Consider the following 115,343-nt stretch of genomic DNA (forward strand, 5'->3'; position numbering starts at 1 on the left):
GTGGAAAATATCCATGATTTATGGGATCGCGTGCTTCAGGAAATTGAACGGAAAATCAGCAAGCCGAGCTTTGAGACTTGGCTCAAGTCAACGAAAGCCCACTCTTTGCGTGGTGACACGCTCGTCATCGTAGCCCCGAACGAGTTTGCTAGAGACTGGCTTGATTCCCGCTATTCCCATTTAATTGGGGAAACGATCTACGCCATTACCGGCGAAGAGCTGGCCGTCAAATTTATCATTCCGCCAAACCAGGCTGACGAAGAACTCGAGTTTCAACCGGCCAAAAAACAGCGGAAGCAGTACGAGGAAGCGAATGATTTCCCGCAAAGCATGTTAAATCCGAAATATACATTCGACACGTTTGTCATCGGCTCCGGCAACCGGTTCGCCCATGCTGCATCACTCGCGGTCGCCGAAGCCCCGGCCAAGGCGTACAACCCGCTTTTCATTTACGGCGGAGTCGGACTTGGAAAAACGCATTTGATGCACGCGATCGGCCATTACGTCATTGAACATAACCCGTCCGCGAAAGTTGTCTATTTATCTTCAGAAAAGTTTACAAACGAGTTTATTAACGCCATTCGCGACAACCGCCCGGACGATTTTCGCAACAAGTATCGAAACGTTGACGTTCTGCTAATCGATGATATTCAGTTCTTGGCTGGAAAAGAACAAACGCAGGAGGAATTTTTCCATACGTTTAACACGCTGCACGAGGAAAGCAAGCAAATCGTCATTTCAAGCGACCGGCCGCCTAAAGAAATCCCGACGCTTGAAGACCGCTTGCGTTCGCGCTTTGAATGGGGGCTGATCACCGACATCACGCCGCCTGATTTGGAAACGCGGATCGCCATCCTCCGAAAAAAAGCGAAAGCGGAAGGGTTTGACATTCCGAACGAAGTGATGCTTTATATCGCCAATCAAATCGATTCGAACATCCGTGAGCTCGAAGGCGCCCTCATCCGCGTCGTCGCCTACTCATCGCTTATCAATAAAGAAATCACGGCTGACCTGGCAGCGGAAGCATTGAAGGATATCATTCCGAGCGCGAAGCCCAAAGTGATCACGATCCAAGACATTCAGCGCGTTGTTGGACAGCATTTCAATATTAAGCTTGAAGACTTTAAGGCAAAAAAACGGACAAAATCGGTCGCGTTCCCCCGGCAAATCGCCATGTATCTCTCCCGCGAACTGACCGACTGTTCGCTGCCGAAAATCGGCGACGAATTTGGCGGCCGCGATCATACGACGGTCATCCACGCCCATGAAAAAATATCAAAGCTTTTGCAAACCGACACGCAGCTGCAGAAACATGTGAAAGAAATCCAAGAAAAGCTGAAGCAACTGTGAATAACCGCCGCCGTCTTACGCACAGCTTATCCACATGTGGGCAAGCTGTGCTTACTTCGCTTTTCTTGGTTATCCACATACCAACAAGCCATACTACTAGTACTACGGTTTTTATTTTTTATATTTTTATAATTTATTTCCGATCACCATTAAAACGAGGAGGAACAGCAAGTGAACATCTCGATTGACCGTGAAGCGCTGACAAGAAGTGTCCAAGATGTGATGAAAGCTGTATCGACGAGAACGACGATTCCGATTTTGACAGGGATTAAACTGACAGCGACGGCCCTTGGGGTGACATTGACAGGCAGCGACTCCGATATTTCGATCGAGTCGTTCATTCCGCTTGAAAAAGAAGGTCGGCTGCTCGTTGATGTCAAAAGGCCGGGAAGCATCGTGCTGCAAGCTCGCTTTTTTGCTGAAATTGTCAAAAAGCTGCCGCAGCAAACTGTCGAGATCGAGACGGAAGACAACTTTTTGACTGTCATCCGCTCAGGCCACTCGGAATTCCGTCTCAATGGCTTAAATGCCGACGAATATCCGCGGTTGCCGCAAATTGAGGAAGAAAACGTCTTTCAAATTCCGGCTGATCTATTGAAGACAATCATCCGACAAACTGTTTTTGCTGTTTCAACATCGGAAACGCGCCCCATCTTGACAGGTGTCAACTGGAAAGTGGAGAATAACGAACTCGTCTGCACGGCGACAGACAGCCATCGTTTGGCGATGCGAAAGGTAAAAATTGAAGCAGGACATGCTGTGTCGTACAACGTCGTCATTCCGGGGAAAAGTCTAAACGAGCTGAGCAAAATTTTGGACGACGGCAGCGCTCCGGTTGATATTGTCATAACGGCCAACCAAGTGTTGTTTAAAGCGGAACATCTTCTTTTCTTTTCCCGGCTGCTTGACGGAAACTATCCGGAAACAGCCCGCCTGATTCCGACAGAAAGCAAAACAACGATGACCGTCAATGCGAAAGAGTTTTTGCAAGCGATTGACCGGGCATCACTGCTTGCAAGGGAAGGGAGAAACAATGTCGTGAAACTGACGACGCTCCCGGGAGGGCTGTTGGAAATTTCCTCGGTTTCTCCAGAAATCGGGAAAGTGACGGAACAGTTGCAGACCGAATCACTTGAAGGGGAAGAGTTAAACATCTCGTTCAGCGCAAAATATATGATGGATGCACTCCGGGCCCTTGATGGCACCGATATTCAAATCAGTTTCACCGGGGCAATGCGCCCGTTCGTGCTGCGTCCGCTTTACACCGACTCGATGCTGCAGCTCATTTTGCCGGTAAGAACATATTGATGTATGTCGGAAACGCATAAAAGGCGATCTAGTCATGGACGCCGTCCTTTTCGCAATGCCTCCGATGGAGAGGATGGGGACAATTGCGTCCCATTCTCTTCATCGGCTTTCTTTGCGGGCGGGCGATGTTTTCGATAAAATAAAGGAATAGGCGACTTAGAGGAAAGCGAGCGCTGAACGGATGGAACAAACGGTGACGATTAAAACGGAAACGATCACGTTAGGACAGCTGTTGAAGCTTGTGCAGTTAATTGATACAGGCGGCGCTGCGAAATGGTTTTTGCAGGAATACAACGTGCTCGTCAATGGCGAAAGAGAGACCCGGCGCGGGCGGAAGTTAAAAGACGGCGACCGGGTGGATGTGGAGCAAATCGGCACGTTTGTCGTTGTACGGGCAGAGTAGGTGAAGATCGGGTGTTTTTAACCGACTTAGTGTTAACGAACTACCGCAACTACGAACATGAAATGGTGAATTTCAGCCAAGGCGTCAACGTCATTCTCGGGGAAAATGCCCAAGGGAAGACAAATATGATGGAGGCCATTTATGTATTGGCCATGGCGAAATCGCACCGCACATCGAACGATAAAGACCTTATCCGTTGGAATGAAGAGTATGCTAAAATAGAAGGAAGAGCGGAAAAACGAAGCGGTTCTCTTGCCCTTGAACTGCTTATCTCAAAAAAAGGGAAAAAAGCGAGATGCAACCATATTGAGCAGCGACGGCTCAGCCAATATGTCGGGCAGTTAAATGTCGTCATGTTCGCTCCGGAAGACTTGAATCTGGTCAAAGGAAGTCCGCAAGTGCGGCGGCGGTTTATCGATATGGAAATCGGACAAGTATCCCCCGTTTATATACATGATTTGGGGCAATACCAAAAACTGTTGCAGCAGCGCAACCACTGCTTGAAGATGATGCAGACGCGCGAGAGGGGCGGCGAGGCGGTGCTTGACGTATTAACCGAACAGCTCGCCGTGCTGGCGGCGAAGATTACGTTGCGGCGCCGCCAGTTTTTATCGCTGCTTGAGCAGTGGGCGATGCCGATCCACCGTGAAATCAGCCGCGGAGCTGAACAACTCGGCATTCGGTATGAACCGTCGGTCGACGTATCAGAAAAGGCAGAATTGTCGAGAATAGTAGAAGCATACTGCGAAACGTTCGCTTCCTTGCGAAAACGGGAAATCGAGCGGGGAACGACGCTTGCCGGCCCGCATCGCGATGACATCGCGTTTATCGTCAACGGAAAAAACGTCCAAACGTTCGGTTCCCAAGGGCAACAGCGCACAACCGCGCTGGCGGTGAAACTGGCGGAAATTGAGCTCATCTTTTCCGAGTTAGGTGATTACCCCATTTTGTTGCTCGATGATGTGCTGTCCGAACTTGATGACTTTCGGCAAACCCACCTCTTAGATGCGATCCGAAAAAAAGTGCAAACTTTCGTGACCACAACGAGCATTGACGGCATTAAGCACGATATCATTCAAGAAGCGGCTATTTATCGAGTCCACTCCGGTTCGGTAGCTGCTCCTTCTTGACCGCAAAACGTTGAACGTTTGCAAAGAAAGCGTAGGTGATCTGGCATGACAATGGAACAACGGGTTGAGCGAGCGTACGACGCGAGCCAAATCCAAGTGCTCGAAGGCCTTGAAGCAGTTCGAAAGCGCCCGGGGATGTACATCGGCTCGACGGGGCCTAAAGGGCTGCACCACCTCGTTTGGGAAATCGTCGACAACAGCATTGACGAAGCATTAGCCGGCTATTGCACGGAAATTCATGTGACGATCGGAAAGGATAACAGCATCACGGTCGCTGACAACGGGCGCGGCATTCCAGTCGATGTGCATGAGGCAACCGGACGGCCGGCTGTTGAGGTCATCATGACCGTTCTGCACGCCGGCGGGAAGTTCGGCGGCGGCGGTTATAAAGTATCCGGCGGCTTGCACGGCGTCGGCGCCTCGGTCGTCAACGCCTTGTCGGAATGGCTGGAAGTTTACGTATACCGAGATGGGAAAATCCATTATCAAAAATACGAGCGGGGCAATCCGTGCACCGATCTGCAAGTCATCGGCGAGACGGACCGAACCGGGACGACGACCCGCTTTAAGCCGGATCCGGAAATTTTTACAGAAACGACCGAGTTTGATTACGAAACGTTGGCCGCCCGGCTGCGCGAGCTCGCCTTTTTGAACCGCGGCTTGAAAATCACCTTGACGGATGAACGGGTTGACAACCGGAAAAGTGAATACTTTTATGAAGGCGGCATCCGCTCTTACGTCCGCCATTTGAATCGGACGCGGGAAGTGTTGCACGAAGAGCCGATTTACATTGCCGGCGAGCGCGACGGCATCGCTGTCGAAATCGCCTTGCAGTACAACGACGGCTATACGAGCAACATTTATTCATTCGTGAATAATATCCATACGCACGAAGGCGGCACGCATGAATCCGGCTTTAAAATGGCGTTGACGCGCATCATCAATGACTACGCCCGCAAACAGCAAATTTTCAAGGACAATGATGCCAATTTGACGGGGGAAGATGTGCGGGAAGGGCTGACGGCCATTGTGTCAATCAAACACCCCTCCCCGCAATTTGAGGGGCAGACGAAAACAAAGCTCGGCAACAGCGATGCGCGCACGGTGACGGACGCTGTCTTTTCTGAACAATTTGAAACGTTTTTGCTCGAACACCCGACCATTGCCCGAAAAATTGTCGAAAAAGGGATGATGGCCGCCCGCGCCCGCCTAGCGGCCAAAAAGGCGCGCGAACTGACGCGGCGCAAAAGCGCGCTTGAAGTCTCCAATTTGCCGGGCAAACTTGCCGACTGCTCGTCAAGAGATCCGTCGATCAGCGAGCTGTATATCGTGGAGGGGGATTCGGCGGGCGGTTCAGCGAAACAAGGGCGCGACCGCCATTTCCAGGCAATTTTGCCGTTGCGTGGGAAAATTCTCAACGTTGAGAAGGCAAGAATCGACAAAATCTTGTCCAACAACGAAGTGCGGGCGATCATCACCGCTCTTGGCACCGGCATTGGCGAAGAGTTCGACATCTCAAAGGCGCGTTATCATAAAGTCATCATTATGACCGATGCGGACGTCGACGGCGCTCATATCCGCACGCTTCTTTTGACATTCTTTTATCGCTACATGCGTCAATTTATCGAGCACGGCTATGTGTACATCGCCCAACCGCCCCTTTATAAAATCGAACAAGGAAAACAAGTGCGCTACGCTTACAACGACCGCCAGCTCGAAAAAATTCTTGCTGAGCTGCCGGAACAACCGAAGCCGACAATCCAACGCTACAAAGGGTTGGGCGAGATGAACCCAGAGCAACTTTGGGAGACGACGATGAACCCGGAAAAGCGAACATTGCTTCAAGTCAGTTTGCAAGATGCCATTGACGCAGATGAAACGTTTGAAATTTTAATGGGCGACAAAGTCGAGCCACGCCGCCAATTTATCGAAGAAAACGCCCGTTATGTGAAAAACTTGGACATTTAGGATGAAAAGAGAGGGATGGGGCCGCCCTCCTCGCTTCTTTTTGCCGACGGGGCCAACCGGGGCGCAAACGAAGCGGCGCCCGCCGTCCGCCTATGTCTGCTCCCTGTAAAGGCAGACCGGGCCGAAGAAGGCTCAAAAGGGAGGTTTATATGAATGGCAGAACATGAACAATCGCGCATTCGCGAAGTCAATATCAGCCAGGAAATGCGCTCGTCGTTCCTTGACTACGCCATGAGTGTCATCGTTTCCCGCGCCTTGCCGGATGTGCGCGATGGGCTGAAACCGGTGCACCGCCGCATTTTATATGCCATGCATGACCTCGGCATGACCGCTGATAAACCGTATAAAAAGTCAGCCCGCATCGTCGGCGAAGTGATCGGGAAATACCACCCGCACGGCGACGCCGCCGTGTATGATACGATGGTGCGCATGGCGCAAGACTTCAACTACCGGTACATGCTCGTTGACGGGCACGGCAACTTCGGGTCGATCGACGGCGATGCAGCAGCGGCCATGCGTTACACGGAAGCCCGCATGTCGAAAATCGCCATGGAGCTGTTGCGCGACATCAATAAAGACACGATCGATTACCAAGATAACTACGACGGTTCAGAAAAAGAACCGGTTGTGCTGCCGTCACGGTTTCCAAACTTGCTTGTCAATGGTTCGTCAGGCATTGCCGTTGGGATGGCGACGAACATCCCTCCGCATCAGCTTGGCGAGGTCATCGATGCGCTGTTGGCGTTAAGCCGAAACCCGGAGATGACCGTTGCCGACTTGATGGAATACATTCCTGGTCCGGATTTCCCGACGGCCGGGCAAATCATCGGCCGCAGCGGCATCCGCAAGGCGTACGAAACGGGACGGGGATCCATTACGTTGCGCGCCAAGGCTGAAATTGAGCAGCATGCCAATGGCAAGGAAACGATTATTGTAAGCGAACTCCCCTATCAAGTGAACAAAGCAAAGCTGATTGAACGGATCGCCGAATTGGTGCGCGAGAGAAAAATCGACGGCATCACCGATTTGCGCGATGAATCGGACCGGAGCGGAATGCGCATCGTTATTGAAGTGCGGCGCGATGCGAATGCGAAGGTCGTGTTAAACAACTTATACAAACATACCGCCTTGCAGACGAGTTTTGGAATCAACATGCTCGCCTTGGTGGATGGCGAGCCGAAAGTGTTGAACTTAAAAGAATGTTTGGAGCACTATTTGAACCACCAGAAAACGGTCATCCGCCGGCGAACTGCCTTTGAGCTGAAAAAGGCTGAAGCGCGCGCCCATATTCTTGAAGGCTTGCGCATTGCCCTTGACCATTTGGATGAAGTGATCGATCTCATCCGTCGTTCGCGAACGACAGAAATAGCGCGCGAAGGGTTGATGGAGCGGTTTTCGCTCAGCGAACGGCAGGCGCAGGCGATCCTAGATATGCGCCTGCAACGGCTGACCGGCCTCGAGCGGGAAAAAATTGAACAGGAGTATCAAGAGCTTCTCCGCCTCATCGCTGAGTTGAAAGCAGTGTTGGCTGACGAAGAGAAAGTATTGCAGATCATTCGCGATGAGCTGGCCGAAATCAAAGAGCGGTTTAACGACGAGCGGCGCACAGAGATCATTGCGGGGGCTGTCGAACAGTTTGACGACGAAGACTTAATCCCGCACGAACATGTCGTCATTACGCTCACTCATAAAGGATATATTAAGCGCCTGCCGTTATCGACGTATCGAAGCCAGAAACGCGGCGGCCGGGGCGTGCAAGGCATGCATACAGCCGAGGATGATTTTGTCGAACATTTGCTCGTCACTTCTACTCATGACAACGTGCTGTTTTTTACAAATAAAGGTAAAGTATACCAGGCGAAAGGCTATGAAATTCCGGAATTCGGACGCACCGCCAAAGGGTTGCCGATCATCAACTTGCTTGAGCTCGACAAGGATGAATGGATCAACGCCATGATTCCCATTGAAAATGAGTTTGATAATGAGCTTTATCTCGTGTTTGCGACAAAGCAAGGGATCGCCAAGCGCTCTCCGCTCTCAGCTTTCGCCCACATCCGCAACAATGGGCTCATCGCCATTCACTTGCGCGAGGGGGATGAGCTGATTTCCGTCAAGTTGACGGACGGTAAAAAACATTTGATTATCGGCACGAAAAGAGGAATGCTCATCCGTTTTCCAGAAACGGATGTGCGGACAATGGGCCGCAGTGCGACGGGAGTCAAGGCCATCTCACTCGATGACGGCGATGAAGTCGTTGGCATGGAAATCTTGGAAGACCATCATGATGTTCTTGTTGTGACGAAAAAAGGGTTCGGCAAACGTACCCCAGCTTCGGAGTATCGCGTGCAAAGCCGGGGCGGAAAAGGGTTGAAAACATGCAATGTCACGGAACGGAACGGTCCTGTTGTTGCAGTGACAACAGTCGTCGGCAATGAAGATTTAATGGTCATTACGACAGGCGGCGTGCTGATCCGCATTGCTGTCAGCGATATTTCCAGGACAGGGAGAATTGCCCAAGGCGTCAAGCTCATTCGCCTCTCGGACGAAGACGAACATGAGTGTGTAGCGACAGTTGCCAAAGTGCCAGAGGAAGAAAAAGAAGAGAGAGAGAGGAAGAAGGGCATCCCGCTTAATTGAATGGCGTTCCGCCTGCAGGTGCGGGGCGTCCTTTCGTTTGAAAATGCGTGCGTCTGTTTTTACGGCGAATCGGAAAGCGAAACGCGCTTATTGGGCTTTCCGATTGCGAAAGTGCTGTTATTGCAGCCTATAATAGATGCAACGAAATCGTTTAACATATCCTTGAAGGAAAAGTGGCTCATCCATTTTTGACTGTCGAAGGCAAGCCGTAGGCTTGCCTCCGTCACGCTAAGGCGTGACGGACAGTTGGATGAAATGACCGGTCAAAACGAAAAATGTTAAAGCTTTAAATTGCATCTATATAAATCGTGCTACGATAAAAACAAAAAGACGGGGGGCTACATGGATGGTTCGCGTGAAGCGCTCCCAGCTTCGCGAAGGCTGTGTGCTTGCTGAAGATGTAATCGGCAAAACGAAACGGCCGATTATGACAAAAAACACTATTATTACAACACCGTTGTTGCAAGTGCTTGAAAAATTTCTTGTAGAGGAAGTGGAGATTGAGCCGTTTCTCGCAAACGGCGAACCATTTTCGCCGGGGGATTCGGCCGCGGCGGAGGATCAACGGTCGCTCTCTTTATATTTAGAGACCGTCCGCCAATACAAGACATGGTTTCAATCTTGGCGGTCCGGCTTGCCGGTCGACATCAATGAAATAAGGGAAGCTGTCATTCCCCTTTTTGAACACATGACAGGCTGCAAGCGGGAATTGCTTGCGTTGCACCATTATGCGACAAAAGAGGAATATTTATATCATCACGCCGTCAGTGTAGGATTGCTCGCCGGCTTTTTAGCCATGGAGCTCGGGTATAGCCGCGGGGAATGCCACCAAGTCGTTTTAGCCGGCGTCTTGTCCGACTGCGGCATGGCAAAAATGAGCAAACAAATTTTAACGAAGCCGTCGGCGCTCACTGAAGTGGAGTTCCACGAAGTGAAGCAACATCCGATTCTCGGCTACCGCATGGTGCAGAAGATCACAGCGTTAAGCCATGGAGCGAAGCTAGCCGTTTTGCAACATCATGAGCGAAACGACGGCAGCGGCTATCCGCTCAAGTTAAAAGCGAAAAAAATTCACCCCTACAGCCAACTCGTCGCAACAGCGGATGTGTACCACGCCATGACGTCAGAGCGCTTGTATCGGCGCAAACAACCGCCGCTTCGGGCCATTGAAACGATGTTGCGGCAGCAAGCCGGCAGATTGAGCGCAGACGCCGTCGCTGTACTGTTGAACCGTCTCGTCGGCCTGCAAACAGGAGCCGTCGTCAAACTATCCAACGGTGAGACAGCCGAAGTCATGTCGATTCAGCCAGACGAGCCAACCCGGCCGGTTGTCAAAGCAGCGAGGACGGGACGATTGCTTCTGTTAAGCACTCAACATGATATATATATTGAGGAGGTTTTGCGTGCACCAATGGATGAATAGTCGACCGAAAAGGCCGGTGAAAAACAATCATTTTCTCTTGCTGCTGTTGTTCATTGCCGAAAGAGGAAGCGGATTTCAGCAGGTTTCTCAGCTTGAGAATAACGCATTTCGCATTGTTTTTTGAATTAAATTGCCAACCGTCCAAAAAATACCGTTGCATAAACAACATCAACATGATACAATAAACTTTGCTTGCGCCGGCAACAACGAAATAAAAAAACTATTGACTTTTCATCGCCCATCAGTTATTATGTAATAGCTGTCATCATTAAAGTAAAGATCAAGCTCCTTGAAAACTAAACAAAACGCAAGCGTCATGAAAAAAACTTCGGCTGCATTGGCCGAAGCAAAAGTCAATCAACTTTCTTTGGAGAGTTTGATCCTGGCTCAGGACGAACGCTGGCGGCGTGCCTAATACATGCAAGTCGAGCGGACCGGATTGGGGCTTGCCTTGATTCGGTCAGCGGCGGACGGGTGAGTAACACGTGGGCAACCTGCCCGCAAGACCGGGATAACTCCGGGAAACCGGAGCTAATACCGGATAACACCGAAGACCGCATGGTCTTCGGTTGAAAGGCGGCCTTTGGGCTGTCACTTGCGGATGGGCCCGCGGCGCATTAGCTAGTTGGTGAGGTAACGGCTCACCAAGGCGACGATGCGTAGCCGGCCTGAGAGGGTGACCGGCCACACTGGGACTGAGACACGGCCCAGACTCCTACGGGAGGCAGCAGTAGGGAATCTTCCGCAATGGGCGAAAGCCTGACGGAGCGACGCCGCGTGAGCGAAGAAGGCCTTCGGGTCGTAAAGCTCTGTTGTGAGGGACGAAGGAGCGCCGTTCGAAGAGGGCGGCGCGGTGACGGTACCTCACGAGAAAGCCCCGGCTAACTACGTGCCAGCAGCCGCGGTAATACGTAGGGGGCGAGCGTTGTCCGGAATTATTGGGCGTAAAGCGCGCGCAGGCGGTCTCTTAAGTCTGATGTGAAAGCCCACGGCTCAACCGTGGAGGGTCATTGGAAACTGGGGGACTTGAGGGCAGGAGAGGAGAGCGGAATTCCACGTGTAGCGGTGAAATGCGTAGAGATGTGGAGGAACACCAGTGGCGAAGGCGGCTCTCTGGCCTGCACCTGACGCTGAGGCGCGAAAGCGTGGGGAGCAAACAGGATTAGATACCCTGGTAGTCCACGCCGTAAACGATGAGTGCTAAGTGTTAGAGGGGTCACACCCTTTAGTGCTGCAGCTAACGCGATAAGCACTCCGCCTGGGGAGTACGGCCGCAAGGCTGAAACTCAAAGGAATTGACGGGGGCCCGCACAAGCGGTGGAGCATGTGGTTTAATTCGAAGCAACGCGAAGAACCTTACCAGGTCTTGACATCCCCTGACAACCCAAGAGATTGGGCGTTCCCCCTTCGGGGGGACAGGGTGACAGGTGGTGCATGGTTGTCGTCAGCTCGTGTCGTGAGATGTTGGGTTAAGTCCCGCAACGAGCGCAACCCTCGCCTCTAGTTGCCAGCATTCGGTTGGGCACTCTAGAGGGACTGCCGGCGACAAGTCGGAGGAAGGTGGGGATGACGTCAAATCATCATGCCCCTTATGACCTGGGCTACACACGTGCTACAATGGGCGGTACAAAGGGCTGCGAACCCGCGAGGGGGAGCGAATCCCAAAAAGCCGCTCTCAGTTCGGATTGCAGGCTGCAACTCGCCTGCATGAAGCCGGAATCGCTAGTAATCGCGGATCAGCATGCCGCGGTGAATACGTTCCCGGGCCTTGTACACACCGCCCGTCACACCACGAGAGCTTGCAACACCCGAAGTCGGTGAGGTAACCCGCAAGGGAGCCAGCCGCCGAAGGTGGGGCAAGTGATTGGGGTGAAGTCGTAACAAGGTAGCCGTACCGGAAGGTGCGGCTGGATCACCTCCTTTCTAAGGGGAAAAGCGAAGGCCGCCCGCCTATCGGCGAAACGCGCTGGAGGGCCTGCGAGGAGGCTGTTGCCGCCGCAGCAGGACCGAAGCGTCGCGAGCCGATGGCGGCCGGAGCTAGACAGTACGAAAAGCGGAGGCGAGCGTTTCGCCGCGATGGGCAAATGTTCTTCGCCTGCAAGGGTGCTTGCACCCGGAAGGCGAAGGTTATTTGACCCCGAGCGGCGGCGAGCCGGAGCTAGACAGAATTTCTTGACAAAACCTATCGGTTTGATTATAATGACGCTTGTCGTTTTGTTTAGTTTTGAGGGAACTTTCCCTCCATGGGCCTATAGCTCAGCTGGTCAGAGCGCACGCCTGATAAGCGTGAGGTCGGTGGTTCAAGTCCACTTAGGCCCATCGGTTGCGGGGCCTTAGCTCAGCTGGGAGAGCGCCTGCTTTGCACGCAGGAGGTCATCGGTTCGATCCCGATAGGCTCCACCACTTTTCTTGATTCGTTCCTTGAAAACTAGATAACCGGAAAAGCGGAGGCGAGCGTTTCGCCGCGATGGGCAAATGTTCTTCGCCTGCAAGGGTGCTTGCACCCGGAAGGCGAAGGTTATTTGACCCCGAGCGGCGGCGAGCCGACGCTAGACAATAAGGAAGAAGCCGAGAGCGCTGTAGGTTAAGCTAGAAAGGGCGCACGGTGGATGCCTTGGCACTAGGAGCCGATGAAGGACGGGGCAAACGCCGAAACGCTCCGGGGAGCTGTAAGCAAGCGTTGATCCGGAGATGTCCGAATGGGGGAACCCACTGTCCGTAATGGGGCAGTATCCATGCCTGAATCCATAGGGCATGGAGGGCACACCCGGGGAACTGAAACATCTTAGTACCCGGAGGAGAAGAAAGCAAACGCGATTCCCTGAGTAGCGGCGAGCGAAACGGGAACAGCCCAAACCAAGAGGCGTGCCTCTTGGGGTTGTAGGACCGCTCATTGTGGGAGTGAGAAAGGAACGGGGTAGACGAACCGGTCTGGAACGGCCGGCCAGAGAAGGTGACAGCCCTGTAGTCGAAACTTCGTTCCCTCCCGAGCGGATCCTGAGTACGGCGGGACACGGGAAATCCCGTCGGAAGCAGGGAGGACCATCTCCCAAGGCTAAATACTCCCTAGTGACCGATAGTGCACCAGTACCGTGAGGGAAAGGTGAAAAGCACCCCGGAAGGGGAGTGAAAGAGAACCTGAAACCGTGTGCCTACAAGTAGTCAGAGCGCGTTCATGCGTGATGGCGTGCCTTTTGTAGAATGAACCGGCGAGTGACGATGGCGTGCGAGGTTAAGCCGAAGAGGCGGAGCCGCAGCGAAAGCGAGTCTGAACAGGGCGAAAAGTACGTCGTCGTCGACCCGAAACCAGGTGATCTACCCATGTCCAGGGTGAAGGCCGGGTAACACCGGCTGGAGGCCCGAACCCACGCACGTTGAAAAGTGCGGGGATGAGGTGTGGGTAGGGGTGAAATGCCAATCGAACTTGGAGATAGCTGGTTCTCCCCGAAATAGCTTTAGGGCTAGCCTCGGGATGGAGAGTGTTGGAGGTAGAGCACTGATTGGGCTAGGGGCCCTCATCGGGTTACCGAACCCAGTCAAACTCCGAATGCCAACGACTTATGCCCGGGAGTCAGACTGCGAGTGATAAGATCCGTGGTCGAGAGGGAAACAGCCCAGATCGCCAGCTAAGGCCCCAAAGTGCACGTTCAGTGGAAAAGGATGTGGAGTTGCAAAGACAACCAGGATGTTGGCTTAGAAGCAGCCACCATTTAAAGAGTGCGTAATAGCTCACTGGTCGAGTGACTCTGCGCCGAAAATGTACCGGGGCTAAACGTGCCGCCGAAGCTGCGGGATGACCGTTGGTCATCGGTAGGGGAGCGTTCTAAGGGCGTTGAAGCCAGACCGGAAGGACTGGTGGAGCGCTTAGAAGTGAGAATGCCGGTATGAGTAGCGAAAACAGAGGTGAGAATCCTCTGCGCCGAAAGCCTAAGGGTTCCTGAGGAAGGTTCGTCCGCTCAGGGTTAGTCGGGACCTAAGCCGAGGCCGAAAGGCGTAGGTGATGGACAACAGGTTGAGATTCCTGTACCACCTCCTTCCCGTTTGAGCGATGGGGGGACGCAGGAGGATAGGGCGAGCAGGCGGCTGGAAGAGCCTGTCCAAGCCGCAAGGCTGATCCGTAGGCAAATCCGCGGATTGTAAGGCCAAGCGGTGATGGCGACGGAGTCATCCGGAAGTCCCCGATTTCACACTGCCAAGAAAAGCCTCTAGCGAGGGAAGAGGTGCCCGTACCGCAAACCGACACAGGTAGGCGAGGAGAGAATCCTAAGGCGCGCGGGAGAACTCTCGTTAAGGAACTCGGCAAAATGACCCCGTAACTTCGGGAGAAGGGGTGCTCGTTTGGGTGAAGAGCCCGAACGAGCCGCAGTGAAAAGGCCCAAGCGACTGTTTATCAAAAACACAGGTCTCTGCGAAGCCGAAAGGCGACGTATAGGGGCTGACACCTGCCCGGTGCTGGAAGGTTAAGGGGAGCGCTTAGCGGAAGCGAAGGTGCGAACCGAAGCCCCAGTAAACGGCGGCCGTAACTATAACGGTCCTAAGGTAGCGAAATTCCTTGTCGGGTAAGTTCCGACCCGCACGAAAGGTGTAACGACTTGGGCGCTGTCTCAACGAGAGACCCGGTGAAATTATACTACCTGTGAAGATGCAGGTTACCCGCGACAGGACGGAAAGACCCCGTGGAGCTTTACTGCAGCCTGATATGGAATTTTGGTATCGCTTGTACAGGATAGGTGGGAGCCTGGGAAGCCGGAGCGCCAGCTTCGGTGGAGGCGGCGGTGGGATACCACCCTGGCGATATTGAAATTCTAACCCGCACCCCTTAGCGGGGTGGGAGACAGTGTCAGGCGGGCAGTTTGACTGGGGCGGTCGCCTCCCAAAAGGTAACGGAGGCGCCCAAAGGTTCCCTCAGAATGGTTGGAAATCATTCGGAGAGTGCAAAGGCACAAGGGAGCTTGACTGCGAGACGGACAGGTCGAGCAGGGACGAAAGTCGGGCTTAGTGATCCGGTGGTTCCGCATGGAAGGGCCATCGCTCAACGGATAAAAGCTACCCCGGGGATAACAGGCTGATCTCCCCCAAGAGTCCACATCGACGGGGAGGTTTGGCACCTCGATGTCGGCTCATCGCATCCTGGGGCTGTAGTCGGTCCCAAGGGTTGGGCTGTTCGCCCATTAAAGCGGTACGCGAGCTGGGTTCAGAACGTCGTGAGACAGTTCGGTCCCTATCCGTCGCGGGCGCAGGAAATTTGAGAGGAGCTGTCCTTAGTACGAGAGGACCGGGATGGACGCACCGCTGGTGTACCAGTTGTCCCGCCAGGGGCACCGCTGGGTAGCTATGTGCGGACGGGATAAGCGCTGAAAGCATCTAAGCGTGAAGCCCCCCTCAAGATGAGATTTCCCACCGCGTCAGGCGGGTAAGATCCCTCGAAGATGACGAGGTCGATAGGTCCGAGGTGGAAGCGTGGCGACACGTGGAGCTGACGGATACTAATCGATCGAGGGCTTAACCTAACAAGAAAAGTGGAGGCCGCCTGCTTATCGGCGAGGCGCGCTGGAGGGCCTGCGAGCGGGCTTAGCCCGCCGCAGCAGGACCGAAGCGTCGCGAGCCGATGGCGGCCGGAACTAGACAGCGAAAAGCGGCGGCGAGCCGGAGCTAGACAATGAAAAGTGAAAGCGTCCCGGCTTCTTCCTGAAACGGTTATCTAGTTTTCAGGGAACGAATTCCTGACAACCTCATATGGCCTAGTGGTGATAGTGGAGGGGAAACACCCGTTCCCATCCCGAACACGGAAGTTAAGCCCTCCAGCGCCGATGGTAGTTGGGGCCAGCGCCCCTGCAAGAGTAGGTCGCTGCTAGGCGGAAAACAGAGCACCCCATTGTGCATGACGCGCAATGGGGTGTTTTTTATCAACCTGCGCTGGGAAGCCTTTACTCTCGCGTGTTCGTGCAGGTGGGAGGGCATTCAATCATTTGGCTTGGCCCAAAACTTATGCATTAAATATTCGTTTAGCAGCAGGGGCACTTTGTCCGCCGATATGGAAAGAAATTGAAGAATAAAAATGTACGCCTTGCTTGAGTAAGAGTGAAGAAGTTCGCTCCACCACTCTGTTTCGTAGCGGGAGATCATGCTCAAATTGTACAGCAGCAAATAATGGGCATGGATTTCCGGGAGCGCAAAGATTTTTTCCTTCTTCGTTGGGATATGGTATGTTCCGTTCGAATGGAATAAAAATGGCCCTTCCTTAATCGGCGATAGCGGCGATTCCATTTTGAAATAAAGAAATTCCCCTTCCTCCTTGGCGAATGTCAGCTGTTTTTCGTGCCCTTCCTCGCTCATGTACTGGATGAAGCGGAGCTGCGACATATGGTAATGGTCCAAAATCGCCTTCGGAATGGCCAGCATGGGCGGTGAAACCGTATGTACGACCGGCAACGACAATGGCTTTTTTCGTTCGCTTAAACAAAAAAATGTTTCGTGCAGTTCGCAGATTCGTTGCAACAGCATGCCCATGCGAAATTTTTCCCCCGCCTCTTGTTTCACATGAAACATTTTTTCAGAAAAATGAGTGAACAAACCGTTTTTTTGGATTTTGACTTCGTCATCTAAAAATTCATAGCCTTGTTTTTTGCGCTTTCTCGTTGACACTCCATGGGCTAAAACGGATGTCGATTCAGGATAGTCCGGATCGACGGTGAGCAGGCACGCCTTTATCAGCTGCACCATGCCATAAAACAAAAGAACCGGTTTAATGGACAATGGCGACTGCCTGGCGGCGGCATAAAAGTTTTGCCCATGCTCCAAATAATATAAAAATGGATAACAGTTTGTATAACTGCGCTGAACAGCGTCTTCCCGTTGTTGCTGTTTGTAGCATTGCAGCAAAAAGCGCTGGGCGACGTCAGCGGAGCGGAAAATAGAAAAGTTGACAGCTTTACCGGGATTTCCGAACATTTTTACCCCCCCTTGCCATGGAATTGTAAGAAGATAACTGAAAAGTTGGACATTTTTTTGATTCCTTGACAGTAGTTTAACCAGTTGTTAAGCTACTAATAATATTTCCGGACAAGGGGGAGAAAACATGTGGGAAGCGAAATTCGCAAAGGAAGGCTTGACGTTTGATGATGTTCTTCTCATTCCAGCAAAATCGGACGTGCTGCCGCGTGATGTTGATGTCACGACGAAATTAAGCGATACGCTCCAGTTGAACATCCCAATTATTAGCGCCGGCATGGATACAGTAACCGAAGCGGAAATGGCTATTGCGATGGCGCGTCAAGGCGGTCTTGGCGTCATTCACAAAAACATGTCGATTGAGCAACAGGCGGAACAAGTCGACAAAGTAAAGCGGTCAGAGCGCGGTGTTATTACGGATCCGTTTTTCTTAACGCCTGATCATCAAGTGTATGATGCGGAACATTTAATGAGCAAGTATCGCATCTCCGGCGTGCCGATCGTCAACAATGCCGAGGAACAAAAGCTTGTCGGCATTATCACGAACCGCGATTTGCGCTTTATTCAGGATTACTCGATTAAAATTTCCGAGGTAATGACGAAGGAGAACTTGGTTACAGCCCCGGTAGGGACTACGTTAGAAGAAGCGGAAAAAATTTTGCAAAAGCACAAAGTGGAAAAATTGCCTCTCGTCGATGAAAATGGAGTTTTAAAAGGGCTTATTACGATTAAGGACATCGAAAAGGTGATCGAGTTCCCGAATTCGGCGAAAGATGCGAAAGGGAGGCTGATTGTCGGGGCGGCCGTCGGGGTGACGGCGGACACGATGATTCGCGTCAAAAAGCTTGTTGAGGCAGGGGTTGATGTCATTGTCGTTGACACGGCGCACGGCCATTCGAAAGGCGTCCTAGAGACGGTGGCCAACATCCGCCGCCAATACCCGGACTTGAACATCATCGCCGGCAATGTCGCGACAGCTGAAGGGACGCGCGACTTGATTGAGGCTGGGGCGAACATTATTAAAGTCGGAATCGGTCCGGGGTCCATCTGCACGACCCGGGTTGTCGCCGGGGTTGGTGTGCCGCAAATTACGGCGATCTATGACTGTGCGACTGAGGCGCGCAAACATGGCGTCCCGATCATCGCTGACGGCGGCATTAAATACTCTGGCGACATCGTGAAGGCGATTGCCGCTGGAGCTCATGCGGTCATGCTCGGCAGTTTGCTCGCCGGCGTCTCGGAAAGCCCAGGCGAGACGGAAATTTACCAAGGCCGCCGCTTTAAAGTATACCGGGGCATGGGGTCGGTCGCGGCGATGGAGCGCGGCAGCAAAGATCGTTATTTCCAAGAAGACGCGAAAAAGTTTGTCCCGGAAGGCATCGAAGGGCGTGTGCCGTACAAAGGGCCGCTCGCCGATACGATTTATCAGCTTGTCGGTGGCTTGCGCGCCGGTATGGGCTATTGTGGAACGCGGAACTTGGATGAGCTGCGGGAGAAAACGCAATTTGTCCGCATGACGGGCGCAGGGCTTCGCGAAAGCCATCCGCATGACGTGCAAATTACGAAAGAAGCGCCGAACTACTCCGCGTTTTGATCAAGGCTGCGTCCATCAGCCTAACTTTGACGGAGACAGATTCTCCGTCTATTTTTTTGGCCGCCTGTATGTTACAATAACGGTTGTGTGAGGAGGGTTTCGATGTGAAGAGGAAACGAAAGTGGTTGTTTTGGCTGCTGTCTGTTTGTCTTTGCTTAACACTATGGCCGTTTCAACAGACGGCGAAGGCGGAAAGCGCTCCGCTTGACATCCGGGCGGACGCCGCGATTTTAGTGGACGCGAAGACGGGAAGAATTTTATATGAGAAAAACATTGATACGGTGCTTGGTATTGCCAGCATGACAAAAATGATGACCGAGTATTTGCTTCTTGACGCCGTTAAGGCGAAACGTGTCAAGTGGGATCAGACGTATACGCCGAGTGAGTATGTGTACCGGTTGTCGCAAGACCGGGCGCTGTCCAACGTTCCGCTGCGCAAAGATGGCAAGTATACAGTGCGCGAACTGTACGAGGCAATGGCCATTTATTCGGCCAATGGGGCTACGGTCGCGATTGCGGAAATCATTGCTGGGTCAGAGAAAAATTTCGTGAAAATGATGAATGAAAAAGCGAAACAGCTCGGGTTGAAAGATTATAAATTCGTGAATGCGACAGGGTTAAGCAACGAAGACTTAAAAAGATTCTACCTGGAAGGGACAAACTCGGATGAGGAAAATGTCATGTCTGCGCGGGCCATGGCCACCCTTGCCTACCGGCTGCTGAAAGACCATCCAGAGGTGCTGGAAACGGCGAGCATTCCCCATAAAATGTTCCGAGGAGGAACAGAGGACGAAATTAAAATGGACAACTGGAACTGGATGCTACCAGGGCTTGTGTACGGATACGAAGGGGTAGACGGGTTGAAAACCGGCTATACGGAATTTGCCGGCAACTGTTTCACCGGGACGGCGAAGCGGAACGGCGTCCGTCTAATTTCCGTCGTGATGAATGCCAAGGATGCAAGCGGAAAAACGACGAAAGAGGCGCGTTTTAAGGAGACAGAAAAACTATTTAACTATGGATTTCATCAATACTCGCTCCAAACGCTCTATCCGAAAGGGTATCAGCTGAAGGGGAAAGAGACGATTCCAGTCGTGAAAGGGAAGGAAAAAGAAGTTCGCGTCGCAACGGCGAAAAAGCTGTCTCTGCTCATCAAAAATGGCGAGGAAAAACAGTACAAGCCGGTTTATGTATTGGATCAGAAAAAAATGACGAAAGAAGGAAAATTGATCGCTCCGTTGAAAAAAGGAGAGACGGTCGGATATATGACGCTTGAATACAAAGGCGATGACTCGCTCGCGTTCTTAAGCCCGGACATGCAAAAAAACATCCGGGTGCCGCTCGTTACGACAACCGAGGTGGAGAAAGCCAACTGGTTCGTTCTCTCGATGCGTGCGATTGGCGGACTGTTTGCTGATTTATGGACAAGCGTTGCCAAAACGGTGAAAGGTTGGTTGTAACGCTGCTCCCCGGTTAAGGGGAGCTTTTTTCCATTGTGATTTTTGTAAAAATTGAGGTAAAATGAAACAGTGGAATCATCCTTTTGCGTATATAGCAAAGCATAAGGATAGGAACAGGGGGAATCAACGTTGGCATTGACAGGTACAGACCGCGTCAAACGCGGCATGGCGGAAATGCAAAAAGGCGGCGTCATTATGGACGTCGTCAATGCGGAGCAAGCGAAGATTGCTGAGGCGGCAGGGGCTGTCGCAGTCATGGCGCTCGAGCGCGTCCCGGCAGACATTCGCGCCGCTGGCGGTGTCGCGCGCATGGCTGATCCGACGATCATTGAAGAAGTGATGAACGCTGTATCAATCCCAGTCATGGCAAAAGTGCGCATCGGGCATTATGTGGAAGCGCGCGTCCTTGAGGCGCTCGGCGTCGACTATATTGACGAAAGTGAAGTATTGACGCCGGCTGATGAAGAGTTCCATATTGACAAACGGCAGTTTACGGTCCCATTTGTATGCGGTTGCCGCGACTTAGGAGAGGCCGCCCGCCGCATTGCTGAAGGGGCATCGATGTTGCGGACAAAAGGGGAGCCAGGGACAGGAAACATCGTCGAGGCCGTTCGCCATATGCGCAAAGTCAACGCGCAAATCCGCAAAGTTGTCAGCATGAGCGAAGACGAACTTGTCGCCGAGGCGAAACAGCTTGGGGCTCCGGTTGAAGTGCTGCGTGAAATCAAACGGCTTGGCCGCCTCCCGGTCGTCAACTTCGCCGCTGGCGGTGTCGCGACACCAGCTGACGCCGCGCTCATGATGCACTTAGGCGCCGACGGTGTCTTCGTTGGTTCGGGCATTTTTAAATCGGAAAATCCGGAAAAATACGCTCGTGCGATCGTTGAAGCGACGACTCATTATGAAGACTATGAGCTGATCGCCCATCTATCGAAAGGGCTGGGCGGCGCAATGCGCGGCATCGATGTCGCGACACTGCTGCCGGAGCATCGGATGCAAGAACGAGGCTGGTAAGCCGGACAAAGGAGCAAGATCACAATGAAAATAGGTGTACTTGGACTGCAAGGAGCTGTGCAGGAACATGTCCGCGCCATCGAGGCGTGCGGCGCCGAGGCGGTCGTCGTGAAGAAACCGGAGCAGCTTTCGGGACTCGACGGACTCGTGCTCCCGGGCGGCGAAAGCACAACAATGCGGCGCCTCATGGACCGGTACGGATTGATGGAGCCATTGAAGCAATTTGCCGCTGATGGCAAGCCGATGTTTGGGACATGCGCCGGGCTCATTTTGCTGGCGAAACGAATCGTCGGGTATGATGAGCCTCACTTAGGCCTGATGGATATTACGGTCGAGCGGAACTCGTTTGGGCGGCAGCGGGAAAGCTTTGAGGCGGAGCTGTCGATCAAGGGGAGTGGCGACGGGTTTGTCGGCGTCTTCATCCGTGCTCCGCACATTGTCGAGGTCGGCGACGGGGTCGATGTCCTCGCGACATACAATGACCGCATTGTCGCGGCCCGGCAAGGCCAGTTTCTTGGTTGCTCGTTCCATCCAGAGCTGACCGACGATCATCGATTGATGCAATACTTTCTCAACATGGTCAAAGAAGCGAAAATGACGTCAAGCCTTAAGTGAAGTGATCAAGCGAAAGCGATGAGAGGAACAAGCAGCAGACCCCCTTTCTTTCAGAGAGCCGGTGGGTGGTGCAAACCGGCAGGAAGCGCCTGTGAATCCATCCTCGAGCAAAACGTTGAACGCCAAAGCGGGTCAGTAGGCGTTTTCGGTAGCCGCCGTGAACGGCAAAAAGGGAAGGCATCGCAAGCCTTCAATAAGGGTGGCACCGCGGGGTCGCTCCCGTCCCTTTTGGGGACGGGGGCTTTTTTATGTATAATATTGAATGGAAAAGGAGGTAAAAGCCATGCTGGATGTGAAAATATTGCGCGCCCAGTTTGAAGAAGTGAAAGAAAAACTAATGCAGCGCGGCGGAGATTTGGCGAACATCGACCGGTTTGAACAGTTGGACAAAGAACGCCGCCGTTTGATTGCTGAGGTGGAAGAGCTAAAAAGCAAACGCAATGATGTGTCGCAGCAAATTGCCGCCCTTAAGCGCGAGAAAAAGGATGCGGAGCCGCTGATCGTCCAAATGCGCGAAGTCGGCGACCGCATTAAGCAAATGGATGAGCACATTCGCCAACTGGAAGAGGAACTCAACGCCCTGTTGTTATCGATTCCAAATATTCCGCATGAATCCGTACCGGTCGGCCAGTCGGAAGAGGACAATGTCGAAGTGCGGAGATGGGGGGAGCCGCGTTCGTTTTCGTTTGAACCGAAACCGCATTGGGATATCGCCGACCAGCTTGGTCTGCTTGATTTTGAGCGGGCGGCTAAAGTGACAGGAAGCCGGTTTGTGTTTTATAAAGGGTTGGGCGCCCGGCTTGAGCGGGCGTTAATCAACTTTATGCTTGACATCCATCTCGATGAATTCGGCTATGAAGAAGTACTGCCCCCCTATTTGGTGAACCGGGCAAGCATGATTGGAACCGGGCAATTGCCGAAATTTGCCGAGGATGCGTTTCATTTGGACAGCGAAGACTATTTTCTCATTCCGACAGCGGAAGTGCCGGTGACGAACTTGCATCGCGATGAAATTTTATCTGCAGATGATTTGCCGCTTTACTATGCAGCGTACAGCGCCTGTTTCCGCGCTGAAGCTGGTTCGGCCGGCCGCGACACAAGAGGGCTCATCCGTCAGCATCAGTTCAACAAAGTGGAGCTTGTTAAGTTTGTCAAACCGGAAGATTCATACGAGGAACTGGAAAAATTGACACGGCAGGCGGAAACGATTTTGCAACGGCTCGGGCTTCCGTACCGCGTTGTCGCCTTGTGCACGGGTGATCTCGGCTTTTCAGCAGCGAAAACATACGATATTGAAGTATGGCTGCCAAGTTACGGAACGTACCGGGAAATTTCGTCGTGCAGCAACTTTGAGGCGTTTCAAGCGCGCCGTGCCAACATCCGCTTCCGTCGCGATCCAAAAGCGAAACCGGAGTACGTGCATACATTAAACGGTTCGGGGCTAGCCATTGGGCGGACGGTCGCCGCCATTTTGGAAAACTACCAGCAAGAAGATGGATCGGTCATCATCCCAGAGGCGCTCCGCCCATACATGGGAAACCGGGACGTCATCCGTTAAAATCGTTGGTTGACTTTTCCCGGCAGCCGTGTTATAGTGAATGACGTTGGCGACGGAGAAAAAGAGGCGGCGGACGCCGGCCTCGAATGCTTCTCTGCCAAAGCGATAAAGAACAGTACTGACGCGCATAAGAGGAGATTGTCATCTGGAACGGCTGATCGGAATCGCCGTTTCCAGCCATAAAAAAACCCGCCGGGAGAAAGGCGGGTTTTTTTATCTCTTTGGCGCGGGCGGCCTTATCTTTTGACGACTGCAAACTGGTCAGAAAGGAGCAGCCAGTTTTGCGGGAAATCGAAGCCCAGTTTCCAATAGCTGACTCCGCGCAGGCCAAGTTCTTTCACGAGATTGAATTTTGCCTGAATGGAGCGGGCGTCCTCAAACCATACTTCGTGCTCGCGCCCGTTTTCATCGCGGTAGCGAAAATGCGGCGCCTGCGCCTCGGTGTCGTATTCAATCGCGACGTTATACCTCGCGGCGAGGGCGATGGCCTGCTGCGGGCTGATGGCGCGGGCGTACGGTCCGCCCGGTACGTACGGCAGTGTCCAATCATAACCATACAAATTTTGCCCCATTAAAATCTTTCCGGGAGGCATTTCCGAGACGGCGTACTTGAGGACACGGCGGACAGGGCCGATGGGGGAGACCGGCATCGGCGGACCGCCGCTATAGCCCCACTCATACGTCATTATGACGACAAAGTCGGCAATTTGTCCATGGGCGCGGTAGTCATGGGCTTCGTACCAACGTCCGCGCTGGGTGGCGCTCGTTTTTGGCGCCAGGGCGGTCGACATCATCCATCCTTCCCGTTCAAATCGCCGTTTCGCTTTGCGCAAAAACGCATTATACGCCTCACGGTCTTCCGGGCGCAAATATTCAAAATCAAAATGGATGTCGCGGAAGCCATACCGTCTGGCGGTGGCGACAATGTTGTCGAGTAGACGATTTTGCAGCGTTTCATTCGTCAAAATAAGCGCGCCCAGCTCGTCGCTGAACTGCCCGTTTTCAATGTTGGCGACAACCATCACGAGCGTGACGCGGTTGGCGCGGGCGATATCCGGAAAGTCGTCAAGCGGCGGCTCTTGCAATGTCGCGTCGCGCCGAATGGCAAAATAAAAGGGACTTAAATACGTTAAATGTGGAGCGGCTTCGCGGGCGCTTGCTTCCAACGCCGGACTGACGGTCGCACCGCGCGGTTCAATATAGGCGTTAAACTCCGCTCTCCGCTTGGCTCCGGGCGGAATGTAAAGACGCTGGCCGACCCGCAATGGCGCATTTAACGAGAGGCGGTTCACTTCCGCGAGACGCTGCATCGGAATGGAAAACCGGCGGGCAATCGACCATAAACTGTCTCCGGGTTGCACCCAATAAAAACGACCGACGATCGGAATCACGAGCGCCTGACCGACGACAAGACGGTCGGGATTTGGCAGCTTGTTCGCCCGAACAATGTCCTCGACCGTCGTTTCATATGCTTTAGCGATCCCGCTTAACGTTTGTCCTCTCTGTACGACATGGATCTGCATCGCTTGACCTCCTAGTTGCGTCTTCATTCTCCATATTTTATGATGGAAAAGAAAGAGAAATGACCGTTTGTGCAAAGGGGTATATGATGAGCAACGATGAGTATTACATGAAGTTGGCGATTGAAGAAGCAAAAAAAGCTGAACGGATCGGCGAAGTGCCGATCGGGGCCATCATCGTTCAAGACGGCCGCGTCATCGCCCGCGCCCATAATTTACGGGAAACGGAACAGCGCGCGATCGCCCATGCGGAGGTTTTGGCCATTGACGAAGCGTGCCGGGTGACCGGCTCATGGAGGCTTGAACGGGCGGTGTTATACGTGACGCTTGAACCGTGCGCCATGTGCGCGGGGGCCATCGTTCTTTCCCGCATTGAGCGGGTCGTATTTGGAGCTAGCGACCCAAAAGGGGGATGCGCCGGGACGTTAATGAACTTATTGCAGGAAAGCCGGTTCAACCACCAGGCTGAGGTTGCAAGCGGTGTGTTGGCGGAGGAGTGTGGGGCGCTGCTGAGCGGCTTTTTCCGCCGATTGCGCGAACAAAAGAGAAATGTTGGCGGAAGTTCCAACTAAAATTCGGCTTGTGTACATTGCATTTTCCCTATAAACGCGCTATACTGATAGTGCCGTGCTAAGCGGGGAGGTAGCGGTGCCCTGTACTCGCAATCCGCTCTAGCGAGGCTGAATCCCTTCTCGAGGTTAGTCTGTTGTGAGGCCTGTCTCAAGTAAGTGGTGTTGACGTCTGGGTCCCGCGCAATGGGATTCCGTGAACCCTGTCAGGTCCGGAAGGAAGCAGCAGTAAGCGGATGCTCCCATGTGCCGCGGGGGCGCCTGGGCTGAGCCAACTGCTTGAGCAACGCTCGGGGCAGCTAATCGACAGAAGGTGCACGGCCTTACATAAGCAGCAAGAGGGTGTCCCAAAAGCAATGGGACACCCTTTCTTCATTGACAAGATGCAGAGGCAATTTGCTTCGGCAACACGATCATATTGTATCTCTTTTACATAGAGAGACGATCTTTTGGGACAGCCTCTTTTTATTTTAAAATAGGGCAGAACGTTATATAATAGTGGAGATGAGAGGAAGAGGAGGGCCGTTTTCCGTGGCATACCAAGCGTTATACCGTGTTTTTCGGCCGCAGCGTTTCGCGGACATGGTCGGCCAAGAACACGTGACGAAAACGTTGCAAAGCGCCCTGCTTCAACATAAAATATCGCATGCCTACTTATTTTCCGGACCGCGTGGGACAGGCAAAACGAGCGCGGCGAAAGTGTTCGCCAAGGCGGTCAACTGTGAACAGGCCCCGGCGGCCGAGCCGTGCAATGAATGTCCCGCTTGCCTCGGCATTACAAACGGAACGATTCCCGATGTGTTGGAAATTGACGCTGCTTCCAACAACCGCGTCGACGAAATCCGCGACATCCGTGAAAAAGTGAAATTTGCGCCGACCTCGGTTCGTTATAAAGTGTACATTATCGACGAAGTGCACATGCTGTCAATCGGCGCGTTTAACGCGTTGTTGAAGACGCTTGAGGAACCGCCCAAACACGTCATTTTCATTTTGGCCACCACCGAGCCGCATAAAATCCCGGCGACGATCATTTCCCGCTGCCAACGGTTCGATTTTCGCCGCATCCCGCTGGCCTCCATCGTTTCGCGGTTGAAATATGTGGCGAACGCCCAGGGCGTAGAAGCATCCGACGAGGCGCTGTCGGCTATCGCCCGCGCTGCCGATGGAGGGATGCGCGACGCGCTCAGTTTGCTTGACCAGGCGATTTCATTCAGCGATGGGAAGCTTCGGCTTGATGACGTGTTGGCGATGACCGGAGCGGCATCATTTGCCGCGTTGGCTGATTTCATTGCCGCCATTCATCGGAAAGATACAGCGGCTGTTTTGCAACAGTTTGAAGCAATGATGGCGCAAGGAAAAGATCCGAATCGTTTGGTTGAAGATTTGATTTTGTATTATCGCGACTTGTTGCTGTACAAAACGGCCCCTCATGTGGAAGGAGCCATCCAAATTGCGGTCGTTGACGAAGCGTTCACCTCGCTTTCGGAAGCGATTCCTCTTTCCGATTTGTACGGAGCGATTGAGCTGTTGAACAAAAGCCAGCAGGAGATGAAGTGGACGAACCACCCGCGTCTTCTCCTCGAAGTGGCGCTCGTCAAGCTTTGCCATCAGCCAGCGGCTGCTGCTCCATCGCCGAACGCTTCTGAACTTGGGCCATTGATCAAGAGGATTGAAACGCTGGAAATCGAGCTGCGCCGCCTAAAAGAGCAGGCGCCTGCCGTCCCGCCGGAGGCGCCTTCTGCGAAAAAAACGGCGAAAGCGGTGAAAACCGGGGGATATAAAGCACCGGTCGGCCGCATTTACGAATTGTTGAAGCAGGCGACGCATGAAGACTTAGCCTTGGTGAAAGGCCGCTGGGCCGACGTACTTGATGCGCTGAAGCGGCAGCATAAAGTGTCGCACGCCGCTCTCTTGCAGGAGAGTGAACCGGTCGCAGCAAGCGCTTCAGCATTTGTGTTAAAGTTTAAGTATGAAATTCACTGCAAGATGGCGACCGACCCGGCGAGTTCGGTCAAGGAAAATGTCGAAGCAATTTTATTTGACCTGACGAACCGCCGTTTTGAAATGATCGCCATTCCGGAAGAGGAATGGGGGAAAATAAGGGAAGAATTTATCCGCAGCAAAGAAGCGAAAGCGGAAAAAAGCCAGGAAGACCCGTTGATCGCCGAAGCGAAACGGCTGTTTGGCGAGGAATTGATTGAAATCAAAGAATAAACGAATTGAAGGAGGATGCCAACCATGATGCGTGGCGGAATGGGAAATATGCAAAAAATGCTGAAGCAAATGCAGAAGATGCAAAAAGAAATGCAAAAAGCACAGGAAGAGCTGGCAGAAAAAACAGTGGAGGGCACGGCAGGCGGCGGCATGGTGACGGTCATCGCCAACGGCCATAAACAAATTTTAGAAGTGAAAATTAAAGAAGAAGTCGTTGACCCGGACGATATTGAAATGCTCCAGGATTTAGTTTTGGCAGCGACAAACGATGCACTCAAAAAAGCTGATGAGCTGGCCAACGATATGATGGGGCAGTTTACGAAAGGACTCAACATTCCAGGGCTGTTCTAGGGGGAAGCTATGCATTATCCAGAACCGTTATCCAAACTGATTGACAGTTTTATGAAATTGCCCGGAATCGGTCCAAAAACGGCCGCCCGCCTCGCGTTTCACGTGCTGGCGATGAAAGAAGACGTTGTGCTTGAATTCGCCAAAGCGCTCGTCGACGTAAAGCGGCATATTCATTATTGCACGATTTGCGGGCATATTACAGATGCGGACCCGTGCTACATTTGCAAAGACGAACGGCGCGACCGGACGACCATTTGTGTCGTCCAAGACCCGAAAGATGTCATCGCTATGGAGAGAATGAAAGAATACAATGGCTTGTACCATGTGCTGCATGGAGCCATTTCTCCGATGGAAGGCATCGGTCCGGAGGACATTAAGATCGCCGAGCTGCTGGCGCGGCTGCAGGATGAGACGATCCAAGAAGTGATTTTAGCGACTGACCCGAACATTGAAGGGGAAGCGACAGCGATGTATATCTCACGCCTGCTCAAACCAACAGGAATCAAGGTAACCCGCATCGCCCACGGCTTGCCGGTAGGCGGCGATTTGGAATATGCGGACGAAGTGACGTTGTCAAAAGCGTTGGAAGGACGCCGCGAACTGTAGAGAGAAAGAAGGTGGGGATCGGTTTGTTATGGCGGCGGAAGGGGAAATTAAAAAGACAATTTGACGAAAAGTTGATGGCCGAACTGCAACAAGCAAGAGCGGAGTGGTTTGAACAAAAACAGCTCATTGAAAAAAGCGTTGACCCGTCTCGAGAGGTGCTGAGCGCGCTCCAACTGGCGGAGGCCAAGTATTTTTTTCTTCTCCGCGAAGCGAAGCACCGTCGTGTTACACTGAAGGAAGTGCGTTGACTTCCTTTTTTGTTCTTTTTTCCCCAAAGGCGCATATGCTTGTAGTACAAGCATAGAAGGGGGCATGAAACGTTGGAGCCGAAAGTGGTGATTACCGTATTGTCGGCGCTCATTGCCGTGTTGCTCGTTGTTGGCGCCCGCCTTAAGGCGCTTCGCTTTATCGGCCATGCCGCTATCCGCCTGATCGTCGGGGCGCTGGCGCTGTTTGCCATTAACGCGATCGGCGGGCAGTTCAGCATTCATATTCCGATTAACCTTATCACCTCGCTCGTTTGCGGATTTCTTGGCCTTCCAGGGGCTGCGGCATTAATTGTGATTGACCAATATATTCTGTCATGATTCATAATGAAAAGGCATCGTCTAGTCAAAATGCCTTTTCATTTTTTTATGAAAAACTATTGACTTTTGTATAGATATAAAGTATATTAATAAACGTCGCTGTTCATAAAAAACATGTTGACAGCGAATTGAACAGTAATTATAATAATAAAAGTGCGCAACACTAAATCGAAAGCTCCTTGAAAACTAAACAAAACGCAAGCGTCATGAAAAAAACTTCGGCCGCATTGGCCGAAGCAAAAGCCAATCAACTTTCTTTGGAGAGTTTGATCCTGGCTCAGGACGAACGCTGGCGGCGTGCCTAATACATGCAAGTCGAGCGGACCGGATTGAGGCTTGCCTTGATTCGGTCAGCGGCGGACGGGTGAGTAACACGTGGGCAACCTGCCCGCAAGACCGGGATAACTCCGGGAAACCGGAGCTAATACCGGATAACACCGAAGACCGCATGGTCTTCGGTTGAAAGGCGGCCTTTGGGCTGTCACTTGCGGATGGGCCCGCGGCGCATTAGCTAGTTGGTGAGGTAACGGCTCACCAAGGCGACGATGCGTAGCCGGCCTGAGAGGGTGACCGGCCACACTGGGACTGAGACACGGCCCAGACTCCTACGGGAGGCAGCAGTAGGGAATCTTCCGCAATGGGCGAAAGCCTGACGGAGCGACGCCGCGTGAGCGAAGAAGGCCTTCGGGTCGTAAAGCTCTGTTGTGAGGGACGAAGGAGCGCCGTTCGAAGAGGGCGGCGCGGTGACGGTACCTCACGAGAAAGCCCCGGCTAACTACGTGCCAGCAGCCGCGGTAATACGTAGGGGGCGAGCGTTGTCCGGAATTATTGGGCGTAAAGCGCGCGCAGGCGGTCTCTTAAGTCTGATGTGAAAGCCCACGGCTCAACCGTGGAGGGTCATTGGAAACTGGGGGACTTGAGGGCAGGAGAGGAGAGCGGAATTCCACGTGTAGCGGTGAAATGCGTAGAGATGTGGAGGAACACCAGTGGCGAAGGCGGCTCTCTGGCCTGCACCTGACGCTGAGGCGCGAAAGCGTGGGGAGCAAACAGGATTAGATACCCTGGTAGTCCACGCCGTAAACGATGAGTGCTAAGTGTTAGAGGGGTCACACCCTTTAGTGCTGCAGCTAACGCGATAAGCACTCCGCCTGGGGAGTACGGCCGCAAGGCTGAAACTCAAAGGAATTGACGGGGGCCCGCACAAGCGGTGGAGCATGTGGTTTAATTCGAAGCAACGCGAAGAACCTTACCAGGTCTTGACATCCCCTGACAACCCAAGAGATTGGGCGTTCCCCCTTCGGGGGGACAGGGTGACAGGTGGTGCATGGTTGTCGTCAGCTCGTGTCGTGAGATGTTGGGTTAAGTCCCGCAACGAGCGCAACCCTCGCCTCTAGTTGCCAGCATTCGGTTGGGCACTCTAGAGGGACTGCCGGCGACAAGTCGGAGGAAGGTGGGGATGACGTCAAATCATCATGCCCCTTATGACCTGGGCTACACACGTGCTACAATGGGCGGTACAAAGGGCTGCGAACCCGCGAGGGGGAGCGAATCCCAAAAAGCCGCTCTCAGTTCGGATTGCAGGCTGCAACTCGCCTGCATGAAGCCGGAATCGCTAGTAATCGCGGATCAGCATGCCGCGGTGAATACGTTCCCGGGCCTTGTACACACCGCCCGTCACACCACGAGAGCTTGCAACACCCGAAGTCGGTGAGGTAACCCGCAAGGGAGCCAGCCGCCGAAGGTGGGGCAAGTGATTGGGGTGAAGTCGTAACAAGGTAGCCGTACCGGAAGGTGCGGCTGGATCACCTCCTTTCTAAGGGGAAAAGCGAAGGTCGCCCGCCTATCGGCGAAACGCGCTGGAGGGCCTGCGAGGAGGCTGTTGCCGCCGCAGCAGGACCGAAGCGTCGCGAGCCGATGGCGGCCGGAGCTAGACAGTACGAAAAGCGGAGGCGAGTGTTTCGCCGCGATGGGCAAATGTTCTTCGCCTGCAAGGGTGCTTGCACCCGGAAGGCGAAGGTTATTTGACCCCGAGCGGCGGCGAGCCGGAGCTAGACAGAATTTCTTGACAAAACCTATCGGTTTGATTATAATGACGCTTGTCGTTTTGTTTAGTTTTGAGGGAACTTTCCCTCCATGGGCCTATAGCTCAGCTGGTCAGAGCGCACGCCTGATAAGCGTGAGGTCGGTGGTTCAAGTCCACTTAGGCCCATCGGTTGTGGGGCCTTAGCTCAGCTGGGAGAGCGCCTGCTTTGCACGCAGGAGGTCATCGGTTCGATCCCGATAGGCTCCACCACTTTTCTTGATTCGTTCCTTGAAAACTAGATAACCGGAAAAGCGGAGGCGAGCGTTTCGCCGCGATGGGCAAATGTTCTTCGCCTGCAAGGGTGCTTGCACCCGGAAGGCGAAGGTTATTTGACCCCGAGCGGCGGCGAGCCGACGCTAGACAATAAGGAAGAAGCCGAGAGCGCTGTAGGTTAAGCTAGAAAGGGCGCACGGTGGATGCCTTGGCACTAGGAGCCGATGAAGGACGGGGCAAACGCCGAAACGCTCCGGGGAGCTGTAAGCAAGCGTTGATCCGGAGATGTCCGAATGGGGGAACCCACTGTCCGTAATGGGGCAGTATCCATGCCTGAATCCATAGGGCATGGAGGGCACACCCGGGGAACTGAAACATCTTAGTACCCGGAGGAGAAGAAAGCAAACGCGATTCCCTGAGTAGCGGCGAGCGAAACGGGAACAGCCCAAACCAAGAGGCGTGCCTCTTGGGGTTGTAGGACCGCTCATTGTGGGAGTGAGAAAGGAACGGGGTAGACGAACCGGTCTGGAACGGCCGGCCAGAGAAGGTGACAGCCCTGTAGTCGAAACTTCGTTCCCTCCCGAGCGGATCCTGAGTACGGCGGGACACGGGAAATCCCGTCGGAAGCAGGGAGGACCATCTCCCAAGGCTAAATACTCCCTAGTGACCGATAGTGCACCAGTACCGTGAGGGAAAGGTGAAAAGCACCCCGGAAGGGGAGTGAAAGAGAACCTGAAACCGTGTGCCTACAAGTAGTCAGAGCGCGTTCATGCGTGATGGCGTGCCTTTTGTAGAATGAACCGGCGAGTGACGATGGCGTGCGAGGTTAAGCCGAAGAGGCGGAGCCGCAGCGAAAGCGAGTCTGAACAGGGCGAAAAGTACGTCGTCGTCGACCCGAAACCAGGTGATCTACCCATGTCCAGGGTGAAGGCCGGGTAACACCGGCTGGAGGCCCGAACCCACGCACGTTGAAAAGTGCGGGGATGAGGTGTGGGTAGGGGTGAAATGCCAATCGAACTTGGAGATAGCTGGTTCTCCCCGAAATAGCTTTAGGGCTAGCCTCGGGATGGAGAGTGTTGGAGGTAGAGCACTGATTGGGCTAGGGGCCCTCATCGGGTTACCGAACCCAGTCAAACTCCGAATGCCAACGACTTATGCCCGGGAGTCAGACTGCGAGTGATAAGATCCGTGGTCGAGAGGGAAACAGCCCAGATCGCCAGCTAAGGCCCCAAAGTGCACGTTCAGTGGAAAAGGATGTGGAGTTGCAAAGACAACCAGGATGTTGGCTTAGAAGCAGCCACCATTTAAAGAGTGCGTAATAGCTCACTGGTCGAGTGACTCTGCGCCGAAAATGTACCGGGGCTAAACGTGCCGCCGAAGCTGCGGGATGACCGTTGGTCATCGGTAGGGGAGCGTTCTAAGGGCGTTGAAGCCAGACCGGAAGGACTGGTGGAGCGCTTAGAAGTGAGAATGCCGGTATGAGTAGCGAAAACAGAGGTGAGAATCCTCTGCGCCGAAAGCCTAAGGGTTCCTGAGGAAGGTTCGTCCGCTCAGGGTTAGTCGGGACCTAAGCCGAGGCCGAAAGGCGTAGGTGATGGACAACAGGTTGAGATTCCTGTACCACCTCCTTCCCGTTTGAGCGATGGGGGGACGCAGGAGGATAGGGCGAGCAGGCGGCTGGAAGAGCCTGTCCAAGCCGCAAGGCTGATCCGTAGGCAAATCCGCGGATTGTAAGGCCAAGCGGTGATGGCGACGGAGTCATCCGGAAGTCCCCGATTTCACACTGCCAAGAAAAGCCTCTAGCGAGGGAAGAGGTGCCCGTACCGCAAACCGACACAGGTAGGCGAGGAGAGAATCCTAAGGCGCGCGGGAGAACTCTCGTTAAGGAACTCGGCAAAATGACCCCGTAACTTCGGGAGAAGGGGTGCTCGTTTGGGTGAAGAGCCCGAACGAGCCGCAGTGAAAAGGCCCAAGCGACTGTTTATCAAAAACACAGGTCTCTGCGAAGCCGAAAGGCGACGTATAGGGGCTGACACCTGCCCGGTGCTGGAAGGTTAAGGGGAGCGCTTAGCGGAAGCGAAGGTGCGAACCGAAGCCCCAGTAAACGGCGGCCGTAACTATAACGGTCCTAAGGTAGCGAAATTCCTTGTCGGGTAAGTTCCGACCCGCACGAAAGGTGTAACGACTTGGGCGCTGTCTCAACGAGAGACCCGGTGAAATTATACTACCTGTGAAGATGCAGGTTACCCGCGACAGGACGGAAAGACCCCGTGGAGCTTTACTGCAGCCTGATATGGAATTTTGGTATCGCTTGTACAGGATAGGTGGGAGCCTGGGAAGCCGGAGCGCCAGCTTCGGTGGAGGCGGCGGTGGGATACCACCCTGGCGATATTGAAATTCTAACCCGCACCCCTTAGCGGGGTGGGAGACAGTGTCAGGCGGGCAGTTTGACTGGGGCGGTCGCCTCCCAAAAGGTAACGGAGGCGCCCAAAGGTTCCCTCAGAATGGTTGGAAATCATTCGGAGAGTGCAAAGGCACAAGGGAGCTTGACTGCGAGACGGACAGGTCGAGCAGGGACGAAAGTCGGGCTTAGTGATCCGGTGGTTCCGCATGGAAGGGCCATCGCTCAACGGATAAAAGCTACCCCGGGGATAACAGGCTGATCTCCCCCAAGAGTCCACATCGACGGGGAGGTTTGGCACCTCGATGTCGGCTCATCGCATCCTGGGGCTGTAGTCGGTCCCAAGGGTTGGGCTGTTCGCCCATTAAAGCGGTACGCGAGCTGGGTTCAGAACGTCGTGAGACAGTTCGGTCCCTATCCGTCGCGGGCGCAGGAAATTTGAGAGGAGCTGTCCTTAGTACGAGAGGACCGGGATGGACGCACCGCTGGTGTACCAGTTGTCCCGCCAGGGGCACCGCTGGGTAGCTATGTGCGGACGGGATAAGCGCTGAAAGCATCTAAGCGTGAAGCCCCCCTCAAGATGAGATTTCCCACCGCGTCAGGCGGGTAAGATCCCTCGAAGATGACGAGGTCGATAGGTCCGAGGTGGAAGCGTGGCGACACGTGGAGCTGACGGATACTAATCGATCGAGGGCTTAACCTAACAAGAAAAGTGGAGGCCGCCTGCTTATCGGCGAGGCGCGCTGGAGGGCCTGTGAGCGGGCTTAGCCCGCCGCAGCAGGACCGAAGCGTCGCGAGCCGATGGCGGCCGGAACTAGACAGCGAAAAGCGCAGGCGAGCGGCGGCGAGCCGGAGCTAGACAATGAAAAGTGAAAGCGTCCCGGCTTCTTCCTGAAACGGTTATCTAGTTTTCAGGGAACGAATTCCTGACAACCTCATATGGCCTAGTGGTGATAGCGGAGGGGAAACACCCGTTCCCATCCCGAACACGGAAGTTAAGCCCTCCAGCGCCGATGGTAGTTGGGGCCAGCGCCCCTGCAAGAGTAGGTCGTTGCTAGGCGGAAAACAGAGCCCCCCATTGTGCATAACGCGCAATGGGGTGCTTTTTTTTACCCTTTATCGTCTACTAGTATAGAATGTTATCAGTGTGGGAAACATAGAGAATGGGAGGTGGAAAGCGTGGGGGCGCCGGTGATTGGGAAAAATCGACGTGAAAAAGTTTGTCTCGTTTGTGAGCAAGAAAAAGAGAAGGGCATTTTCCTTTTTGGCCATTTTCTTTGTATTGACTGCAACCAAGCGATTGTACAAACGAATACGGATGACCCAAATTACGCATTTTATGTGCAGAAGCTTCGGAAAATGGTTGCGTCGAAAATTTACTCATGAAGGCCTGTACAGGGCCTGTTTTTATTTTTCTTCGGGAAAAATGGCGGCCGCTGTGTGTGAGTAAAATATTTGTGGGTGACATTCCGAAATGATCCCCGACGAGGGTTGCGAACTTTTGTTCGCGACGCTCGTCGGGGCCACCAAGCGAAGCGCGGTAGAAAAAAGCAAATGTCATGCAAAAAGGACTCTCTCCCTGCTATGATGGTGATGACCAACATCCATAAAACAGGAGGGAGAGAGTCCATGAAACATCTTACCACAGAATGGCCTTTATTAAAAGAGCTGGAGGAACAATTAGTCAGAACTCTTCAAAAGGTGTTCGCTGTCTTGTTGGCGACCCTTTTGGAGGAGATTGATCAACAACTGGCGGAAGCGCGGGACAAGCGCCGGTATCAGCTGAAAGACAAACGGCCGACCACGATCCAAACGCTGTTTGGAGAAGTGACGTTCCGACGGAACTACTACTATGATCGGCAGGCGGGGGCGTATACCTTCTTGCTGGATGCCGAACTGGGCTTTGATGGAGCGCAGTCGATCAGCCCTTGCCTCGAGGAAACGGCGGTCGAGTTGGCCGTAGAGTGCTCTTCCTACCGCAAAGCGGCCCGTACGTTGGAGTCGATCGTGGGGTATGCGGTCCTAAGCCACGAGGCGATTCGCCAACTGGTGCTGGAGGCCCCTGTCTCGCTGCACCGCCCTGTTTCCCAACGGCACGGCCGAGTGCTATTTGTGGAGGCGGATGGGCTGTTCATTTCCCGCCAGGGGAAAGGGAAACGGGCGAAAGAAGAGAAAATCCTGGCGGTTCACGAGGGATGGAAACGAAACGGTTCGCAGCTCGAGCTCGTGAACCGGCGCCACTACCTCCATGAAGGGGCGGGAGACGTGTGGGAACGGTTTGAAGAGTGGCTGATGAACGAATATGCCTATGATCCGTGCCGGGACCTTTTGATCATCAACGGCGACGCGGCGTCGTGGATCACGGCCTGCCGGGAGTATTTTGGGAAGCGGGCGTGCTTTCAGCTGGATCGATTTCATGTGGCGCGGGAGCTGCGTCAGTGTCTGTCCGGCCATCCGCGTTGGCGGGAGGTGCGGAGGAAGCTGGCGAAACAAGACGAAGAAGGACTTTTGGTCGAGCTGAACAGCGCGGTCGGCACGTTGGGGGACGAAGGCAAAGAACAACAGCTGGCCGCCTTGATTCGCCGGATCGAGTCGATGCCGGGATGCATCCGGGACTATCGGGAGTGGCTGTCGGAGCAAGGGGTGGAGACGACCGGCATGCGTCCGATGGGCCACGCCGAGAGCGTGATGAGCCGGTTTGCGCATCGGGTGAAATCCCGCCGCAGCTGGAAAGACCAAGGGCTTCGGGCGTTTCTGAGGGCGATGGCGGCCCGAATCGACGGGATTTGGCGGAGAAATGGGCAGTTGGTGGAGGAAGAAGAGACCCGAACGGCGGCCTCGGCCTCAACAAAGTCCAAGCGGGTTGAACAGGCCAAACGGAAGGCCGGACGGTTATGGGCAGATGTGGTGCGTCAGAATCTACCGTGTCTGCAGCGGTCATCCGGGACGCCGATCCATCAAGCGTTGTCGGCGCTCCGGGATGGTGGTTGGGTGTAAAAAAATGGAATACAATATCATCACTTCAAGATGAGGGATGAGAGTCCGAAAGCGCTTACGATATGAATTCCTTAAAATGGTTCGCTAACTAGTGATTGACAACGCCCGTAGTGAACCGAAAAAATGTTCTCCACAAAGTCTTGACTGACTCGGCCGCTGTCTGTTCATTTTCTTTCCGGCTGGTTCATGTTAATATTATTTTTAGCATTTCCCATCAGGCTGGCGAAACACAATGATTTCGGCCGACCCGTGTTTTGGGCTGCAAGGGAAGAGCTGTTTTGAAAAGGTTTCTCATCTTGGAAAAAGCACGTTTGGGGCCGATGGTTCAACCAATCATCAGCCTTCATACATATCGGGTGTCTGTGTACTTTTGGTGCATGCGGACGTTGCACTTCGTAAATGATGATTAGGAAAGAGGATCATGATGGATCAAGCGAAAACTCCTTTATATGATGCATTGGCACGGCATTGGGCCCGCCGCCCCGTGTCTTTCCATGTGCCGGGGCATAAGTATGGGGCGTTGTTTCCGCCGCAGGCAACGGAATTTTTTGCGCCGTTGCTGGCTCTTGATGCGACGGAGATCGGGGGGCTTGACGATTTGCATCATCCGGAATCGGTTATCGCTGAGGCGCAGTCATTGGCGGCTGAACTGTATGGGGCTGCTAAGACATTTTTCCTTGTCAACGGGTCAACAGCGGGCAATTTAGCGATGATTGCCGCTGTATGCGATAAAAATAAACAGAAAGTCATCGTACAGCGCAACTGCCATAAGTCAGTGATGCATGCGCTGCAAATCGCGGGGGCGGCTCCGATTCTCCTTTCCCCCGAATTTGACAGCGATGTACGCGTCGCCTCGCATGTTCGTGCCGAAGCTGTCAAGGAAGCGCTTGAGCTTCATCGCGATGCGGCAGCTGTTGTGTTGACCAATCCAAACTATTACGGGATGTCTATTGATGTAACGGACATCGTCCGCTTTGCCCATGAACGCGGCGTTCCCGTTCTAGTTGATGAAGCGCATGGCGCCCATTTTGCGGCTGGCCCGCCGTTTCCTCAGTCAGCGCTTGCCTGCGGCGCCGATGTCGTTATCCAGTCGGCGCATAAAACGCTGCCGGCGATGACGATGGGAGCGTTTTTGCATGTAAACAGCGAGCGGGTTGATCTTGAACGGTTGAAATATTTTTTGCAGTTGTTTCAGTCAAGCAGCCCGTCTTACCCGATTATGGCCTCGCTCGATTTGGCGCGGCGCTACGTCGCTCAGCTGACGGTGGACGATGTCGCGGCGATTGTCGCTGAAATTGACGGATTTAAGACAGCGCTTGATCGTATTAGCGGGGTGGCGGTCGTTTCCTCCCGTCAGCCCGGTGTTCAAACCGATCCGCTGAAGGTGACGGTGCAGACGCGCAGCTCGCTGACGGGCTATGAACTGCAGCGGCGTCTTGAGGAAGAAGGAGTGTTTGCCGAACTGGCTGATCCTTCCAATGTTTTGCTCATTTGCCCGCTTGCTGCCACTGGACGGTTGATGGAGGCGGCGGAGAAAATCAAATGGGCGTGGCGCGATCTGCCGGTTGAGGAAACGCCGCCGTTTGACTTCATCCCTTGCGTACATCCTCCGATGTCGACGGTGGTTCCATACGATGAGTTGCGCCATGTGCGGACAAAAGCCGTCGCGATCGAGGAGGCGGAAGGGTGCATAGCGGCGGAAACGGTTATTCCGTATCCACCCGGGGTGCCGCTCGTTTGGGTTGGGGAGCGGATTGACGGGCGCCATATTGAGCAGATTCGCCGTCTTCTCGGCCATCGGGCGCATATACAAGGAGGGAGCCGGCTTAGGCACGGGCAGCTGGTCGTCTATGAACTCGAATGAGAGAAAGGATGCCGTGAACGATGAACGGGTATTTTTTTTCGTTTGAAGGGCCGGAGGGGGCTGGAAAAACGACGATGGTCGGCAAGCTCGAATCGTTGTTGCGCAAGCGTGGATTTGACGTGATGGCGACGAGGGAGCCGGGCGGGGTGCGCATCGCCGAGGCGATTCGCGCCATTATTTTGAATCGCGATTATACGGAAATGGATGGACGGACGGAAGCATTGCTGTACGCGGCGGCCCGGCGCCAACACTTGCTCGAGAAGATCGTGCCGGCGCTTGAGGCGGGGCGCATTGTTCTTTGCGACCGGTTTGTGGACAGTTCGTTGGCTTACCAAGGGTTTGCCCGTGGGCTTGGCATTGAGGAGGTATGGAAAATTAACGAGTTTGCCATTGATGGATATATGCCATCGCTCACCATTTATTTCGATCTTGACCCAAAAATCGGGCTCGAACGGATTCGGAAACATACGGGGCGGGAGGTCAACCGGCTCGATCTCGAGGCGTTGTCTTTCCATACGAAAGTCAGGGAGGGGTACTGGAAGCTCGCCAAGCGGTTTGCCGACCGAATCGTGGTGATCGATGCGAGCCGGCCGCTCGATGTCGTGTTTGACGAGACGGCCGCGGCAGTGCTCGCCTGCCTGGAAGGAAGATCAAAGCGCGATTTCCATGAATCCGGCCGTGATGATTTGCCATAAACATGATAGAATAGAAGGTAAGAAATGAGAGAGAGTGATGGCGATGCGATGGGAGCAGCTGGCCAAGCATCAGCCGGTGGCGGCGAAAATGCTGCAAAGCGGCCTTGAAAAAGGGCGGATTTCCCATGCGTACTTGTTTGAAGGGCAGAGGGGGACGGGAAAAAAAGCCGCTAGCTTGTTGTTGGCAAAAAGCTTGTTTTGCTTGTCCCCGTCAGGAATCGCCCCGTGTTTGGAATGCCGCAACTGCCGGCGCATCGATTCCGGCAACCATCCGGACGTTCGGATGATCAGCCCGGATGGAGGGTCGATCAAGAAAGAGCAAATCGAATGGCTGCAACAAGAGTTTACAAAAACAGCCGTTGAGTCGGATAAGAAGATGTATATCGTCGAGCACGCCGATCAAATGACAGCCAGCGCAGCCAACAGCCTGCTGAAGTTTCTGGAGGAGCCGCATCCGGGAACGGTGGCCGTGCTGTTGACCGAGCAATATCACCGAATGTTAGGAACGATTATTTCCCGCTGTCAAGTTCTTTCTTTCCGACCGCTGCCGCCGGCGGAACTCGCGGCCCGGCTCATGGAGGAGCGCGTGCCGCCTTCGTTGGCGTTGCTGGCGGCCCACGTGACGAACAGCTACGATGAGGCGTTGGCGATCAGTCAAGACCGTTGGTTTGCTGATGCGCGAACGTTAGTGCTACAATTGTATGAGATGCTCGGCAAACCGGAGCTGCAGTTGCTGTTTTTCATCCACGATCGTGTGGTTCCGCACTTTTCGGAAAAACACCAGCTTGACCTTGGCCTCGATTTGCTTTTATATATATACCGCGATTTATTGCATATTCAGGTGGGACGGAGCGAGGGCGCCCTCTATCGCGACCATCTTGACCGCCTGCAGCAGTGGGCGCTTTCTTGCCCGCAGCGGCGGATTTTGGACAGCATGGAAGCGATTTTGCAAGCGAAAGCGCGTTTAAATACAACGAACATGAGCCAGGCGCTGTTGATGGAGCAGCTCGTTCTTCAATTAAAGCGGTAAAGGAGGGAGAGCGTTGTATACTGTCGTCGGTGTCCGCTTTAAAAAAGCGGGGAAAATTTATTATTTTGATCCAGGTGATTTCATCATTCCCGTCGGCGAATTTGTCATCGTCGAAACGGCACGCGGCATTGAATACGGAAAAGTCGTCATCGCCAATAAACAAGTCGATGAAAACGATGTGGTGCTGCCGCTGAAAAAAGTGATCCGCGTCGCGAACGAAAAAGACAAATGGGTCGTTGAAGAAAATAAAAAAGCGGCGCGCGAGGCGTACGACATTTGTTTGCGCAAAGTGGAAGAGCACGGGCTGGAAATGAAGCTTGTTGATGTTGAATATACGTTTGACCGCAACAAAGTCATCTTTTATTTCACCGCCGATGGCCGCGTCGATTTCCGTGAGCTTGTCAAGGACTTGGCCTCGATTTTCCGGACGCGCATCGAGCTGCGGCAAATCGGGGTGCGCGATGAGGCGAAAATGCTTGGCGGCATTGGACCGTGCGGCCGCATGCTTTGCTGTTCGACCTTTCTTGGCGATTTTGAGCCGGTGTCGATCAAGATGGCGAAGGATCAAAACTTATCGCTCAACCCGACGAAAATTTCCGGGTTGTGCGGACGTCTCATGTGCTGCTTAAAATATGAGAGCGAGGAGTACGAAACAGCGAAAGAACAACTTCCTGATTTAGGGGAATATGTCGAAACGCCGTATGGCTTTGGCAAAGTCGTCGGGTTAAACATTTTGGAGCGGGTGTTGCAGATCGAATTGCCGGAGCACGGGCGGGTCGTTGAATATACGCTCGATGAGCTGATGAAGAACGGGACGCTGTCCATTCGTGTCGCAGATTAATTTGGGGTGGGGCCATGTGGAAAAGGTAGACAAAAAAGAAGTGTTTCAATTGGTGGCCAATATGGAGGAGCAGCTGAGCCATTTTTACCGTGAGCTTGTGCAGCTGAAGCAACGCGTATCAGAACTTCTCGAGGAGAACCATCAGCTGCAGATTGAAAACGCCCATTTGCGCCGGCGGCTCGAGCAGATGTCGGAAGCATGGGATGAGGAGAAGAAAAAAGAAACGAAACAGGGCAAAAAGCTGCTTGACATTGGCGAAGGGTATGACAATTTGGCACGCCTTTACCAAGAAGGATTCCATATTTGCCACGTCCACTACGGAAGCGTTCGCACGGAAGGCGATTGTTTGTTTTGCTTGTCGTTTTTGAACAAAAAATAAAGGCAGTGCTCCCCTTTCCATTTCGGAAAGGTTATTTTTTTCTATGGAGGATTGTGCGCAAAATGGTGGAATTGTACGCAGATGAACGACTCGATTATTTGCTCAATGAGGAGCTTCGCATTATCCAAAGTCCGTCTGTGTTTTCCTTTTCCCTTGATGCCGTGCTGCTTGCCCATTTTGCCTACATGCCGATTCAAAAGGGGAAGATTGTCGATTTATGCACAGGCAATGGGGTCATCCCGCTGCTGTTAAGCCGGCGGACAAAGGGGAAGATTATCGGCATCGAAATTCAGGAGCGGCTTTGCGACATGGCGAGGCGGAGCGTCGCATACAACGGACTTGAAGGACAAATTGAAATCATACACGGTGACATTAAAGAGGCGCCGCAGCGCATCGGCTACAGCCAGTATGATGTTGTCACATGCAACCCTCCGTATTTTCCGACTGTTGGCCGAGAGGAGCTAAGCAAAAATGAACATTTTGCCATCGCCCGCCATGAAATTTACTGCACGCTGGAGGATGTCGTTCGTGTCAGCAGCCAGCTGCTGAAACAAGGCGGAAAGGCGGCGTTCGTCCATCGGCCTGGACGGCTGTCCGACCTTGTGACGTTTATGCGCCGATACCGGCTCGAGCCGAAACGGATTCGGTTTGTATATCCAAAAGCGGGCAAAGAAGCGAACATGATTTTAATCGAGGGGATGAAAGATGCGAACCCGGACTTAAAAGTGTTGCCCCCGCTCATCGTGTATGGCGAGGATGATGAATATACCGAAGAAACGAAGCGCATTCTATACGGCATCATTTCATCGTAAAGGGGCGGGAGACGGATGCTTTGGCACCAAAAAAGCTTTGCTGACCGAGATAAACAAGGAACGCTGTACATCGTGCCGACGCCGATCGGCAATTTGGACGATATGACGTTTCGCGCTGTGCGGATCCTGCGGGAGGCGGACGTGATCGCTGCGGAAGACACAAGGCAGACGAAAAAGCTGTTGTCGCATTTCGACATTCATACGCCGCTCGTCAGCTACCATGAACACAATAAATATGCGAGCGGCCGGCAGCTTGTCGAATGGCTGAAAGAAGGGAAAACGGTGGCGCTGGTGAGCGACGCCGGCATGCCCGGCATTTCCGACCCTGGCTATGAGCTTGTTGCTGCTGCACTGGATGAACGGTGCCGCGTCGTGCCGCTTCCCGGAGCCAACGCGGCAGTGACGGCGCTCGTCGCCTCCGGGCTGCCAACGGAGCGTTTTTTGTTCGTCGGTTTTTTGGACCGGTCGAAAAAAGAAAAACGAGAGCAGCTGCTGTCGTTGAAAACAGCGCGGGAAACGTTGATTTTTTATGAGGCGCCCCATCGCTTGAAAGAAACGCTTTCTGTCATGTACGACGTGTTCGGTGAACGGCGCATTGCTCTTTGCCGTGAGCTGACGAAACGGTTTGAGGAATTCATCCGCGGCGATTTGAGCGAGGCGGTTGCTTGGGCCGAGACGGCGGACATCCGCGGCGAATTTTGCCTCATTGTCGAAGGGGCGCGCGGCGGTGGACATGAAGCCATGCAAGAGGAGGGGGCATGGTGGCAGCCGCTGTCGATTGTCGAACATGTCGACTATTATGTTCAAGAGCAGGGCCTTTCCGTAAAAGAAGCCGCAAAGCAGGCAGCGGCTGATCGGCATATGTCCAAACGCGACGTCTATCAACAGTACCATCAGCAGCAAGAAAAAAAAGAGTTTCTCTGAAACCAGAGAAACTCTTTTTTTACTCGTTGTCCGCCGCTTCTTGCAAATGCTGGCGGATTTCCTGCAGCAAAATTTCCGCGCCTTCGCGGCTTAAAATGATTTTGCCGCCCGCTAATTTAAAGTTGTCGTCCGATACTTCCCCCGTGACGACGCATGTCATATTCGGCTTATATTTTTTCAAAATGATGCGATCGTCATCGACGTAAATTTCCAATGCATCCTTTTCGTTAATGTCCAGTGTACGGCGCAACTCAATCGGGATGACGACACGGCCCAACTCATCGACTTTACGTACGATCCCCGTCGATTTCATCGTCTGCTCTCCTCTCCGCAATGATTTTTATCGTTTATTCGTCAATATTCGACAAATTTCCTACACCCTAATCATATCAGTGTTTCCATTATGCGTCAATCCTTTAATATGTAAAATTTTAAAAAAATGTATATTGTTATTGTGGAAAAAAGTTTGTGGTTGGGTATAAAGGAACATGAACCATTTTATTTGCCAAAACTCTATCCCTCTATAATAAATTCGCGGCGATTGCCCAAAATAAGGAGGTATTTTTGCCCATTTGCGTATATTTTTTTCGTCATGGAGAAATAGATGTTTTTGTACAATGAAAAAATTATGTAAAATAGAAGTAACGCCGCTCTCGTCCTCAGGACAGGGGCTTTTGTGCGCAACAGTACGAGGGAGGGCCTAACCGATGGAGAAAAAGACGTTTTATTTGACGACGCCGATTTATTACCCAAGCGACAAATTGCACATTGGCCATGCTTATACGACCGTGGCGGGGGATGCGATGGCTCGCTATAAGCGGCTGCGCGGCTATGATGTCATGTATTTGACCGGAACGGACGAACATGGGCAAAAAATTCAGCGCAAGGCGCAAGAAAAAGGGGTCACGCCGCAGCAATATGTCGACGACATTGTCGCCGGCATCCAAGAGTTGTGGAGAAAATTGGACATTTCATACGACGATTTTATCCGGACGACACAGGAGCGGCATAAAAAAATTGTCGAAAAGATTTTCGCCCGTCTTGTCGAACAAGGTGATATTTATTTAGGCGAGTATGAAGGCTGGTACTGCACGCCGTGCGAATCGTTTTACACCGAACGGCAGCTTGTTGACGGCAACTGCCCAGACTGCGGCCGGCCTGTTGAAAAAGTGAAAGAAGAGTCGTACTTTTTCCGGATGAGCAAATACGTCGACCGCCTGCTGCAATATTACGAAGAAAATCCAGATTTCATCCAGCCGGAATCGCGGAAAAACGAGATGATCAACAACTTCATCAAGCCGGGGCTCGAGGACTTGGCTGTATCGCGGACGACGTTTGACTGGGGCATTAAAGTGCCAGGTGACCCGAAGCACGTCATTTACGTCTGGATCGATGCGCTGGCCAACTACATCACAGCGCTCGGCTACGGTACGGACAACGATGAAAAGTTTCGCAAATATTGGCCGGCGGATGTCCATCTCGTCGGCAAGGAGATCGTCCGCTTCCATACGATTTACTGGCCGATCATGCTGATGGCGCTCGGCCTGCCGCTGCCGAAAAAAGTGTTCGGACATGGCTGGCTGCTGATGAAAGATGGGAAAATGTCGAAATCGAAAGGCAATGTCGTGGATCCGGTGATGATCATTGATCGTTACGGGCTTGATGCACTCCGCTACTATTTGCTGCGGGAAGTGCCGTTTGGCTCTGACGGGGTGTTTACGCCGGAAGGGTTTATCGAGCGCATCAATTACGATTTGGCCAACGATTTAGGCAATTTGTTGCACCGGACCGTCGCGATGATTGAGAAATATTTTGGCGGCGCGATTCCGCCGTACCGCGGCCCGAAAACGCCGTTTGACCGAGATCTTTCCGAAACGGCGCGCGAGGTTGTCCGTCAATATGAAGAGGCAATGGAGCGGATGGAGTTTTCCGTTGCCCTCTCCGCCGTTTGGCAGCTGATTGGCCGAACGAACAAATATATCGACGAAACGCAGCCATGGGTGTTGGCGAAAGAGGAAAGCAAACGGGAGGAACTTGCCTCTGTCATGGCCCATCTAGCCGAATCGCTCCGCTATACGGCGGTGTTGCTGCAGCCGTTTTTGACGCGCACGCCGGAGCGCATCTTCACCCAGCTCGGCATCAGCGACCGTTCATTGAAAGAGTGGGACAGCCTGTACGATTTCGGCCTTATTCCGGAAGGGACGAACGTGCAGAAAGGGGAGCCGCTCTTCCCACGCTTGGATATCGGCGTTGAAGTCGAGTACATTAAGGCGCATATGCAAGGCGGCAAACCGGCGGAAGCGGCCAAAGAGGAAAAACAAGCGGCTCGGGCGGAGGAAATCTCCATCGACGACTTTGCGAAAGTCGACTTGCGCGTCGCCGAAGTCGTGCACGCCGAGCGAATGAAAAACGCCGACAAGCTGTTGAAGCTCCAGCTTGATCTCGGCGGCGAGAAGCGGCAAGTGATTTCCGGCATCGCCGAGTTTTACAAGCCGGAGGAACTCATCGGCAAAAAGGTCATTTGCGTCGCCAACTTAAAACCGGCCAAGCTGCGCGGCGAATGGTCGGAAGGAATGATTTTGGCCGGAGGCAGCGGCGGCGGCTTTTCGTTGGCAACCGTCGACCAGCACGTGCCAAACGGCACAAAAATCAAATAATGCAACGAACGGATGAGGGGGTGTCGTCGTTGACACCTCCTTGTTGCTATTTTGTAATGGAAATGTTACTAAATTGTGACATACGTAACTAATTTCTATGCTACACTTAACATCAAGGTGGAAAAGAGGGACTTCGTATGCTTTTTGACACTCATGCTCATTTGAACGCCGTCCAATATGAGGAAGACTTGGAGCAAGTGATCGAGCGCGCCCGCGCTGAAGGAGTTTCGCACATCGTGGTTGTCGGGTTTGACCGGCCGACGATTGACCGGGCGATCGAGCTCGCTGAGCGATATCCGTTTATTTATGCAGCGGTCGGCTGGCATCCGGTCGATGCGATTGATATGACCGATGACGACTTGGAGATGATTGAACAGCTCGCCGCCCATCCGAAAGTGGTGGCCCTCGGCGAGATGGGACTCGATTACCATTGGGACAAATCGCCGAAAGACGTGCAGCAAGACGTTTTCCGCCGGCAAATCGCGCTGGCGAAAAAAGTGAAGCTGCCGATCATCATCCATAACCGTGAGGCAACAGCCGATATTTTAAAAATTTTGCAAGAGGAAAACGCTGCTGAAGTCGGTGGGATTATGCATTGTTTCAGCGGCAGCGTTGAGGTGGCCAAACAATGCATTGACATGAACTTTTTCATTTCCCTTGGCGGCCCGGTCACGTTTAAAAATGCGAAAAAGCCGAAAGAAGTGGCGAAAGAAATTCCGCTCCGCCATTTGTTAATCGAGACGGATTGCCCGTATTTAACGCCTCACCCTTTCCGTGGAAAACGAAATGAGCCGAGCTATGTCAAATACGTTGCCGAGGCCATCGCGGAAATTAAAAACGTTTCTTTTGCCGAAGTAGCGGAAACAACGGCGGAAAATGCCAAAAAATTGTTCGCCATCGACCGCTAAAATTAGGCGTCGAATAGCGGGGAGGCTTGTCGAAGGTGCGGCGAAGACGATAAAATTCTACAAATTCAGCCGATATGAACCAACCGCGTGTCGACAAGTCTTCCTTCCTTTTTCACTGAATTTTCCGCATAATAGAGTATGCTCGCGCGTACATGTTAGAGGGAGAGGGGATTTCAGAGGAAAAGGAGGCGTTTCCGATGTTGCCAAACAGGAGAAAGTGGCTGGACTTATGGAGGAAAAATGCGACCGTTACGGCGAGCGGATTTCTCGCCATCTCGGCAACCACAGGGGTGGCCGGCTACGAGATGGCCAAAGATGATGTAACACTCACGATCAACGGAAAAAAGCAGGAAATCTGCACTTATGCGAAGGATGTGGAGGAACTGCTTGAGGAACAAGGCATTCAGCCTCGCAAGGAAGATTACGTCTATCCGTCTCTAAATACACCGATCACCGACGATCTTCACATCATTTGGGAAGCAAGCAAAGAAGTGACATTGACGATCGATGGAAAAAAGAAAAAAATATGGACGACGGCCGATACGGTCGGGGAATTGCTCCGTTCGCAACACGTGGCAGTCGGGCCGCATGACAAAGTGGCGCCGTCGCTTTCCGCCAAAGTTCAAAAAGGCATGAACATCGGCATTGAAAGGGCGTTTCCGGTTCGTCTAAATGTCGGCGGCAAACAGCAACAGGTATGGACCACTTCGACTACGGTCGCTGACTTTTTGAAACAGCAAGGGATCCCGTTGGGCCAATGGGACCGAATTGAACCTTCCTTGCAAGAAACAGTCAAAGCTGGGATGACGGTTTACATCGTTCGGATTAAAAAAGTCACCGATGTAGTGGAAGAGCCCGTCGACTTTGCCGTGGTGACGAAGCGGGACGATTCGCTGCCAAAAGGAGAGCGGCGCGTCATTGCACCCGGGGAAAAGGGAAAAATCGAAAAAACGTATGAAGTGACATTGGAAAACGGCAAAGAAGTGGCGCGCAAATTGCTGGCGACAAGAACGATAAAAGAGAGCAAACCGCGCATTGTCGCCATTGGCACTAAAACGGTGCACCCGGTTGCATCATCCGGCCGGCCGTCCTCGCGCGGCGCCGATCAAGCCGCGAAGGAGTTTTACGTCACCGCCACCGCCTATACCGCCTATTGTGAGGGTTGCTCAGGCATAACGAGAACAGGCATCAATTTGCGCCAAAATCCTTCCGTCAAAGTGATTGCCGTCGACCCGTCCATCATCCCCCTCGGGTCGAAGGTGTATGTGGAAGGATACGGATATGCTATTGCCGCTGACACCGGCTCAAGCATTCGCGGATATAAAATCGACGTGTTTTTCCCGGAACGGTCGGATGCGTTTGGTTGGGGCAGAAAGCGTGTCAAAATACGGGTGCTGCCATAGAAAGGCGATTGGAGAATGCAAGCGGAGGGGTTTTTCCCCTCTGCTTTTTTTCGCTATAATGGCATTGGGCCGCAACAATGCGCGTATTGCTCCATCTGTCTAATTAGACTTCTGATGCAGAAAAAAGTTTCAACAAAGTTGAAAAAATAAAATAGGGGCATGGAGCGGCGGCGGTTCGCTCTACCCTTTATTTTACCGGAAAGGAGGCATTGCAGAAATAGGAAAAATCGCTCATTCCGCTGTTTCTGCAATGATGGGATGAAGATTAAAGAAGTGATTGTCGTGGAAGGGAAAGATGATACAGCGGCGATCCGGCGCGCCGTTGATGCCGATACGATCGAAACAAACGGGGCGGCGGTGGGGGCGGAAGTCATCGAACGGATCAAGCTGGCGAAAGAGCGGCGCGGGGTGATCATCTTCACCGATCCCGACTTCCCCGGCGAGAAAATCCGCCGCACGATTGCCGAGCAAGTGCCGGGATGCAAACACGCCTTTTTGCCGCGCGAAGCCGCGAAAGCGAGAAGTGGGAAGGGCATTGGGGTCGAGCACGCTTCCCCCGACGACATTCGCCAGGCGCTTGCGAACGTGTATGAAGAGACAGCCGATTGGGAAGAAGAAATTACGTTTGCAGAATTGATTGAAGCCGGACTGGTTGGCGGGGAGATGGCGCGCCGGCGCCGGCAGCGGCTCGGGGAGGAGCTGAAAATCGGTTATGCCAACGGCCGACAGTTTCATAAGCGGCTGAAAGTGTTCCGCATTTCCCGAGACGCCTTTTACGCCGCGCTGGCGCAAGTGATGCGGGAGGAGGCGGGCGATGCATAAAGACATTGCAACACCGGGGCGGACGAAAGAAATTTTGGAGCGGTATGGTTTTTCGTTTAAAAAAAGCCTCGGACAAAACTTTTTGATTGACGCGAACATTTTGCGGAAAATTGTTGATGCTGCCGGCGTCTCCAGCGATACGGGGGCGATTGAAATCGGACCCGGCATCGGGGCGTTGACCGAACAGCTCGCACGGCGGGCAAAAAAGGTCGTCGCCTTTGAAATCGATGGCCGGCTGCTGCCGATTTTGGCGGATACATTGTCCCCCTACGACAATGTGCGCATTATTCACCAAGATGTGTTGAAGGCGGATTTGCATGCGGTCATTGCGGAAGAGCTGGCCGATGTGAACGACCGGATGGTGGTCGCTAACTTGCCGTATTATGTGACCACACCGATCATTATGAAGCTGCTTACCGACCGGCTCCCAATCCGCGGCATCGTCGTCATGCTGCAAAAAGAGGTGGCCGACCGCCTCGCTGCCAGGCCGGGAACGAAAGATTACGGCTCGCTGACGATTGCTGTGCAGTATTACACAGAGGCGGAAGTCGTGATGGCGGTGCCGCGCACCGTGTTTATGCCGCAGCCAAACGTCGATTCCGCCGTCATCCGGCTGACGAAACGGGCCCATCCGCCTGTCGCTGTTGAGGATGAGGATGTGTTTTTCCAAGTGGTGCGGGCGAGCTTTGCTCAGCGCCGCAAAACGCTGCTCAATAATTTAGTGAGCAGCTTGCCAGGCGGAAAAGAGAACAAAGAACAAATCGAACAGGCGCTTGCTGCGGTGGGCATCGATCCGCGCCGCCGCGGGGAAACGCTTCATATAACCGAGTTTGCCTCGTTAAGCAACGCATTGGCGCCGCTTTTTCGCCGTTGAGGCCGCAGCAGTTGAAAACAGGCGTCTATCACCTATTGTCCGCGTCTGCATATCGTATGGATGACAACGATTATGCAATGGAGTGAGCGGTGATGGACGTCAAAATCGGCGATATTGTCGCCCGCAAGTCTTACCAATGCGACGTATTGTTCCGCGTCATTGACCTTAAAGAAAAGAACGGGGAATGGGAAGCCATTTTATATGGCGAGGACGTGCGGCTTGTGGCCGACGCCCCGTGCAGCGACTTGGTCATTATCGATGAGCGGGGGCAACAAGAACGAAAAAGGCGGGAAATCGAACTGATTGAACAGTCATACTGGCTGTTTCGCCAAGATTATCAGATGATCAAGCAAAAAGTCGAGTATCGGGCAACCGGCGGGTACCGGGTGGAGAAAGATTTTTTTCAAATTCCGGGATGCGTCCTTCATTTGGACGGCGACCCGTTATATTTGCGCAAATGCATGGATTTGTATGAACGGATTGGGGTGCCGGTGCACGGCGTTTACTGTGAGGAAAGCGAGATGCCGGAAAAAGTCGGCTCCTTGATTGAGCAGTTTCGTCCGGATATTTTAGTCATTACCGGTCATGACTCGTATTCAAAGTCAAAAGGGAAGCTTCATGATTTGAAAGCGTACCGCCATTCACGCCATTTTGTTCAAACAGTGAAAGAAGCGCGCAAAAAAGTGCCGCATCTCGATCAGCTCATCATTTTCGCCGGCGCCTGCCAATCGCATTTTGAATCGCTCATCCGCGCGGGGGCGAATTTTGCCAGTTCGCCGGCGCGGGTCAACATTCACGCCTTAGATCCGGTTTATATCGTTTCTCGTCTCAGTTTTACCCCGTTTACGGAAACGGTCGATGTGTGGGATGTGCTTCGCAACACGCTGACCGGGGAAAAAGGGCTGGGTGGAGTCGAGACGAAAGGTGTGCTCCGCACCGGGATGCCGTTTCGCCTGATCGAAGAACGGGGGGAAAACCGCCGCAATTGACGGGCGGTTTTTTTATGTCTTTCGCCATATTTTTTACAAAAAAGTTCCACAAGGTACATAAAAAGAAGGATATTGTAGAAAAATATTCATTGACAGCAATAAAAACACGCTGATATAATTTTTATTTTTTTTGACTTTGAAGACCATCTTTGTTATAATTGCAAATAGTGAGGTGGATGACGAATGCCAAAAACTTTATCCGATATTAAAAAAGCGCTGGACTCTAATATCGGGAGACGTTTAACGTTGCGGGCCAACGGCGGACGCAGAAAAATGATCGAGCGTTGCGGCATTTTGGCGGAGACTTACCCATCGGTATTTGTCATTGAACTGGATCAAAAAGAAAACTCGTTTGAACGTGTATCGTTCAGCTACGCCGACGTGTTGACAGAGACCGTAAAGCTGACGTTTTGGGACGATGAGCAAGCAGGGGGGCAGTAGACAAATTTGTTTGCTGCTTTTTGTTTTGTCATAAATAGGCGGACATAAAGCCGCCTTCCCCACTTCATACTAAAACTGCCGCAGCCGCCTTTCATCTGCCCCATGACCAGGCGAGTCAGCCGGCTGTTGCGCCGGCGGGTTGCACAACGTTTCGCGCCTTAACGCCAACGAACATGGAAAGGGGTTGCTGACATTGGGTCGACGCCGCGGGGTTATGTCGCAACGCTTAAAAGAAGAGCTGGCAAAAGAGCTGGGCTTTTACGATGTCGTGCAGCGTGAAGGGTGGGGAGCCATCCGCGCGAAAGACGCAGGAAATATGGTAAGATTGGCGATTGAACGGGCGGAACGGCAGCTGGCCGGAAAAACGGAATAGCGCCGGCGGCGATGGCGCGCTGCGGCAAGGGTGCCCTAGCAGGGGCGCCCTTTTTACATATATCGTTTGGCGACGGCACCAGGACATGTTAATATGGTAAAATGGGTTGATGAAAAAAGCACGAATGTCACGCGGGAAAACGCTGAAAATAGGAAACAACGGGCGGATAGGCGGCTGGCCAGAAGCCGTTTATCATCAATGTGCGTGGAAGTAGGTGAAGATGAGTGAGGCTGTCGATCAAAGCGCCGGCAAAAATTAATTTATCACTTGATGTTCTTTATAAACGCCCCGATGGTTACCATGAAGTGAAAATGGTGATGACGACGATCGATTTGGCGGACCGCATTGAGCTTATTCCGCTGCCTGAGGAGGATGTGATCCGCATTGTGTCGCAAAACCGCTTTGTGCCGGATGATTGCCGCAATTTGGCGTACCAGGCGGCGAAACTGATGAAGGAGACGTTTTCGATCCGCCAAGGGGTGGCCATTTCGATTGCGAAGCATATTCCGGTGGCGGCCGGCCTGGCAGGGGGAAGCAGCGACGCGGCCGCAACGTTGCGCGGGCTCAACAAGCTTTGGCAGCTCGGATTGACCGTCCGGGAATTGGCTGAGCTTGGTGCGCAAATCGGCTCGGATGTTGCGTTTTGCGTCTACGGCGGAACAGCTGTGGCGACCGGGCGCGGCGAAATCATCACCCCCATCCCGTCGCCGCCGCCATGCTGGGTGGTGTTGGCCAAGCCCCCAATTGGCGTGTCGACGGCCGATGTGTACCGAAATTTGCAGCTTGAGCATGTCTGCCATCCGGATGTCGATGCAATGGTGAAAGCGATCGAACGGCAAGATTATGAGGGCATTTGCCGGTTGGTCGGCAACGTGTTGGAGGAAGTGACCTTAAAAAAATATCCGGAAGTTGCGCATATTAAAGAGCAAATGAAACGGTTCGGAGCTGATGCGGTGCTGATGAGCGGAAGCGGGCCGACAGTGTTTGGGCTGATCGAGCATGATTCGAGAATGCAGCGGGTGTATAACGGACTGCGGGGCTTTTGCGATCAAGTGTTTGCGGTCAGGCTGTTGGGGGAGCGGCATTCGCTTGATTAAACACGTACATTTTTGTTAAAATAAATTTATAATATTCGGTTTTAGGAGGTCGGCTATGAAGCTTAGGCGAAGCGGCCGTTTAGTCGATATGACGCATTATCTTCTCGAACGGCCACATCAGCTCATTCCGCTGACGTTTTTTGCCGATCGGTACGAATCGGCCAAATCATCGATCAGCGAAGACTTGACGATTATTAAACAAACGTTTGAGCGGCAAGGAATCGGGACGGTTCGGACGCTGCCCGGCGCGGCCGGCGGCGTGCAATACATTCCGAAAATGGTTGCCGGGGAGGCGGAGGAAGTGATCGCCTATTTGTGCGAGCAATTGTCGCGCCCGGACCGGCTTCTTCCCGGCGGATATTTGTATATGACCGACATTCTTGGCGACCCCCGTATTATGAACAAAATCGGCCGCCTTTATGCGTCGATGTTTGCCGACCGTCCGGTGGATGTTGTTATGACCATTGCCACCAATGGAATTCCGATCGCATATGCGATCGCCAATTTTTTGTATGTGCCGGTTGTGATTGTCCGCCATGACAATAAAGTGACGGAAGGGCCGATGGTGAGCATCAACTACGTATCCGGCTCGTCCAAACGCATCCAAACAATGGTTTTGTCGAAGCGCAGCCTGGCGGAGGGAGCCAACGTGCTGATTGTCGATGACTTCATGAAAGCGGGCGGCACGATCAACGGTATGGTCAGCTTATTGCAAGAGTTTAACGGCAACGTCTCCGGCATCGGTGTGCTCGTTGAGTCTGAGGAAGCAAAAGAGCGGCTTGTCGACGAGTACATCTCGCTCGTCAAACTGTTGGCGGTGGACGTGAAAGAAAAGCGGATCGCCGTCAAGGAAGGCAATTACAAAGCGTTTTTTTAGGCAGCCTGCTGCCTGATTATAAAACTTTAGAAAGGGGATTTCTTTCAATGAAAAAAGTGGAAACGACCAATGCGCCGCAAGCGATCGGCCCGTATTCACAAGCGATCATCGTCAACAATATGGTTTACAGCTCTGGGCAAATTCCGCTCACTCCAGAGGGGGAAATGGTAAAAGGCGACATTCAGGCGCAGACGCATCAAGTGTTTCAAAATTTGAAAGCAGTGCTGGAAGCCGCCGGTGCCTCACTCGACACAGTCGTGAAAACAACCGTTTTTTTAAAAAGCATGGATGATTTTGCGGCCATGAACGAAGTGTACAGTCAATATTTCCCGAACCATAAACCAGCGCGCTCATGCGTTGAGGTGGCTCGGCTGCCGAAAGACGCCCTAGTTGAAATCGAAGTCGTTGCCCTCGTGCGATAAAGAGGGGCGCATCCATCTTTTCCCTTGCTGAAATTTAGAAAAAATTTTTTGAAAAAGGAAGGAAATTGCCGAAAGGCGTGGAATTAATTACATCGAGTCTTATATAGGGGAAAAGGTGGTGAACATAATGGAAGTGACAGACGTAAGATTACGCCGCGTCAACACCGAAGGACGGATGAAAGCGATCGCCTCCATTACGTTGGACAATGAGTTCGTTGTCCATGACATCCGCGTCATTGACGGGAATAACGGCTTGTTTGTCGCGATGCCAAGCAAGCGTACACCGGACGGGGAGTTCCGCGATATCGCGCATCCGATCAACTCCGCTACGCGCGGAAAAATTCAAGAGGCGATCTTAGCTGAGTACCACCGCCTCGGGAAGCTGGAAGAAGAACTTGAAGAAGCGGGCGCTTCGTAAACATATGAAAGGGGGCTTAGGTGAAATTCACCAAGCTCCTTATTTTTTGCCATCCGCATTGTTTCCTTGAAAAGTGCTGTTGATTCATATATATTCAATTATGGGCGAACTACTCCCACTTCGCTTTGCTTGAAGTGGGAGCTTCTCAGTTCCATGACGAAAGCCATTTTTTCGTCTCCCTGAGCGTCACTTCGGGTCGTCCCAACCCTGGTTCGACGATTTGGGGTTTTTTTCGCGCCTTTGAATATGGTACGCATGGAAGGCTTCGCTTGTTTTCGCATTGAATGTTCTCCATGCAACCCGCTATATCTAGTTTACAAAGAACATGATATACATTGATTTGATTATGTGTTTTGGCTGATGCCACCGGCATTCCCCCGCTGGTCGTGGGGCTTCGTCTTTCACGCGCTTGAAGTGGGGGGATCTTCTCTTGGGACTATGATTAAAAGGATAATTGGAGGCTTTTCACATGAAGCGATATGCGGTCGTTTTGGCGGCCGGACAAGGAACGCGGATGAAGTCGAAGCAGTATAAGGTGCTTCATCCCGTTTGCGGCAAGCCAATGGTTCAGCACGTCATGGATCAAGTATCCAAACTTGGGGTGGAAAAAACCGTCACGGTCGTTGGATTTGGGGCGGAGCAGGTGAAAGAGCAGCTTGGCGCCCAATGCGAGTACGCATTGCAAGAGGAACAGCTTGGGACGGCGCATGCGGTGATGCAGGCAGCCCCATATTTGCAAGGTCTCGAAGGGGTGACGATCGTCGTCTGCGGAGACACGCCGCTCATCACCGCTGAGACGATGAAGGCGCTCGTCGAGCACCATTTGGCCGCCAAAGCGAAGGCGACGGTATTGACAGCCATCGCTGACGACCCGGCTGGATATGGCCGCATCGTCCGCAACAGTGCCGGCGGCGTTGAAAAAATTGTTGAACATAAAGATGCGAATGAAGAGGAACGGGCTATTCGCGAGATTAACACTGGAACGTATTGCTTTGACAACCAAACATTGTTTCAAGCGCTTACAAACGTGACAAACAACAACGCCCAAGGGGAATATTATTTAACCGACGTGATTGAAATTATCAAAGCGGGCGGCGGCACAGTATCCGCTTATCAGGCGCCGTCATTTGAGGAAACGATCGGGGTCAATGACCGCATCGCCCTTGCCGAGGCGGAGCGGATCATGCGCGAGCGCATTTGCCGCCGGCATATGGAAAACGGGGTTACGATCATCGACCCGGGCTGCACGTATATTTCCGCCGACGCGACGATTGGCCGCGATACGGTCATTTATCCCGGCACAGTCATCGAAGGCGAAACAGTGATCGGCGAGGATTGCACGATTGGACCGCATGCGGAAATTAAAAACTGTCATATCGGCCACCGCACGTCCATCCGCCATTCGGTCGCCCATGACAGCGAGATCGGCAACGATGTCACGATCGGCCCGTTCGCCCATATCCGTCCGCTGTCGAAAATTGATGACGAGGTGCGGATCGGCAATTTTGTCGAGGTGAAAAAATCGACGTTCGGCAAAGGAAGCAAAGCCTCGCATTTAAGCTATATCGGCGACGCGCAAGTCGGCGCCGATGTCAACCTTGGTTGCGGGTCGATTACCGTCAACTATGATGGCGTGCATAAGTATATGACCAAAATTGAAGACGGGGCGTTTATCGGCTGCAACGTCAACTTGATTGCCCCGGTTACGGTCGGCCGGGGCGCTTACGTCGCCGCCGGATCGACGATCACCGACGACGTTCCCGGCCGCGCCCTCGCCATCGCCCGCGCCCGGCAAGTCAATAAAGAACATTATGTTGATCGCCTGCCAGGCAAGAAAAAATCTTAATGGAGGTTTATCATGTCTGAATGCCAGCACCAACTAAAGTTGTTCGCCCTTAACTCGAACATGAGGCTAGCGAAAGAAATTGCGGAAGTCATGGGGATCGAGCTTAGCAAATGTTCCGTTTCCCGCTTTAGCGACGGGGAGATCCAAATTAACATTGAGGAAAGCATCCGCGGCGACGATGTATTTGTCATTCAATCGACGAGCGTCCCGGTCAATGAGCATTTAATGGAGCTGCTCATTATGATCGATGCGTTAAAGCGGGCGTCAGCGCGTACGATCAATATCGTCATCCCGTATTACGGCTATGCCCGCCAAGACCGGAAAGCGCGGGCGCGCGAGCCGATCACGGCCAAGCTGGTGGCGAACTTGCTTGAGACGGCCGGGGCGTCGCGCGTCATTACGCTTGATTTGCATGCCCCGCAAATCCAAGGGTTTTTTGATATCCCGATCGATCATCTAATGGGCGTGCCGATTTTGGCTGATTATTTTAAAAGCAAACAGTTGGATGACATTGTCGTTGTGTCCCCGGATCACGGCGGCGTAACGCGGGCGCGCAAACTCGCCGACCGTCTGAAAGCGCCATTGGCGATCATCGACAAACGCCGGCCGCGCCCGAACGCGGTGGAAGTGATGAACATTATTGGGCAAGTGAGCGGGAAAACGGCCATTTTGATTGACGACATTATCGACACGGCCGGCACGATTATGCTCGCGGCGAACGCTCTTGTTGAACATGGGGCGAAGGAAGTGTACGCGTGCTGCACCCATCCGGTGCTGTCTGGTCCAGCGATCGAGCGCATTCAAAGTTCCAAAATTAAGGAACTGGTCGTCACCAATTCGATTGCCTTGCCAGAAGAAAAGAAAATTGATAAAATTGTAGAGCTGTCGGTGGCGCCGCTCATTGCTGAAGCGATTACGCGCGTGTATGAAATGAAGTCTGTCAGCGTCCTGTTCGACTAACGCAAGAAAACATGTTTAGCCCTTCTTGTTTTAGGATAAAGTAGTCAATAGATTCTAATTCAGGAAGGTGAAGAAACATGGCGATTGTGTTGGAAGCGAAAGAACGCACAGACAAAAAACGTTCGACATTGCGGCGTATTCGTTCGCAAGGGGGCATTCCAGCGATTTTGTACGGCAAAAAAGTCGAAAACAAAATGATTTTTGTCAGCGCTGCTGAATTGGAGAAGGTGCTTCGTGAAGGTGGGCGCACGAGCTTGATAACATTGAAAGTCGGCGGCGACGACTATTCGGTGCTCTTGCGCGAGCTGCAGCGCGATCCGCTGCGCGGCGAGCTCCTTCACGCTGATTTTCAAGCGGTCGACATGTCGACAGAAGTCGATATTGACGTAGAAGTCCGATTGGTGGGCGAAGCGCCGGGGGTAAAAGACGGCGGCGTGTTGCAGCAAAACTTGCATGAGTTGTCGATCCGCGTCTTGCCGGCGAACATTCCGCCAGCGATTGAAGTGGACATCTCCGGTTTGCAAGTCGGCGATACCGTCACGGTTGGCGATGTGCAGACAGATGGAAAATTTGAAATTAACCATGAACCTTCCGAAGTGATTGCGACGATCTTGCCGCCGCAGCAGGAAGAGGAAATCCATAGCGGCGAGCAGCAAGAGCCGGGGCAGCCTGATGCCGAGGAAGGAAGAGAGACGACGCCAGAAAAGTGACAGACGTAACCGTTTCGGTTACGTCTTTTGTAGTATCATGCATAGAGAGGGGCGCAACGATTGAAGCTGTTTGTCGGGCTTGGAAATCCGGGCAAGGAATACGAGCAAACGCGGCACAACATCGGTTTTTTCGTCATTGATGAGCTGGCCAAACGTTGGGACGTTTCGTTGAAAACCGCCAAGTTCCGCGGCCTGTTCGGAACGGCGTCCGTTTCCGGCGAAAAAGTGGCATTATGCAAACCGTTGACATATATGAATTTATCAGGGGAATGTGTTCGCCCGCTCATCGATTACTATGGCATCGCCATTGAAGATGTCATTGTCATTTACGATGACCTCGATCTTCCGCCAGGAAAAATCCGTCTTCGCTTGAAAGGGAGCTCCGGCGGTCACAACGGTGTCAAATCGCTTATCCATCACCTCGGCACCGAGCAGTTTAAGCGCATTCGCATCGGCATCGGCCGGCCGGCCAGCGGGCAGCCGGTGGCGGATTATGTGCTCAGCCGTTTTACGGAGGAGGAGAAGCCGGCGGTCGCTGAAGCGGTTTTGCGGGCTGCCGATGCGTGCGAACAGGCGGTGGCGGCGCCGTTTACCCAGGTGATGAACGAGTTTAACAAGTGAATATTTTCCTCCAAACTGGTGCACAATGTGAGTACGGAAGGCATGGGGCGCCGGCTCCATCCGCCCTGCGGACGGAACAGCCCAGTGAGGAGGTTTGCTTCGATGGCATTGCATTACTATTGCCGCCATTGCGGCGCCAGAGTCGGAACTATTGAACAGGTATCCGTCTATAGCGAAAAGCTCGGATTCCACCATTTAACGGAAGAGGAACGGCTTGATATGATTTCGTACAAGCCGAACGGGGATATTCACGTCAAAACCATTTGCGAAGACTGTCAAGAAGTGTTGGCGCGAAATCCGGAGTGGCATCAATACGAAAAATTTATCCATTAGGCGCAGCTTTGGGCGACCAAAGCATTTTTATGTTTTGGCTGAACGCGGAAAGAGAAAGAAACTAGCATTGAGAGGAGGGAGAATAGGGGTGCTTTCATTGCATCGCTATTTAGCTGAGAACCAAGATGTTCGCACCATCATAGAAGGAATCCACGCCCGCCTGAAAGAACAGCTTGTCGCCGGGCTGTCGGGGTCGGCCCGGTCTGTTTTTGTTTCCACGCTTTATAAGGAAACGGGACGCCCGTTGCTCGTAGTGGCTTACAACTTGTTTCAGGCGCAAAAAATGTATGATGACCTCGTTTCGCTGCTCGGTCCGGACGAGGTGTTTCTGTATTCCGTCGATGAAGTGATCGCCGCCGAAATGGCAGTCGCCAGTCCGGAGCTGAAGGCACAACGCCTCGAAATTATGAACCATTGGGTGCAAGGCGGGAAGGGGATCGTCGTCTGTCCGGTCGCCGGCCTGCGGCGCTTGCTGCCGCCGCCATCGCTTTGGAAACAGTATTTGTTCACGTTCACGGTTGGACAAGAGCTGGATCTCGAGCAGTATAAACAGCGGTTTGTCCAAATGGGATACAAGCGGGTGGCAACTGTTTCCGCCCCTGGGGAGTTCAGCATCCGCGGCGGCATCGTGGATATTTATCCGCTCACGGCCGAGCTCCCGTACCGGATCGAGCTGTTTGATACGGAAATCGAATCGATTCGCACGTTCACCCCCGATGATCAGCGCTCGCACGGGCAAGTAGAGAGCATCGCCATCAGCCCAGCCGACGAAATCATTCTCGACGAGGGGACGCGGCAGCGGGGGATTGAACGAATTGAAGCCGGTTTGGCGGCCAGCCTCGAAAAAATGAAGGATGACGCCGCCAAGCAGCGGATGTACGAACAGATCCATGCCGAATTGGAACAGTTGCGCGAGGGCCGGGAAATCGAGCAACAATATAAATATATGTCCCTTTTCTATGAGAACGTTTCAAGTTTGCTAGATTATATGCCGGAAGACGGCGTGCTGCTGATGGATGAAATGAGCCGGTTGCAGGAGACGGCGGAGCGGCTCGACCGCGAAGAAGCGGATTGGTATACAAGCCTGCTTGACAGCGGGAAAATCATTCATGATGTGCCCATTTCACACTCACTTTCTGAATTGTTGAAAAAACATCGATTCCAGCGGGTTTATTTGTCCTTGTTTTTGCGCCATGCGCCTTATACCCATCCGCAAAATGTCGTCAATATTACGTGCAAGCAAATGCAAAACTTCCACGGACAAATGGCGCTTCTCCAGTCTGAAGTCGAGCGTTGGAAGAAAGCGAATTACGCCGTCGTCTTTTTGGCGCCGGATGCCGAACGGGCAAAAAGGCTGCAGTCAGTTTTGGAAGATTATGGGGTCGATGCAGCGCCGCTTCCGCCTGAGGCCGCACTGCTTTACGGCAAATGCCAACTTCTCGAAGGCGATTTAAATACAGGATTTGAGCTGCCGCTGCAAAAGCTGGCTGTCATTACGGAAGAGGAACTGTTTAAGAAGCGAGCGAAACGCCCGGTGCGCCGGCAAAAGCTGTCCAACGCCGAGCGGATTAAAAGCTACGCTGAACTGCAAGTCGGCGATTACGTCGTCCATGTCAACCACGGCATCGGAAAATATTTAGGCATCGAGACGTTAGAAATCAATGGAGTGCATAAAGACTACATCCATATCCAATATCAAGGCGGCGACACGCTGTACGTCCCGGTCGACCAAATGGATCAAGTGCAAAAGTACGTCGGTTCGGAAGGAAAAGAGCCGAAAATTTATAAGCTTGGCGGCTCGGAATGGAAAAAAGTCAAAAAGAAAGTGGAATCGTCTGTTCAAGATATCGCGGAAGATTTGATCAAGTTGTATGCCGAGCGCGAGGCGAGCAAGGGGTACGCGTTTTCGCCGGACACGGAAATGCAGCGCGAATTTGAGGCCGCGTTTCCATATCAAGAGACGGAAGACCAGCTCCGGTCGATTGAAGAAATTAAGCGCGATATGGAAAGCGAAAAGCCGATGGACCGCCTCCTTTGCGGCGATGTCGGCTACGGGAAAACGGAAGTGGCGCTGCGCGCGGCGTTTAAAGCCATTATGGACGGCAAGCAAGTCGCTTTTCTTGTGCCGACGACGATTTTGGCTCAGCAGCATTACGAAACGGTTCGTGAGCGGTTTCAAGGATTTCCGATTAACGTCGGGCTGCTCAACCGGTTCCGCACGAAAAAACAGCAGGCGGAGACGATCAAAGGGTTGAAAGACGGCACAATCGATATGGTCATTGGCACGCACCGGCTGCTGTCGAAGGATGTCAAGTTTAAGGATTTAGGGTTGCTCATCATCGACGAGGAGCAGCGGTTTGGCGTGGCGCATAAAGAAAAAATCAAGCAGCTGAAAGCGAATATCGACGTGCTCACCTTAACGGCGACGCCGATTCCGCGGACGCTTCATATGTCGATGATCGGCGTGCGCGATTTATCGATCATCGAGACGCCGCCGGAAAACCGGTTCCCGGTGCAGACGTATGTCATGGAATATACGCCGGAGCTTGTCAAAGAGGCGATTGAACGTGAGCTCGCCCGCGATGGGCAAGTGTTTTTCCTCTACAACCATATTGAAGACATCGACTTGAAAGCGGAAGAAATCGCCCAGCTTGTCCCGGAAGCACGCGTCACGTTCGCGCACGGGCGGATGTCAGAAACCGAACTTGAATCAACGATTTTAGCGTTTTTGGAAGGACAATATGACGTGCTCGTGACGACGACGATTATTGAGACAGGCGTCGATATTCCAAACGTCAATACACTCATCGTGTACGATGCCGACCGGATGGGGCTGTCGCAGCTGTACCAGCTGCGCGGGCGCGTCGGCCGTTCGAACCGCGTTGCCTACGCGTATTTCACCTACCGGAAAGACAAAGTGCTGAATGAAACGGCGGAAAAACGGCTGCAAGCCATTAAAGAGTTCACCGAGCTTGGCTCCGGCTTTAAAATCGCCATGCGTGACTTGTCGATCCGTGGCGCCGGCAATATTCTCGGCGCTGAACAGCACGGCTTTATCGACTCGGTCGGATTTGACTTATATTCGCAAATGTTGAAAGAGGCGATCGAAAAACGGCGCGGCTTGAAACGAGAAGACGAGCGGCCGGAAGTGACGATCGACGTGGAAGTCGACGCCTACATTCCGGATGCCTACATTTCCGATGGGCTGCAAAAAATCGAGATGTACAAGCGGTTTAAAGCGGTCGAGACGCTCGAAGATGTTGAAGCGCTGCGCGAAGAGATGGTGGACCGCTTCGGCGATTATCCGGATGCCGTCGCCTATTTGCTACAGATTGCCGAGATCAAAGTGCTGGCGAAACAGCTCGGTGTTGAATCGATTAAGCAACATAAGCAGCAAGTTGACATTCTATTCACTGAAGAAGCGTCGAAAACGGTGGAGATTCAGCGCTTGTCCGGCGTCGGCCGGCAGTACGGGCGCCTGTTTGGGTTTGGCATGGAGGGGGTGAAGCTGAAAATTGTGCTTTACATTAAGCAAATGAAAGCGCACGAGTGGCTGGCGATTTTATATGAGACGTTGAGGGAATTGTCCGGAGTGAAAAACGAAAAGTCGATCATCGCCTAGCTATAAAGAAAAAATGAGGCGTTATGTTCATTTTATACGTTTACGGTTTTGCTGATGTGGCGATAGTGAAGGATGGGCAATTTTACTAAAATGGCCAAAATCACTTTCATCGTGCATAGAACGTGGATTGTGAAGGATACTAATGACAACAATGGTGAATTCCCCATTACAACAGGGTTCATCGGAGTATCCTTCAAATCCTAGATGAAAGTGAGGGTATACAAGGCATGAAAGCAACCGGTATTGTTCGTCGGATTGACGACTTAGGCAGGGTTGTAATTCCGAAGGAAATTCGCAGAACATTACGCATTCGCGAAGGAGATCCGCTCGAAATATTTGTCGATCGCGATGGAGAGGTCATTTTGAAAAAATATTCGCCGATCAGTGAGCTCGGCGACTTTGCCAAGGAGTACGCCGAGGCGCTGTTTGACAGCCTCGGACAGCCGGTGCTCATTTGCGACCGCGACGTATTTATTGCCGTTGCCGGTGTTTCGAAAAAAGAATACATGAACAAAAGCGTCAGCCCGTTAGTGGAGAGAGCCATGGAAGATCGCAACTCCGTTCTCCATACGGAGGAGGGCGAGGTCGAGCTGGTCGACGGGATGACGGAAACGTTGAAGTCGTATACGATCGGCCCGATTGTGGCCAACGGCGATCCGATTGGAGCCGTCATCATTTTATCGCGCGAGAAAACGCTCGGCGAAGTTGAACATAAAGCAGTGGAAACAGCGGCCAGCTTTTTGGCCCGGCAAATGGAACAATAAATGGAACGCAAAAAGAGGGTGTCCCAAAAGATCGGGACACCCTTTTTGATCGGGCCGCACATTTATCGTTGATGGGAGAAGGTCGGGATCTTTTCCTTTCTGCTTTGTCTGCAATGGGGTTGCTATGTTGGTTGGTCCGTTCCCGTTCCGCTGGACTGAGGCCATGGCCGATGGGCGGCTCCCGCTTTTGTCTCATCGCCTGCATTGCGCTATAATATCGAGCGTAGCCGTTTGTTGCGGTAATGTTGACGGTTTGTGCGGCCAGTGCTCTTGATGGACTGTTCGCCATCTGGCGCCATACAAGCGGGAGGAGAAGGGGCATGGGAAACGTATGGAAAGGTGCAGCTGCCTTGACTGCTGCCACTTTGCTTACGAAGCTGTTAAGCGCGCTCTACCGCATCCCGTATCAAAATATGGTCGGGGATGTCGGTTTTTATATTTACCAACAAGTTTACCCCATTTATGGAATCGTTGTCGCGCTGTCGCTGACCGGTTACCCGGTTGCCATTTCGAAGCTCATCGCTGAGCGGCTGGCGGCGCGGGACGAGGCGGGAGCGGCCGCTGTCGGCCGCATCGCGCTGCTGCTGTTGGGCGGGGCGGGAGCGGTGTTGTTTGCCGTGTTATATATAGGAGCCGGCGCCATTTCGTTATGGATGGGCGACAGGCAGCTTGAAGGGTTGGTGCGGGTGCTTTCATTTTCATGCTTATTCTTTCCGCTCATTGCGGTGTTGCGCGGCGTTTTTCAAGGGCGCCATGACATGGCGCCGACGGCAGTGTCCCAAGTCGGCGAGCAGACGGTGCGTGTGACGGCGATTTTAGGGTTGTCTTATTGGGCGATCAAGCGCGGCGCTGACGCCTATGCGTGCGGCATGGCTGCGGTCGGCGGGACGTTGGCGGGCATGGCGGCCGCGCTTCTCATCTTGCTCTTTTATCTGGTCCGGCGCGGACGGCAAAAACCGGCCGGGCATACGCCGCCCGGCTCGGTGCGACAGGCGGGATGGCATTTGCTTACAGTTGGAACGGTCATTTGTTTCACCAACATGGTGTTGACGCTTGTTCCGCTCGTCGACTCGTTTTTGTTCGTCCCGCTTCTCCAAGAAACCGGGCTGGAGTTGAATGAGGTGAAAGAGTTAAAAGGGGTGTACGACCGCGGCCAGCCGCTGATTCAGCTTGGCACGGCTGTCGGCACATCGCTTTCATTGGCGCTTGTTCCGTTCGTTTCCGGCATGCGGCGCGGGCGGGAGCCGTCCTTTCTGCACAGCATGTTGCCGATCCGGTTCGCCGCGGTCATCGGCGTCGGCGCTTCATCGGGGCTCATTTGCCTCATTCGCCCGATCAACACCATGCTGTTTGAAAACGACCGCGGTTCGTTGGTCCTTGCCGTCTTGTCCGCTTCTGTCTTTTTTGCGACGATGGCGTTGACTGCCTCCGCTTTATTGCAAGGAATGGGGAAAGAGTGGACAGCGGCGGCCGGCGTGGCGGCGGCTTTGGCAGGGAAAATCGTCCTTATGCGCTGGCTTGTGCCGTCGTTCGGCGCCCTTGGCGCCGCCTTGGCGACAACAGGGGCTTATGCGCTTATGGCAGGCTTCTTATACGTGCGTTTGCCGCGTGAATACCGGTCAGCGCGCGCGCGAGTATGCATATATCCAATTGTGAAGGCGGCTGTCGCCATGATGGCGGTGCTGAAGTTGTATACATGGTTAATGGACGCTTCAGGCGGGGGACGCCTATGGGCGTCCGCCGAGGCGCTTGGCGGCGTCGTTCTCGGCGCGGCTGTCTATATCGCATGCATCGTGAGGGGGAGTGTATTTTCCGAACAAGAGTTGTCCGCTCTCCCGTTCGTTCACAAATTTCATTTACGATTAGGAAGCAGGTGATCAGCGGTGAATACGATTTATATTTTCGGCCTTGGCGCCGGGGATGTGGAGCAGCTGACGGTCGGCGTGTATCGAAAGCTAAAAAAGGCGCATCCGCTTTTTTTGCGGACGAAGGAGCATCCGGCGGCCGAAGGGCTTCAAGAAGAGGGCATCGCGTTTACATCGTTTGATGATGTTTACGAAAAGCATGAGCAATTTGCTGATGTATATGAAGAAATTGCCGGCACTCTCATCGAGCAGGCAAAACACGGGGATGTGTTTTACGCTGTCCCTGGCCATCCGCTTGTCGCCGAACGGACGGTGCAGCTGTTGTTGGAAGCGGAGCAACGCGGCGATTGCCGGGTGGTCATCGAGGGCGGGCAAAGCTTTTTAGATGCGTTGTTTACAGCGGTGCGCATTGATCCAATCGAGGGGTTCCAGCTGTTGGATGCGACCGCTTTCCAAGGGGACGAATGGTCGCCATCGCTGCATGCTGTCTTTTGCCAAGTGTACGACCCGTTCGTCGCTTCGAATGTGAAACTGTCGCTGATGGAACAGCTTCCGGACGACTATCCGGTCTATATTGTGACCGCGGCCGGGACGAAGAGCGAACAAGTGAAGCAAGTGCCGCTCTATGAATTGGACCGTCAGGCGGCGCTTGACAATTTAACGAGCGTCTATGTGCCGCCGGTCAAGGATGAGCCGCTGCTATACCATCGGTTTGAAACGTTGCGCCGCGTCATCGCGACGTTGAGAGGGCCGCACGGCTGCCCGTGGGACCGGAAGCAGACGCATGCGTCGCTGAAGCGGTACTTGCTTGAAGAGGCGTATGAGTTGCTTGAAGCCATTGACGATGATGACGATGACCATATGGTCGAAGAGCTCGGTGACGTGCTGCTGCAAGTGATGCTCCATGCCCAGATCGGCGCTGACCGTGGGATGTTTTCGATTGATGACGTCATCCGGACATTGACTGCGAAGATGATTCGCCGCCATCCGCACGTATTTGGCGATGCGACGGCTGAAACAGCTGAGCAAGTTACAGCGAACTGGGAAAAAATTAAGGAGAAGGAAAAAGGGACCGGCCGGCCAGCGTCGATTTTAGCGGATGTTCCAAAAAGCCTGCCGGGGACGATGCGGGCGTATGAGCTGCAGAAAAAAGCAGCAAACGTCGGCTTTGACTGGGACGATGCCGCTCCCATTTGGGAAAAGGTAGAGGAAGAAATGGCGGAGTTCCGGGCTGAAGCTTCGGGCGGCCGCCGCGCGGCGCTCGTCAGCGAGTTCGGCGACGTATTGTTTGCGCTTATCAACCTTGCCCGCTATTATGATATTCAGCCCGAAGAAGCATTGCAGATGGCGAACGACAAATTCGCCCGCCGCTTCGCCTACATTGAGGAGCAAGTGCGAAAAAGCGGCCGACCGATCACATCGTTCTCGCTCGCTGAGCTCGACCGCTTTTGGGAAGAAGCAAAAGAAAACGAACAGTAAGGGGGGAAAGGGCATGCGCCTTGATAAATTTTTAAAAGTATCCCGCCTCATTAAACGCCGCACATTGGCAAAAGAAGTCGCCGACCAAGGCCGGGTGTGGATCAACGGCCACGTCGCGAAGGCAAGTTCAGATGTAAAAATCGGCGATGAACTGACGATTCAGTTCGGGCAAAAACGGGTAACGGTAAAAGTGACTAGTGTAAAAGAAACGGTGAAAAAAGAAGAGGCAGCCGAAATGTACGAGCTCGTTCGCGAGGAACGGACGGCCCCTGATCCGGATCAAGGCGGCGTTTAACGGATTTCCGAAAGACGTCTCCTGTCTCAGGGAGCGCGAAGGGCGAAGCCTAGTGAATAGGGGGAAGTGAATTTCGGCCGGCAATCGCCAATTGAATATCATTCGGTTCTTGTTCGAACGGGCGCCTTCGGAACGAAGGGAAGCGTCAAGGATTCCTGTGCAGGGCTGCCGTTCAGCGGAGCACGCACAAGGCGCTGGAAGCCCCTGCCTCTAAGTGAAGCGCAGGCGGTGGGGGTTCACTTTGTCCTTAAGGCTTGTTCTAAACGATCCCCCGCTGACATACATATGGTACAGACAGCGGATGAGAAACAACGGGCGGCCTAGCCGGCTTTCATTCTAAATCGGAAATGCGGGGGATGAACATGAACCGACATGAGGAATTTGGCGGAAACACGAACAAAGGCCCGGTCCAAGAACACGACGTGATCATGCGCGGCCGGCGCCTCCTTGACATTACCGGGGTCAAACAAGTGGAAAGCTTTGACAATGAGGAGTTTTTGCTTGAGACGGTCATGGGTTTTTTGGCGATCCGCGGGCAGAATTTGCAAATGAAAAACTTAGATGTCGACAAAGGCGTCGTTTCGATTAAAGGGCGCATTTTTGACCTCGTTTACTTAGACGATCATCAGGAGAAGGCTAAAGGATTCTTTAGCAAGTTGTTCAAATGACCATCACCACACAGTTCCTCACCATGCTCGCGATGATTGGCATGGGGGGCTGGCTCGGCATGGCGCTGGACACGTACAATCGGTTTCTCAACCGGCGTGAACGGGCGCACTGGCTCGTTTTCGTGAACGATGTACTGTTTTGGGCGGTGCAGGCGCTTCTCGTATTTTATGTGTTGCTGCTCGTCAACAATGGCGAGCTTCGCTTTTATCTGTTTTTGGCGCTGTTGTGCGGCTATGCCGCCTATCAAAGCCTGCTCCGTTCGTTGTACGTTCGGGTGCTGGAATGGCTCATTCAGCTGGCGGTCAGAACCGGAAACATCATCGCCCAGCTGTTCCGTTACATCGTGATCCGCCCGCTCGTTCTTCTCGGGCAAATGGCGCTTGCGCTTCTTTTGTTTGCCTGGCGGCTTGTGATATGGATGGGACGATTTTTGTTGCTTGCGGTTTGGAAAGCCGTTGTTCTTCTGTTTGCCCCGTTTCGTTGGACGGGCATCGCCGTTTGGCGGCGGATTCCGCCGTCCCGCCGGGCCTGGGTGGAAAAATTTTTTCGCCGTTTGAAGGGATTTGCTGGACAAATCAAGAATACACAAGAGAAAATAGGCATGTGGCTGGCGAAATGGCGAAAGTAAAAGAGGTGCAAAGGCAATGAACATGCCCAGGAGAACAAACGTGACGAAGCTGGCATCGACGTATGCGGCCGAGCAGGAGGAGAAACAGCGGAGGGCGTCGCGAAGACGGCGAATTTTGGCCATCCGTTTTGCCTTTTGGTCGTTGCTGTTGGCCGTGGTCGCCTCCGTCCTTGTCTATGCTTTGCACCTGCATGCAAAGACGGTTGATGCGAAAAGGGCGGAAAAAGAAAGGTTGACCAAACAGCTTGCGGAACTGAAACGCCAGAAAAAGCAGATGAAAGAGGAAATGAAAAGGCTGCATGATGATGACTACATCGCTGAGCTGGCGCGAAAAAAATATTATTTGTCAAAGGATGGGGAAATTATTTTTGTGTTGCCCGAAAAGTAACAAATCCCTCCAATGCCCGTTCAATACGGGCATTCGTCATATTGACACTTATTTTTTTTATTCGCTATAATGAAATCAACACCATCTTTAAAGCGTTTTAAGGAGGAGCACTTTTTTTATGTCGATTGAAGTAGGCAGCAAGTTACAAGGCAAAGTCACAGGCATTACGAAATTCGGGGCGTTTGTGGAGCTGCCGGAAGGTGTGACAGGACTCGTTCATATCAGCGAGGTAGCCGATAACTACGTCAAAGATATCAACGACCATTTGAAAGTCGGCGACACGGTGTATGTCAAAGTCATTAACGTCGGCCAAGACGGAAAGATCGGCTTGTCCATTCGCAAAGCAAAGGATACGCCTTCTTCGCAGCGGCCGCGCCGGGCGCATGACCGCTCTGCGGCTGACAGCTTAGAGCAAAAAATCAGCCGTTTCCTGAAAGAGAGTGAAGACCGATTGGCGTCGTTGCGCCGCCATACCGAATCGAAGCGGGGAGGTCGTGGATCGAGACGCGGGTAACTTGCTGCTGAATGAATGCCGGAAAGATGACGAATAGGGGGACAACAAAGCATCCATGGTCATGGATGCTTCTTTGTTGGGTTTGGCGAAAGAAAGGATGTATTTTCCGGAACGATACATATTGACAATCGGTATGGGCTCCAGTATTATATTAAATGTTGCCACACGGCGGTGTAGCTCAGCTGGCTAGAGCGTACGGTTCATACCCGTGAGGTCGGGGGTTCGATCCCCTCCACCGCCACCAAAATTCAATATGGCCCGTTGGTCAAGTGGTTAAGACACCGCCCTTTCACGGCGGTAACACGGGTTCGAATCCCGTACGGGTCATCATCATTGACGAACGAGCATGCGCCATGAAGCGACATGCTCGTTTTTCGTTTTTGTCTGCTTCTGTCGGAACAAAAACGTTGCCTGCACATTGTCGGGAAAAACGTCGAACGATTTTTTATTTTTCTCCGTTGTTTTGACAAATTTTTGGCAATTTCAAATATATAATAGGGGGTAATAGAAAAGCAAAGGAGAGGATCGGGAATGGAAAGAGTAGAAAGAGGGACGTTGCGCCGTATTTCGGAAGTGCCGATTCATGACACGCAAGCGACCGTATCGCGTTGGATACGCCATGTGAAGCTGCGCCTTGGCCACTTGTTCGTCCATCAAGGATTTTTGCTTCTTCTCGTCGGCTTTTTGCTTGGACGAGCACTCATTTTGGCGAAGCTGACCCCGTTTGCGCTGCCGTTTTTCGTTTCCGTCTATATGTTGCGCCGTGACAAGGCGGCCTTTGCTTTGATTGCCCTAATGGCCGGCGCATTGACACTGTCGTTCGATGTTTTGCTGTTTGTCGGCGTTTCCATTTTCGGCTTTCTCTTTATTTACGGATGGGTGCGCAGGGTGATCAGCGAATCGTTAAAAATCGTCCCGTTCGTCGTCTTTGCGGTCTCATTGGCAGCGAAATGGCTGATCTCCTACTACTGGGTCGGGGAGCGGACGGTTTACGGGACGGCCATGGCGGTTGTCGAAGCCGGGCTTTCGCTTGTGCTTACACTGATTTTTATGCAAAGCATCCCTTTGCTGACGGTCCGGAAACACAAACATGCCTTGCGGGCTGAGGAAATCATTTCATTGATTATTTTGCTTGCCTCGATGTTGACAGGGATGATCGGTTGGTCGGCGTATGGCTTGTCGCTTGAGCATGTGATGTCGCGTTATCTCGTGCTGCTGTTCGCATTTGTCGCCGGGGCGGCGACCGGTTCGACTGTCGGAGTGGTCACCGGCCTCATTTTGAGCTTAGCGAACGTCGGCAACTTGTTGGAAATGAGCTTGCTTGCCTTCGCTGGGCTGCTCGGTGGGCTGCTTAAAGAAGGGCGAAAGCTTGGGGTCGCGTTCGGGCTTATCGTCGCGACGTTGTTAATGGGTTTATACGGGAATGGAAAGGCGGAGCTTGTGCCGACGTTGCTTGAATCAGGCATCGCCATTGTGCTGTTTTTGTTCACGGCCCACTCCTTGACAGAGAAAATCGCCAAATACATTCCGGGTACGGCCGAATATATCAATGAGCAGCAACAATACGTCCGCAAAATTCGCGACGTGACCGCCCAGCGCGTTTCACAGTTTTCGAACGTCTTCCAAGCATTGGCGGAAAGTTTTTCACCCGAACCATTGTCAGATGACAGTGAACATCAGGAGCGCGAAGAAGACTACTTTCTTGGCGATATTACGGGGCAAACGTGCCAAACGTGTTTCAAAAAGGCCCAGTGCTGGGTGACAAACTTTAGTACAACCTATGCGTATATGAAGCGAATGATGCATGAAGCCGAAGAAAAAACATTGGCGCACAACCATCAGCTGCTGCGCGAATGGGAGCGCCATTGCGTAAAAGCAGGCAAGGTCGTTGACGCGATGGAAAAGGAGATGGTCATTTATCAGGCGAATCGCAAACTCAAACAGCAAATTTATGAAAGCCGAAAACTCGTCGCCGAGCAGTTGCTGGGCATTTCCCAGGTGATGGACGATTTCGCCAAAGAAATGCAAAAGGAACAGGAAAACCATTATTTGCAGGAAGAGCAAATTTACCACGCTTTGCAAGAGTTTGGCATTGAAATCGGCCACGTCGATATTTACAGTTTGGAAAAGGGAAATATCGATATTGAAATGAGCATTCCGTATTGCGATGGGCGCGGCGAGTGCGAAAAACTGATCGCGCCGATGCTGTCGGACATTTTAGGGGAAACAATTGTTGTCAAGCGTGAAGAGTGCGCCGCTTACCCGAACGGCTACTGCCGTGTTGCCTTTGGTTCAACCAAAGCGTTTGTCGTGGAAACGGGAGTCGCGTTTGCGGCTAAAGGGGGCGAGCTCATTTCCGGCGACAGCTATGCGACGATTGAGCTTGGCACCGGCAAATATGCGGTTGCCGTCAGCGACGGCATGGGCAACGGCGAACGGGCGCACTACGAAAGCCGCGAGACGCTGCGCCTGCTGCAAAAAATTTTGCAGACAGGGATGGACGAATCGATTGCCATTAAATCGATCAATTCGATCCTGGCGCTGCGGACGACAGAGGACATGTATGCGACGCTCGATTTGGCCATCATCGACTTGCAAAACGCCGCGACAAAGTTTTTGAAAATCGGGTCGATGCCGAGTTTCATCAAGCGGGGCAACAAAGTGATCAAGGTAGAGGCGAGCAACTTGCCGATGGGGATCCTTAAAGAGGTCGAATTTGATGTCGTCAGCGAACAGTTAAAATCGGGCGACTTGCTCATCATGATGAGCGATGGGGTGTTTGAAGGGCCGATGAACGTAGAGAACCATGATGTATGGATGAAGCGAAAAATTCAAGAGTTAAAAACGAACGACCCGCAGGAAGTCGCTGATTTGATCATAGAAGAAGTGATCCGCCAATGCGGCGGGGAAATTGAAGACGATATGACGGTCGTTGTCGCGAAAGTGCGGCACAACACGCCAAAATGGGCGACGATTCCCGCGTATATGTATATGAAAAAGGCGCAGTAATGCGCGTATAAAAATGTTCCCTGGCGGCGATGATGGTAATACTTATTCGCCAAGGAGGGGAACGAACATGCGGAAAGGAACGTTGCGGCAAATTTTGTTGATTACGGACGGCTGCTCAAACCATGGCGAGGACCCGGCTGCGATGGCGGCATTGGCTCGCGAACAAGGCATTACAGTGAACGTAATCGGCGTGTTGGATCAAGACACGATTGACGAAAACGGACGGCGGGAAATTGAAGCGATCGCTGCCGCCGGCGGCGGCATGAGCCAAATCGTGTACGCGAAACAGCTGTCGCAGACGGTGCAAATGGTGACGCGCCAGGCGATGACGCAGACGCTGCAAGGGCTCGTCAATCGCGAGTTGAAACAAATCTTTGGTTCTGACGTTTCGCTTGAGGACTTGCCGCCGGACAAGCGCGGCCAAGTGATGGAAGTCGTCGATGAACTTGGGGAAACGGCCGCACTTGATGTGCTCATCTTAATCGATACGAGCGGAAGCATGAAGACGAAACTGCCGATGGTCAAAGAGGCGCTCCTTGACTTGTCGCTCAGTTTAAACGCGCGCATGGGCGAAAATCGCTTTTCTGTGTTTATTTTCCCGGGCAAACGGAATTACGCTGAGAAAATGATGGATTGGACGCCGAAAATTGAAGAGCTGTCCACCATCTTTCCAAAGCTTTCATCAGGCGGGCTGACGCCGACCGGACCGGCGTTGCGTGAAGCGATGGCCTATTTCGGCCGCAATCGGTCGCTAAGGAGTTGGATTCATGATGGCGATGAGCCATACATCGAAGGATCGTCTTGGTAATCTTCCGCCCGGCACGGTCATCACTGGCAAATGGCACGGCCATTCGTACCGGTTGCTGCGTCGGCTCGGCAGCGGGGCGAACGGCGTCGTCTATCTGGCGGAGAGCGGCCGCCGCCGCGTTGCGCTGAAACTGAGCGACGACTATGCGTCGCTAGCCTCGGAAATGAATATATTGCGCCGTTTTGCCAAGGTCCAGGGAGCCGCCCTCGGGCCTTCTTTGCTGGAAGCCGATGATTGGCAAAGCCCGTTTGCCCGGAGGGTGGTTCCGTTTTATGCCATGGAGTACATTGAAGGGGAGCAGTTCTCCGCTTTCGTCCGCCGGCGCGGAAAAGAATGGGCGCCGGTGCTGCTTATGCAGCTTTTGTCTGTGCTCGGACGGCTTCATGAAGAAGGATGGGTATTCGGTGATTTGAAGCCGGACAATTTGATCGTCACCGGGCCGCCGCCGTCCGTCCGACTGTTGGATGTCGGGGGGACGACGATGCAGGGGCGGGCGATCAAAGAGTTTACCGAGCTGTATGACCGCGGCTATTGGGGGCTCGGGTCGCGCAAAGCAGAGCCGTCGTACGATTTGTTTGCGGCGGCGATGGTGATGATTGCCGCCTGTTATCCGGGGCCGCTCGAGAAAAAAGGGAACGGGAGGGCGCAACTTTTGTCCATCATTGAAACGGATCGTTTTTTAGCCCAATATAAAGAAGTTTTGCAAAATGCGCTTGACGGCCGGTATGCGAAGGCCGAGGACATGCGCCGCGACTTATTGGCTGCCTCTTCCCGCCGCGTGGCGGCACACTATGAGGTCAAGACAGCAGCGGCCGCACCGAACCGCCGGTCGGGGCGGCGGGCCGCCAAGCGCCGCAAAACGGGCAGGGTTGCCGAAACGGTGCTGATCGCTGTTTTGCTGCTTGGCGCGTACGGTTTTTATATATACTGGCATCTGTCGATGTAACCTAGTAAAATAATAAAGAAACGGAAGTTTTGAGAAAATGGGGCGGTCGTGTTACGATGAAGCTAAAAGAGGGTAAAGAGGGTTTCGGCGATGATGGATAAAGTGCGCGCCTTTATTGACAGGCACGGACTGCTTTCAAAAGGGGCGACAGTCATTGTCGGCGTTTCCGGGGGCCCCGACTCGCTTGCTCTGCTGCACGTGTTTCTTTCGCTTCGCGATGAGTGGAAGCTTCGCCTTGTAGCGGCTCATGTCGACCATATGTTTCGCGGGCGGGAATCGGAAGAGGAGATGGAGTTTGTGAAACATTTTTGCGCCGAACACCGTATTTTATGTGAGACGGCGCAAATCGACGTTCCTGCTTTCCAGCGCCGCACGGGCCTTGGCGCCCAAGAGGCGGCGCGCAACTGTCGATACCGCTTTTTTGCCGAACTGGTGAAAAAACATCAAGCCCAGTATGTCGCTGTCGGCCATCACGGCGATGACCAAGTCGAGACGATTTTAATGCGGCTTGTGCGCGGCAGCACAGGAAAAGGATATGCCGGTATCCCCGTCAAGCGGCCGTTTCACGGCGGGTATCTCATCCGCCCGTTTTTAGCCGTCAGCCGGGCGGACATCGAGGAGTATTGCGAAAAGGCAGGGCTCGCCCCGCGCCGCGACCCAAGTAACGAAAAAGACGACTACACGCGCAACCGGTTCCGCCGCTATATTATTCCGTTGCTGAAACAGGAAAATCCGCGCTTGCATGAGCGATTTCAACAATATAGTGAAATGATGGCGGAAGATGAGCAGTTCTTGGAGGAATTGGCAATCGACGCGCTGAATAAAGTAATGGAAAAACAATATAATGAAGTTGTGTTGCATCTCCGCCCGTTTCTCGCATTGCCTCGGCCGTTGCAGCGTCGGGTGTTGCAGCTTTTGCTGCTTCGCCTTTACGACGCCGTTCCGGCGGCGTTGACTTTTGTACATATCGGTCATATACTGATGCTTTGCGAACGCGCCCACCCTTCCGGACAAATTGATTTGCCAAAAGGGCTCAAAGCGATCCGCTCGTATGACCGCTGTTTGTTTACGTTTGGCGTCCAAAGCGGCGCTCCAAGCTATCAGCTTGACTTGCCGGTTCCAGCGCTATTGCCCCTCCCAACCGGTGGTGCAATCGTGAGTGAATTTAGGGAACACTATCCGAAGGGACGGCTGGGAAACGATTCGTTTGTGGTTGACCCCGATGCGGTGTCCCTTCCGCTTCGCGTGCGGACGCGCCGCGAGGGCGACCGGATGGTGCTGAAAGGGACGGGAGGCACGAAAAAAATTAAAGAGATTTTCATTGAAGCCAAAGTTCCGCGGACGGAAAGGGATGGCTGGCCGATCGTCGAAGATGCCGACGGCCGCATTCTCTGGGTGCCAGGGCTGAAAAAATCGGCTTTTGAAGCCGAAGACCGCGGGCAAGCCCGTTATATCCTGCTCCATTATGAGGCGATGAACAGCTAGGAGGAAAAAAGATGGGAATGAAAGACGATATTCAAAAAGTGTTGATCACTGAGGAGGAAATTCAGGCGAAAGTCAAAGAACTCGGCGGCTTGTTGACGAAAGAGTATGAGGGGCGTTTTCCGCTCGCCGTCGGCGTCCTCAAAGGGGCGATGCCGTTTATGGCCGATTTGCTCAAACATATCGATACATACTTGGAAATGGATTTTATGGATGTGTCAAGCTACGGCAATGCGACTGTTTCATCCGGTGAAGTGAAAATTGTCAAAGACTTAAATACATCGGTTGAGGGCCGCGACATTTTGATCATTGAAGACATTATCGACAGCGGATTGACGCTCAGTTATTTGGTGGATTTGTTCCGCTACCGGAAAGCGAATTCGATTAAAATCGTCACCCTCCTTGACAAGCCGTCGGGCCGGAAGGCGGATATTCAGGCTGATTACACTGGATTTACCGTCCCCGACGAATTCGTTGTCGGCTATGGCCTCGATTATGCTGAAAAATACCGCAACCTCCCGTTTATCGGCGTCTTAAAGCCAGAAGTGTACCAAAAGTGAAGCGATTGTCGTGCACCGGCCGAATTGTTTGTATTTAAGCAAATTTCTATGCTAGTATTGAGTATAGTGTGTTTCATATGGGAGGAGGCAAGAAATGAACCGGATTTTCCGCAACACCATCTTTTATTTGCTGATTTTCCTCGTCGTGATCGGCGTCGTCAGCTTTTTTAACGGCACGAACCAGCGGACTGAGCCGATGACGTACGATGCGTTTATCACTCATCTGGAAAACGGGGACGTTAAGTCGTTTTCTATTAAGCCGGAGCGCGGCGTATATGAAATCAAAGGCCAGTTGAAAACATATAGCGAAGGGCAGTACTTTTCCACCTACGTCATGAACAGTGACAAAGTGCTTGACCGCATCGATGCGGCGGCGGCGCGGACGCGGGTGGAAGTCGTGCCTGCGGATGAAACGAGCGGATGGGTGACGTTTTTCACTTCCATCATCCCATTTGTTATTATTTTTATTTTGTTCTTCTTCCTTTTGAACCAGGCACAGGGCGGCGGCAGCCGGGTGATGAATTTCGGCAAAAGCCGGGCGCGGCTGTATACGGATGACAAGCGGAAGGTCCGTTTTCGCGATGTGGCTGGAGCGGACGAGGAAAAAGAAGAGCTCGTGGAAATTGTTGAGTTTTTGAAAGATCCGCGCAAATTCGCCGAACTCGGCGCCCGCATTCCAAAAGGGGTGTTGCTTGTCGGGCCGCCGGGGACCGGGAAAACGTTGTTGGCGCGCGCGGTTGCCGGGGAAGCGGGCGTGCCGTTTTTCTCGATCAGCGGGTCGGATTTCGTAGAAATGTTCGTTGGGGTTGGCGCTTCGCGCGTGCGCGACTTGTTTGAAACAGCGAAAAAGAACGCACCGTGCATCATTTTCATCGACGAGATTGACGCCGTCGGCCGCCAGCGCGGCGCCGGCCTTGGCGGCGGCCACGATGAGAGGGAGCAGACGCTCAACCAGCTGCTTGTGGAAATGGACGGTTTTAACGGCAATGAAGGCATCATCATTATTGCGGCAACAAACCGGCCGGACATTTTAGACCCGGCGCTGTTGCGCCCGGGCCGCTTCGACCGGCAGATTACCGTCGACCGGCCGGATGTGAAAGGGCGCGAAGCGGTGTTGCGCGTGCATGCCCGCAACAAGCCGCTCGATGAGTCGGTTGATTTGAAGGCGATCGCCATGCGCACGCCGGGATTTTCCGGCGCCGATTTGGAAAACTTGTTGAACGAAGCGGCGCTCGTTGCAGCGCGCCGCAACAAAAAGAAAATCGACATGAGCGACATCGACGAGGCGACCGACCGCGTCATTGCCGGACCGGCGAAAAAAAGCCGCGTCATTTCGGAAAAAGAGCGGCGGATCGTCGCGTTTCACGAAGCTGGGCATACGGTCATCGGCATGGTGCTTGCCGACGCGGAAATGGTGCATAAAGTGACGATCGTTCCGCGCGGCCAAGCCGGAGGCTATGCGGTCATGCTGCCGAAAGAAGACCGGTACTTTATGACGAAAGCCGAATTAATGGATAAAATCACCGGCCTGCTCGGCGGGCGCGTCGCCGAGGAAATCGTGTTCAACGAAGTGAGCACGGGGGCCCACAACGATTTTCAGCGGGCGACAAACATCGCGCGCCGGATGGTGACGGAGTTCGGCATGAGCGAAAAGCTTGGTCCGCTGCAATTCGGCCAACCGAGCGGGCAAGTGTTTTTAGGACGCGACTTGCATAATGAGCAAAATTACAGCGATAAAATTGCTTACGAAATTGACTTGGAAATCCAGCGCATCATTAAAGAGTGCTACGAAAAGGCGAAGCAGATTTTAACGCAGCACCGTGACAAACTGGATCTAATCGCCACAACGCTGTTGGAAGTCGAAACGCTTGATGCGGAACAAATTAAACATTTATTTGAGCACGGCACGCTGCCGCCCGACCGCAAAGGCCGCGATGAAGCAGGCAAGGGCGACATCGACGTGAAAATCAATATTCAAAAGAAAGAGGAGTAATCGATGTCTCTATTCAGAGGCATCTTTTTTTTAGCCGCGGCCCCGTAGGTTGGCGCTGTTTTTTCCGCGGGAAAATCAAGTATGATATGATAGAGAAAGGAACTTATTGAAGAAAAGTGGGGAATGAGGCCATGATTTTTGTGTTGGACGTCGGCAACACCAATACCGTGTTGGGGGTTTATGACGGCGATGAATTAAAACACCATTGGCGCATCGAGACGAGCCGGGCGAAAACGGAAGACGAGTATGGCATGACCATCAAGGCGCTCTTGAGCCATGTCGGCTTGCAGTTTTCCGACATCCGCGGCATCATCATTTCTTCGGTTGTGCCGCCGATTATGTTTGCCCTTGAACGCATGTGCTTAAAATATTTCCACGTAAAGCCGCTCGTTGTCGGACCGGGCATTAAAACCGGGCTGGACATTAAATACGATAATCCGCGCGAAGTGGGCGCCGACCGGATCGTCAATGCGGTCGCGGGCATCCATTTGTACGGCAGCCCGCTCATTATTGTCGATTTTGGCACGGCGACCACGTATTGTTATATTAACGAACATAAACAATATATGGGAGGGGCTATTGCCCCGGGAATTATGATTTCGACGGAGGCGCTGTTTGCGCGGGCAGCAAAATTGCCGCGCATTGAAATCGCCCGTCCGGACGATATCATCGGCAAAAATACAGTCAGCGCCATGCAGGCCGGCATTTTATACGGATATGTTGGACAAGTGGAAGGCATCGTGTCGCGCATGAAGGCGAAAAGCAAAGTTCCGCCGAAAGTCATCGCCACTGGCGGCCTTGCGCCTCTCATTGCCGGCGAATCGGACGTGATCGATGTCGTGGATCCGTTTTTGACGCTGACAGGCTTAAAATTGTTGTACGAGAAAAACACCGAGAAAAAAGGATGAAGGGTTTGGTGAAGATGGGAGATTACTTAGTCAAAGCGCTCGCCTATGACGGACAGGTGAGGGCGTATGCGGCAAGGACGACGGAGACGGTGGCGGAAGCGCAGCGCCGCCATCAAACGTGGCCGACCGCCTCGGCGGCGCTCGGACGGGCGCTGACGGCCGGCGTTATGATGGGAGCAATGTTAAAAGGGGATGAAACGTTGACCATCAAAATTGATGGCGGCGGGCCGATCGGCACGATTTTAATCGACAGCAATGCCAAAGGGGAAGTGCGCGGCTATGTGACCAATCCGCACGTGCATTTCGAGCTGAATGAACACGGGAAACTCGATGTCGCGCGGGCGGTCGGCAAAAACGGGATGCTGACGGTCGTCAAAGACCTCGGGCTGCGCGACTTTTTCACCGGTCAAGTGCCGATCATCTCGGGGGAGCTCGGTGAGGATTTCACCTATTATTTCGCTTCTTCCGAGCAAATCCCGTCGTCCGTCGGCGTCGGCGTGCTCGTCAACCCCGATTACACGATCCGGGCCGCGGGAGGGTTTATCATTCAATTGATGCCTGGAACGGAAGAACAAACGATCAGCCGCATTGAGGAGCGGTTGAAACAAATTCCGCCTGTGTCGCGCATGATTGAAAACGGCCTAACACCGGAGCAAATATTGGAACAATTAGGCGGCGGCGTTCGGGTGTTGGAGACGATGCCGGTGTCATTTGTCTGCCGCTGTTCGCGCGAGCGGATCGCGGATGCGCTCATCAGCCTGGGGCCAGGGGAGATTCAAGATATCATCGACAAGGAAGGGCAGGCGGAAGCGTCATGCCATTTTTGCAATGAAACATACCATTTTGCGAAAGAAGAACTCGAACAGCTGAAGCAACTTGCCGAAAAACGGTGAAAACGCGAAAATGATTGACAATTTCACCAATAGCTGATACATTGGAGATAAATTCGATAAAATTAATCGGGATTAGGGGTGGAACCATGGCACGCACAGTCAATTCTGTAACGGAACTGATCGGCGATACACCAGCCGTGAAACTAAATCGTATCGTCGATGAGGACAGCGCTGATGTTTATGTAAAATTGGAGTTCATGAACCCGGGCAGCAGCGTCAAAGACCGGATTGCATTGGCGATGATTGAGGCGGCGGAAAAAGAAGGAAAACTGAAGCCAGGCGATACGATCGTCGAACCGACAAGCGGCAACACCGGAATCGGGCTGGCAATGGTCGCGGCGGCGAAAGGATACAAAGCAGTATTGGTCATGCCGGATACGATGAGCTTAGAGCGCCGCAACCTGTTGCGGGCGTATGGAGCTGAGCTGGTGCTCACGCCGGGCGCTCAAGGAATGCGTGGTGCGATCGAAAAAGCGGAAGAGCTCGTTCGCGAGCATGGCTATTTTATGCCGCAGCAATTCAAAAACGAAGCCAACCCGGAAATTCATCGTTTGACAACGGGCAAAGAAATCGTCGAACAAATGGGCGACCAGCTTGACGCGTTTGTGGCCGGCATCGGGACGGGCGGAACGATCACAGGCGCCGGCAAAGTGTTGCGTGAAGCGTATCCAAACATTAAAATTTATGCGGTTGAGCCGGCTGATTCGCCGGTCTTGTCGGGCGGCAAACCGGGCCCGCATAAAATTCAAGGAATCGGAGCCGGATTTATCCCGGATATTTTGGATACAAGCATTTACGATGAAGTCATTACCGTCACAACCGACGAAGCGTTTGCGGCTGCCCGCCGCGCCGCCCGCGAAGAAGGCATCCTTGGCGGCATTTCGTCCGGCGCTGCCATTCATGCGGCATTGAAGGTGGCGAAAGAGCTCGGCAAAGGAAAAAAAGTGCTTGCCATCATCCCGAGCAATGGGGAGCGCTATTTGAGCACGCCGCTTTACCAATTCGAAGACTAAGCAGCTTTACTTTCGGCAGGGGTGACCCTGTCGAACTTTTTTATGTTTATGGGTGATATGAGCGCCGACTCATTGTACAATAAGGATAATGATGAGCGTCGTAAAGGGGTTGGCTGTGATGAAACAAAGACGAAGGCGGCTGAAGCGGACCATTCATTACAGCGGGCGGGATTGGTTTTATCAGTATGAGCAACTGGCATACGGCCGGCGGCACCACGTGTTGCTGGAGAGCGGACAAGGGGGAAGATACAGCATCATCGGCCTCAATCCGAGCGGGATCATTCGTGCCGCCGGGCATCAGCTGTCCATTATCTATCGTGGAAAAGAAACGGTGCTGAACGGGCCACCGCTCGAGTTGCTGCAGCAATGGTTTTCACAACGTGTGGCGCCGGGGGAGGGGGAGCCGCTCCCGTGCCAAGGCGGGTTGGTCGGCTATATCAGCTATGACGCCGCTCGTTATATCGAACGGCTTCCATCGCTGGCTGTAGATGATTTGCAGCTACCGTCTATGCAGTTTTTTGTATTTGACGATGTGGCGATTTACGATCATCAAACCGATCGCCTTCATTTGCTCGCTTATGCAGATGAAGGGGAAGAAGGAGAAGCGGAGCGGCGGTTGGAGATGTATGAACGGCTGTGGCTTGAAGAGCGAAGCAGCCCGCCGGTTTGGCCGTCCGTTGTCTCATCGGCTTGTCCATCGGTTTCCATGACAAAGGAGCAGTTTATGGAAGCGGTCCGCCGCGTTCAACATTATATTGCAGCGGGCGATGTGTTCCAAGTTAATTTGTCGGTGCGCCAGTCCCGTCCGCTGTTGACCCACCCGTTCGCTGTGTACAAACAACTGCGGACCATTAACCCGTCGCCGTACATGGCGTATGTGCATACCCCTGAATGTCAAATTGTCAGCGGTTCGCCGGAGCTGCTCGTCCGCAAGCAGGGAGAACGGCTGGAAACACGCCCGATAGCCGGAACCCGCTCGCGCGGACGCACGGAAGCGGAAGACGGGCAAATCGCCCGCAAACTGCTAGCCAGCGAAAAAGAGCGGGCCGAGCACGCCATGCTCGTTGATCTTGAGCGGAATGACCTTGGGCGTGTCTGTGTCTATGGGACGGTGCGTGTCGATGAGTGGATGACGGTGGAAAAGTATTCGCATGTGATGCATATTGTTTCCCACGTATCCGGCATCATGGCTCCGGAACATGATGCGTTTTCTGTTATTCGTGCGATGTTTCCCGGCGGAACGATCACCGGCGCTCCGAAAGTGCGGACGATGGAAATCATCGAAGAATTGGAGCCGGTTCGCCGCGGTTTGTACACCGGTTCGATCGGCTGGATCGATTTTCAAGGGAATATGGAGCTAAACATCGCCATCCGCACGATGGTTGTGAAAAACGGGCTGGCCCATGTGCAAGCAGGCTCAGGCATTGTCATCGATTCCAACCCGGAGCACGAGTACAAAGAATGTTTGAAAAAAGCCGCTGCCCTCTGGAAAGCGAAAGAGCTGAGCGAAGCAGAGACTTTATTTCAGAGCATGAGGTGAGAAGGATGATCGTCATGATCGATAACTATGATTCGTTTACGTACAATTTGGTGCAATATTTAGGGGTTTTAGGCGAAGAGCTGTTCGTAAAGCGGAACGACGAAATTACGGTGGACGAGATTGAGCAGCTTCATCCCGATTTTATCATGATTTCCCCCGGCCCATGTACACCGAATGAGGCGGGAATCAGCTTGGCCGTTATCGATCGCTTCGCCGGCCGCATCCCGATTTTTGGCGTCTGCCTCGGCCATCAGGCGATCGCCCAGGCGTTTGGCGGCCGCGTCATCCGTGCCCCAAGGCTGATGCACGGGAAAACGTCGTCCGTTTACCATGACGGGGAAACGATTTTCCGCGGCGTGCCAAGCCCGTTTACAGCGACGCGCTACCATTCCCTTATCGTTGAGAAAGAGACGCTTCCAGACTGTTTCATCGTGTCGGCTTGGACGGACGAAGACGAAGTGATGGCCATTCGCCATAAAACATTGCCAATCGAAGGAGTGCAGTTCCACCCGGAGTCGATTATGACCAGCCATGGGATGCAGCTGCTGAAAAATTTTATTGATACGTACAAAAAGGCGTGATGGGCATATGTATGTGTATGTCAATGGGGAGATTGTCCCGTATGAGGAGGCGAGGGTTTCGGCGTTTGACCACGGTTTTTTATACGGGATCGGCTTGTTTGAGACGTTCCGCACGTATGAGGGACATCCGTTTTTGCTTGACGATCATTTAGCGCGGCTAAATCGCGGGCTTTCCGAGTTGCGCATCCAAAAGCAGGTAAGCCGTGCGGAGGCGCTCGGGATCATCGAGCGGTTGCTCAGGGCCAATGGTCTTCAGGACGCCTATGTACGTTTCAACGTCTCGGCTGGGGTTGGCGGTCTTGGCTTGTCGATGGAGCAGTATAGCCATCCAACGGTGATCGTCTATATGAAGCCGCTGCCGCCATCCGCCCCTCCAGAAGGGAAAGAAGGGGTCGTTTTAACAACGAGGCGGAACAGCCCTGAAGGCGATGAACGGTTAAAATCGCATCATTATTTAAACAATATAATTGGAAAGTGGGAGCTTGGCCGCCGTGTGGATGTGGAAGGCATTTTTTTAAATCGGGACGGGCAAGTAGCCGAGGGAATCGTTTCGAATATTTTTTGGGTCAAGGACGGCGTTGTCTACACCCCGGCGCCGTCTGTCGGCATATTAAACGGCGTTACGAGGCAGTTCGTCATCGCCTTGCTCGAACGGCTTCATATCCCGATTAAAGAGGGAGCGTATCCCCTGTCCCATTTGCAGGAGGCTGATGAGGTCTTTATTACGAATTCACTGCAGGAAATTGTGCCGCTTCACTGCATCGGCCGCCGCTCTTATAGCGGAAAACATGGCCCGGTGACCTGTGCGCTGCAACATCATTACCGCCGCTTTACCGATACATTATGGACGAGGAACGAACTGAAAGAAAGGATGAACGAATGATGGCAACGATGACGCGTTCCTTTGTATTAAAATGCCGCGGGCATGAGCTGGATTTGCGCCAAAAAACGTTGATCATGGGCATTGTCAATGTGACGCCTGACTCGTTTTCCGACGGCGGCCGGTTTTATGAAGTGGAAAAAGCGGTCGAGCATGCGAAACGGCTCGTGGCGGAAGGAGCCGACATCATTGACATCGGCGGTGAATCAACTCGTCCGGGGGCGGATCCAGTGCCGCTTGATGAAGAGCTACGGCGCGTCATTCCGGCAGTCAAAGCGATCGCCGATGCGGTGGACGTGCCGATTTCCGTCGACACGTATAAAGCCGAGGTCGCAAGGCAGGCCATTGAAGCGGGAGCGCATATCATCAACGACGTTTGGGGCGCCAAAGCCGATCCGGATATGGCCCACGTCGCCGCTTCGTACGGAGTGCCGATCATTTTAATGCACAACCGTCACGATATGGCATACCGCGATCTCATTTCCGACATGATCGCCGACTTGAAGGAGAGCATCCGTATTGTCAAACAGGCGGGAGTAAAAGAGGAAAACATTATTGTAGATCCGGGGATCGGATTTGCCAAAACGGTTGAACATAACCTGGAAGTGATGCGGCGTCTCGATGAGTTTGCTGCTTTGGGATACCCACTTTTGCTTGGCACATCGCGCAAACGGTTTATCGGCCATGTGCTCGATGTGCCGGTTGAGGAGAGGGTCGAAGGAACGGGGGCAACAGTTTGCCTTGGCATCGTGAAGGGGGCGCATATCGTCCGCGTCCATGACGTATTGCCGATCGCCCGCATGGCGAAAATGATGGATGCGATGCTCGGGAAAGGAGAGAGCGGCCATCGATAAAATTTATATTCAAGGTATGGAATTTTACGGTTATCACGGAGTGCTCCGAGAAGAAAACGTCCTCGGCCAGCGGTTTTTGGTCGATGTGGCCCTTGAGCTCGACTTGCGTCCAGCCGGCCGGAGCGACCGTCTCGAGCATACGGTGAACTATGCGGAAGTATACGAGCGCTGTCGGACGATCGTGGAAGAGAGGACGCTCGCCTTGATCGAAGCGGTTGCCGAGGCGATCGCGGATGAGCTGCTTGCCGCTTTCCCCGCCGTTCAGCGGTGCACGGTGAAAGTAATCAAGCCGAATCCGCCCATTCGCGGCCATTATCAGCATGTCGCCGTTGAAATCTACAGGGGGCGGTAAGGTGGAAAACATTGCGTATATTGCTTTAGGTTCCAACCTTGGAGATCGTGCGTACTATTTGCGTTCAGCCGTCGCGGCGCTTCATCGCCATAAGGGAATTTTTGTCACATCGGGTTCGTCCATCTATGAAACCGACCCGGTCGGTTACGTCAACCAAGACAAGTTTTTAAACATGGTGATTGAGGTGGCGACCGCTTTGTCGCCATTTGCTTTGTTTGACGTGACGCAACAAATCGAACAGGAATTTGGCAGGAAAAGGGAAACTCGCTGGGGGCCGCGCACGTTAGACCTTGACATTTTGTTGTACAATCATGAAAATATTGAGACAGAGCGACTTGTCATTCCGCATCCGCGCATGGCGGAGCGGGCGTTTGTTTTAATCCCATTGCTCGAGATCAATTCCCATTTGACAATACCGAACGTTTCGGAACCGTTAGCAGACATTATTGACCGACTACCCGACAAAAAAGGAGTTCGTGTATGGAAGCAGAAAGATGGGGAAGACGTATTCGCGCTTTTCGAAAGCTGAAAGGATATACACAAGAAAAGTTGGCCAAGGAACTCGGCATTTCCGTTTCGATTCTCGGCGAAATTGAACGGGGGAACCGGATGCCGTCCGACACGCTTGTCGGACAGATCGCCGAGCGGCTGAACGTATCGGTTGAGGAGCTGGCACCGCCAAAGTTCGAATCAAACAGGTAGAAAGGAGCATTCCCGTTAGAAGCTTTTCCGGGGACTTGATCAAAAAAAGCCCTCTTGGTATGATGCAGGGGTGTCAACCACATCACTCACCATACCAAGGAGGACTTCAGATGAATTGTACACAAAACTATAAAATTGATCAAGTTACGGAACAAACGCTTGTCGTGGGCATCGATATCGCGAAACGAACCCACTACGCCTGCTTCGTGGATGACCGGGGGCGCGTGCTTCGCAAGTCGTTCCCGATCTTCCAGTCGAAAGAGGGGTTTCAGCAGCTGTATAAAGCGATTCAGGAGGCGATGCAAGCGTTTGGGAAGTCAGAGGTGATCGTCGCGGTGGAGCCGACCGGGCACTACTGGTTGAACCTGGCCTACTTCCTCGAGGAGCACGGGATCCCGTTGGTCATGGTCAACCCGGCGCATGTGTGCCGGTCGAAAGAACTCGATGACAACCTGCCGACGAAACACGACGCCAAAGACGCCCTGGTCATTGCCAGACTGGCAAAAGACGGACGATTCCTCGTTCCCCGGCTGCTGCACGAGATCGAAGCCGATTTGCGCGTGGGAAGCACGCTCAAAGAGAAGCTCCGCAAGGAACAGACGGCGGTGAAAAACGCGATCGTCCGCTGGACGGATCGGTATTTTCCAGAGTTTTGGACCGTGTTTCGTGACTTGGGGAAAACGGCGCTTTCGGTGTTGGAGTGGACGCCGCTTCCGGCTGATATGGCCGGTCGGACCGCCGAGGAGCTCATCGAGGTGTACCGGCAAAGCAAAGGGATGAAATGCCCGCAGAAGGCCAAAATTCAGGCGTTGATCAACACCGCGAAGGACTCGATTGGGGTGACGGAAGGGACAGCGATGGCCCGGTTTGAGATCGCCGCGCTCGTCCGCCGATACCGCCAATTGGAGGCGGAGATCGCTGCACTGGACGCCGAGTTGAAGGCATTGGTTCAAACGACGATGGAGTACCAATGGTTGAAAACGGTCGACGGGTTGGGAGACGCCACGATCATCGATCTGCTGGCGGAGATCGGCAGCTTCGCCCATTATCGGGACCCGCGCCAATTGGTGAAGTTGGCGGGCCTGACGCTCAAGGAGAACTCCTCCGGCCAGCGCAAAGGGCAAAAGCACATCTCCAAACGGGGACGGAAACGGTTGCGCTCGGTGCTGTTTCGGGCGATGATTCCGCTGATTCGGCATAACGAGGCGTTTCGCGAGCTGCATGAGTATTATACGACCCGATCCGTCAATCCGCTGACCGGAAAGCAGTCCATCGTCGCCTTGTGCCGGAAGCTGTTGAATGTGCTGTTTGCGATTTGTACGAAGAAACAAGCGTTTGACGCGGAGCGAATGAAACAGGACGTCTTGTCCCAGGTGCAACGGGCGGCCTAAGGCCTCCCCCTGCGAACGGAAGAATCGTTGGACAACGAGATGACACCGGAGAAGCTGGCGTGATTTCATCCATTCGACCTTGAGTCCCTAAAGGAGCTTGGCCGGCCTCCGCCTGATGACGAGACCGAACGAGGGAATGTTGGCGCGAAGACGCCCGGAGACATGGGAGGGTTCGTCCTCATCAGCGACGCGGAGATCCAAAGGGTGCATCGAATATGCTTCCCCCCACGGCAGGAAAATATCCCCAGCCGTGGCCGCGAAGCGCACCCTAGGTCTGTAAGATATCCACAAAACTGAAAAAGGATGTAAGGGATTTTGTCGAAAAATATTTTTTGGACACCCCTGAGGGGCCGAAAAGCCTTGATACATCAACATTTCTAGAGGGAGGCGTTTTTATGTTTCGCATTGGTGATGTGGAAATTCAAAACCGTGTCGTCCTTGCGCCGATGGCAGGCGTGTGCAATTCGGCTTTCCGCCTGACCGTAAAGGAGTTCGGCGCCGGTCTTGTATGCGCAGAGATGGTGAGCGATAAAGGAATCGTATACAACAATGAAAAGACGTTAAATATGCTCTATATCGACGAACGCGAAAAGCCGCTCAGCTTGCAAATTTTCGGCGGTGAAAAGGAAACACTTGTCAAAGCAGCGAAATTTGTCGACAAAAATACAAATGCCGATATTATCGACATCAACATGGGCTGCCCAGTGCCGAAAATTACGAATTGCGATGCCGGAGCGAAATGGCTCCTCGACCCGAACAAAATTTACGATGTCGTCGCCGCCATTGTCGACGCCGTCGAAAAACCCGTCACGGTCAAGATGCGAATCGGTTGGGATGACCAACATATTTACGCTGTTGAAAACGCCCAAGCGGTCGAACGCGCCGGCGGCAAAGCCGTCGCCGTCCATGGACGGACAAGGGTGCAAATGTATGAAGGGAAGGCGAATTGGGACATCATTAAGCAAGTCAAAGAGGCCGTCAACATTCCAGTCATCGGAAACGGTGATGTCAAAACGCCGCAGGATGCCAAGCGGATGCTCGAAGAAACTGGGGTTGACGGCGTGATGATCGGGCGGGCGGCGCTCGGCAACCCGTGGATGATTTATCGCACAGTCCGCTATTTAGAAACAGGGGAGCTCATTCCCGAACCGACCCCAAGGGAAAAAATCGATGTCTGCCTGCTGCACTTGGACCGTCTGATCGCCCTTAAAGGCGAGTATATTGCGGTGAAAGAAATGCGCAAGCACGCGGCTTGGTATTTAAAAGGCATCCGCGGGGCGGCGAAAATCCGCAACGCCATCAACGAGTGCGAGACGCGGGACGAATTGGCCGCGCTCTTGCTTCAAGTCGCCGAAGAAGCGGAAAGCCGGGCGGCGAACGCCGAAGCCGTTTAACGGATTTCCGAAAGAAGTCTCCCACCTCAAGGAACGCGAAGGGTGTAACCCAGTGAGTAAGTGGGAGATGAATATTGGTTGGCGTTAGCCAACGAATAGGATAGAATATGGCTAGAACGGACACCTTCGGAACGAAGGGAAGCGTAAAGGGTTCTGGTGTGTGGCTTACCGTTCGGCGAACACGCACAAGTCGCTTGAAGCCTTCACCTCTAAGCGAAGCGTAGGTGGCGGGTAGTTCACACAACGGAGATGACGTTCGTGCAGCGGAAGACTGCCAGCGGGTGCTGGCAGTATTTTTCGTAAAAAATCGCTAAATGGAGTGAATGAGGTATGAGCCATGAAGAATTGAACGACCAATTGCGCGTCCGCAGGGAAAAGCTGAAAAAAATTGAGGAATTGGGTGTCGATCCGTTTGGCAAACGGTTCGAGCGCACGCATAAAGCGGAAGAGCTGTTTGAACTGTATGGAGATTTGTCAAAAGAGGAACTCGAAGAGCAACAAATCGAAGTCGCCGTCGCCGGCCGCATCATGACAAAGAGAGGCAAGGGAAAAGCGGGCTTTGCTCACATCCAGGACGTGACGGGACAAATTCAAATTTACGTCCGCCAAGACGATGTTGGCGAACAGCAATACGAGCTGTTTAAAATCTCCGACCTCGGCGACATCGTCGGCGTGCGCGGCACGATGTTTAAAACAAAGGTCGGCGAACTTTCGATCAAAGTATCGTCGTATGAATTTTTAACAAAAGCGCTGCGTCCGCTGCCGGAAAAATACCACGGCTTAAAAGATATCGAGCAGCGCTACCGCCAACGCTACCTCGATTTAATTATGAATCCGGAGAGCAAAAAGACGTTCATCACCCGCAGTCTCATTATTCAATCGATGCGCCGCTATCTTGACAGCCATGGCTACTTGGAAGTCGAAACACCGATGATGCACGCCGTAGCAGGCGGTGCGGCGGCGCGCCCGTTCATTACGCATCATAATGCGCTCGATATGACGCTGTATATGCGGATCGCCATCGAGCTGCATTTGAAACGGCTCATCGTCGGCGGCTTGGAAAAAGTGTATGAAATCGGGCGCGTTTTCCGGAATGAAGGCATTTCCACCCGCCATAACCCGGAGTTTACGATGCTCGAATTGTACGAGGCGTATGCCGACTTCCGCGATATCATGAAATTAACGGAGAACTTGATCGCTCATATTGCCACGGAAGTGCTTGGCACAACAAAAATTCAGTACGGCGAACATCTTGTCGACTTGACGCCTGAATGGCGGCGCCTCCATATGGTCGATGCGATCAAGGAATATGTCGGCGTCGATTTCTGGCGGCAGATGAGCGACGAAGAGGCGCGGGAGCTGGCCAAAGAACACGGTGTCGAAGTCGCGCCGCACATGACGTTCGGCCATATCGTCAATGAATTTTTTGAACAAAAAGTAGAGGATAAACTGATCCAGCCGACGTTCATTTACGGCCACCCGGTCGAAATCTCGCCATTAGCCAAGAAAAACCCAGACGACCCGCGCTTTACCGATCGGTTTGAGCTGTTCATCGTCGGGCGCGAACATGCGAACGCCTTTACGGAACTAAACGACCCGATCGATCAGCGTCAACGGTTTGAGGAGCAGCTGAAGGAGCGCGAACAAGGAAACGATGAAGCGCATGAAATGGACGAAGATTTCCTCGAAGCGCTCGAATACGGCATGCCGCCAACAGGCGGACTCGGGATCGGGGTCGACCGGTTAGTCATGCTTTTGACCAATTCACCGTCCATTCGCGATGTATTGCTCTTCCCGCAAATGCGCCATAAATAACCACGATCGTCCCCTGTTGCGAACAACGGCAGGGGACAGTTTGTTATGAGAACTCGATTCAAGAAAAAGCCGGCTGCTGCCAGCCCCTAAGAAGGCCGGTGAAAAACAACGGATTCGTTTGGTTTTTGAGAAATCGAAAGGAACGAAGTTATAGTGTTGCAAAGTTTCTCAATTTGCCGCCCGTCCTAGACAAATGGAAAGATCTAAACCGGAAAATCGTTGATCATTACTATCGTCTTGGCAAATCATATTTGCATCATACACCACTCGCATTTGCCTATAAAACGTACCAACGATAATTTTCGTTCGACGATTGACTTTTAGTCATAGAATGTATATAATGAGCAATGTTGTTTTTGAGAACAAAACAAAAAACGAAATGAGTTGACAAGCTTTCTTCAGTGTGTTATATTATGATAGCACGTGAGACGTCAATAATGACGAACAAAAGGATATTGACAAGCAAACAAATTTGGTTATAATATAACTTGTCTGTTCTGTTGACTGCCTAGTGATGATAGCGGAGGGGAAACACCCGTTCCCATCCCGAACACGGAAGTTAAGCCCTCCAGCGCCGATGGTAGTTGGGGCCAGCGCCCCTGCGAGAGTAGGTCGTCGCTAGGCAACAGCGTGGAGGATTAGCTCAGCTGGGAGAGCACTTGCCTTACAAGCAAGGGGTCGGCGGTTCGATCCCGTCATCCTCCACCATTTATATACCATGAGCCATTAGCTCAGTAACGAGCGTTGCATCTTCGAGTTCGCTGCGAGTTGCCCCGACGCACTTGACTTCTTCGAATAAGCTTGTAGAGGAAGGGGCAGGTAGAGTGAAATGAAGCTTAGAGTGTATACCCAACCATGAGCCATTAGCTCAGTAGGTAGAGCAACGAGCGTTGCATCATCGAGTTTGCTGCGAGTTGTCCCGACGCATCTTGCATCTTCGAATACGCTAGCAGAGGAAGGGACATCGTTCGCTGTGAGTGTATACCCAACCATGAGCCATTAGCTCAGTAGGTAGAGCATCTGACTTTTAATCAGAGGGTCGGAGGTTCGAGTCCTCCATGGCTCACCACCAACTATATATTTGCGGGTGTGGCGGAATTGGCAGACGCGCTAGATTCAGGGTCTAGTGCCCTTTACGGGCGTGGGGGTTCGAGTCCCTTCACCCGCATAATGATTTGGGCGGAAGTAGTTCAGTGGTAGAACACCACCTTGCCAAGGTGGGGGTCGCGGGTTCGAGTCCCGTCTTCCGCTCCATTTATTTGCCTGTTAGCCGGGGTGGCGGAATTGGCAGACGCACAGGACTTAAAATCCTGGGGTAGGTAACTACCGTGCCGGTTCGAGTCCGGCCCTCGGCACTTGCGCTCGTAGCTCAATTGGATAGAGCATCTGACTACGGATCAGAAGGTTAGGGGTTCGAATCCTCTCGAGCGCGTTAGCGGGAAGTAGCTCAGCTTGGCAGAGCACATGGTTTGGGACCATGGGGTCGCAGGTTCAAATCCTGTCTTCCCGATAGCGTCCGCATGGGGCCTTAGCTCAGCTGGGAGAGCGCCTGCTTTGCACGCAGGAGGTCATCGGTTCGATCCCGATAGGCTCCATTATCGTTCCTTGAAAACTGAACGAAACGAAGCGCGACGAAAAGCGGAGGTTCGTGGGTCGCCGCGACGGGCAAATGTTCTTCGCCTGCAAGGGTGCTTGCACCCGGAAGGTGAAGGTTATTTGACCCCGAGCGGCGGCGGACCGAAGCTGGACAATACGAAAAGCAGAGGTCCGCATGGGCCGAAGCAAAAGCCAATCAACTTTCTTTGGAGAGTTTGATCCTGGCTCAGGACGAACGCTGGCGGCGTGCCTAATACATGCAAGTCGAGCGGACCGGATTGGGGCTTGCCTTGATTCGGTCAGCGGCGGACGGGTGAGTAACACGTGGGCAACCTGCCCGCAAGACCGGGATAACTCCGGGAAACCGGAGCTAATACCGGATAACACCGAAGACCGCATGGTCTTCGGTTGAAAGGCGGCCTTTGGGCTGTCACTTGCGGATGGGCCCGCGGCGCATTAGCTAGTTGGTGAGGTAACGGCTCACCAAGGCGACGATGCGTAGCCGGCCTGAGAGGGTGACCGGCCACACTGGGACTGAGACACGGCCCAGACTCCTACGGGAGGCAGCAGTAGGGAATCTTCCGCAATGGGCGAAAGCCTGACGGAGCGACGCCGCGTGAGCGAAGAAGGCCTTCGGGTCGTAAAGCTCTGTTGTGAGGGACGAAGGAGCGCCGTTCGAAGAGGGCGGCGCGGTGACGGTACCTCACGAGAAAGCCCCGGCTAACTACGTGCCAGCAGCCGCGGTAATACGTAGGGGGCGAGCGTTGTCCGGAATTATTGGGCGTAAAGCGCGCGCAGGCGGTCTCTTAAGTCTGATGTGAAAGCCCACGGCTCAACCGTGGAGGGTCATTGGAAACTGGGGGACTTGAGGGCAGGAGAGGAGAGCGGAATTCCACGTGTAGCGGTGAAATGCGTAGAGATGTGGAGGAACACCAGTGGCGAAGGCGGCTCTCTGGCCTGCACCTGACGCTGAGGCGCGAAAGCGTGGGGAGCAAACAGGATTAGATACCCTGGTAGTCCACGCCGTAAACGATGAGTGCTAAGTGTTAGAGGGGTCACACCCTTTAGTGCTGCAGCTAACGCGATAAGCACTCCGCCTGGGGAGTACGGCCGCAAGGCTGAAACTCAAAGGAATTGACGGGGGCCCGCACAAGCGGTGGAGCATGTGGTTTAATTCGAAGCAACGCGAAGAACCTTACCAGGTCTTGACATCCCCTGACAACCCAAGAGATTGGGCGTTCCCCCTTCGGGGGGACAGGGTGACAGGTGGTGCATGGTTGTCGTCAGCTCGTGTCGTGAGATGTTGGGTTAAGTCCCGCAACGAGCGCAACCCTCGCCTCTAGTTGCCAGCATTCGGTTGGGCACTCTAGAGGGACTGCCGGCGACAAGTCGGAGGAAGGTGGGGATGACGTCAAATCATCATGCCCCTTATGACCTGGGCTACACACGTGCTACAATGGGCGGTACAAAGGGCTGCGAACCCGCGAGGGGGAGCGAATCCCAAAAAGCCGCTCTCAGTTCGGATTGCAGGCTGCAACTCGCCTGCATGAAGCCGGAATCGCTAGTAATCGCGGATCAGCATGCCGCGGTGAATACGTTCCCGGGCCTTGTACACACCGCCCGTCACACCACGAGAGCTTGCAACACCCGAAGTCGGTGAGGTAACCCGCAAGGGAGCCAGCCGCCGAAGGTGGGGCAAGTGATTGGGGTGAAGTCGTAACAAGGTAGCCGTACCGGAAGGTGCGGCTGGATCACCTCCTTTCTAAGGGGAAAAGCGAAGGCCGCAATGGCCAACTGTCGATACACAGCGCTTCTGTTTCGTTCAGTTTTGAGGGAGCGAGTCATGTTCTCTCAATGACAAAAATCGTTCCTTGAAAACTAGATAACCGGAAAAGCGGAGGCGAGCGTTTCGCCGCGATGGGCAAATGTTCTTCGCCTGCAAGGGTGCTTGCACCCGGAAGGCGAAGGTTATTTGACCCCGAGCGGCGGCGAGCCGACGCTAGACAATAAGGAAGAAGCCGAGAGCGCTGTAGGTTAAGCTAGAAAGGGCGCACGGTGGATGCCTTGGCACTAGGAGCCGATGAAGGACGGGGCAAACGCCGAAACGCTCCGGGGAGCTGTAAGCAAGCGTTGATCCGGAGATGTCCGAATGGGGGAACCCACTGTCCGTAATGGGGCAGTATCCATGCCTGAATCCATAGGGCATGGAGGGCACACCCGGGGAACTGAAACATCTTAGTACCCGGAGGAGAAGAAAGCAAACGCGATTCCCTGAGTAGCGGCGAGCGAAACGGGAACAGCCCAAACCAAGAGGCGTGCCTCTTGGGGTTGTAGGACCGCTCATTGTGGGAGTGAGAAAGGAACGGGGTAGACGAACCGGTCTGGAACGGCCGGCCAGAGAAGGTGACAGCCCTGTAGTCGAAACTTCGTTCCCTCCCGAGCGGATCCTGAGTACGGCGGGACACGGGAAATCCCGTCGGAAGCAGGGAGGACCATCTCCCAAGGCTAAATACTCCCTAGTGACCGATAGTGCACCAGTACCGTGAGGGAAAGGTGAAAAGCACCCCGGAAGGGGAGTGAAAGAGAACCTGAAACCGTGTGCCTACAAGTAGTCAGAGCGCGTTCATGCGTGATGGCGTGCCTTTTGTAGAATGAACCGGCGAGTGACGATGGCGTGCGAGGTTAAGCCGAAGAGGCGGAGCCGCAGCGAAAGCGAGTCTGAACAGGGCGAAAAGTACGTCGTCGTCGACCCGAAACCAGGTGATCTACCCATGTCCAGGGTGAAGGCCGGGTAACACCGGCTGGAGGCCCGAACCCACGCACGTTGAAAAGTGCGGGGATGAGGTGTGGGTAGGGGTGAAATGCCAATCGAACTTGGAGATAGCTGGTTCTCCCCGAAATAGCTTTAGGGCTAGCCTCGGGATGGAGAGTGTTGGAGGTAGAGCACTGATTGGGCTAGGGGCCCTCATCGGGTTACCGAACCCAGTCAAACTCCGAATGCCAACGACTTATGCCCGGGAGTCAGACTGCGAGTGATAAGATCCGTGGTCGAGAGGGAAACAGCCCAGATCGCCAGCTAAGGCCCCAAAGTGCACGTTCAGTGGAAAAGGATGTGGAGTTGCAAAGACAACCAGGATGTTGGCTTAGAAGCAGCCACCATTTAAAGAGTGCGTAATAGCTCACTGGTCGAGTGACTCTGCGCCGAAAATGTACCGGGGCTAAACGTGCCGCCGAAGCTGCGGGATGACCGTTGGTCATCGGTAGGGGAGCGTTCTAAGGGCGTTGAAGCCAGACCGGAAGGACTGGTGGAGCGCTTAGAAGTGAGAATGCCGGTATGAGTAGCGAAAACAGAGGTGAGAATCCTCTGCGCCGAAAGCCTAAGGGTTCCTGAGGAAGGTTCGTCCGCTCAGGGTTAGTCGGGACCTAAGCCGAGGCCGAAAGGCGTAGGTGATGGACAACAGGTTGAGATTCCTGTACCACCTCCTTCCCGTTTGAGCGATGGGGGGACGCAGGAGGATAGGGCGAGCAGGCGGCTGGAAGAGCCTGTCCAAGCCGCAAGGCTGATCCGTAGGCAAATCCGCGGATTGTAAGGCCAAGCGGTGATGGCGACGGAGTCATCCGGAAGTCCCCGATTTCACACTGCCAAGAAAAGCCTCTAGCGAGGGAAGAGGTGCCCGTACCGCAAACCGACACAGGTAGGCGAGGAGAGAATCCTAAGGCGCGCGGGAGAACTCTCGTTAAGGAACTCGGCAAAATGACCCCGTAACTTCGGGAGAAGGGGTGCTCGTTTGGGTGAAGAGCCCGAACGAGCCGCAGTGAAAAGGCCCAAGCGACTGTTTATCAAAAACACAGGTCTCTGCGAAGCCGAAAGGCGACGTATAGGGGCTGACACCTGCCCGGTGCTGGAAGGTTAAGGGGAGCGCTTAGCGGAAGCGAAGGTGCGAACCGAAGCCCCAGTAAACGGCGGCCGTAACTATAACGGTCCTAAGGTAGCGAAATTCCTTGTCGGGTAAGTTCCGACCCGCACGAAAGGTGTAACGACTTGGGCGCTGTCTCAACGAGAGACCCGGTGAAATTATACTACCTGTGAAGATGCAGGTTACCCGCGACAGGACGGAAAGACCCCGTGGAGCTTTACTGCAGCCTGATATGGAATTTTGGTATCGCTTGTACAGGATAGGTGGGAGCCTGGGAAGCCGGAGCGCCAGCTTCGGTGGAGGCGGCGGTGGGATACCACCCTGGCGATATTGAAATTCTAACCCGCACCCCTTAGCGGGGTGGGAGACAGTGTCAGGCGGGCAGTTTGACTGGGGCGGTCGCCTCCCAAAAGGTAACGGAGGCGCCCAAAGGTTCCCTCAGAATGGTTGGAAATCATTCGGAGAGTGCAAAGGCACAAGGGAGCTTGACTGCGAGACGGACAGGTCGAGCAGGGACGAAAGTCGGGCTTAGTGATCCGGTGGTTCCGCATGGAAGGGCCATCGCTCAACGGATAAAAGCTACCCCGGGGATAACAGGCTGATCTCCCCCAAGAGTCCACATCGACGGGGAGGTTTGGCACCTCGATGTCGGCTCATCGCATCCTGGGGCTGTAGTCGGTCCCAAGGGTTGGGCTGTTCGCCCATTAAAGCGGTACGCGAGCTGGGTTCAGAACGTCGTGAGACAGTTCGGTCCCTATCCGTCGCGGGCGCAGGAAATTTGAGAGGAGCTGTCCTTAGTACGAGAGGACCGGGATGGACGCACCGCTGGTGTACCAGTTGTCCCGCCAGGGGCACCGCTGGGTAGCTATGTGCGGACGGGATAAGCGCTGAAAGCATCTAAGCGTGAAGCCCCCCTCAAGATGAGATTTCCCACCGCGTCAGGCGGGTAAGATCCCTCGAAGATGACGAGGTCGATAGGTCCGAGGTGGAAGCGTGGCGACACGTGGAGCTGACGGATACTAATCGATCGAGGGCTTAACCTAACAAGAAAAGTGGAGGCCGCCTGCTTATCGGCGAGGCGCGCTGGAGGGCCTGCGAGCGGGCTTAGCCCGCCGCAGCAGGACCGAAGCGTCGCGAGCCGATGGCGGCCGGAACTAGACAGCGAAAAGCGGCGGCGAGCCGGAGCTAGACAATGAAAAGTGAAAGCGTCCCGGCTTCTTCCTGAAACGGTTATCTAGTTTTCAGGGAACGAATTCCTGACAACCTCATATGGCCTAGTGGTGATAGCGGAGGGGAAACACCCGTTCCCATCCCGAACACGGAAGTTAAGCCCTCCAGCGCCGATGGTAGTTGGGGCCAGCGCCCCTGCAAGAGTAGGTCGCTGCTAGGCTAAGCAGAAAGCACGCCTTTTTCTTCATTAGGAGAAAAAGCGTGCTTTTTCGTTTATCTGACCGAGAAGCGTTTTACTGGGCGAAAAAACGGATATTCTATAGATAGTCTCCCTTGTTTCGGTAGCCCTTGCAATTTTTCGTCATACATTGTATAGTAAAAGCAAGGTCAAATATAGTCAAAGTCAACAAGATGGCGGTGATGCTTCTTCCCAAGGAATGCCCGTTTATTATTGGGCAGGGAGCAGCTTGGTTGTGAGGAAGGTGGGAGGTAGAGTGCCAAACATTTCCGACATTATCGAGCAATATTTGAAGCAAGTACTCAATATGAGCGACCAAGACATCGTTGAAATTAAACGAAGTGAAATTGCTAATAAATTCCGATGTGTTCCCTCGCAAATCAACTATGTCATCAACACGAGATTCACGCTCGAGCGCGGATATATTGTTGAAAGCAAGCGCGGTGGCGGCGGCTATATCCGCATTATGAAAGTAAAGACGAAAAGCGAGGCGCAGCTGATTGACCAGTTGCTCGAGCTGATCGACCACCGCATCAGCCAGTCGAGCGCCGAAGATGTGATAAAACGACTTATGGAAGAAAAGGTGATTTCGGAGCGGGAAGCGAAAATGATGTTGAGCGTGATGGATCGCTCCGTTTTATATATCGATTTGCCCGAGCGGGATGAACTGCGGGCGCGCATGTTAAAGGCGATGCTGACGTCGCTAAAGTATAAGTAGGGGAGGGGAAGGCATTGATTTGCCAAGAATGCAAGCAACGCCCGGCGACGATGCATTTTACGAAAATAGTCAACGGGGAAAAAACGGAATTTCACCTTTGCGAGCAATGCGCCAAAGAACATGGTCATACGTTTATGCTCTATGGCCATGACGACTTTCCGCTCAACAATTTGTTAGCGGGGCTTCTCAACTTTCAAGCTCCGATGAAAGAAGTGACGGCCAATGCGTTCCCGAATCCGGATTTGCTTCAATGCGAGACGTGCCAAATGACATACCACCAGTTTACGCAAATTGGGCGGTTCGGTTGCGCCGACTGCTATCGGACGTTTGCCCGTTACCTTCCGCCGATTTTAAAACGGCTTCATAGCGGAAATACTGCTCATTCAGGGAAAATTCCGAAGCGAAAAGGCGGCGTCCTCCATTTGCGGAAGCAGCTGGCCACGTTGAAACAAAAGCTTCAGGAATTAGTTGCCCGCGAGGAATTTGAGCGGGCGGCCGAGGTGCGCGACCAGATTCGTTCGTTAGAGGACGAACTTCGCCGACGTGGAGAGGGGGAGATGTAGCGGTATGTCATTTGGAAAGTTTTTCAACACAGCGGTCAGCGCTTGGATGAGCCAGGAGGGGCCGAATTCGGACATCGTGTTGAGCAGCCGCATCCGGCTGGCGCGCAATATTGTTGATTTTCGTTTCCCAACGCTGTTTAGCAGCGAAGAGGCGAAACAAATCGTTGCCTTGTTTGAGCGCGCGTTCGTCCATCGTCCGTATGGGGAAGCGGGACGGTTTGAACTGTTGAAAATGTCGGAGCTTCAACCGATTGAAAAACGGGTATTGGTGGAAAAGCACTTAATCAGCCCGCATTTGGCTGAAGATTCGCCGTTTGGCGCCTGCCTGCTTTCGGAAAATGAGGAAATCAGCATTATGATCAACGAGGAAGACCATATCCGCATTCAGTGTCTGTTTCCAGGGCTTCAGCTTGCCGAGGCGCTTGAGGCGGCGAGCGAGTTGGATGATTGGATTGAAGGGCATGTCAACTATGCGTTCGATGAACGGCTTGGTTACTTAACGAGCTGTCCGACGAACGTCGGAACGGGGTTGCGGGCGTCGGTGATGATGCATCTTCCGGCGCTGGTGCTGACGCAGCAGATCAACCGCATCATCCCTGCCATCAACCAGTTGGGACTCGTCGTCCGCGGCACGTACGGGGAAGGAAGTGAGGCTTTAGGGAACATTTTCCAAATTTCGAACCAAATTACGCTCGGAAAATCAGAAGAAGATATTGTCGCTGATTTGCATACGATCGTTGAGCAGCTCATCGCCCAAGAAAGGGCGGCTCGCCAGGCATTAGTGAAAACGTTGGGCATACAATTAGAAGACAAGGTATTCCGTTCATACGGCATATTGGCCAACTGCCGCGTCATCGATTCGAAGGAGGCGGCGCAATGCCTGTCGGATGTGCGTTTAGGGATCGATTTAGGATATATCAAAAACGTCTCGCGCAACATTTTAAATGAGCTGATGATTTTGACGCAGCCAGGATTTTTGCAACAATATGCCGGAGGGGTGCTTCGCCCTGAGGAACGGGATGTCCGCCGGGCGGCGTTGATTCGGGAACGCTTAAGGATGGAAACACGAAGAAAGATGGAGGGTGATGAACGATGATGTTTGGCAGATTTACGGAACGGGCGCAAAAAGTGCTGGCGTTGGCGCAAGAGGAAGCCATCCGCCTCGGCCATAACAATATCGGAACCGAACATATTTTGCTTGGGCTGATCCGTGAGGGGGAAGGAATCGCTGCTAAAGCGCTCATGGCGCTTGGACTTGACCCGGATAAAATCCAAAAAGAAGTCGAATCGCTCATCGGCCGCGGCAATGAAGTGTCCCATACGCTCCATTACACGCCGCGGGCGAAAAAAGTGATCGAGCTGTCAATGGACGAAGCGAGGAAACTTGGCCATTCGTATGTCGGCACGGAGCATATTTTGCTTGGCTTGATCCGCGAGGGGGAAGGCGTGGCCGCTCGCGTGCTGAACAACCTCGGGGTGAGCTTGAACAAGGCGCGCCAACAAGTGTTGCAACTGCTCGGCAGCAATGAATCGGTATCGGGCCACGGCGGTGGGGGGGCTTCGCATGTAAGCACGCCGACGCTTGACAGCCTTGCCCGCGATTTGACGGCGATTGCCCGCGAAGGGCGGCTTGATCCGGTCATCGGCCGCAGCAAAGAAATTCAGCGTGTTATTGAAGTGTTGAGCCGACGGACAAAAAACAACCCGGTGCTCATCGGTGAACCGGGGGTTGGAAAAACAGCGATCGCGGAAGGATTGGCCCAGCAAATCGTCAACAACGAAGTGCCGGAAACGCTGCGCGACAAACGGGTCATGACGCTCGATATGGGGACGGTCGTCGCCGGGACGAAATACCGCGGCGAATTTGAAGACCGGCTGAAAAAAGTGATGGACGAAATTCGCCAGGCGGGCAATATCATTTTGTTCATCGATGAACTCCATACGTTAATCGGCGCTGGCGGAGCCGAAGGGGCCATCGACGCGTCGAACATTTTAAAGCCGGCCTTGGCGCGTGGAGAATTGCAATGTATCGGTGCGACAACGCTTGATGAATACCGCAAATACATTGAGAAAGATGCTGCGCTCGAGCGCCGCTTCCAGCCGATTCACGTCGATGAGCCGACAGTTGAAGAGTCGATTCAAATTTTAAAAGGGCTGCGCGACCGGTATGAAGCGCATCATCGCGTCTCGATTTCCGATGAGGCGATCATTCAGGCAGTCAAACTTTCCGACCGGTATATTACCGACCGGTTCCTGCCGGATAAAGCGATCGACTTGATTGATGAAGCTTGCTCGAAAGTGCGTCTCCGTTCGTTCACGGCGCCGCCGAAACTGAAAGAACTGGAGCAAAAGCTTGAAGAAGTGCGAAAAGAGAAAGATGCGGCCGTGCAAAGCCAAGAATTTGAAAAAGCGGCGTCGCTGCGTGATATGGAGCAGCGGCTGCGTGAAGAGCTTGAAGAAACGAAACGTGCGTGGAAAGAAAAACAAGGCCAAGAAAATTTGGAAGTGACGGTCGAAGACATTGCCGCGGTCGTCTCGAGTTGGACCGGGATTCCGGTATCGAAGCTGGCCGAGACGGAAACCGAGCGGCTGTTGAAACTGGAAGAAATTTTGCATTCGCGCGTCGTCGGCCAAGACGAGGCGGTCAAAGCGGTGGCCAAAGCGGTGCGCCGCGCCCGGGCTGGCCTCAAAGACCCGAAACGCCCGATCGGTTCGTTCATTTTCCTCGGCCCGACCGGCGTCGGGAAAACGGAATTGGCCCGTGCATTGGCCGAGGCAATGTTTGGAGATGAAGATGCCCTCATTCGCATCGATATGTCCGAGTATATGGAAAAACACTCGACATCGCGGCTCATCGGTTCGCCGCCGGGGTATGTCGGCTACGAAGAAGGCGGTCAGCTGACCGAAAAAGTGCGTCGCAAGCCATACTCGGTCGTTCTGTTGGATGAGATGGAAAAAGCGCATCCGGACGTGTTTAACATCTTGCTGCAGGTGCTCGAAGACGGGCGGTTGACTGACTCGAAAGGGCGGACGGTTGACTTCCGCAACACGATCATCATTATGACATCGAACGTCGGCGCGGATGCTTTGAAGCGGAACAAGTATGTCGGCTTTAACATCCAGGATGGAAACCAGCAATACAAAGACATGAAAAGCAAGGTCATGGATGAGCTGAAAAAAGCGTTCCGTCCGGAGTTTTTGAACCGGATCGATGAAATTATCGTCTTCCATTCGCTTGAAAAAGACCATCTAAAACAAATTGTCCGTCTGATGGCTGATACGCTGGTGAAACGGCTGAAAGAGCAAGATATTGACCTTGAATTGACGGAGGCGGCGATTGAGAAAATCGCTGCTGAAGGTTTCGATCCGGAATACGGGGCTCGCCCGTTGCGCCGCGCTTTGCAAAAACATATTGAAGACCGTTTGTCCGAAGAACTGTTAAAAGGCACGATCGCCAAAGGACAAAAAGTCGTCGTTGATGTGAAAGATGGGGAATTTGTCGTATTGGCAAAACAGGCCGTGATGTGATGAAAAAAGGTATGCGGCACGATGCTGCCCATACCTTTTTTCCATATGGAACACAAGAGAGAAAGGGTTAGTTCAATGGCGAAAAAGAAGACGAAATTTGTTTGCCAAGAGTGCGGATACGAATCGGCGAAGTGGCTCGGCCGCTGCCCGGGATGCCAAACGTGGAACTCATTCGTCGAGGAAATCGAGCCGGTCAGAACCGCTGTGCGTGGGGCATTTCTCCATTCGGAGCCGTCCGGGTCCGCTAAACCGGTTCCGATTACTGCCGTTGCCGCGGTGCAAGAGCCGCGCATCGAAACGAACAGTGCAGAGTTCAATCGCGTGCTCGGTGGGGGGATCGTCAAAGGGTCGCTCGTCTTAATCGGCGGCGACCCCGGCATCGGCAAGTCGACGCTGTTGCTGCAGGCCTCAGCGCAACTGGCGGCTAGGCATACAGTGTTGTATGTATCGGGCGAGGAATCCGTCAAACAGGTAAAACTGCGCGCTGGGCGCCTTCGCGCCGAGTCCGATCATCTGTATGTGTTAGCGGAGGCGAATTTGGAATATATTGTATCAGCGATTGAAACGATTCAGCCCTCCTGTGTCGTGATTGATTCAATCCAGACGGTGTACCGGACGGATATTACGTCAGCGCCGGGCAGTGTCGCCCAAGTGCGCGAGTGCACCGCTGAGTTGATGAAAATCGCCAAAACAAAAGGCGTCGCCATTTTTATCGTCGGCCATGTGACGAAAGAAGGGGCGATCGCCGGGCCGCGCATTCTCGAGCATATGGTCGATACCGTCCTTTATTTTGAGGGGGAGCGGCATCATACGTACCGCATTTTGCGGGCGGTGAAAAACCGCTTCGGTTCGACGAATGAAATCGGTATTTTTGAAATGCGCGACATCGGGCTGCGGGAAGTGGAAAATCCGTCCGAAGTGTTTTTGGAAGAGCGATCGCACGGGGCGGCGGGTTCGACGGTGGTGGCGGCCATGGAAGGGACGCGCCCGGTTCTGGTGGAAATTCAAGCGCTCGTTTCGCCGACAAGCTTCGGCAACCCGAGGCGGATGGCGACCGGCCTCGATCATAACCGCGTGTCGTTGCTTATGGCCGTATTGGAAAAGCGGGTCGGGCTGCTGTTGCAAAACCAAGATGCCTATTTGAAGGTGGCGGGCGGAGTGAAGCTTGATGAGCCGGCCATTGACCTAGCCATCGCCGTCAGCATCGCCTCAAGCTTTCGCGATCGGCCGACCAATCCGACCGACGTCATTATCGGTGAAGTCGGGTTGACCGGGGAAGTGCGGCGTGTCTCCCGCATTGAACAGCGTGTGCAAGAGGCTGTCAAACTAGGTTTTTCCCGTGTCATTGTACCGAAAAACAATTTGGCAGGTTGGCAGCCGCCGGCAAGCGTTCAGGTGATCGGCGTTTCCCATGTGGCTGAGGCGCTCGAGCACACGATGATTTGAACGCTTTCTTCGGGGGAACGGGCAAATAGGAAACGGCTGGGGGCGCTCGCTAAAGCATCCTCTTGCTCCGCCCCGATCATGTTTTGCATGAAATGACCGAACTTTTTGTTTCGAACAACGTAAATATATATAGGGGGGCAACGTCCTTCCGCTGTGCACAGGCGTCCAGCGCGAATTGTTACAAGCGGATGTCGAATGTTCAAAAATGGTTAAAAATTGGGTTTCGGTTGGTTTCAAACATTGGAAACTGTTTATAATGTTAGATAGGGAGGTGAAGATGAGCCGATGGTCAAACGTGTCGTACAACTATTTTTTTTCGCCGTAGGCGGAACGCTGGGCGCCATGTTTTTGCCTGATTTGCTTGCGCTGTTGAATGTAAGCGACATGCCGCTCATCCATAATTCCTATACGTTGGCGGTGTTGGGCGCTGTTCTTTTCTTTTTGTTGACGTTTTGGCTTGTGGATTATGTTGTGGACATGGTGCGCTGGGTCGAGGAAACATTGGTAAGGGCGCCTGCTGCTGACGTGCTGTTTGGCAGCCTCGGGCTGATTTTTGGTCTTATTATTGCGTTTTTGGTCGTCATGCCGCTGCAATCGTTTCGAATTCAAGTGTTGAACACGGTGCTGCCGATTTTTTTGACGATCTTGCTTGGCTATTTAGGGTTTCGTGTCGGCTTAAAGAAACGGAATGAGCTGATGAACTTATTTTCTCTTTCCAATCGAATGACAAAGAAAAAAGGCGGAGAAACCGAGAACGAGGCGCCGAAAGGTGGAGCGGTGAAAATTTTGGACACAAGCGTCATCATCGATGGGCGGATCGCGGACATTTGCCAAACCGGGTTTTTGGAAGGCCCGCTTGTCATTCCCCGTTTTGTGTTAGAGGAGCTCCAGCATATCGCCGACTCCTCCGATGTGCTGAAGCGAAACCGCGGCCGCCGCGGCTTGGATATTTTAAACCGCATTCAAAAAGAGATGGCGATGAAGGTGGAAATTCATGAGGCCGACTTCAGCGATGTGCAAGAAGTCGACAGCAAGCTCGTCAAACTAGCCAAACAGCTTCAAGGCGTCGTCGTCACAAACGATTTCAACTTGAACAAAGTGTGTGAGCTACAAAACGTGCGCGTCCTTAATATCAACGATTTGGCTAATGCCGTCAAGCCGATCGTCCTGCCGGGCGAGGAGCTGAATGTGCATGTCATTAAGGACGGAAAGGAACATAACCAGGGCGTTGCTTACTTGGATGACGGAACGATGATTGTTGTCGAAGACGGCAAAGAATATATCGGCAAACGGGTTGACGTCCTAGTCACCAGCGTGTTACAAACATCTGCGGGGAGAATGATTTTTGCCAAGCTGAAGCTGTTGCAAAAAGCGCTGTAAACAGAACAGGGGAAACGTCCAATGAACTACGAAGCGATTGTCTTGGCGGCCGGACAAGGAAAGAGGATGAACGCCGGTATGAATAAGCAGTTTATTGAACTAGGTGGCGAACCGCTCATCGTCCGGACGCTGAAGGTGTTCGACCGCGATGAACGGTGCGCCCGCGTCGTGCTTGTCGTGAATCAGGCGGAGCGAAGCCGCTTTGAGCAACTTGTCGTTCGTTTTCGTATCAAAAAAGTGGCAGCGTTCGCTGAGGGCGGCGAGGAGCGGCAACATAGCGTCTATAACGGGCTGCAGGCGTTAGAGGGACGGGGCATTGTCCTGATCCACGACGGCGCCCGCCCGTTTATTCACGTCCGCCATTTGCATGAGCTGGCGGATGCAGCCGCCCGATACGGGGCAGCGGTCCCGGCTGTGCGGGTGAAAGACACAATCAAAAAAGTGGACGGTTTGTTTGTCGAACAGACGATTGATCGTTCCAGCTTGTGGGCGGTGCAGACGCCACAAGCTTTTCGTCTGTCTTTGATCGCCGAGGCGCATGAGGCTGCGAAACGGGAAGGCTATCTTGGCACGGACGACGCCAGCCTCGTCGAGCGGCTCGGCAAGCCGGTGAAAATTGTAGAAGGGGACTACCGCAACATTAAACTGACGACTCCGGAAGACATTTTGTTTGCCGAGGCGATTTTAGCGAGCCGCGTCGCAGAGTAAACGGAGGTGAAGACATGTTTCGCATCGGACAAGGGTTTGACGTTCACCAGCTCGTTGAAGGGCGTCCGCTTATCATTGGCGGCGTACATATTCCGCATGAGAAAGGGCTGCTCGGCCATTCGGATGCCGATGTGCTGCTCCACGCGGTGGCGGACGCGTGCCTTGGAGCGATTGGCGCCGGCGATATCGGACGGCATTTTCCTGATGATGACCCGCGCTATAAAGACGCGGACTCAACCGAATTGTTGGCGCACGTATGGACGCTCGTCCGGAAGGAAGGGTATGCATTGGTGAACGCCGACTGTACGATTATCGCTCAAAAGCCGAAAATGGCTCCGTACATTGAGGAGATGAAAGCCGTGATCGCCCGCCTGCTTGAAGCCGAGCGCACACAAGTGAACGTCAAGGCGACGACAACGGAAAAACTCGGGTTCACCGGGCGCGGGGAAGGCATTGCCGCCCAAGCGGTCGTGTTGCTTAAAAAGAGCGGGGAGTAAGGCGCAACCGTTAGGCGCCGAATGGGGCGAGCCGTCCGTTTTGAACTTTGCCGCGATAAACGGTACAATAAGGGTACAAGTTTGGATGAAAGTGGAGGGTTGGACGATGGCAAAAGATGTGCGCGTGCGCTATGCGCCGAGCCCGACCGGCCATTTGCATATCGGAGGGGCGCGGACCGCGCTGTTTAACTATTTGTTTGCTCGCCATCACGGCGGAAAAATGATCGTCCGCATCGAGGATACGGATATCGAACGGAACGTGGAAGGCGGCGAACAGTCGCAGCTCGAAAACTTACAATGGCTCGGCATCGATTATGACGAGTCCGTTGATAAAGATGGCGGCTATGGGCCGTACCGCCAGACGGAGCGGCTTGATATATACCGGAAGTATGTGGACGAACTGCTCGAGCAAGGACATGCGTACAAATGTTTTTGCACGCCGGAAGAGCTTGAGCGGGAGCGGGAGGAGCAGCGTGCGGCCGGCATCGCCGCTCCGCAATACAGCGGCAAGTGCCGCCGTTTGACGCCGGAACAGGTCGCGGAACTTGAGGCGCAAGGCAAGCCGTATACGATCCGCCTCAAGGTGCCGGAAGGGAAAACATACGAAGTCGACGATCTGGTGCGCGGCAAAGTGACGTTTGAATCGAAAGATATCGGCGATTGGGTCATTGTGAAGGCGAACGGTATTCCGACGTACAACTTTGCCGTCGTCATCGACGACCACCTTATGGAGATCAGCCATGTGTTCCGCGGTGAGGAGCATTTGTCCAACACGCCGAAGCAGCTGATGGTGTATGAATATTTTGGCTGGGAGCCGCCGCAGTTTGCCCATTTGACGTTGATTGTCAACGAACAGCGGAAAAAGTTGTCCAAGCGCGATGAGTCAATCATTCAGTTCGTGTCGCAATACAAAGAGCTCGGCTATTTGCCGGAAGCGATGTTCAACTTTTTCGCCCTCTTAGGCTGGTCGCCGGAAGGGGAGGAAGAAATTTTTTCGAAAGACGAGCTCATCCGCATCTTCGACGTTTCGCGGCTGTCAAAGTCGCCGTCGATGTTTGACACGAAAAAGCTGACATGGATGAACAATCAATACATCAAAAAACTCGATTTGGACCGGCTCGTCGAATTGGCTTTGCCGCATTTGGTGAAAGCCGGGCGCTTGCCGGCGGACATGAGCGACGAACAGCGGCAGTGGGCGCGCGATTTAATCGCACTGTATCAAGAGCAAATGAGCTACGGGGCGGAGATTGTTCCGTTGTCCGAGTTGTTCTTTAAGGAAGAAGTCGAATACGAAGATGAGGCGCGCCAAGTGCTCGCCGAAGAACAAGTGCCCGACGTGCTTTCGGCCTTTTTGGCCCATGTGCGGGACCTCGACCCGTTTACAGCCGACGAAATTAAAGCGGCGATTAAGGCGGTGCAAAAGGCGACCGGACAAAAAGGGAAAAAGCTGTTTATGCCAATTCGCGCCGCGGTGACCGGGCAAACGCACGGGCCGGAGCTTCCGTTTGCCATTCAGCTGCTCGGCAAACAAAAAGTAATCGAGCGGCTCGAGCGGGCGCTGCAAGAAAAATTTTAGCGGAATAGGTGTGCACGTTTGCGTAGTGCGTGTGGTATAATAATACAAAGTTTATCGGTTGAACAAGCGCATAGTGAAAAAGCGTTGACGAGGAGAAGTAGGAAACGCCGTCATCCCAGAGAGAGTCGCCTTGGCTGGAAGCGGCTTATGCCCGGCGTTATCCGAAATGCGCCTCGGAGTCTCCTTTCGAACCGGAACAGAGACGTTCTGCAGTAGAGAGGAGCGGAGCCTCTCCGTTATCGGACTCGAGTGAGTGAAACGGCGTTTTCCCGTTTCGCTAAACAGAGTGGAACCGCGCCAAAAGCGTCTCTGTGTCTTCGGCACAGGGACGCTTTTTTATTCAAAACAACTTAGAGGGATGGAGGGAGGACATGATGTTTAAAACGTTAAAAGAGGATATTGAGGTCATTTTTGAGCAAGACCCGGCGGCAAGAAGCTACCTGGAAGTCATTTTAACGTACTCCGGTCTGCATGCCATTTGGGCGCATCGGATCGCTCATGCGCTTTACAAACGGAAATTTTACTTTCTTGCCCGGTTGATTTCGCAAATCAGCCGCTTTTTCACCGGCATTGAAATTCATCCGGGCGCCAAAATCGGCCGCCGCTTTTTCATCGACCACGGCATGGGTGTGGTGATCGGCGAAACGTGCGAAATCGGCGACAATGTCACGGTCTATCAAGGGGTCACATTAGGAGGGACAGGGAAAGAAAAAGGGAAGCGGCACCCGACGATCAAAGACAACTGTTTGATCGCTGCCGGCGCGAAAGTGCTCGGGTCGATTACGATCGGCGAAAACTCGAAAATTGGCGCCGGGTCGGTCGTGTTAAAAGACGTGCCGCCCAACTCAACCGTCGTTGGCATTCCGGGCCGCGTGGTTGTGCGTGATGGAGTGAAAGTGAAAAAAGATTTGAACCACACCGACCTGCCAGATCCGATCGCTGACCGGTTCCGGGAGCTTGAAGAGGAGATCGTCCGGCTGAAAAGCGAGTTGGAGGCATTGAAACAGCAAGAAAGGAAGAGCGAGTATGAGCAGCATCCGGCTTTATAATACGTTGACGCGAAAAAAGGAACCGTTTGAGCCGCTTGAGCCCAACAAGGTCAAAATGTATGTATGCGGTCCTACCGTTTACAACTATATCCATATCGGGAACGCCCGGGCCGCCATCGTCTTTGACACGATCCGCCGCTATTTGGAGTTCCGCGGCTACGACGTGACGTACGTATCCAATTTTACCGATGTCGACGACAAACTGATTAAGGCGGCCCGCGAGCTTGGCGAAAGCGTTCCGGCGATTGCCGAGCGGTTTATCGAGGCGTATTTTGAAGACATTCAGGCGCTTGGCTGCAAAAAGGCGGACATCCACCCGCGCGTGACAGAAAATATCGGGACGATTATCGAATTCATCCAAGCGCTCATCGACAAGGGGTATGCGTACGAGGTGGATGGCGACGTCTACTACCGGACGCGCAAGTTTCCCGGTTACGGCAAGCTGTCGCACCAATCGATCGATGAATTGCAGGCTGGAGCGCGCATCGAAGTCGGCGAGAAAAAAGACGACCCGCTCGATTTCGCCCTTTGGAAAGCGGCGAAAGAAGGAGAGATTTGTTGGGACAGTCCATGGGGGAAAGGGCGGCCGGGTTGGCATATCGAATGCTCGGCGATGGCGCGCAAATATTTAGGCGATACGATCGATATCCACGCCGGCGGCCAAGATTTGACGTTCCCGCACCATGAAAACGAAATCGCCCAGTCAGAGGCTTTGACCGGCAAACCGTTTGCGAAATATTGGCTGCACAACGGGTATTTAAATATTAACAACGAAAAAATGTCGAAGTCGCTCGGCAACTTCGTGCTCGTCCACGATATCATCCGGCAGATTGACCCGCAAGTGCTGCGCTTCTTTATGTTGTCGGTGCACTATCGCCATCCGATCAACTACAGCGAAGAGCTGCTCGAGAGCGCCCGGCGCGGGCTCGAACGCTTAAGGACGGCATATGGCAACTTGCAGCACCGGCTCGGAGCGAGCACGAATTTAACCGACGACGATGACAAATGGCTGTCGCGCATCGCTGCGGTCCGCGAATCGTTCATCCGCGAAATGGACGACGATTTCAACACGGCGAACGGCATTGCGGTTCTATTTGAGCTGGCGAAACAAGCGAACTTGTATTTGCAGGAAAAGACGACATCGGAAACCGTTATTGGCGCCTTTTTGCGTGAATTTGAACAGTTGATGGACGTGCTTGGCCTCGATCCAAAGCCAAAGCAAGAAGAGCTGCTTGATGAGGAAATCGAGGCGCTGATCCAACAGCGCAACGAAGCGCGGAAAAACCGCGATTTCGCGCTGGCTGACCGCATTCGCGACGAGTTGAAGGCCAAAAACATTATTTTGGAAGATACGCCTCAAGGGACAAGATGGAAACGGGGATCATAAGCAATGGCGCAGTTTGAGACCGTTCATGATGTCAAACAATTAAATGGCTTGGCGCTCGCCTATATTGGCGATGCGGTTTATGAAGTGTACGTGCGCCGCCACTTGCTGGCGATGGGCAGCGTACGGCCGCACGAGCTGCATCGGCGGGCGATCCGCTACGTGTCGGCCCGGGCGCAAGCAAGAGTCATTTTAACCTTGCTTGATGAAGGCGTGTTGACGGAAGAGGAGCAAGCCATCGTCCGCCGCGGCCGCAACGCGAAATCAGGCACGATTCCGAAAAATACGGATGTGCAGACATACCGGCACAGCACCGCGTTCGAAGCGTTGATCGGCTATCATTTTTTACAGGACAACGGCCGGCGGGTCGACGAGTTAATCGGCCGTTCATTTGCGATTATTGAAAGGGAAGAAAGGGCGTTGGAATGATGGATTACATTATCGGCAGAAACCCGGTCATCGAGGCGCTCAAATCCGGGCGCGACATCAATAAAATCTGGATCGCGGAAGGAGCGCAGCGCCACGCCGTCGAGCCTGTCTTCGAATGGGCGAAGCGGCGGGGCGTGCTCGTCCAATATGTTCCGAAGCGCAAGCTTGACCAAATGGTTGACGGGGTGCACCAAGGGGTGATCGCCCAGGCGGCCGCATACCGCTATTACGAGGTCGACGATTTGTTTGCCCGCGCCGCCCGACGGGAAGAAGCGCCGTTTTTCCTCATTTTGGACGAAATCGAAGACCCGCATAACTTGGGCGCCATTATGCGCACCGCAGATGCGGTCGGAGCGCACGGGCTCATCATCCCGAAACGGCGGTCGGTGGGGTTGACGCCGACCGTAGCGAAGGCGTCAACCGGAGCGATCGAGCACGTTCCGGTCGCGCGCGTGACGAACTTGGCGCGGACGATCGACGAGCTGAAAGAGCGGGGCGTTTGGGTGGCTGGCACCGATGCAGACGCCAAAGATGACTACCGCTTCCTTGACGGCACGATGCCGTTGGCGCTGGTCATCGGCAGCGAGGGAAAAGGCATCAGCCGGTTAGTGCGGGAAAAGTGTGATTTCTTGTTTCGGCTGCCGATGCGGGGGCACGTCACTTCGCTCAACGCTTCTGTCGCCGCCAGTTTGCTCATGTACGAGGTGTACCGAAAGCGGTATCCGCTAGGGGAATAGCCGATGAACGTTTTAATTGTCGACGGTTACAACATCATCGGGGCATGGCCGGCGCTGCGCCGGCTGAAAGAGGAAGGCGATCTGGCAGCGGCAAGGGATTTGTTGATTGACAAACTGGCCGATTACAAAGGGTTCACCGGGGATCACGTCGTGGTCGTGTTTGACGCCCATCTCGTGCAGGGAAACGAGAAAAAGTATAAAAACTACGATATCGATGTCATTTTTACAAAGGAAAATGAGACAGCGGACGAACGGATTGAGCGGTTGGCGAAAACGCTCATCAACGCGCGCACCAAAGTGTATGTCGCGACATCGGATTATACGGAACAATGGACGGTGTTCGGTCAAGGCGCCTTGCGCAAATCGGCGCGCGAACTTCTGCACGAAATCGAAGAGGTGGAGCGGGATATTTCAAAAAAGTTGCAGTCAATGAAGCAGCATACACCGACCTTGAAAGTGCCGCTCAATGACATAGTTGCCGAAATTTTTGAAAAATGGCGGAGAGGGCAAAAATGAGCGGTTGACGCTGTAAAAATTTGCACTGTATAATAAATGTTAGCGATTGATGCGGTCGGGGGGGGATCAGCGTGGGGGAATGCTTAAAAGTAGACAAGCCAAAGGATTATAAACATTTAGAGGATGAACAGCTTGTTACACTTGTTCACGAAGGGGATGGAGAAGCGCTTGATTTTTTGATCCACAAATACCAAAACTTTGTGCGCGCCAAAGCCCGCTCATACTTTTTAGTCGGGGCTGACCGCGAGGACATTGTGCAGGAAGGGATGATCGGGCTGTACAAGGCAGTCCGCGATTTTAAGGGGGACAAGCTCTCTTCATTTAAAGCGTTTGCAGAACTATGCATCACGAGGCAAATGATTACCGCGATTAAAACCGCGACCCGCCAAAAGCACATTCCGCTCAACTCTTACGTTTCCTTGGACAAGCCGATTTACGACGACGAGTCGGACCGGACGCTGATGGACGTGTTGTCCGGCACGCAGGTGACCGACCCGGAAGAGCTGATTGTCAACCGCGAGGAAGTTGACGATATTGAGCTGAAAATGGCGGAATTGCTCAGCGATTTGGAGCGGAAAGTGCTCGCGTTGTATTTGGACGGGCGCTCGTACCAAGAAATTTCCGAAGAGTTAAACCGCCATGTCAAATCGATCGACAACGCCTTGCAGCGCGTCAAACGGAAGTTGGAGAAATATTTGGAATATCGGGAAATCAGTTTGTAGGCGGTGCATCGGCCGATGGCCGAACGGAGGCCAAAAGATGGCATTGACAGCGGAAATGCTGATATGATAAATTTTTATGGACATCTCGCGGGAACGGTCAAACGTTTATGTTAACGAGCAACGTTGGCTCGCGCGCAATGCGGGAGCCGAAACTGCACGGCTGCAAAACAGGCCGGTTGCCTTGGTGCAGGCGCTTGGCGGCCAACAAGTTTTGTTCGATGAGCAACAATCATACCGTCCATCGCGAGACGAAGCAGGCGGTGGGGACAGTTTTGATCAATCGTGGAGGTACGAGGGATGCAGCGAGTAATCAACTTTTTCAAAGAAGTCGTGCGGGAGTTGAAAAAAGTGAGCTGGCCGAGCCGGAAAGAACTAGTGAACTATACGGGAATCGTATTGGCTACGGTGGCGTTTTTCACCATCTTTTTCGCCGTTGTCGACCTCGGCATTTCGCAGTTGATTCGCCTTGTATTTGAATAAGCGGGCGGATGATATGCTATAATGAAAGATAATCGTGCGAACATGGAACCCGGAAACGGGTTTTTGTTTTGCGCAGAAAACAAAATGAAAACCGCCCTAGGGAGGCTCGCTGATGGAGAAAAACTGGTATGTCGTCCATACATATTCGGGATACGAAAATAAGGTGAAAGCCAATTTGGAGAAACGCGTTGAATCAATGGGAATGCAAGACAAGATTTTCCGTGTTGTCGTCCCGGAAGAAACGGAAACGGACATCAAAAACGGCAAACGGAAAACGACGAAAAAGAAAGTGTTCCCCGGTTATGTGCTTGTCGAAATGATCATGACCGACGATTCGTGGTACGTCGTGCGCAACACGCCGGGCGTGACCGGATTTGTCGGTTCGAGCGGGGCTGGTTCGAAACCGACGCCGCTCATGGAGGAAGAAGTCAAAATGATTTTGAAGCGGATGGGCATGCCGCTTACTGAGATTGATGTCGACTACGAGGTGAATGAAACGGTCCGGATTAAAGAAGGGCCGTTTGCCAACTTCACTGGAAAAATTGAGGTGGTTGACCTCGACAAACATAAGGTGAAGCTGCTTGTCGATATGTTTGGCCGCGAAACACGGGTGGAATTGGAGTTTTCGCAAATAGAAAAAATCTAATGGAAAAGAACTTGCAATCGTTGTTGAAAAGTGATACTATTTTAAAGTCAGTATGTCTTGAATCTTAGACAAGGCATGCAGCGATGAACTTATACGTGCTGTATAAGGGAGCGAACGTGCTTGATGCGCTAATCCTCCCGGCCGAAACGGGAGATATGAAAGCGGCTCGTCAGATCGGAGCCGGATGGAGTGGGAGGGGCAATCCCTAATACCACATCACGGACTTAAGGAGGTGTGTCTCGTGGCGAAAAAAGTAATCAAAATCGTCAAACTGCAAATTCCTGCAGGGAAAGCAAATCCGGCGCCGCCAGTAGGTCCTGCGTTAGGTCAAGCCGGTGTTAATATTATGGCGTTTTGCAAAGAGTTTAATGCCCGTACCGCTGACCAGGCAGGCTTGATCATTCCGGTTGAAATTACGGTTTTTGAAGACCGTTCGTTTACATTCATCACGAAAACGCCGCCGGCCGCTGTACTGTTGAAAAAAGCGGCGGGCATCGAATCGGGCTCCGGCGAACCGAACCGCAACAAAGTAGCGACGATCAAACGTGACAAAGTGCGCGAGATTGCTGAATTGAAAATGCCGGATTTGAATGCAGCGAGCATTGAAGCAGCCATGCGTATGATTGAAGGCACGGCTCGCAGCATGGGCATTGTGATTGAAGACTAAAGCCGGTGCGTCGTTTGTAGGGGAGGTTGCGTCATTGGGCAACCTCTCTCTCCATGAACAAAAACAGCAAGACGGGCCTGATGAATGGGCATCTGTCCGCTTCTTCGTTTTCGAAAGAAGCGAAGAACGTTCAATGTGGGAGGTTTTTCCGCTAAAACCACAACCGAGGAGGATTTTTCACATGCCGAAAAGAGGAAAGAAATACTTAGAAGCATTGAAACTCGTCGACCGCTCCAAAGCATACCCGATTGCTGAAGCAATCGAGCTCGTGAAAAAAACGAACGTCGCGAAATTTGATGCGACGGTGGAAGTTGCGTTCCGGTTGGGCGTTGACCCGAAAAAAGCGGACCAACAAATTCGCGGCGCTGTCGTTCTGCCGCACGGCACGGGGAAAGTAGCGCGCGTGTTAGTGTTCGCAAAAGGGGAAAAAGCGAAAGAAGCAGAAGCAGCTGGCGCTGACTATGTCGGCGATACAGAATACATCAATAAAATCCAGCAAGGCTGGTTTGACTTTGACGTCGTTGTTGCCACGCCGGATATGATGGGCGAGGTCGGGAAACTCGGTCGTATTTTGGGTCCGAAAGGGTTAATGCCAAACCCGAAAACCGGCACGGTCACGTTTGACGTTGCGAAAGCTGTGCAGGAGATCAAAGCTGGTAAAGTGGAATACCGCGTTGATAAAGCCGGCAACATTCATGTGCCGATCGGCAAAGTATCGTTCGACAACGAGAAACTGGCCGAAAACTTCGCCGCCGTCTACGAGGCGATTTTGAAAGCCAAACC

At 53.2% G+C, this 115,343-nt stretch carries 95 protein-coding genes, 14 tRNA genes, 10 rRNA genes, 1 other RNA gene and 2 other annotated features (1 of these 122 running past the window's edge); of the genes, 117 read left to right on the forward strand and 3 right to left on the reverse strand.

The window, feature by feature from the left end:
* The 13 genes from dnaA to rrf (NSQ51_RS00065) all read left to right on the forward strand — a co-directional run bounded on the left by dnaA (nucleotide 1) and on the right by rrf (NSQ51_RS00065) (nucleotide 16,076).
* Nucleotides 1-1,350 (forward strand): chromosomal replication initiator protein DnaA, encoded by a 1,350-nt coding sequence (gene dnaA, locus NSQ51_RS00005; protein WP_033014241.1) that lies wholly within the window; start codon nucleotides 1-3, stop codon nucleotides 1,348-1,350.
* A 171-nt stretch (nucleotides 1,351-1,521) separates the two neighbouring features.
* Nucleotides 1,522-2,658 (forward strand): DNA polymerase III subunit beta, encoded by a 1,137-nt coding sequence (gene dnaN / locus NSQ51_RS00010; protein WP_049624130.1) that lies wholly within the window; start codon nucleotides 1,522-1,524, stop codon nucleotides 2,656-2,658.
* 181 nt (nucleotides 2,659-2,839) lie between these two features.
* A complete protein-coding gene (yaaA, locus tag NSQ51_RS00015) occupies nucleotides 2,840-3,061 on the forward strand; it encodes a S4 domain-containing protein YaaA (RefSeq protein ID WP_033011987.1) in 222 nt (73 codons plus the stop codon).
* An 11-nt stretch (nucleotides 3,062-3,072) separates the two neighbouring features.
* Nucleotides 3,073-4,191, forward strand: coding sequence for a DNA replication/repair protein RecF (gene recF / locus NSQ51_RS00020; RefSeq protein ID WP_033014239.1), 1,119 nt, complete (start codon nucleotides 3,073-3,075; stop codon nucleotides 4,189-4,191).
* 51 nt (nucleotides 4,192-4,242) lie between these two features.
* Nucleotides 4,243-6,159, forward strand: a complete 1,917-nt coding sequence (gene gyrB / locus NSQ51_RS00025) for a DNA topoisomerase (ATP-hydrolyzing) subunit B (protein WP_200899727.1) — start codon at nucleotides 4,243-4,245, stop codon at nucleotides 6,157-6,159.
* A 153-nt stretch (nucleotides 6,160-6,312) separates the two neighbouring features.
* Nucleotides 6,313-8,796 carry a DNA gyrase subunit A gene (gene gyrA, locus NSQ51_RS00030; protein ID WP_033014237.1) on the forward strand — a complete coding sequence of 828 codons (2,484 nt, stop codon included), beginning with the start codon at nucleotides 6,313-6,315 and terminating at the stop codon, nucleotides 8,794-8,796.
* A gap of 346 nt (nucleotides 8,797-9,142) precedes the next feature.
* Nucleotides 9,143-10,219 carry an HD-GYP domain-containing protein gene (locus NSQ51_RS00035; RefSeq protein WP_121649994.1) on the forward strand — a complete coding sequence of 359 codons (1,077 nt, stop codon included), beginning with the start codon at nucleotides 9,143-9,145 and terminating at the stop codon, nucleotides 10,217-10,219.
* The gene (locus tag NSQ51_RS00040) at nucleotides 10,200-10,343 is read left to right on the forward strand and encodes a hypothetical protein (RefSeq protein ID WP_155734064.1); all 144 of its coding nucleotides are present in this window, start codon (nucleotides 10,200-10,202) and stop codon (nucleotides 10,341-10,343) included. The genes NSQ51_RS00035 and NSQ51_RS00040 overlap by 20 nt, the downstream gene beginning before the upstream one ends.
* A gap of 240 nt (nucleotides 10,344-10,583) precedes the next feature.
* A 16S ribosomal RNA gene (locus tag NSQ51_RS00045) occupies nucleotides 10,584-12,142 on the forward strand.
* Between the two features lie 322 nt (nucleotides 12,143-12,464).
* A tRNA-Ile gene (locus tag NSQ51_RS00050) sits at nucleotides 12,465-12,538 on the forward strand.
* A gap of 8 nt (nucleotides 12,539-12,546) precedes the next feature.
* Nucleotides 12,547-12,622, forward strand: a tRNA-Ala gene (locus tag NSQ51_RS00055).
* 179 nt (nucleotides 12,623-12,801) lie between these two features.
* A 23S ribosomal RNA gene (locus NSQ51_RS00060) occupies nucleotides 12,802-15,729 on the forward strand.
* Between the two features lie 230 nt (nucleotides 15,730-15,959).
* Nucleotides 15,960-16,076 (forward strand): 5S ribosomal RNA (gene rrf / locus NSQ51_RS00065).
* Together the 16S, 23S and 5S rRNA genes with 2 tRNA genes alongside form the textbook arrangement of a ribosomal RNA operon.
* A 104-nt stretch (nucleotides 16,077-16,180) precedes the next feature.
* Here the strand turns inward: rrf (NSQ51_RS00065) and NSQ51_RS00070 are convergent.
* Entirely contained in the window at nucleotides 16,181-17,170 is a 990-nt protein-coding gene (locus NSQ51_RS00070) for a YaaC family protein (RefSeq protein WP_033014229.1), read from the reverse strand.
* A 127-nt stretch (nucleotides 17,171-17,297) separates the two neighbouring features.
* Between NSQ51_RS00070 and guaB the strand changes: the two genes are divergently transcribed.
* The 5 genes from guaB to serS all read left to right on the forward strand — a co-directional run bounded on the left by guaB (nucleotide 17,298) and on the right by serS (nucleotide 23,411).
* Nucleotides 17,298-18,764: an IMP dehydrogenase gene (guaB, locus tag NSQ51_RS00075; protein ID WP_033014228.1), complete on the forward strand. Its 1,467-nt coding sequence runs from the start codon at nucleotides 17,298-17,300 to the stop codon at nucleotides 18,762-18,764.
* Nucleotides 18,765-18,868: 104 nt separating this feature from the next.
* Nucleotides 18,869-20,224: a D-alanyl-D-alanine carboxypeptidase family protein gene (locus tag NSQ51_RS00080; protein ID WP_121650135.1), complete on the forward strand. Its 1,356-nt coding sequence runs from the start codon at nucleotides 18,869-18,871 to the stop codon at nucleotides 20,222-20,224.
* 129 nt (nucleotides 20,225-20,353) lie between these two features.
* Nucleotides 20,354-21,238: a pyridoxal 5'-phosphate synthase lyase subunit PdxS gene (gene pdxS / locus NSQ51_RS00085; RefSeq protein WP_033008824.1), complete on the forward strand. Its 885-nt coding sequence runs from the start codon at nucleotides 20,354-20,356 to the stop codon at nucleotides 21,236-21,238.
* Between the two features lie 24 nt (nucleotides 21,239-21,262).
* Complete coding sequence (pdxT, locus tag NSQ51_RS00090) at nucleotides 21,263-21,853, forward strand: pyridoxal 5'-phosphate synthase glutaminase subunit PdxT (protein WP_121650134.1); 591 nt, start codon at nucleotides 21,263-21,265, stop codon at nucleotides 21,851-21,853.
* A gap of 9 nt (nucleotides 21,854-21,862) precedes the next feature.
* Nucleotides 21,863-22,083: a binding site (T-box leader), on the forward strand.
* Nucleotides 22,084-22,136: 53 nt separating this feature from the next.
* Nucleotides 22,137-23,411 (forward strand): serine--tRNA ligase, encoded by a 1,275-nt coding sequence (gene serS, locus NSQ51_RS00095; RefSeq protein WP_033014225.1) that lies wholly within the window; start codon nucleotides 22,137-22,139, stop codon nucleotides 23,409-23,411.
* A 236-nt stretch (nucleotides 23,412-23,647) separates the two neighbouring features.
* On the opposite strand, the gene NSQ51_RS00100 is transcribed toward serS, so the two are convergent.
* Nucleotides 23,648-24,934, reverse strand: a complete 1,287-nt coding sequence (locus NSQ51_RS00100) for a glycoside hydrolase family 18 protein (protein WP_033014224.1) — start codon at nucleotides 24,932-24,934, stop codon at nucleotides 23,648-23,650.
* An 86-nt stretch (nucleotides 24,935-25,020) separates the two neighbouring features.
* Here NSQ51_RS00100 and tadA point away from each other — a divergent pair, with 86 nt between their 5' ends.
* From tadA to rsmI, 21 genes are all read left to right on the forward strand, one after another.
* The gene (tadA, locus tag NSQ51_RS00105; protein WP_047817618.1) at nucleotides 25,021-25,503 is read left to right on the forward strand and encodes a tRNA adenosine(34) deaminase TadA; all 483 of its coding nucleotides are present in this window, start codon (nucleotides 25,021-25,023) and stop codon (nucleotides 25,501-25,503) included.
* Between the two features lie 53 nt (nucleotides 25,504-25,556).
* An RNA gene (gene ffs / locus NSQ51_RS00110) (signal recognition particle sRNA large type) lies at nucleotides 25,557-25,821 on the forward strand.
* Between the two features lie 210 nt (nucleotides 25,822-26,031).
* Nucleotides 26,032-27,714, forward strand: coding sequence for a DNA polymerase III subunit gamma/tau (gene dnaX, locus NSQ51_RS00115; RefSeq protein WP_049625375.1), 1,683 nt, complete (start codon nucleotides 26,032-26,034; stop codon nucleotides 27,712-27,714).
* A 24-nt stretch (nucleotides 27,715-27,738) separates the two neighbouring features.
* A complete protein-coding gene (locus NSQ51_RS00120; protein ID WP_033008838.1) occupies nucleotides 27,739-28,065 on the forward strand; it encodes a YbaB/EbfC family nucleoid-associated protein in 327 nt (108 codons plus the stop codon).
* A gap of 9 nt (nucleotides 28,066-28,074) precedes the next feature.
* The gene (recR, locus tag NSQ51_RS00125) at nucleotides 28,075-28,671 is read left to right on the forward strand and encodes a recombination mediator RecR (protein ID WP_033008839.1); all 597 of its coding nucleotides are present in this window, start codon (nucleotides 28,075-28,077) and stop codon (nucleotides 28,669-28,671) included.
* 23 nt (nucleotides 28,672-28,694) lie between these two features.
* Entirely contained in the window at nucleotides 28,695-28,919 is a 225-nt protein-coding gene (locus NSQ51_RS00130) for a YaaL family protein (protein WP_033008840.1), read from the forward strand.
* 72 nt (nucleotides 28,920-28,991) lie between these two features.
* Nucleotides 28,992-29,258: a pro-sigmaK processing inhibitor BofA family protein gene (locus NSQ51_RS00135; RefSeq protein ID WP_049625376.1), complete on the forward strand. Its 267-nt coding sequence runs from the start codon at nucleotides 28,992-28,994 to the stop codon at nucleotides 29,256-29,258.
* 254 nt (nucleotides 29,259-29,512) lie between these two features.
* Nucleotides 29,513-31,071, forward strand: a 16S ribosomal RNA gene (locus NSQ51_RS00140).
* A gap of 322 nt (nucleotides 31,072-31,393) precedes the next feature.
* Nucleotides 31,394-31,467 (forward strand) — tRNA-Ile (locus NSQ51_RS00145).
* Between the two features lie 8 nt (nucleotides 31,468-31,475).
* A tRNA-Ala gene (locus NSQ51_RS00150) sits at nucleotides 31,476-31,551 on the forward strand.
* Nucleotides 31,552-31,730: 179 nt separating this feature from the next.
* Nucleotides 31,731-34,658 (forward strand): 23S ribosomal RNA (locus tag NSQ51_RS00155).
* 240 nt (nucleotides 34,659-34,898) lie between these two features.
* Nucleotides 34,899-35,015, forward strand: a 5S ribosomal RNA gene (rrf, locus tag NSQ51_RS00160).
* Between the two features lie 119 nt (nucleotides 35,016-35,134).
* Nucleotides 35,135-35,341 (forward strand): sigma factor G inhibitor Gin, encoded by a 207-nt coding sequence (locus NSQ51_RS00165; RefSeq protein ID WP_033009017.1) that lies wholly within the window; start codon nucleotides 35,135-35,137, stop codon nucleotides 35,339-35,341.
* Nucleotides 35,342-35,584: 243 nt separating this feature from the next.
* A complete protein-coding gene (locus NSQ51_RS00170) occupies nucleotides 35,585-36,952 on the forward strand; it encodes an ISLre2 family transposase (RefSeq protein WP_328058618.1) in 1,368 nt (455 codons plus the stop codon).
* A 424-nt stretch (nucleotides 36,953-37,376) separates the two neighbouring features.
* Complete coding sequence (locus tag NSQ51_RS00175; RefSeq protein WP_033014214.1) at nucleotides 37,377-38,816, forward strand: aminotransferase class I/II-fold pyridoxal phosphate-dependent enzyme; 1,440 nt, start codon at nucleotides 37,377-37,379, stop codon at nucleotides 38,814-38,816.
* A 20-nt stretch (nucleotides 38,817-38,836) separates the two neighbouring features.
* A complete protein-coding gene (tmk, locus tag NSQ51_RS00180; RefSeq protein WP_033009015.1) occupies nucleotides 38,837-39,511 on the forward strand; it encodes a dTMP kinase in 675 nt (224 codons plus the stop codon).
* Between the two features lie 37 nt (nucleotides 39,512-39,548).
* Complete coding sequence (gene holB, locus NSQ51_RS00185) at nucleotides 39,549-40,541, forward strand: DNA polymerase III subunit delta' (protein WP_033009012.1); 993 nt, start codon at nucleotides 39,549-39,551, stop codon at nucleotides 40,539-40,541.
* Nucleotides 40,542-40,554: 13 nt separating this feature from the next.
* The gene (locus NSQ51_RS00190) at nucleotides 40,555-41,382 is read left to right on the forward strand and encodes a stage 0 sporulation family protein (RefSeq protein WP_049624435.1); all 828 of its coding nucleotides are present in this window, start codon (nucleotides 40,555-40,557) and stop codon (nucleotides 41,380-41,382) included.
* 16 nt (nucleotides 41,383-41,398) lie between these two features.
* Nucleotides 41,399-41,761: a DNA replication initiation control protein YabA gene (gene yabA, locus NSQ51_RS00195; RefSeq protein ID WP_033009009.1), complete on the forward strand. Its 363-nt coding sequence runs from the start codon at nucleotides 41,399-41,401 to the stop codon at nucleotides 41,759-41,761.
* A gap of 62 nt (nucleotides 41,762-41,823) precedes the next feature.
* Complete coding sequence (locus NSQ51_RS00200) at nucleotides 41,824-42,573, forward strand: tRNA1(Val) (adenine(37)-N6)-methyltransferase (RefSeq protein ID WP_033014217.1); 750 nt, start codon at nucleotides 41,824-41,826, stop codon at nucleotides 42,571-42,573.
* 15 nt (nucleotides 42,574-42,588) lie between these two features.
* Nucleotides 42,589-43,497, forward strand: a complete 909-nt coding sequence (gene rsmI / locus NSQ51_RS00205; RefSeq protein ID WP_033014213.1) for a 16S rRNA (cytidine(1402)-2'-O)-methyltransferase — start codon at nucleotides 42,589-42,591, stop codon at nucleotides 43,495-43,497.
* Between the two features lie 19 nt (nucleotides 43,498-43,516).
* Here the strand turns inward: rsmI and NSQ51_RS00210 are convergent, their stop codons facing one another.
* Nucleotides 43,517-43,810: an AbrB/MazE/SpoVT family DNA-binding domain-containing protein gene (locus NSQ51_RS00210; RefSeq protein ID WP_033009007.1), complete on the reverse strand. Its 294-nt coding sequence runs from the start codon at nucleotides 43,808-43,810 to the stop codon at nucleotides 43,517-43,519.
* 394 nt (nucleotides 43,811-44,204) lie between these two features.
* On the opposite strand from NSQ51_RS00210, the gene metG reads away from it, so the two are divergent.
* From metG to rplA, 78 genes are all read left to right on the forward strand, one after another.
* On the forward strand, nucleotides 44,205-46,154 hold the full coding sequence (metG, locus tag NSQ51_RS00215; protein WP_033014212.1) for a methionine--tRNA ligase: 1,950 nt from the start codon (nucleotides 44,205-44,207) through the stop codon (nucleotides 46,152-46,154).
* A gap of 137 nt (nucleotides 46,155-46,291) precedes the next feature.
* Nucleotides 46,292-47,062 (forward strand): TatD family hydrolase, encoded by a 771-nt coding sequence (locus tag NSQ51_RS00220; protein WP_033009004.1) that lies wholly within the window; start codon nucleotides 46,292-46,294, stop codon nucleotides 47,060-47,062.
* A gap of 197 nt (nucleotides 47,063-47,259) precedes the next feature.
* Complete coding sequence (locus NSQ51_RS00225; RefSeq protein WP_049624436.1) at nucleotides 47,260-48,465, forward strand: G5 and 3D domain-containing protein; 1,206 nt, start codon at nucleotides 47,260-47,262, stop codon at nucleotides 48,463-48,465.
* A gap of 258 nt (nucleotides 48,466-48,723) precedes the next feature.
* Nucleotides 48,724-49,287: a ribonuclease M5 gene (rnmV, locus tag NSQ51_RS00230; RefSeq protein WP_033009000.1), complete on the forward strand. Its 564-nt coding sequence runs from the start codon at nucleotides 48,724-48,726 to the stop codon at nucleotides 49,285-49,287.
* Entirely contained in the window at nucleotides 49,280-50,161 is an 882-nt protein-coding gene (gene rsmA / locus NSQ51_RS00235; RefSeq protein WP_033008999.1) for a 16S rRNA (adenine(1518)-N(6)/adenine(1519)-N(6))-dimethyltransferase RsmA, read from the forward strand. The genes rnmV and rsmA overlap by 8 nt, the downstream gene beginning before the upstream one ends.
* A gap of 92 nt (nucleotides 50,162-50,253) precedes the next feature.
* Nucleotides 50,254-51,150 (forward strand): sporulation peptidase YabG, encoded by an 897-nt coding sequence (gene yabG / locus NSQ51_RS00240; RefSeq protein WP_033014209.1) that lies wholly within the window; start codon nucleotides 50,254-50,256, stop codon nucleotides 51,148-51,150.
* Between the two features lie 183 nt (nucleotides 51,151-51,333).
* Nucleotides 51,334-51,591, forward strand: a complete 258-nt coding sequence (locus NSQ51_RS00245) for a Veg family protein (protein ID WP_033008996.1) — start codon at nucleotides 51,334-51,336, stop codon at nucleotides 51,589-51,591.
* A 193-nt stretch (nucleotides 51,592-51,784) separates the two neighbouring features.
* Nucleotides 51,785-51,964: a small, acid-soluble spore protein, alpha/beta type gene (locus NSQ51_RS00250; protein WP_011886605.1), complete on the forward strand. Its 180-nt coding sequence runs from the start codon at nucleotides 51,785-51,787 to the stop codon at nucleotides 51,962-51,964.
* 224 nt (nucleotides 51,965-52,188) lie between these two features.
* Nucleotides 52,189-53,061: a 4-(cytidine 5'-diphospho)-2-C-methyl-D-erythritol kinase gene (ispE, locus tag NSQ51_RS00255; protein WP_033014208.1), complete on the forward strand. Its 873-nt coding sequence runs from the start codon at nucleotides 52,189-52,191 to the stop codon at nucleotides 53,059-53,061.
* 55 nt (nucleotides 53,062-53,116) lie between these two features.
* Nucleotides 53,117-53,938 (forward strand): pur operon repressor, encoded by an 822-nt coding sequence (gene purR, locus NSQ51_RS00260; protein ID WP_049624437.1) that lies wholly within the window; start codon nucleotides 53,117-53,119, stop codon nucleotides 53,936-53,938.
* 47 nt (nucleotides 53,939-53,985) lie between these two features.
* On the forward strand, nucleotides 53,986-54,360 hold the full coding sequence (locus tag NSQ51_RS00265; protein WP_033008991.1) for a RidA family protein: 375 nt from the start codon (nucleotides 53,986-53,988) through the stop codon (nucleotides 54,358-54,360).
* 127 nt (nucleotides 54,361-54,487) lie between these two features.
* Nucleotides 54,488-54,778 (forward strand): septation regulator SpoVG, encoded by a 291-nt coding sequence (spoVG, locus tag NSQ51_RS00270; protein WP_003247437.1) that lies wholly within the window; start codon nucleotides 54,488-54,490, stop codon nucleotides 54,776-54,778.
* A 469-nt stretch (nucleotides 54,779-55,247) separates the two neighbouring features.
* Nucleotides 55,248-56,624: a bifunctional UDP-N-acetylglucosamine diphosphorylase/glucosamine-1-phosphate N-acetyltransferase GlmU gene (glmU, locus tag NSQ51_RS00275; RefSeq protein ID WP_033008990.1), complete on the forward strand. Its 1,377-nt coding sequence runs from the start codon at nucleotides 55,248-55,250 to the stop codon at nucleotides 56,622-56,624.
* 12 nt (nucleotides 56,625-56,636) lie between these two features.
* A complete protein-coding gene (locus NSQ51_RS00280; protein ID WP_049624439.1) occupies nucleotides 56,637-57,584 on the forward strand; it encodes a ribose-phosphate diphosphokinase in 948 nt (315 codons plus the stop codon).
* A 77-nt stretch (nucleotides 57,585-57,661) separates the two neighbouring features.
* Nucleotides 57,662-58,294, forward strand: coding sequence for a 50S ribosomal protein L25/general stress protein Ctc (locus NSQ51_RS00285; protein WP_033014203.1), 633 nt, complete (start codon nucleotides 57,662-57,664; stop codon nucleotides 58,292-58,294).
* A gap of 60 nt (nucleotides 58,295-58,354) precedes the next feature.
* On the forward strand, nucleotides 58,355-58,915 hold the full coding sequence (gene pth / locus NSQ51_RS00290) for an aminoacyl-tRNA hydrolase (protein ID WP_033014202.1): 561 nt from the start codon (nucleotides 58,355-58,357) through the stop codon (nucleotides 58,913-58,915).
* A gap of 102 nt (nucleotides 58,916-59,017) precedes the next feature.
* Nucleotides 59,018-59,248 carry an anti-sigma-F factor Fin family protein gene (locus tag NSQ51_RS00295; RefSeq protein WP_049624440.1) on the forward strand — a complete coding sequence of 77 codons (231 nt, stop codon included), beginning with the start codon at nucleotides 59,018-59,020 and terminating at the stop codon, nucleotides 59,246-59,248.
* 88 nt (nucleotides 59,249-59,336) lie between these two features.
* Nucleotides 59,337-62,870, forward strand: a complete 3,534-nt coding sequence (gene mfd / locus NSQ51_RS00300; protein WP_049624441.1) for a transcription-repair coupling factor — start codon at nucleotides 59,337-59,339, stop codon at nucleotides 62,868-62,870.
* 227 nt (nucleotides 62,871-63,097) lie between these two features.
* Nucleotides 63,098-63,634, forward strand: a complete 537-nt coding sequence (gene spoVT, locus NSQ51_RS00305) for a stage V sporulation protein T (RefSeq protein WP_033014196.1) — start codon at nucleotides 63,098-63,100, stop codon at nucleotides 63,632-63,634.
* 320 nt (nucleotides 63,635-63,954) lie between these two features.
* On the forward strand, nucleotides 63,955-65,511 hold the full coding sequence (locus NSQ51_RS00310; RefSeq protein WP_049624442.1) for a polysaccharide biosynthesis protein: 1,557 nt from the start codon (nucleotides 63,955-63,957) through the stop codon (nucleotides 65,509-65,511).
* A gap of 6 nt (nucleotides 65,512-65,517) precedes the next feature.
* On the forward strand, nucleotides 65,518-66,978 hold the full coding sequence (gene mazG, locus NSQ51_RS00315) for a nucleoside triphosphate pyrophosphohydrolase (protein WP_033008979.1): 1,461 nt from the start codon (nucleotides 65,518-65,520) through the stop codon (nucleotides 66,976-66,978).
* 13 nt (nucleotides 66,979-66,991) lie between these two features.
* Complete coding sequence (locus NSQ51_RS00320) at nucleotides 66,992-67,273, forward strand: RNA-binding S4 domain-containing protein (protein ID WP_033008978.1); 282 nt, start codon at nucleotides 66,992-66,994, stop codon at nucleotides 67,271-67,273.
* 362 nt (nucleotides 67,274-67,635) lie between these two features.
* Nucleotides 67,636-67,941, forward strand: coding sequence for a sporulation protein YabP (gene yabP / locus NSQ51_RS00325; RefSeq protein WP_033008977.1), 306 nt, complete (start codon nucleotides 67,636-67,638; stop codon nucleotides 67,939-67,941).
* A complete protein-coding gene (yabQ, locus tag NSQ51_RS00330; RefSeq protein WP_049624443.1) occupies nucleotides 67,938-68,570 on the forward strand; it encodes a spore cortex biosynthesis protein YabQ in 633 nt (210 codons plus the stop codon). Before yabP ends, yabQ begins: the two co-directional genes overlap by 4 nt.
* Nucleotides 68,571-68,586: 16 nt before the next feature.
* On the forward strand, nucleotides 68,587-68,958 hold the full coding sequence (locus tag NSQ51_RS00335; RefSeq protein ID WP_121649987.1) for a septum formation initiator family protein: 372 nt from the start codon (nucleotides 68,587-68,589) through the stop codon (nucleotides 68,956-68,958).
* 118 nt (nucleotides 68,959-69,076) lie between these two features.
* Nucleotides 69,077-69,472, forward strand: coding sequence for a S1 domain-containing RNA-binding protein (locus tag NSQ51_RS00340; RefSeq protein WP_049624445.1), 396 nt, complete (start codon nucleotides 69,077-69,079; stop codon nucleotides 69,470-69,472).
* A 167-nt stretch (nucleotides 69,473-69,639) separates the two neighbouring features.
* Nucleotides 69,640-69,716: transfer RNA gene (locus NSQ51_RS00345), tRNA-Met, on the forward strand.
* Nucleotides 69,717-69,727: 11 nt separating this feature from the next.
* Nucleotides 69,728-69,799, forward strand: a tRNA-Glu gene (locus NSQ51_RS00350).
* A 204-nt stretch (nucleotides 69,800-70,003) separates the two neighbouring features.
* Nucleotides 70,004-72,481 (forward strand): stage II sporulation protein E, encoded by a 2,478-nt coding sequence (gene spoIIE / locus NSQ51_RS00355; RefSeq protein ID WP_049624446.1) that lies wholly within the window; start codon nucleotides 70,004-70,006, stop codon nucleotides 72,479-72,481.
* A gap of 13 nt (nucleotides 72,482-72,494) precedes the next feature.
* Nucleotides 72,495-73,289, forward strand: coding sequence for a VWA domain-containing protein (locus NSQ51_RS00360; RefSeq protein ID WP_080706498.1), 795 nt, complete (start codon nucleotides 72,495-72,497; stop codon nucleotides 73,287-73,289).
* On the forward strand, nucleotides 73,252-74,235 hold the full coding sequence (locus tag NSQ51_RS00365; RefSeq protein ID WP_033014215.1) for a phosphotransferase: 984 nt from the start codon (nucleotides 73,252-73,254) through the stop codon (nucleotides 74,233-74,235). Before NSQ51_RS00360 ends, NSQ51_RS00365 begins: the two co-directional genes overlap by 38 nt.
* Nucleotides 74,236-74,325: 90 nt before the next feature.
* Entirely contained in the window at nucleotides 74,326-75,720 is a 1,395-nt protein-coding gene (tilS, locus tag NSQ51_RS00370; protein WP_049624447.1) for a tRNA lysidine(34) synthetase TilS, read from the forward strand.
* An 11-nt stretch (nucleotides 75,721-75,731) separates the two neighbouring features.
* Complete coding sequence (gene hpt / locus NSQ51_RS00375) at nucleotides 75,732-76,277, forward strand: hypoxanthine phosphoribosyltransferase (RefSeq protein ID WP_012820458.1); 546 nt, start codon at nucleotides 75,732-75,734, stop codon at nucleotides 76,275-76,277.
* A gap of 94 nt (nucleotides 76,278-76,371) precedes the next feature.
* Nucleotides 76,372-78,270, forward strand: a complete 1,899-nt coding sequence (ftsH, locus tag NSQ51_RS00380; RefSeq protein ID WP_049624448.1) for an ATP-dependent zinc metalloprotease FtsH — start codon at nucleotides 76,372-76,374, stop codon at nucleotides 78,268-78,270.
* A gap of 131 nt (nucleotides 78,271-78,401) precedes the next feature.
* Complete coding sequence (locus NSQ51_RS00385; RefSeq protein ID WP_033009019.1) at nucleotides 78,402-79,178, forward strand: type III pantothenate kinase; 777 nt, start codon at nucleotides 78,402-78,404, stop codon at nucleotides 79,176-79,178.
* Between the two features lie 14 nt (nucleotides 79,179-79,192).
* Nucleotides 79,193-80,071 (forward strand): Hsp33 family molecular chaperone HslO, encoded by an 879-nt coding sequence (gene hslO / locus NSQ51_RS00390; RefSeq protein ID WP_033014188.1) that lies wholly within the window; start codon nucleotides 79,193-79,195, stop codon nucleotides 80,069-80,071.
* Between the two features lie 86 nt (nucleotides 80,072-80,157).
* A complete protein-coding gene (gene cysK, locus NSQ51_RS00395; RefSeq protein WP_047817631.1) occupies nucleotides 80,158-81,084 on the forward strand; it encodes a cysteine synthase A in 927 nt (308 codons plus the stop codon).
* 118 nt (nucleotides 81,085-81,202) lie between these two features.
* Nucleotides 81,203-82,624, forward strand: coding sequence for an aminodeoxychorismate synthase, component I (gene pabB / locus NSQ51_RS00400; RefSeq protein WP_055358737.1), 1,422 nt, complete (start codon nucleotides 81,203-81,205; stop codon nucleotides 82,622-82,624).
* A 5-nt stretch (nucleotides 82,625-82,629) separates the two neighbouring features.
* The gene (gene pabA / locus NSQ51_RS00405) at nucleotides 82,630-83,205 is read left to right on the forward strand and encodes an aminodeoxychorismate/anthranilate synthase component II (protein ID WP_033014185.1); all 576 of its coding nucleotides are present in this window, start codon (nucleotides 82,630-82,632) and stop codon (nucleotides 83,203-83,205) included.
* 7 nt (nucleotides 83,206-83,212) lie between these two features.
* On the forward strand, nucleotides 83,213-84,088 hold the full coding sequence (pabC, locus tag NSQ51_RS00410; protein ID WP_033014184.1) for an aminodeoxychorismate lyase: 876 nt from the start codon (nucleotides 83,213-83,215) through the stop codon (nucleotides 84,086-84,088).
* Nucleotides 84,085-84,939 carry a dihydropteroate synthase gene (folP, locus tag NSQ51_RS00415; protein WP_033014183.1) on the forward strand — a complete coding sequence of 285 codons (855 nt, stop codon included), beginning with the start codon at nucleotides 84,085-84,087 and terminating at the stop codon, nucleotides 84,937-84,939. Before pabC ends, folP begins: the two co-directional genes overlap by 4 nt.
* Entirely contained in the window at nucleotides 84,932-85,291 is a 360-nt protein-coding gene (gene folB / locus NSQ51_RS00420) for a dihydroneopterin aldolase (protein ID WP_287136198.1), read from the forward strand. Before folP ends, folB begins: the two co-directional genes overlap by 8 nt.
* Nucleotide 85,292: 1 nt before the next feature.
* Nucleotides 85,293-85,820 carry a 2-amino-4-hydroxy-6-hydroxymethyldihydropteridine diphosphokinase gene (gene folK / locus NSQ51_RS00425; RefSeq protein WP_033008956.1) on the forward strand — a complete coding sequence of 176 codons (528 nt, stop codon included), beginning with the start codon at nucleotides 85,293-85,295 and terminating at the stop codon, nucleotides 85,818-85,820.
* The gene (locus NSQ51_RS00430) at nucleotides 85,772-85,993 is read left to right on the forward strand and encodes a helix-turn-helix transcriptional regulator (protein WP_033008955.1); all 222 of its coding nucleotides are present in this window, start codon (nucleotides 85,772-85,774) and stop codon (nucleotides 85,991-85,993) included. Before folK ends, NSQ51_RS00430 begins: the two co-directional genes overlap by 49 nt.
* A 110-nt stretch (nucleotides 85,994-86,103) precedes the next feature.
* Complete coding sequence (locus NSQ51_RS00435; protein WP_033013870.1) at nucleotides 86,104-87,384, forward strand: IS110 family transposase; 1,281 nt, start codon at nucleotides 86,104-86,106, stop codon at nucleotides 87,382-87,384.
* A 395-nt stretch (nucleotides 87,385-87,779) separates the two neighbouring features.
* On the forward strand, nucleotides 87,780-88,778 hold the full coding sequence (dusB, locus tag NSQ51_RS00440) for a tRNA dihydrouridine synthase DusB (protein WP_033008953.1): 999 nt from the start codon (nucleotides 87,780-87,782) through the stop codon (nucleotides 88,776-88,778).
* A 330-nt stretch (nucleotides 88,779-89,108) separates the two neighbouring features.
* Nucleotides 89,109-90,593 carry a lysine--tRNA ligase gene (lysS, locus tag NSQ51_RS00445; RefSeq protein ID WP_033008952.1) on the forward strand — a complete coding sequence of 495 codons (1,485 nt, stop codon included), beginning with the start codon at nucleotides 89,109-89,111 and terminating at the stop codon, nucleotides 90,591-90,593.
* Between the two features lie 507 nt (nucleotides 90,594-91,100).
* Nucleotides 91,101-91,217, forward strand: a 5S ribosomal RNA gene (gene rrf, locus NSQ51_RS00450).
* Between the two features lie 8 nt (nucleotides 91,218-91,225).
* Nucleotides 91,226-91,301 (forward strand) — tRNA-Val (locus NSQ51_RS00455).
* A gap of 285 nt (nucleotides 91,302-91,586) precedes the next feature.
* A tRNA-Lys gene (locus NSQ51_RS00460) sits at nucleotides 91,587-91,662 on the forward strand.
* Nucleotides 91,663-91,676: 14 nt separating this feature from the next.
* A tRNA-Leu gene (locus tag NSQ51_RS00465) sits at nucleotides 91,677-91,761 on the forward strand.
* Nucleotides 91,762-91,772: 11 nt separating this feature from the next.
* Nucleotides 91,773-91,847: transfer RNA gene (locus NSQ51_RS00470), tRNA-Gly, on the forward strand.
* Between the two features lie 15 nt (nucleotides 91,848-91,862).
* Nucleotides 91,863-91,948: transfer RNA gene (locus NSQ51_RS00475), tRNA-Leu, on the forward strand.
* A gap of 3 nt (nucleotides 91,949-91,951) precedes the next feature.
* Nucleotides 91,952-92,025: transfer RNA gene (locus tag NSQ51_RS00480), tRNA-Arg, on the forward strand.
* A 4-nt stretch (nucleotides 92,026-92,029) separates the two neighbouring features.
* Nucleotides 92,030-92,103: transfer RNA gene (locus tag NSQ51_RS00485), tRNA-Pro, on the forward strand.
* Nucleotides 92,104-92,115: 12 nt separating this feature from the next.
* Nucleotides 92,116-92,188: transfer RNA gene (locus tag NSQ51_RS00490), tRNA-Ala, on the forward strand.
* Between the two features lie 204 nt (nucleotides 92,189-92,392).
* Nucleotides 92,393-93,951: ribosomal RNA gene (locus tag NSQ51_RS00495) — 16S ribosomal RNA — on the forward strand.
* A 270-nt stretch (nucleotides 93,952-94,221) separates the two neighbouring features.
* Nucleotides 94,222-97,149 (forward strand): 23S ribosomal RNA (locus tag NSQ51_RS00500).
* A gap of 230 nt (nucleotides 97,150-97,379) precedes the next feature.
* Nucleotides 97,380-97,496, forward strand: a 5S ribosomal RNA gene (gene rrf / locus NSQ51_RS00505).
* A 274-nt stretch (nucleotides 97,497-97,770) separates the two neighbouring features.
* On the forward strand, nucleotides 97,771-98,232 hold the full coding sequence (gene ctsR / locus NSQ51_RS00510; RefSeq protein ID WP_033017268.1) for a transcriptional regulator CtsR: 462 nt from the start codon (nucleotides 97,771-97,773) through the stop codon (nucleotides 98,230-98,232).
* 14 nt (nucleotides 98,233-98,246) lie between these two features.
* Nucleotides 98,247-98,795 carry a UvrB/UvrC motif-containing protein gene (locus NSQ51_RS00515; RefSeq protein WP_033008611.1) on the forward strand — a complete coding sequence of 183 codons (549 nt, stop codon included), beginning with the start codon at nucleotides 98,247-98,249 and terminating at the stop codon, nucleotides 98,793-98,795.
* Nucleotides 98,796-98,799: 4 nt separating this feature from the next.
* Entirely contained in the window at nucleotides 98,800-99,891 is a 1,092-nt protein-coding gene (locus NSQ51_RS00520; RefSeq protein ID WP_033017267.1) for a protein arginine kinase, read from the forward strand.
* Nucleotides 99,888-102,323, forward strand: coding sequence for an ATP-dependent protease ATP-binding subunit ClpC (clpC, locus tag NSQ51_RS00525; RefSeq protein ID WP_033017266.1), 2,436 nt, complete (start codon nucleotides 99,888-99,890; stop codon nucleotides 102,321-102,323). The genes NSQ51_RS00520 and clpC overlap by 4 nt, the downstream gene beginning before the upstream one ends.
* A 75-nt stretch (nucleotides 102,324-102,398) precedes the next feature.
* Nucleotides 102,399-103,769 carry a DNA repair protein RadA gene (radA, locus tag NSQ51_RS00530; RefSeq protein WP_033017265.1) on the forward strand — a complete coding sequence of 457 codons (1,371 nt, stop codon included), beginning with the start codon at nucleotides 102,399-102,401 and terminating at the stop codon, nucleotides 103,767-103,769.
* Between the two features lie 285 nt (nucleotides 103,770-104,054).
* Entirely contained in the window at nucleotides 104,055-105,149 is a 1,095-nt protein-coding gene (locus tag NSQ51_RS00535) for a PIN/TRAM domain-containing protein (RefSeq protein WP_033017264.1), read from the forward strand.
* Between the two features lie 21 nt (nucleotides 105,150-105,170).
* Entirely contained in the window at nucleotides 105,171-105,857 is a 687-nt protein-coding gene (ispD, locus tag NSQ51_RS00540) for a 2-C-methyl-D-erythritol 4-phosphate cytidylyltransferase (protein ID WP_121649982.1), read from the forward strand.
* 14 nt (nucleotides 105,858-105,871) lie between these two features.
* Nucleotides 105,872-106,354 (forward strand): 2-C-methyl-D-erythritol 2,4-cyclodiphosphate synthase, encoded by a 483-nt coding sequence (ispF, locus tag NSQ51_RS00545; RefSeq protein WP_033008623.1) that lies wholly within the window; start codon nucleotides 105,872-105,874, stop codon nucleotides 106,352-106,354.
* A gap of 106 nt (nucleotides 106,355-106,460) precedes the next feature.
* Complete coding sequence (gene gltX, locus NSQ51_RS00550; protein WP_033008710.1) at nucleotides 106,461-107,930, forward strand: glutamate--tRNA ligase; 1,470 nt, start codon at nucleotides 106,461-106,463, stop codon at nucleotides 107,928-107,930.
* A 75-nt stretch (nucleotides 107,931-108,005) separates the two neighbouring features.
* Nucleotides 108,006-108,244 (forward strand) — a binding site (T-box leader).
* A 24-nt stretch (nucleotides 108,245-108,268) separates the two neighbouring features.
* Nucleotides 108,269-108,979, forward strand: a complete 711-nt coding sequence (gene cysE / locus NSQ51_RS00555) for a serine O-acetyltransferase (RefSeq protein WP_230581422.1) — start codon at nucleotides 108,269-108,271, stop codon at nucleotides 108,977-108,979.
* Nucleotides 108,957-110,366 carry a cysteine--tRNA ligase gene (gene cysS, locus NSQ51_RS00560; RefSeq protein WP_033017262.1) on the forward strand — a complete coding sequence of 470 codons (1,410 nt, stop codon included), beginning with the start codon at nucleotides 108,957-108,959 and terminating at the stop codon, nucleotides 110,364-110,366. Before cysE ends, cysS begins: the two co-directional genes overlap by 23 nt.
* A gap of 3 nt (nucleotides 110,367-110,369) precedes the next feature.
* Nucleotides 110,370-110,792 (forward strand): Mini-ribonuclease 3, encoded by a 423-nt coding sequence (locus NSQ51_RS00565; RefSeq protein WP_033017259.1) that lies wholly within the window; start codon nucleotides 110,370-110,372, stop codon nucleotides 110,790-110,792.
* Nucleotides 110,792-111,529: a 23S rRNA (guanosine(2251)-2'-O)-methyltransferase RlmB gene (rlmB, locus tag NSQ51_RS00570; RefSeq protein ID WP_064213560.1), complete on the forward strand. Its 738-nt coding sequence runs from the start codon at nucleotides 110,792-110,794 to the stop codon at nucleotides 111,527-111,529. Before NSQ51_RS00565 ends, rlmB begins: the two co-directional genes overlap by 1 nt.
* A 3-nt stretch (nucleotides 111,530-111,532) precedes the next feature.
* Nucleotides 111,533-112,045, forward strand: coding sequence for an NYN domain-containing protein (locus NSQ51_RS00575; protein ID WP_064213561.1), 513 nt, complete (start codon nucleotides 111,533-111,535; stop codon nucleotides 112,043-112,045).
* Between the two features lie 71 nt (nucleotides 112,046-112,116).
* Nucleotides 112,117-112,767, forward strand: a complete 651-nt coding sequence (gene sigH / locus NSQ51_RS00580) for an RNA polymerase sporulation sigma factor SigH (protein WP_033017272.1) — start codon at nucleotides 112,117-112,119, stop codon at nucleotides 112,765-112,767.
* A gap of 297 nt (nucleotides 112,768-113,064) precedes the next feature.
* Nucleotides 113,065-113,247, forward strand: coding sequence for a preprotein translocase subunit SecE (secE, locus tag NSQ51_RS00585; RefSeq protein WP_033017257.1), 183 nt, complete (start codon nucleotides 113,065-113,067; stop codon nucleotides 113,245-113,247).
* 112 nt (nucleotides 113,248-113,359) lie between these two features.
* The gene (gene nusG / locus NSQ51_RS00590; protein ID WP_033017255.1) at nucleotides 113,360-113,893 is read left to right on the forward strand and encodes a transcription termination/antitermination protein NusG; all 534 of its coding nucleotides are present in this window, start codon (nucleotides 113,360-113,362) and stop codon (nucleotides 113,891-113,893) included.
* Nucleotides 113,894-114,134: 241 nt separating this feature from the next.
* Nucleotides 114,135-114,560 (forward strand): 50S ribosomal protein L11, encoded by a 426-nt coding sequence (gene rplK / locus NSQ51_RS00595; protein ID WP_044746824.1) that lies wholly within the window; start codon nucleotides 114,135-114,137, stop codon nucleotides 114,558-114,560.
* Nucleotides 114,561-114,741: 181 nt separating this feature from the next.
* A protein-coding gene (rplA, locus tag NSQ51_RS00600; protein WP_033017251.1) for a 50S ribosomal protein L1 crosses the window boundary here: on the forward strand, nucleotides 114,742-115,343 show its 5' portion. The gene runs 100 nt beyond the window's last position; only the first 602 of its 702 coding nucleotides appear in the window; the start codon lies at nucleotides 114,742-114,744; the stop codon falls past the right edge of the window.

The sequence above is a fragment of the Geobacillus sp. FSL K6-0789 genome (assembly GCF_038593135.1).
GTDB classification, from domain to species: domain Bacteria; phylum Bacillota; class Bacilli; order Bacillales; family Anoxybacillaceae; genus Geobacillus; species Geobacillus stearothermophilus.

Excerpts from the sequence above, each read along its gene's own strand:
- gyrA (WP_033014237.1), top strand. The coding sequence starts at position 6,313 with ATGGCAGAACATGAACAATCGCGCATTCGCGAAGTCAATATCAGCCAG.
- ispD (WP_121649982.1), top strand. The coding sequence starts at position 105,171 with ATGAACTACGAAGCGATTGTCTTGGCGGCCGGACAAGGAAAGAGGATG.
- NSQ51_RS00120 (WP_033008838.1), top strand. The coding sequence starts at position 27,739 with ATGATGCGTGGCGGAATGGGAAATATGCAAAAAATGCTGAAGCAAATG.
- metG (WP_033014212.1), top strand. The coding sequence starts at position 44,205 with ATGGAGAAAAAGACGTTTTATTTGACGACGCCGATTTATTACCCAAGC.
- guaB (WP_033014228.1), top strand. The coding sequence starts at position 17,298 with ATGTGGGAAGCGAAATTCGCAAAGGAAGGCTTGACGTTTGATGATGTT.
- NSQ51_RS00365 (WP_033014215.1), top strand. The coding sequence starts at position 73,252 with ATGGCGATGAGCCATACATCGAAGGATCGTCTTGGTAATCTTCCGCCC.
- tmk (WP_033009015.1), top strand. The coding sequence starts at position 38,837 with ATGAACGGGTATTTTTTTTCGTTTGAAGGGCCGGAGGGGGCTGGAAAA.
- NSQ51_RS00220 (WP_033009004.1), top strand. The coding sequence starts at position 46,292 with ATGCTTTTTGACACTCATGCTCATTTGAACGCCGTCCAATATGAGGAA.
- NSQ51_RS00310 (WP_049624442.1), top strand. The coding sequence starts at position 63,955 with ATGGGAAACGTATGGAAAGGTGCAGCTGCCTTGACTGCTGCCACTTTG.
- NSQ51_RS00265 (WP_033008991.1), top strand. The coding sequence starts at position 53,986 with ATGAAAAAAGTGGAAACGACCAATGCGCCGCAAGCGATCGGCCCGTAT.
- tilS (WP_049624447.1), top strand. The coding sequence starts at position 74,326 with ATGATGGATAAAGTGCGCGCCTTTATTGACAGGCACGGACTGCTTTCA.
- rsmA (WP_033008999.1), top strand. The coding sequence starts at position 49,280 with ATGCATAAAGACATTGCAACACCGGGGCGGACGAAAGAAATTTTGGAG.
- hpt (WP_012820458.1), top strand. The coding sequence starts at position 75,732 with ATGGGAATGAAAGACGATATTCAAAAAGTGTTGATCACTGAGGAGGAA.
- NSQ51_RS00035 (WP_121649994.1), top strand. The coding sequence starts at position 9,143 with ATGGTTCGCGTGAAGCGCTCCCAGCTTCGCGAAGGCTGTGTGCTTGCT.
- NSQ51_RS00335 (WP_121649987.1), top strand. The coding sequence starts at position 68,587 with ATGAACATGCCCAGGAGAACAAACGTGACGAAGCTGGCATCGACGTAT.
- NSQ51_RS00100 (WP_033014224.1), bottom strand. The coding sequence starts at position 24,934 with ATGCAGATCCATGTCGTACAGAGAGGACAAACGTTAAGCGGGATCGCT.
- spoVG (WP_003247437.1), top strand. The coding sequence starts at position 54,488 with ATGGAAGTGACAGACGTAAGATTACGCCGCGTCAACACCGAAGGACGG.
- spoVT (WP_033014196.1), top strand. The coding sequence starts at position 63,098 with ATGAAAGCAACCGGTATTGTTCGTCGGATTGACGACTTAGGCAGGGTT.
- pdxT (WP_121650134.1), top strand. The coding sequence starts at position 21,263 with ATGAAAATAGGTGTACTTGGACTGCAAGGAGCTGTGCAGGAACATGTC.
- tadA (WP_047817618.1), top strand. The coding sequence starts at position 25,021 with ATGAGCAACGATGAGTATTACATGAAGTTGGCGATTGAAGAAGCAAAA.
- recR (WP_033008839.1), top strand. The coding sequence starts at position 28,075 with ATGCATTATCCAGAACCGTTATCCAAACTGATTGACAGTTTTATGAAA.
- folP (WP_033014183.1), top strand. The coding sequence starts at position 84,085 with ATGATGGCAACGATGACGCGTTCCTTTGTATTAAAATGCCGCGGGCAT.
- NSQ51_RS00340 (WP_049624445.1), top strand. The coding sequence starts at position 69,077 with ATGTCGATTGAAGTAGGCAGCAAGTTACAAGGCAAAGTCACAGGCATT.
- gltX (WP_033008710.1), top strand. The coding sequence starts at position 106,461 with ATGGCAAAAGATGTGCGCGTGCGCTATGCGCCGAGCCCGACCGGCCAT.
- hslO (WP_033014188.1), top strand. The coding sequence starts at position 79,193 with ATGGGAGATTACTTAGTCAAAGCGCTCGCCTATGACGGACAGGTGAGG.
- pabC (WP_033014184.1), top strand. The coding sequence starts at position 83,213 with ATGTATGTGTATGTCAATGGGGAGATTGTCCCGTATGAGGAGGCGAGG.
- serS (WP_033014225.1), top strand. The coding sequence starts at position 22,137 with ATGCTGGATGTGAAAATATTGCGCGCCCAGTTTGAAGAAGTGAAAGAA.
- cysS (WP_033017262.1), top strand. The coding sequence starts at position 108,957 with ATGAGCAGCATCCGGCTTTATAATACGTTGACGCGAAAAAAGGAACCG.
- yabG (WP_033014209.1), top strand. The coding sequence starts at position 50,254 with ATGGACGTCAAAATCGGCGATATTGTCGCCCGCAAGTCTTACCAATGC.
- NSQ51_RS00245 (WP_033008996.1), top strand. The coding sequence starts at position 51,334 with ATGCCAAAAACTTTATCCGATATTAAAAAAGCGCTGGACTCTAATATC.
- rlmB (WP_064213560.1), top strand. The coding sequence starts at position 110,792 with ATGGATTACATTATCGGCAGAAACCCGGTCATCGAGGCGCTCAAATCC.
- lysS (WP_033008952.1), top strand. The coding sequence starts at position 89,109 with ATGAGCCATGAAGAATTGAACGACCAATTGCGCGTCCGCAGGGAAAAG.
- ftsH (WP_049624448.1), top strand. The coding sequence starts at position 76,372 with ATGAACCGGATTTTCCGCAACACCATCTTTTATTTGCTGATTTTCCTC.
- NSQ51_RS00435 (WP_033013870.1), top strand. The coding sequence starts at position 86,104 with ATGAATTGTACACAAAACTATAAAATTGATCAAGTTACGGAACAAACG.
- NSQ51_RS00175 (WP_033014214.1), top strand. The coding sequence starts at position 37,377 with ATGGATCAAGCGAAAACTCCTTTATATGATGCATTGGCACGGCATTGG.
- clpC (WP_033017266.1), top strand. The coding sequence starts at position 99,888 with ATGATGTTTGGCAGATTTACGGAACGGGCGCAAAAAGTGCTGGCGTTG.
- rnmV (WP_033009000.1), top strand. The coding sequence starts at position 48,724 with ATGAAGATTAAAGAAGTGATTGTCGTGGAAGGGAAAGATGATACAGCG.
- secE (WP_033017257.1), top strand. The coding sequence starts at position 113,065 with ATGCAGCGAGTAATCAACTTTTTCAAAGAAGTCGTGCGGGAGTTGAAA.
- NSQ51_RS00295 (WP_049624440.1), top strand. The coding sequence starts at position 59,018 with ATGGCATTGCATTACTATTGCCGCCATTGCGGCGCCAGAGTCGGAACT.
- holB (WP_033009012.1), top strand. The coding sequence starts at position 39,549 with ATGGCGATGCGATGGGAGCAGCTGGCCAAGCATCAGCCGGTGGCGGCG.
- NSQ51_RS00565 (WP_033017259.1), top strand. The coding sequence starts at position 110,370 with ATGGCGCAGTTTGAGACCGTTCATGATGTCAAACAATTAAATGGCTTG.
- NSQ51_RS00575 (WP_064213561.1), top strand. The coding sequence starts at position 111,533 with ATGAACGTTTTAATTGTCGACGGTTACAACATCATCGGGGCATGGCCG.
- NSQ51_RS00280 (WP_049624439.1), top strand. The coding sequence starts at position 56,637 with ATGTCTGAATGCCAGCACCAACTAAAGTTGTTCGCCCTTAACTCGAAC.
- NSQ51_RS00210 (WP_033009007.1), bottom strand. The coding sequence starts at position 43,810 with ATGAAATCGACGGGGATCGTACGTAAAGTCGATGAGTTGGGCCGTGTC.
- NSQ51_RS00170 (WP_328058618.1), top strand. The coding sequence starts at position 35,585 with ATGAAACATCTTACCACAGAATGGCCTTTATTAAAAGAGCTGGAGGAA.
- radA (WP_033017265.1), top strand. The coding sequence starts at position 102,399 with ATGGCGAAAAAGAAGACGAAATTTGTTTGCCAAGAGTGCGGATACGAA.
- NSQ51_RS00285 (WP_033014203.1), top strand. The coding sequence starts at position 57,662 with ATGGCGATTGTGTTGGAAGCGAAAGAACGCACAGACAAAAAACGTTCG.
- ispF (WP_033008623.1), top strand. The coding sequence starts at position 105,872 with ATGTTTCGCATCGGACAAGGGTTTGACGTTCACCAGCTCGTTGAAGGG.
- yabQ (WP_049624443.1), top strand. The coding sequence starts at position 67,938 with ATGACCATCACCACACAGTTCCTCACCATGCTCGCGATGATTGGCATG.
- NSQ51_RS00385 (WP_033009019.1), top strand. The coding sequence starts at position 78,402 with ATGATTTTTGTGTTGGACGTCGGCAACACCAATACCGTGTTGGGGGTT.
- NSQ51_RS00320 (WP_033008978.1), top strand. The coding sequence starts at position 66,992 with ATGCGCCTTGATAAATTTTTAAAAGTATCCCGCCTCATTAAACGCCGC.
- NSQ51_RS00070 (WP_033014229.1), bottom strand. The coding sequence starts at position 17,170 with ATGTTCGGAAATCCCGGTAAAGCTGTCAACTTTTCTATTTTCCGCTCC.
- nusG (WP_033017255.1), top strand. The coding sequence starts at position 113,360 with ATGGAGAAAAACTGGTATGTCGTCCATACATATTCGGGATACGAAAAT.
- gyrB (WP_200899727.1), top strand. The coding sequence starts at position 4,243 with ATGGAACAACGGGTTGAGCGAGCGTACGACGCGAGCCAAATCCAAGTG.
- yaaA (WP_033011987.1), top strand. The coding sequence starts at position 2,840 with ATGGAACAAACGGTGACGATTAAAACGGAAACGATCACGTTAGGACAG.
- NSQ51_RS00360 (WP_080706498.1), top strand. The coding sequence starts at position 72,495 with ATGTTCCCTGGCGGCGATGATGGTAATACTTATTCGCCAAGGAGGGGA.
- pabA (WP_033014185.1), top strand. The coding sequence starts at position 82,630 with ATGATCGTCATGATCGATAACTATGATTCGTTTACGTACAATTTGGTG.
- glmU (WP_033008990.1), top strand. The coding sequence starts at position 55,248 with ATGAAGCGATATGCGGTCGTTTTGGCGGCCGGACAAGGAACGCGGATG.
- NSQ51_RS00535 (WP_033017264.1), top strand. The coding sequence starts at position 104,055 with ATGGTCAAACGTGTCGTACAACTATTTTTTTTCGCCGTAGGCGGAACG.
- rsmI (WP_033014213.1), top strand. The coding sequence starts at position 42,589 with ATGCTTTGGCACCAAAAAAGCTTTGCTGACCGAGATAAACAAGGAACG.
- dusB (WP_033008953.1), top strand. The coding sequence starts at position 87,780 with ATGTTTCGCATTGGTGATGTGGAAATTCAAAACCGTGTCGTCCTTGCG.
- NSQ51_RS00430 (WP_033008955.1), top strand. The coding sequence starts at position 85,772 with ATGGAAGCAGAAAGATGGGGAAGACGTATTCGCGCTTTTCGAAAGCTG.
- cysK (WP_047817631.1), top strand. The coding sequence starts at position 80,158 with ATGGCACGCACAGTCAATTCTGTAACGGAACTGATCGGCGATACACCA.
- NSQ51_RS00520 (WP_033017267.1), top strand. The coding sequence starts at position 98,800 with ATGTCATTTGGAAAGTTTTTCAACACAGCGGTCAGCGCTTGGATGAGC.
- NSQ51_RS00225 (WP_049624436.1), top strand. The coding sequence starts at position 47,260 with ATGTTGCCAAACAGGAGAAAGTGGCTGGACTTATGGAGGAAAAATGCG.
- purR (WP_049624437.1), top strand. The coding sequence starts at position 53,117 with ATGAAGCTTAGGCGAAGCGGCCGTTTAGTCGATATGACGCATTATCTT.
- NSQ51_RS00200 (WP_033014217.1), top strand. The coding sequence starts at position 41,824 with ATGGTGGAATTGTACGCAGATGAACGACTCGATTATTTGCTCAATGAG.
- spoIIE (WP_049624446.1), top strand. The coding sequence starts at position 70,004 with ATGGAAAGAGTAGAAAGAGGGACGTTGCGCCGTATTTCGGAAGTGCCG.
- pabB (WP_055358737.1), top strand. The coding sequence starts at position 81,203 with ATGAAACAAAGACGAAGGCGGCTGAAGCGGACCATTCATTACAGCGGG.
- yabP (WP_033008977.1), top strand. The coding sequence starts at position 67,636 with ATGAACCGACATGAGGAATTTGGCGGAAACACGAACAAAGGCCCGGTC.